98 protein-coding genes and 12 pseudogenes (2 of these 110 running past the window's edge) are annotated in these 112990 nt (G+C 71.9%); 50 read left to right on the forward strand and 60 right to left on the reverse strand.

Annotated elements, in window-relative coordinates; genetic code table 11:
• On the forward strand, positions 1-6 hold the final stretch of the coding sequence (locus LNW71_RS12555; protein ID WP_250968316.1) for an ABC transporter substrate-binding protein. The gene continues 1275 nt to the left of window position 1, outside the view; only the last 6 of its 1281 coding nucleotides appear in the window; its start codon lies off the left edge, out of view; it ends in the stop codon at positions 4-6.
• Positions 7-208: 202 nt separating this feature from the next.
• Here the strand turns inward: LNW71_RS12555 and LNW71_RS12560 are convergent, their stop codons facing one another.
• Both LNW71_RS12560 and LNW71_RS12565 read right to left on the reverse strand, forming a co-directional pair.
• Positions 209-1780 (reverse strand): hypothetical protein, encoded by a 1572-nt coding sequence (locus LNW71_RS12560; protein ID WP_374119521.1) that lies wholly within the window; start codon positions 1778-1780, stop codon positions 209-211.
• Between the two features lie 264 nt (positions 1781-2044).
• Positions 2045-3427, reverse strand: a complete 1383-nt coding sequence (locus LNW71_RS12565; RefSeq protein ID WP_250968318.1) for a transcriptional regulator — start codon at positions 3425-3427, stop codon at positions 2045-2047.
• Positions 3428-3748: 321 nt separating this feature from the next.
• Here LNW71_RS12565 and LNW71_RS12570 point away from each other — a divergent pair, with 321 nt between their 5' ends.
• The 3 genes from LNW71_RS12570 to LNW71_RS12580 are packed head-to-tail and all read left to right on the forward strand — an operon-like array spanning position 3749 to position 6920.
• The gene (locus tag LNW71_RS12570; RefSeq protein ID WP_250971980.1) at positions 3749-4405 is read left to right on the forward strand and encodes a bifunctional DNA primase/polymerase; all 657 of its coding nucleotides are present in this window, start codon (positions 3749-3751) and stop codon (positions 4403-4405) included.
• Between the two features lie 38 nt (positions 4406-4443).
• Complete coding sequence (locus LNW71_RS12575; RefSeq protein WP_250968319.1) at positions 4444-5274, forward strand: ABC transporter ATP-binding protein; 831 nt, start codon at positions 4444-4446, stop codon at positions 5272-5274.
• Positions 5271-6920 carry a transporter gene (locus LNW71_RS12580; RefSeq protein ID WP_250968320.1) on the forward strand — a complete coding sequence of 550 codons (1650 nt, stop codon included), beginning with the start codon at positions 5271-5273 and terminating at the stop codon, positions 6918-6920. The genes LNW71_RS12575 and LNW71_RS12580 overlap by 4 nt, the downstream gene beginning before the upstream one ends.
• A gap of 76 nt (positions 6921-6996) precedes the next feature.
• Here the strand turns inward: LNW71_RS12580 and LNW71_RS12585 are convergent, their stop codons facing one another.
• Complete coding sequence (locus LNW71_RS12585) at positions 6997-7890, reverse strand: alpha/beta fold hydrolase (protein ID WP_250968321.1); 894 nt, start codon at positions 7888-7890, stop codon at positions 6997-6999.
• A 621-nt stretch (positions 7891-8511) separates the two neighbouring features.
• The gene (locus LNW71_RS12590) at positions 8512-9204 is read right to left on the reverse strand and encodes a metal-dependent transcriptional regulator (RefSeq protein ID WP_250968322.1); all 693 of its coding nucleotides are present in this window, start codon (positions 9202-9204) and stop codon (positions 8512-8514) included.
• Positions 9205-9410: 206 nt separating this feature from the next.
• On the opposite strand from LNW71_RS12590, the gene LNW71_RS12595 reads away from it, so the two are divergent.
• The gene (locus tag LNW71_RS12595; protein WP_250968323.1) at positions 9411-10166 is read left to right on the forward strand and encodes an SIS domain-containing protein; all 756 of its coding nucleotides are present in this window, start codon (positions 9411-9413) and stop codon (positions 10164-10166) included.
• Between the two features lie 62 nt (positions 10167-10228).
• Here the strand turns inward: LNW71_RS12595 and LNW71_RS12600 are convergent, their stop codons facing one another.
• Together LNW71_RS12600 and pdxH are read right to left on the reverse strand one after the other, a co-directional pair.
• Positions 10229-11518: a PAS domain-containing protein gene (locus LNW71_RS12600; protein WP_308294478.1), complete on the reverse strand. Its 1290-nt coding sequence runs from the start codon at positions 11516-11518 to the stop codon at positions 10229-10231.
• A gap of 495 nt (positions 11519-12013) precedes the next feature.
• Positions 12014-12652, reverse strand: coding sequence for a pyridoxamine 5'-phosphate oxidase (gene pdxH / locus LNW71_RS12605; protein WP_250971981.1), 639 nt, complete (start codon positions 12650-12652; stop codon positions 12014-12016).
• A gap of 233 nt (positions 12653-12885) precedes the next feature.
• Between pdxH and LNW71_RS12610 the strand changes: the two genes are divergently transcribed.
• Complete coding sequence (locus LNW71_RS12610) at positions 12886-13995, forward strand: citrate synthase 2 (protein WP_250968324.1); 1110 nt, start codon at positions 12886-12888, stop codon at positions 13993-13995.
• Positions 13996-14070: 75 nt separating this feature from the next.
• Here the strand turns inward: LNW71_RS12610 and LNW71_RS12615 are convergent, their stop codons facing one another.
• The 11 genes from LNW71_RS12615 to LNW71_RS12665 all read right to left on the reverse strand — a co-directional run bounded on the left by LNW71_RS12615 (position 14071) and on the right by LNW71_RS12665 (position 27127).
• Positions 14071-14652: a GNAT family N-acetyltransferase gene (locus LNW71_RS12615; protein ID WP_250968325.1), complete on the reverse strand. Its 582-nt coding sequence runs from the start codon at positions 14650-14652 to the stop codon at positions 14071-14073.
• A 63-nt stretch (positions 14653-14715) separates the two neighbouring features.
• Positions 14716-15309 carry a TetR/AcrR family transcriptional regulator gene (locus LNW71_RS12620; RefSeq protein WP_250968326.1) on the reverse strand — a complete coding sequence of 198 codons (594 nt, stop codon included), beginning with the start codon at positions 15307-15309 and terminating at the stop codon, positions 14716-14718.
• Positions 15297-16031 (reverse strand): enoyl-CoA hydratase family protein, encoded by a 735-nt coding sequence (locus LNW71_RS12625; RefSeq protein WP_250968327.1) that lies wholly within the window; start codon positions 16029-16031, stop codon positions 15297-15299. The genes LNW71_RS12620 and LNW71_RS12625 overlap by 13 nt, the downstream gene beginning before the upstream one ends.
• Positions 16028-17656: a 4-coumarate--CoA ligase family protein gene (locus LNW71_RS12630; RefSeq protein WP_250968328.1), complete on the reverse strand. Its 1629-nt coding sequence runs from the start codon at positions 17654-17656 to the stop codon at positions 16028-16030. The genes LNW71_RS12625 and LNW71_RS12630 overlap by 4 nt, the downstream gene beginning before the upstream one ends.
• A gap of 211 nt (positions 17657-17867) precedes the next feature.
• Entirely contained in the window at positions 17868-19028 is a 1161-nt protein-coding gene (locus tag LNW71_RS12635; protein WP_250968329.1) for an acyl-CoA dehydrogenase family protein, read from the reverse strand.
• The gene (locus LNW71_RS12640) at positions 19025-20992 is read right to left on the reverse strand and encodes a biotin carboxylase N-terminal domain-containing protein (RefSeq protein WP_250968330.1); all 1968 of its coding nucleotides are present in this window, start codon (positions 20990-20992) and stop codon (positions 19025-19027) included. The genes LNW71_RS12635 and LNW71_RS12640 overlap by 4 nt, the downstream gene beginning before the upstream one ends.
• 114 nt (positions 20993-21106) lie before the next feature.
• Positions 21107-22714, reverse strand: coding sequence for a carboxyl transferase domain-containing protein (locus tag LNW71_RS12645; protein WP_250968331.1), 1608 nt, complete (start codon positions 22712-22714; stop codon positions 21107-21109).
• Positions 22711-24438: an acyclic terpene utilization AtuA family protein gene (locus tag LNW71_RS12650; protein ID WP_250968332.1), complete on the reverse strand. Its 1728-nt coding sequence runs from the start codon at positions 24436-24438 to the stop codon at positions 22711-22713. Before LNW71_RS12650 ends, LNW71_RS12645 begins: the two co-directional genes overlap by 4 nt.
• Positions 24435-25235 (reverse strand): TIGR03084 family metal-binding protein, encoded by an 801-nt coding sequence (locus tag LNW71_RS12655; RefSeq protein WP_250968333.1) that lies wholly within the window; start codon positions 25233-25235, stop codon positions 24435-24437. The genes LNW71_RS12650 and LNW71_RS12655 overlap by 4 nt, the downstream gene beginning before the upstream one ends.
• Positions 25236-25507: 272 nt before the next feature.
• Positions 25508-26023: a DinB family protein gene (locus LNW71_RS12660; protein ID WP_250968334.1), complete on the reverse strand. Its 516-nt coding sequence runs from the start codon at positions 26021-26023 to the stop codon at positions 25508-25510.
• Positions 26024-26164: 141 nt separating this feature from the next.
• Complete coding sequence (locus LNW71_RS12665; RefSeq protein WP_250968335.1) at positions 26165-27127, reverse strand: DMT family transporter; 963 nt, start codon at positions 27125-27127, stop codon at positions 26165-26167.
• Between the two features lie 165 nt (positions 27128-27292).
• Here LNW71_RS12665 and LNW71_RS12670 point away from each other — a divergent pair, with 165 nt between their 5' ends.
• Together LNW71_RS12670 and LNW71_RS12675 are read left to right on the forward strand one after the other, a co-directional pair.
• Positions 27293-28207 (forward strand): LysR family transcriptional regulator, encoded by a 915-nt coding sequence (locus LNW71_RS12670; RefSeq protein ID WP_250968336.1) that lies wholly within the window; start codon positions 27293-27295, stop codon positions 28205-28207.
• Positions 28208-28290: 83 nt separating this feature from the next.
• Complete coding sequence (locus LNW71_RS12675; RefSeq protein WP_250968337.1) at positions 28291-29430, forward strand: serine hydrolase domain-containing protein; 1140 nt, start codon at positions 28291-28293, stop codon at positions 29428-29430.
• Positions 29431-29435: 5 nt separating this feature from the next.
• Here the strand turns inward: LNW71_RS12675 and LNW71_RS12680 are convergent, their stop codons facing one another.
• Positions 29436-32306, reverse strand: a complete 2871-nt coding sequence (locus tag LNW71_RS12680; RefSeq protein ID WP_250968338.1) for an FAD-binding and (Fe-S)-binding domain-containing protein — start codon at positions 32304-32306, stop codon at positions 29436-29438.
• 266 nt (positions 32307-32572) lie between these two features.
• Between LNW71_RS12680 and LNW71_RS12685 the strand changes: the two genes are divergently transcribed.
• The 8 genes from LNW71_RS12685 to LNW71_RS12720 all read left to right on the forward strand — a co-directional run bounded on the left by LNW71_RS12685 (position 32573) and on the right by LNW71_RS12720 (position 39967).
• Positions 32573-34057, forward strand: a complete 1485-nt coding sequence (locus LNW71_RS12685) for an ATP-binding protein (RefSeq protein ID WP_250968339.1) — start codon at positions 32573-32575, stop codon at positions 34055-34057.
• Positions 34054-34500 carry a roadblock/LC7 domain-containing protein gene (locus LNW71_RS12690; RefSeq protein ID WP_250968340.1) on the forward strand — a complete coding sequence of 149 codons (447 nt, stop codon included), beginning with the start codon at positions 34054-34056 and terminating at the stop codon, positions 34498-34500. The genes LNW71_RS12685 and LNW71_RS12690 overlap by 4 nt, the downstream gene beginning before the upstream one ends.
• Positions 34497-34862 carry a DUF742 domain-containing protein gene (locus LNW71_RS12695; RefSeq protein ID WP_250968341.1) on the forward strand — a complete coding sequence of 122 codons (366 nt, stop codon included), beginning with the start codon at positions 34497-34499 and terminating at the stop codon, positions 34860-34862. The genes LNW71_RS12690 and LNW71_RS12695 overlap by 4 nt, the downstream gene beginning before the upstream one ends.
• Positions 34843-35493 carry an ATP/GTP-binding protein gene (locus LNW71_RS12700; protein WP_250968342.1) on the forward strand — a complete coding sequence of 217 codons (651 nt, stop codon included), beginning with the start codon at positions 34843-34845 and terminating at the stop codon, positions 35491-35493. The genes LNW71_RS12695 and LNW71_RS12700 overlap by 20 nt, the downstream gene beginning before the upstream one ends.
• Entirely contained in the window at positions 35490-36755 is a 1266-nt protein-coding gene (locus LNW71_RS12705; protein WP_250968343.1) for a cytochrome P450, read from the forward strand. Before LNW71_RS12700 ends, LNW71_RS12705 begins: the two co-directional genes overlap by 4 nt.
• On the forward strand, positions 36752-37960 hold the full coding sequence (locus LNW71_RS12710) for a cytochrome P450 (protein WP_250968344.1): 1209 nt from the start codon (positions 36752-36754) through the stop codon (positions 37958-37960). Before LNW71_RS12705 ends, LNW71_RS12710 begins: the two co-directional genes overlap by 4 nt.
• Before the next feature lie 116 nt (positions 37961-38076).
• Positions 38077-39195 carry a phosphoserine transaminase gene (gene serC, locus LNW71_RS12715; protein ID WP_250968345.1) on the forward strand — a complete coding sequence of 373 codons (1119 nt, stop codon included), beginning with the start codon at positions 38077-38079 and terminating at the stop codon, positions 39193-39195.
• A 160-nt stretch (positions 39196-39355) separates the two neighbouring features.
• Positions 39356-39967 (forward strand): Uma2 family endonuclease, encoded by a 612-nt coding sequence (locus LNW71_RS12720; RefSeq protein ID WP_250968346.1) that lies wholly within the window; start codon positions 39356-39358, stop codon positions 39965-39967.
• A gap of 105 nt (positions 39968-40072) precedes the next feature.
• On the opposite strand, the gene LNW71_RS12725 is transcribed toward LNW71_RS12720, so the two are convergent.
• Complete coding sequence (locus LNW71_RS12725) at positions 40073-40588, reverse strand: GNAT family N-acetyltransferase (RefSeq protein ID WP_250968347.1); 516 nt, start codon at positions 40586-40588, stop codon at positions 40073-40075.
• Between the two features lie 101 nt (positions 40589-40689).
• On the opposite strand from LNW71_RS12725, the gene LNW71_RS12730 reads away from it, so the two are divergent.
• Positions 40690-41085, forward strand: coding sequence for a PPOX class F420-dependent oxidoreductase (locus tag LNW71_RS12730; RefSeq protein ID WP_250968348.1), 396 nt, complete (start codon positions 40690-40692; stop codon positions 41083-41085).
• A gap of 81 nt (positions 41086-41166) precedes the next feature.
• Here the strand turns inward: LNW71_RS12730 and LNW71_RS12735 are convergent, their stop codons facing one another.
• Positions 41167-42162, reverse strand: coding sequence for a WD40 repeat domain-containing protein (locus tag LNW71_RS12735; RefSeq protein ID WP_250968349.1), 996 nt, complete (start codon positions 42160-42162; stop codon positions 41167-41169).
• Here LNW71_RS12735 and LNW71_RS12740 point away from each other — a divergent pair.
• A complete protein-coding gene (locus LNW71_RS12740; protein WP_250968350.1) occupies positions 42161-42991 on the forward strand; it encodes a GDSL-type esterase/lipase family protein in 831 nt (276 codons plus the stop codon). The two genes, LNW71_RS12735 and LNW71_RS12740, sit on opposite strands and share 2 nt — an antisense overlap.
• Here LNW71_RS12740 and LNW71_RS12745 read toward each other — a convergent pair.
• Positions 42973-43323 carry a hypothetical protein gene (locus LNW71_RS12745; protein ID WP_250968351.1) on the reverse strand — a complete coding sequence of 117 codons (351 nt, stop codon included), beginning with the start codon at positions 43321-43323 and terminating at the stop codon, positions 42973-42975. The genes LNW71_RS12740 and LNW71_RS12745 overlap by 19 nt on opposite strands.
• Positions 43324-44272: 949 nt before the next feature.
• Here LNW71_RS12745 and LNW71_RS12750 point away from each other — a divergent pair.
• Positions 44273-45010 (forward strand): hypothetical protein, encoded by a 738-nt coding sequence (locus LNW71_RS12750; protein WP_250968352.1) that lies wholly within the window; start codon positions 44273-44275, stop codon positions 45008-45010.
• Positions 45011-45120: 110 nt separating this feature from the next.
• Here LNW71_RS12750 and LNW71_RS12755 read toward each other — a convergent pair whose 3' ends face one another.
• From LNW71_RS12755 to LNW71_RS12770, 4 genes are all read right to left on the reverse strand, one after another.
• Positions 45121-45738: a helix-turn-helix transcriptional regulator gene (locus tag LNW71_RS12755; RefSeq protein WP_250971982.1), complete on the reverse strand. Its 618-nt coding sequence runs from the start codon at positions 45736-45738 to the stop codon at positions 45121-45123.
• A gap of 79 nt (positions 45739-45817) precedes the next feature.
• Positions 45818-46453: a TetR/AcrR family transcriptional regulator gene (locus tag LNW71_RS12760; RefSeq protein WP_285802629.1), complete on the reverse strand. Its 636-nt coding sequence runs from the start codon at positions 46451-46453 to the stop codon at positions 45818-45820.
• 110 nt (positions 46454-46563) lie between these two features.
• Complete coding sequence (locus LNW71_RS12765) at positions 46564-47592, reverse strand: hypothetical protein (protein WP_250968354.1); 1029 nt, start codon at positions 47590-47592, stop codon at positions 46564-46566.
• A 108-nt stretch (positions 47593-47700) separates the two neighbouring features.
• A complete protein-coding gene (locus tag LNW71_RS12770; RefSeq protein ID WP_250968355.1) occupies positions 47701-48126 on the reverse strand; it encodes a hypothetical protein in 426 nt (141 codons plus the stop codon).
• A gap of 118 nt (positions 48127-48244) precedes the next feature.
• On the opposite strand from LNW71_RS12770, the pseudogene LNW71_RS12775 reads away from it, so the two are divergent.
• The 4 genes and pseudogenes from LNW71_RS12775 (at position 48245) to LNW71_RS12790 (ending at position 49805) form a co-directional block, all read left to right on the forward strand.
• Positions 48245-49020: pseudogene (locus LNW71_RS12775) on the forward strand (helix-turn-helix domain-containing protein).
• Positions 49017-49195: pseudogene (locus LNW71_RS12780) on the forward strand (DUF397 domain-containing protein). The pseudogenes LNW71_RS12775 and LNW71_RS12780 overlap by 4 nt, the downstream one beginning before the upstream one ends.
• A gap of 53 nt (positions 49196-49248) precedes the next feature.
• Positions 49249-49500, forward strand: a complete 252-nt coding sequence (locus tag LNW71_RS12785; protein ID WP_250968356.1) for a hypothetical protein — start codon at positions 49249-49251, stop codon at positions 49498-49500.
• Entirely contained in the window at positions 49491-49805 is a 315-nt protein-coding gene (locus LNW71_RS12790) for a hypothetical protein (protein WP_250968357.1), read from the forward strand. The genes LNW71_RS12785 and LNW71_RS12790 overlap by 10 nt, the downstream gene beginning before the upstream one ends.
• Positions 49806-49825: 20 nt before the next feature.
• Here LNW71_RS12790 and LNW71_RS12795 read toward each other — a convergent pair whose 3' ends face one another.
• Both LNW71_RS12795 and LNW71_RS12800 read right to left on the reverse strand, forming a co-directional pair.
• Positions 49826-50146 (reverse strand): hypothetical protein, encoded by a 321-nt coding sequence (locus LNW71_RS12795; RefSeq protein WP_250968358.1) that lies wholly within the window; start codon positions 50144-50146, stop codon positions 49826-49828.
• A gap of 161 nt (positions 50147-50307) precedes the next feature.
• Positions 50308-50859, reverse strand: a complete 552-nt coding sequence (locus LNW71_RS12800; protein ID WP_250968359.1) for a DUF1707 domain-containing protein — start codon at positions 50857-50859, stop codon at positions 50308-50310.
• 167 nt (positions 50860-51026) lie between these two features.
• Here LNW71_RS12800 and LNW71_RS12805 point away from each other — a divergent pair.
• Both LNW71_RS12805 and LNW71_RS12810 read left to right on the forward strand, forming a co-directional pair.
• A pseudogene (locus LNW71_RS12805) lies at positions 51027-51595 on the forward strand (PadR family transcriptional regulator).
• Positions 51582-52367 carry an SGNH/GDSL hydrolase family protein gene (locus LNW71_RS12810; RefSeq protein WP_250968360.1) on the forward strand — a complete coding sequence of 262 codons (786 nt, stop codon included), beginning with the start codon at positions 51582-51584 and terminating at the stop codon, positions 52365-52367. Before LNW71_RS12805 ends, LNW71_RS12810 begins: the two are co-directional and overlap by 14 nt.
• Positions 52368-52392: 25 nt before the next feature.
• Here LNW71_RS12810 and LNW71_RS12815 read toward each other — a convergent pair whose 3' ends face one another.
• From LNW71_RS12815 to LNW71_RS12845, 8 genes and pseudogenes are all read right to left on the reverse strand, one after another.
• Positions 52393-53232, reverse strand: coding sequence for a carboxymuconolactone decarboxylase family protein (locus LNW71_RS12815; protein WP_250968361.1), 840 nt, complete (start codon positions 53230-53232; stop codon positions 52393-52395).
• A gap of 95 nt (positions 53233-53327) precedes the next feature.
• Entirely contained in the window at positions 53328-53660 is a 333-nt protein-coding gene (locus LNW71_RS12820) for a PRC-barrel domain-containing protein (RefSeq protein WP_250968362.1), read from the reverse strand.
• 27 nt (positions 53661-53687) lie between these two features.
• Positions 53688-53858 carry a hydrophobic protein gene (locus LNW71_RS12825; protein WP_250968363.1) on the reverse strand — a complete coding sequence of 57 codons (171 nt, stop codon included), beginning with the start codon at positions 53856-53858 and terminating at the stop codon, positions 53688-53690.
• Positions 53859-54130: 272 nt separating this feature from the next.
• Positions 54131-54364: a hypothetical protein gene (locus LNW71_RS12830; protein ID WP_250968364.1), complete on the reverse strand. Its 234-nt coding sequence runs from the start codon at positions 54362-54364 to the stop codon at positions 54131-54133.
• An 842-nt stretch (positions 54365-55206) separates the two neighbouring features.
• Positions 55207-55940, reverse strand: a pseudogene (locus LNW71_RS12835) (endonuclease/exonuclease/phosphatase family protein).
• Between the two features lie 17 nt (positions 55941-55957).
• Positions 55958-56128 (reverse strand): hypothetical protein, encoded by a 171-nt coding sequence (locus tag LNW71_RS36900; protein WP_374119393.1) that lies wholly within the window; start codon positions 56126-56128, stop codon positions 55958-55960.
• Positions 56129-56356: 228 nt separating this feature from the next.
• A complete protein-coding gene (locus LNW71_RS12840) occupies positions 56357-56827 on the reverse strand; it encodes a hypothetical protein (RefSeq protein ID WP_250971983.1) in 471 nt (156 codons plus the stop codon).
• A 64-nt stretch (positions 56828-56891) separates the two neighbouring features.
• Positions 56892-57080, reverse strand: a complete 189-nt coding sequence (locus tag LNW71_RS12845; RefSeq protein WP_250968365.1) for a hypothetical protein — start codon at positions 57078-57080, stop codon at positions 56892-56894.
• On the opposite strand from LNW71_RS12845, the gene LNW71_RS12850 reads away from it, so the two are divergent.
• On the forward strand, positions 57067-57657 hold the full coding sequence (locus LNW71_RS12850; protein WP_250968366.1) for a hypothetical protein: 591 nt from the start codon (positions 57067-57069) through the stop codon (positions 57655-57657). The genes LNW71_RS12845 and LNW71_RS12850 overlap by 14 nt on opposite strands.
• Positions 57658-57785: 128 nt before the next feature.
• The gene (gene pip, locus LNW71_RS12855) at positions 57786-58760 is read left to right on the forward strand and encodes a prolyl aminopeptidase (protein ID WP_250968367.1); all 975 of its coding nucleotides are present in this window, start codon (positions 57786-57788) and stop codon (positions 58758-58760) included.
• Between the two features lie 191 nt (positions 58761-58951).
• Here the strand turns inward: pip and LNW71_RS12860 are convergent, their stop codons facing one another.
• A complete protein-coding gene (locus LNW71_RS12860) occupies positions 58952-60247 on the reverse strand; it encodes a right-handed parallel beta-helix repeat-containing protein (RefSeq protein ID WP_250968368.1) in 1296 nt (431 codons plus the stop codon).
• 432 nt (positions 60248-60679) lie between these two features.
• On the opposite strand from LNW71_RS12860, the gene LNW71_RS12865 reads away from it, so the two are divergent.
• On the forward strand, positions 60680-61675 hold the full coding sequence (locus LNW71_RS12865; protein ID WP_250968369.1) for an aldo/keto reductase: 996 nt from the start codon (positions 60680-60682) through the stop codon (positions 61673-61675).
• A 191-nt stretch (positions 61676-61866) separates the two neighbouring features.
• Positions 61867-62094, forward strand: a pseudogene (locus LNW71_RS12870) (Uma2 family endonuclease); the annotation flags it as partial.
• Positions 62095-62166: 72 nt separating this feature from the next.
• Here the strand turns inward: LNW71_RS12870 and LNW71_RS12875 are convergent.
• Together LNW71_RS12875 and LNW71_RS12880 are read right to left on the reverse strand one after the other, a co-directional pair.
• On the reverse strand, positions 62167-63501 hold the full coding sequence (locus LNW71_RS12875) for an MFS transporter (protein ID WP_250968370.1): 1335 nt from the start codon (positions 63499-63501) through the stop codon (positions 62167-62169).
• A 96-nt stretch (positions 63502-63597) separates the two neighbouring features.
• Positions 63598-64038: a MarR family winged helix-turn-helix transcriptional regulator gene (locus tag LNW71_RS12880; RefSeq protein ID WP_123460825.1), complete on the reverse strand. Its 441-nt coding sequence runs from the start codon at positions 64036-64038 to the stop codon at positions 63598-63600.
• Between the two features lie 145 nt (positions 64039-64183).
• Here LNW71_RS12880 and LNW71_RS12885 point away from each other — a divergent pair, with 145 nt between their 5' ends.
• On the forward strand, positions 64184-64390 hold the full coding sequence (locus LNW71_RS12885; RefSeq protein WP_148019339.1) for a ribbon-helix-helix protein, CopG family: 207 nt from the start codon (positions 64184-64186) through the stop codon (positions 64388-64390).
• A 24-nt stretch (positions 64391-64414) separates the two neighbouring features.
• Here LNW71_RS12885 and LNW71_RS12890 read toward each other — a convergent pair whose 3' ends face one another.
• Complete coding sequence (locus tag LNW71_RS12890; RefSeq protein WP_250968371.1) at positions 64415-65869, reverse strand: NCS2 family permease; 1455 nt, start codon at positions 65867-65869, stop codon at positions 64415-64417.
• 187 nt (positions 65870-66056) lie between these two features.
• On the opposite strand from LNW71_RS12890, the gene LNW71_RS12895 reads away from it, so the two are divergent.
• Together LNW71_RS12895 and LNW71_RS12900 are read left to right on the forward strand one after the other, a co-directional pair.
• On the forward strand, positions 66057-66356 hold the full coding sequence (locus LNW71_RS12895) for a DUF2530 domain-containing protein (protein ID WP_250968372.1): 300 nt from the start codon (positions 66057-66059) through the stop codon (positions 66354-66356).
• 111 nt (positions 66357-66467) lie between these two features.
• Positions 66468-68960: an HAD-IC family P-type ATPase gene (locus tag LNW71_RS12900; RefSeq protein WP_250968373.1), complete on the forward strand. Its 2493-nt coding sequence runs from the start codon at positions 66468-66470 to the stop codon at positions 68958-68960.
• 46 nt (positions 68961-69006) lie between these two features.
• On the opposite strand, the gene LNW71_RS12905 is transcribed toward LNW71_RS12900, so the two are convergent.
• The 3 genes from LNW71_RS12905 to LNW71_RS12915 form a co-directional block, all read right to left on the reverse strand.
• Complete coding sequence (locus LNW71_RS12905) at positions 69007-69942, reverse strand: hypothetical protein (RefSeq protein WP_250968374.1); 936 nt, start codon at positions 69940-69942, stop codon at positions 69007-69009.
• 177 nt (positions 69943-70119) lie between these two features.
• Entirely contained in the window at positions 70120-73326 is a 3207-nt protein-coding gene (locus LNW71_RS12910; RefSeq protein ID WP_250971984.1) for a sacsin N-terminal ATP-binding-like domain-containing protein, read from the reverse strand.
• A 465-nt stretch (positions 73327-73791) separates the two neighbouring features.
• A complete protein-coding gene (locus LNW71_RS12915) occupies positions 73792-74724 on the reverse strand; it encodes a DUF3027 domain-containing protein (protein ID WP_250968375.1) in 933 nt (310 codons plus the stop codon).
• Between the two features lie 419 nt (positions 74725-75143).
• Here LNW71_RS12915 and LNW71_RS12920 point away from each other — a divergent pair, with 419 nt between their 5' ends.
• The 4 genes from LNW71_RS12920 to LNW71_RS12935 are packed head-to-tail and all read left to right on the forward strand — an operon-like array spanning position 75144 to position 78659.
• The gene (locus LNW71_RS12920) at positions 75144-76580 is read left to right on the forward strand and encodes an MFS transporter (protein ID WP_250968376.1); all 1437 of its coding nucleotides are present in this window, start codon (positions 75144-75146) and stop codon (positions 76578-76580) included.
• A gap of 27 nt (positions 76581-76607) precedes the next feature.
• Complete coding sequence (locus LNW71_RS12925; protein WP_250968377.1) at positions 76608-77087, forward strand: DUF2771 domain-containing protein; 480 nt, start codon at positions 76608-76610, stop codon at positions 77085-77087.
• Between the two features lie 29 nt (positions 77088-77116).
• Entirely contained in the window at positions 77117-77821 is a 705-nt protein-coding gene (locus LNW71_RS12930) for a futalosine hydrolase (RefSeq protein WP_250968378.1), read from the forward strand.
• A complete protein-coding gene (locus tag LNW71_RS12935) occupies positions 77802-78659 on the forward strand; it encodes a 1,4-dihydroxy-6-naphthoate synthase (protein WP_250968379.1) in 858 nt (285 codons plus the stop codon). Before LNW71_RS12930 ends, LNW71_RS12935 begins: the two co-directional genes overlap by 20 nt.
• Positions 78660-78678: 19 nt before the next feature.
• Here the strand turns inward: LNW71_RS12935 and LNW71_RS36130 are convergent, their stop codons facing one another.
• Complete coding sequence (locus tag LNW71_RS36130) at positions 78679-79062, reverse strand: cold-shock protein (protein ID WP_285802107.1); 384 nt, start codon at positions 79060-79062, stop codon at positions 78679-78681.
• Between the two features lie 159 nt (positions 79063-79221).
• On the opposite strand from LNW71_RS36130, the pseudogene LNW71_RS12945 reads away from it, so the two are divergent.
• Positions 79222-79445 (forward strand): annotated as a pseudogene (locus tag LNW71_RS12945) (hypothetical protein).
• A gap of 92 nt (positions 79446-79537) precedes the next feature.
• On the opposite strand, the gene LNW71_RS12950 reads toward LNW71_RS12945, so the two are convergent.
• Together LNW71_RS12950 and LNW71_RS12955 are read right to left on the reverse strand one after the other, a co-directional pair.
• Positions 79538-80161: an HAD family hydrolase gene (locus tag LNW71_RS12950; RefSeq protein ID WP_374119394.1), complete on the reverse strand. Its 624-nt coding sequence runs from the start codon at positions 80159-80161 to the stop codon at positions 79538-79540.
• 583 nt (positions 80162-80744) lie between these two features.
• The gene (locus LNW71_RS12955; RefSeq protein ID WP_250968381.1) at positions 80745-81767 is read right to left on the reverse strand and encodes a hypothetical protein; all 1023 of its coding nucleotides are present in this window, start codon (positions 81765-81767) and stop codon (positions 80745-80747) included.
• A 75-nt stretch (positions 81768-81842) separates the two neighbouring features.
• Between LNW71_RS12955 and LNW71_RS12960 the strand changes: the two are divergent.
• A pseudogene (locus LNW71_RS12960) lies at positions 81843-84294 on the forward strand (helicase C-terminal domain-containing protein).
• Positions 84295-84988: 694 nt separating this feature from the next.
• A complete protein-coding gene (locus LNW71_RS12965; protein WP_250968382.1) occupies positions 84989-86632 on the forward strand; it encodes a DNA repair helicase XPB in 1644 nt (547 codons plus the stop codon).
• Between the two features lie 25 nt (positions 86633-86657).
• On the opposite strand, the gene LNW71_RS12970 is transcribed toward LNW71_RS12965, so the two are convergent.
• Positions 86658-86846, reverse strand: coding sequence for a hypothetical protein (locus LNW71_RS12970; protein ID WP_250968383.1), 189 nt, complete (start codon positions 86844-86846; stop codon positions 86658-86660).
• A gap of 382 nt (positions 86847-87228) precedes the next feature.
• Between LNW71_RS12970 and LNW71_RS12975 the strand changes: the two genes are divergently transcribed.
• Positions 87229-89316 (forward strand): ATP-binding domain-containing protein, encoded by a 2088-nt coding sequence (locus tag LNW71_RS12975; RefSeq protein ID WP_250968384.1) that lies wholly within the window; start codon positions 87229-87231, stop codon positions 89314-89316.
• Between the two features lie 53 nt (positions 89317-89369).
• Here the strand turns inward: LNW71_RS12975 and LNW71_RS12980 are convergent.
• Together LNW71_RS12980 and LNW71_RS12985 are read right to left on the reverse strand one after the other, a co-directional pair.
• Positions 89370-92041 (reverse strand): annotated as a pseudogene (locus LNW71_RS12980) (glycoside hydrolase family 9 protein).
• A gap of 347 nt (positions 92042-92388) precedes the next feature.
• Entirely contained in the window at positions 92389-93078 is a 690-nt protein-coding gene (locus LNW71_RS12985) for a copper homeostasis protein CutC (RefSeq protein WP_250968385.1), read from the reverse strand.
• Between the two features lie 344 nt (positions 93079-93422).
• Between LNW71_RS12985 and LNW71_RS12990 the strand changes: the two are divergent.
• Positions 93423-95622, forward strand: a pseudogene (locus LNW71_RS12990) (heavy metal translocating P-type ATPase).
• Between the two features lie 34 nt (positions 95623-95656).
• On the opposite strand, the gene LNW71_RS12995 reads toward LNW71_RS12990, so the two are convergent.
• The 5 genes and pseudogenes from LNW71_RS12995 to LNW71_RS13015 all read right to left on the reverse strand — a co-directional run bounded on the left by LNW71_RS12995 (position 95657) and on the right by LNW71_RS13015 (position 99498).
• Positions 95657-96316 carry a GNAT family N-acetyltransferase gene (locus tag LNW71_RS12995; protein ID WP_250968386.1) on the reverse strand — a complete coding sequence of 220 codons (660 nt, stop codon included), beginning with the start codon at positions 96314-96316 and terminating at the stop codon, positions 95657-95659.
• Between the two features lie 140 nt (positions 96317-96456).
• Positions 96457-97323: a biotin-dependent carboxyltransferase family protein gene (locus tag LNW71_RS13000; RefSeq protein ID WP_250968387.1), complete on the reverse strand. Its 867-nt coding sequence runs from the start codon at positions 97321-97323 to the stop codon at positions 96457-96459.
• Entirely contained in the window at positions 97320-98009 is a 690-nt protein-coding gene (locus LNW71_RS13005; RefSeq protein ID WP_374119395.1) for an allophanate hydrolase subunit 1, read from the reverse strand. Before LNW71_RS13005 ends, LNW71_RS13000 begins: the two co-directional genes overlap by 4 nt.
• Positions 98006-98753, reverse strand: a pseudogene (locus LNW71_RS13010) (LamB/YcsF family protein). The gene LNW71_RS13005 and the pseudogene LNW71_RS13010 overlap by 4 nt, the downstream one beginning before the upstream one ends.
• A 95-nt stretch (positions 98754-98848) precedes the next feature.
• Positions 98849-99498: pseudogene (locus LNW71_RS13015) on the reverse strand (maleylpyruvate isomerase family mycothiol-dependent enzyme).
• A gap of 153 nt (positions 99499-99651) precedes the next feature.
• Here LNW71_RS13015 and LNW71_RS13020 point away from each other — a divergent pair.
• Complete coding sequence (locus LNW71_RS13020) at positions 99652-100326, forward strand: hypothetical protein (RefSeq protein ID WP_250968388.1); 675 nt, start codon at positions 99652-99654, stop codon at positions 100324-100326.
• Between the two features lie 16 nt (positions 100327-100342).
• Here LNW71_RS13020 and LNW71_RS13025 read toward each other — a convergent pair whose 3' ends face one another.
• On the reverse strand, positions 100343-102322 hold the full coding sequence (locus LNW71_RS13025; protein ID WP_308294479.1) for a recombinase family protein: 1980 nt from the start codon (positions 102320-102322) through the stop codon (positions 100343-100345).
• Between the two features lie 226 nt (positions 102323-102548).
• On the opposite strand from LNW71_RS13025, the gene LNW71_RS13030 reads away from it, so the two are divergent.
• The gene (locus LNW71_RS13030; protein WP_250968389.1) at positions 102549-103781 is read left to right on the forward strand and encodes a Cmx/CmrA family chloramphenicol efflux MFS transporter; all 1233 of its coding nucleotides are present in this window, start codon (positions 102549-102551) and stop codon (positions 103779-103781) included.
• 73 nt (positions 103782-103854) lie between these two features.
• On the opposite strand, the gene LNW71_RS13035 is transcribed toward LNW71_RS13030, so the two are convergent.
• On the reverse strand, positions 103855-104127 hold the full coding sequence (locus LNW71_RS13035) for a DUF4031 domain-containing protein (protein WP_250968390.1): 273 nt from the start codon (positions 104125-104127) through the stop codon (positions 103855-103857).
• On the reverse strand, positions 104124-104492 hold the full coding sequence (locus tag LNW71_RS13040) for a hypothetical protein (RefSeq protein ID WP_250968391.1): 369 nt from the start codon (positions 104490-104492) through the stop codon (positions 104124-104126). Before LNW71_RS13040 ends, LNW71_RS13035 begins: the two co-directional genes overlap by 4 nt.
• Before the next feature lie 127 nt (positions 104493-104619).
• Between LNW71_RS13040 and LNW71_RS13045 the strand changes: the two genes are divergently transcribed.
• The 3 genes and pseudogenes from LNW71_RS13045 to LNW71_RS13055 all read left to right on the forward strand — a co-directional run bounded on the left by LNW71_RS13045 (position 104620) and on the right by LNW71_RS13055 (position 108141).
• Positions 104620-105537 (forward strand): MurR/RpiR family transcriptional regulator, encoded by a 918-nt coding sequence (locus LNW71_RS13045; protein WP_073732940.1) that lies wholly within the window; start codon positions 104620-104622, stop codon positions 105535-105537.
• A 62-nt stretch (positions 105538-105599) separates the two neighbouring features.
• Positions 105600-106550: pseudogene (murQ, locus tag LNW71_RS13050) on the forward strand (N-acetylmuramic acid 6-phosphate etherase); the annotation flags it as partial.
• Positions 106551-106605: 55 nt separating this feature from the next.
• The gene (locus LNW71_RS13055) at positions 106606-108141 is read left to right on the forward strand and encodes a PTS transporter subunit EIIC (protein ID WP_250968392.1); all 1536 of its coding nucleotides are present in this window, start codon (positions 106606-106608) and stop codon (positions 108139-108141) included.
• 78 nt (positions 108142-108219) lie between these two features.
• On the opposite strand, the gene LNW71_RS13060 is transcribed toward LNW71_RS13055, so the two are convergent.
• Entirely contained in the window at positions 108220-108825 is a 606-nt protein-coding gene (locus LNW71_RS13060; protein ID WP_250968393.1) for a Uma2 family endonuclease, read from the reverse strand.
• A 188-nt stretch (positions 108826-109013) separates the two neighbouring features.
• Between LNW71_RS13060 and LNW71_RS13065 the strand changes: the two genes are divergently transcribed.
• Positions 109014-109520 (forward strand): calmodulin-binding protein, encoded by a 507-nt coding sequence (locus tag LNW71_RS13065; RefSeq protein ID WP_250968394.1) that lies wholly within the window; start codon positions 109014-109016, stop codon positions 109518-109520.
• A 58-nt stretch (positions 109521-109578) separates the two neighbouring features.
• Here LNW71_RS13065 and LNW71_RS13070 read toward each other — a convergent pair whose 3' ends face one another.
• Together LNW71_RS13070 and LNW71_RS13075 are read right to left on the reverse strand one after the other, a co-directional pair.
• Positions 109579-110463: a DMT family transporter gene (locus tag LNW71_RS13070; RefSeq protein ID WP_250968395.1), complete on the reverse strand. Its 885-nt coding sequence runs from the start codon at positions 110461-110463 to the stop codon at positions 109579-109581.
• Positions 110464-110601: 138 nt separating this feature from the next.
• Positions 110602-110847, reverse strand: coding sequence for a hypothetical protein (locus LNW71_RS13075; RefSeq protein WP_250968396.1), 246 nt, complete (start codon positions 110845-110847; stop codon positions 110602-110604).
• Positions 110848-111147: 300 nt separating this feature from the next.
• Between LNW71_RS13075 and LNW71_RS13080 the strand changes: the two genes are divergently transcribed.
• The gene (locus LNW71_RS13080; protein ID WP_250968397.1) at positions 111148-111504 is read left to right on the forward strand and encodes a hypothetical protein; all 357 of its coding nucleotides are present in this window, start codon (positions 111148-111150) and stop codon (positions 111502-111504) included.
• A gap of 79 nt (positions 111505-111583) precedes the next feature.
• On the opposite strand, the gene LNW71_RS13085 is transcribed toward LNW71_RS13080, so the two are convergent.
• Positions 111584-111823, reverse strand: coding sequence for a hypothetical protein (locus LNW71_RS13085; RefSeq protein ID WP_285802108.1), 240 nt, complete (start codon positions 111821-111823; stop codon positions 111584-111586).
• Between the two features lie 113 nt (positions 111824-111936).
• Between LNW71_RS13085 and LNW71_RS13090 the strand changes: the two genes are divergently transcribed.
• Both LNW71_RS13090 and LNW71_RS13095 read left to right on the forward strand, forming a co-directional pair.
• Positions 111937-112779, forward strand: a complete 843-nt coding sequence (locus LNW71_RS13090) for a helix-turn-helix transcriptional regulator (protein WP_250968398.1) — start codon at positions 111937-111939, stop codon at positions 112777-112779.
• Positions 112760-112990 carry the 5' portion of a DUF397 domain-containing protein gene (locus LNW71_RS13095; RefSeq protein ID WP_250968399.1) on the forward strand. Its footprint extends 39 nt past the window's final position, so 231 of the gene's 270 nt are visible here — the first part of the coding sequence; the start codon lies at positions 112760-112762; its stop codon lies beyond the right edge, outside the window. The genes LNW71_RS13090 and LNW71_RS13095 overlap by 20 nt, the downstream gene beginning before the upstream one ends.

The following is a 112990-nucleotide window of genomic DNA, read 5'->3' on the forward strand; positions in this document are numbered from 1 at the left end:
AGCTGAGAGGCTGTCGGGCGGCCTGAGACCGGCAAGCGGACGCGGTCCGGTGCGTGCGATTCCAAGGCGCCGGGAAGTCCTTGCAGCGGAGCTGCCAGGACGTTTCCGCAACGCGCGAAGCGTGCGCGCCAGGGCGTGGCCGCCTGATCGCAGATCACCCGACAGCCTCTGAGACCGGGCGGGCGGGTCAGGCCCGCCCGCCCCGCGCTCAGAGCGCGGTGGCCTCGCGCTCGGTCAGGCCGTACTTCGTCGCGATGGTGTTCCACAGCCCGGACGCCTGCCGCTTGGCCTTGCTGGCCTCGCCGCTCTGCACGTTGGCCTGCTGCGTCTGAGTGGTCGTACGGGCCTTGCCGTGCTTGCAGACCTTCTTGCTCTTGGCCTGCGCCGCCCAGGCGGCGTAGTGGTCGTCGGCGGACGCGGACGCCTGCCATGCCCTGGTGAGCGACGCGGTCAACTGGCCGTTGTTCGGCAGCTTGTCGACCGACAGCTCCTTGAGCCGGGTGACCAGGTCGCGGCGCTGCTTGGCGGCGCCCTTCAGATCCGCCACGGCCTGGTCGAGGTTGCTGCAGGTCTTGGTCTTCTCCACCGCTCCGATGACCGCGGCCCGGCTGTTGTTGCTGTCCGCGAGGAGCTTGTCGAGCGCTTCGGCCTGCGGCTTCGCCGGGTCGGCCGGGGGCTGTTCGGAGGACTTGGCGGCGGGCGAACTGGCCGAGGCCACCGGCGCCTTGCCGTCCTTGTCCTCGTCGTCGCCGCCGCTCAGCAGGGCGCCCGCGCCGAGCCCGATCACGGCGCAGCCCACGACGACCGCGGCGATCAGCGGGATGTGCGCCGACTTCTTGCGCCGCTCGTCCCGCCCGCCCGGCGGCAGTCCGTCCTCGGGGCCGGTGTACGCGGGCGCCTGCTGGTAGGCCTGCGGAGGCTGCCGGGCGCCTTGGTACTGCTGCTGCGCGGGATCGAACCGGGGCATCTGCTGCGTGGCGCCGGCCGGCTCGTCGCTGCGGAAGAGGTTGTCGAACTCGGCGGGCGGCGGCCGCTCGCCGGGCGTCCCGGGCCGGATGCCGTACGGGGCGCCGCCGGGAACCGGCGGTATGTACTGGGTGGCGTCCGCGTCCTGGCCGCCCGGCCCGGACGGGGCGGACTGACCGGCCGCCGACTGCTGGTACGCCTGCTGCTGGGCGCGGCCCAGGAACTGGGTGGACTCCGCCGGGTTCTCCGGCGGCAGCCCGCCCGGACCGGGCCCGGCGGGCACCGGCGCGATGTACTGCGTCGCATCCGCGTCCCCGCCCGCGCCCATGCCGGGCACGGCCTCGGGCGGCAGCGGCTGGGCGTACGGGCTCTGCGACTGGGCGGCCGGCAGCGGCCTGTCCTGCGGAGCCTGCCCGTAGGCCGGTCCCTGCTGCTGGTGCTGCTGCCCTTGCTGCTGGTGCTGCTGCTGGTCCTGGCCGTACGCCTGCCCGCCCTGCGGCTCCCGGCCGTACGCCTGCCCGCCCTGCGGCTCCTGGCCGTACGCGGGCGCCTGCTGCTGGTCGTACTGCCCCTGCTGCCCGTACGCCGGGGGCTGCTGCCCCTGCCCGTACTGGCTCTGCTGCCCGTACGGAGCCTGGTCCTGCCGGCCCTGGCCCCCGTACGAAGCCTGGTCCTGGCTCTGTCCCTGCGACGCGGCGTCCTGGCCGGGCGCCTGCGGCCCCCAGGGCTGCCCCCAGGGCCGGCCGCCCGCCGGGGCGGCCTGGTCCGCCGGTCCCCCCGGCGTCCAGGGCTCGCCGCCACCCGCGGGCAGCACGACACCCTCGTGCGCGGGTCGTACAGCAGGGAGCTGCTGCTCGTCGCCCTGTCCGCTCTCTGTCACCGGGACTCCTACGTGTGAACCTATGGAATCGTCGGCTCACGCTATCGGGTGGTTGCCGCCGTCCGCCAAGCGCGTGAGGTCGCTCACTCACCCTTCACACGGGCAGTAACACCCAGCCGCCTTAAGGCGCTGTTAAGGGTGCGCGGGCACAAACCCCTGCTCGGACAGGGGAAATGGGGTCGGCCCGCGCCCTCCCGGTCAGGCCGCCTGGAGCTCCAGGCGGGCGCCGAATTCCCGTACCGCGGACTCCTCCCCGTACGGCACCAGACGCTGCTGCAGGTCCTCCAGATACTCCGCCCCCCGGCTGGAGCGCACCGTGCCCAGTAACTCCATCGCCCGGGTCCCGGTGTGGCAGGCCTGTTCCACCTCGCGCATCTGCACCTGCGCCGTGGCCAGCAGCGCCAGGCCGATGCCGCGGCGGCGGGCGCGGGACTCCGGGAGACCGTCCAACGACTCCTTCGCCCGGCGCGCGGCCGCCTCCGCCTGCCCCAGGTCGCGATGGCAGTGCGCCAGCTCGTCGGCCAGGTAGGCGTGGTCGAAGTGAGCGATCCAGTCGGGATCGTCACCGCTGTCCGGGTCGGCGCGCTCCAGCGCGGCCAGCGCCCGGCCCGCCACCGCCTGGCAGGTGCCGGCGTCACCGAGGAGAGCATGCCCCCGCGCCTCGGCCGCGTAGAACATCGCCTCCGCCCGCGGTGTGACCCGCCCGCGCGCCCCCTCCTGCGCGGCCCGGGCCAGCTGGGCGATCTCCCGCGGATTGCCGAGCTGGGCGGCGAGATGGCTCATCGACGCGGCCAGCACATAGCCGCCGTAGGCGCGGTCGCCCGCCGCCTGCGCCAGCCGCAGGGCCTGGATGTAGTAGCGCTGGGCGAGGCCCGGCTGGCCCGTGTCGATCGCCATGTACCCGGCGAGCTCGGTGAGCCGGGCGACCGCCGCGAACAGCTGCCGGCCGGTCGATTCGCGGTACGCCCCCGACAGCAGCCCGGAGACCACGCTGTTCAGGTAGTGCACCAGGACCGGGCGCACATGGCCGCTGCCGAACCGGTGGTCGAGGTCGACCAGTGCGGTGGTCATCGCCCGCACCGCTTCCACGTCCGGCATCCCTACCCGGGCCCCGGCCGCCCGCGCGACCTGCGGGTCCGCGCCGCTGATCAGCCAGTCCCGGCTGGGCTCGACCAGGGCCGAGGACGCGACCGCCGAACCGGTGAGGAAGTCGCGACGGCCGACATCGCTGCGCCACAGCTCACAGACCTGCTCGACCGCCCCGACCACCGTCGGGGCGAACTGGAGGCCGACGCCGGAGGCCAGGTTCTTGCCGTTGGCCATCCCGATCTCGTCGATCGTGACCGTACGGCCGAGCTTGCGGCCGAGCGCCTCGGCGATGATGCCCGGCGCCCTGCCGCGTGGCTGCTGTCCGCGCAGCCAGCGGGCCACCGAGGTCTTGTCGTAACGGAGGTCGAGCCCGCGCTCGGCCCCGACCATGTTGACGCGACGGGCAAGGCCCGCGTTGGAGCATCCGGCTTCCTGAATGAGCGCCTGGAGCCGTTCGTTCGGCTGGCGTGCGACGAGAGGCCTGGCTGCCATGTTTCTCCCCCTGAGGCCGCAGTGATCGTTGCTGGATCACTGCCCGACATATGCCTGAGAAATGCACCGATTCATCGTGTTGGTCACTTTCATCGCTTCTCGCAACTTTCGTCACGGCAAGCCCGCTAGAGTGCCTAGCGAACTGTGCCGGATTTCCCGTATATGGCTACCCGTTCGTCGCCACGACTCCTCCCGCGCGCCCCCACCGGTGCATCGATGCGCCCCATATGCGGGAGCGTTGCGCCGTAACCGCACCCGCCACGCCCGTAACCCCAGGTGGCGGGGGGAGTTGTGCTGTGCGTGGAAGAGCCCATCGGAGTCATGGAAGCCGCGCCGGTCCCCCAACAGCGTGTCGAGCAACCGCTCGATGCCGCCGTGCGCTACGCGGAGGAGCGGCACTGGGACGTGTGCCCCGGCACCTGGCTGGAGCCGGGCGACGGAGCGGAGCGGTGCTCGTGCGGCGAGGCCGGCTGCGCCGCGCCCGGTGCCCATCCCACCCGGGCCGACTGGGCGGGCCAGGCCACCGGAAGCGGCGCGGCGGCCCGCCGGATGTGGTCCCGACACCCCCGGGCCGCCGTCCTGCTGCCGACCGGCCGCGGCTTCGACGCGATCGACGTGCCGGAGTCCGCGGGCTTCCTGGCGCTGGCCCGGATGGAGCGGCTGAGCCTGCCGCTCGGACCCGTCACCCGGACCCCTGACCGCCGGATGCAGTTCTTCGTGCTGCCCGGCGCCGCCGACAAGGTGGACGCCCTCGCCCAGAAGCTGGGCTGGAACGCCACGGCGATCGACCTGCGCGCCCGCGGCGAGGGCCATTACGTGGCGGCCCCGCCGACCCGGGTCGGCGGGAGCGGAGTGGTGCAGTGGGCCCGCCGGCCCACCACCGCCAACCGCTGGCTGCCCGAGGTGGAGGAGCTCATGAGCCCGCTCGCCTACGCCTGTGGCCGGGAAGCAGCCGACGCGCGGGCCCGCCTTTCGTAGGGTGTCCCCAGACACGGGGACATCGAAGGGCGGGCGCCATGCCGGACCGGACAGAGACCGACGGAGCACAGCGGGCCGCGGAGGCGGAGGTACCGCGGGCGACGCCGCCCGCGGTGCGCGTGGAGGGGCTGTGGAAGCGGTTCGGCGAGCAGACCGCGGTGGCCGGGATCGATCTGGAGCTGCCCGCGGGAAAGTTCATCGGCCTGGTGGGGCCCAACGGCGCGGGAAAGACCACCACCCTGTCCATGGTCACCGGGCTGCTCCGCCCCGACATGGGCCGGATCGAGGTCGGCGGACGGGACGTCTGGCGCGACCCGGTCGAGGTGAAGTCCCGCATCGGTGTCCTGCCCGAGGGACTGCGGCTCTTCGAGCGCCTCTCCGGACGTGAACTCCTCGGCTACACCGGCCGGTTGCGGGGGCTTCCGGGCCCCGAGACGGACAGCCGGGCCACCCAGCTGCTGGACGTCCTGGACCTGGCGGGTGCCCAGCACAAGCTGGTCGTCGACTACTCCACCGGCATGCGGAAGAAGATCGGGCTCGCGGCCGCGCTGCTGCACAACCCCGAAGTGCTCTTCCTCGACGAGCCGTTCGAGGGCGTCGACCCGGTGTCGGCGCAGACGATCCGCGGGGTGCTGGAGCGCTACACGCGTTCCGGGGCGACCGTCGTCTTCTCCAGCCATGTGATGGAGCTCGTCGAGTCGCTCTGCGACTGGGTGGCCGTCATGGCGGCCGGCACCATCCGGGCCCAGGGCACTCTCGCGCAGGTGCGCGGCGAGGCGTCCACGCTGCAGGACGCCTTCCTGGAGCTCGTCGGCGCAGGCGACCGCGACACCGGCACCGCTCTGGACTGGCTGGGCGGCAACCGATGAGCGTGCTCGACGCCCCGGCCGGCACCGGCCCCCGGACGGGCGGTACGGACGGCACGGCCCTGGTCCCCGTCTTCGTACGGCTCAAACTCACGCTGCTGCGCAACGGGCTGCGGCAGTCGGCCGGCCGCCGGGCCGCGTACATCGCGTCCGTCGTGGTCACCCTGCTCGTGGCCGCGGGGCAGCTGATCGGGCTGATCGCCCTGCGCGGCAACGCCCATGCCGGCTCGCTCGTGGTGCTGCTGGCCGCGGTGCTGGCGCTCGGCTGGGCCGTCATGCCGCTGTTCTTCGCCGCCGGGGACGAGACCCTCGACCCGAGCCGGCTGGTGATGCTGCCGCTGCGGCCCAGGCCCCTGATCGCCGCGCTGCTGATGGCCTCGCTGGTCGGCATCGGGCCGCTGTTCACGCTCTGCCTGGCGGCCGGTTCGGTGATCGCGGTGGCCCACGGGGCGGGTGCGGCGGTCTTCGCGGTCCTGGCCGCCCCGCTCACCCTGCTGGTCTGCGTCGCGCTGGCGCGCACCGTCGCCACGGCCAACAGCCGCCTGCTGACGTCCCGCAAGGGCCGCGATCTGGCGGTGCTCAGCGGGCTGGTGATCGCGGTGGGGATCCAGGTCGTCAACTTCGGGGCGCAGCGGCTCGGCCAGGCGGGCGGCCTCTCCGCCCTCGACCCGGCCGCTGACGTGGTGCGCTGGCTGCCGCCCGCATCGGCGATCGCGTCCGTGGGCTCCGCGGCCGACGGCTCGTACGGGCGGGCCGGCTTGCAACTGCTGCTCTCCGTGGCCGCGCTGGCCCTGCTGATGTGGCTGTGGCAGCGCAGCCTGGTGAAGCTGATGACGGCACCGGACGGCTCGACGCTGGCCGCCGCCGAGCCGAACCGCAAGAAGTCCGGTACGCGCGGCTCCGGCCTCTGGGCGCTGTTCCCGGAGGGGCGGACCGGCACGGTGATGCAGCGCAGCCTGCGGTACGTCGCGCGGGACCCGAAGACCAAGGCCGCGTGGGTGACGGCGCTGGCGATCGGGCTGATCGTGCCGCTGCTCAACGCGTTGCAGGGCACCGGCTCGGTCTACTTCGCCTGCTTCGCCGCCGGGATGCTCGGCATCCAGATGTACAACCAGTTCGGCCAGGACACCTCCGCGTTCTGGATGGTGGCCATGGCGATCTCCTCGACCCGGGACGCCTACGAGGAACTGCGGGCGCGCGCGCTGGCGTTGCTGCTGATCACGCTCCCTTACACGGTGTTGGTGACCGTGGTGACGTCCGCGGTGCTCGGGGACTGGGGGGCGCTGCCGGGGGTCATGGGGCTGTCGTTCGCGCTGCTGGGCGCGATGCTGGCGACGGGCGCGGTGGCCTCGGCGAACTTCCCGTACTCGATCCCGCAGGACGGTGGGTTCAAGAACGTGGCGCCCGGGCAGGCCGGGCTCGCCTGGATCTCCATCTTCGGCGGCATGGTCTCGGCGGCGCTGCTGTGTGCCCCGGTGATCGGCCTGACGATCTGGCTGCATCTCTCCGGCGGGCAGGAGTGGCTGTGGCTGCTGTTGCCGGTGGGTGCGGTGTACGGGGCTCTGATCGCCTGGGCCGGGCTGCGGGTGGCGGCTCCCCGCACGGCGGACCGGCTGCCGGAGATCCTGGCGGCGGTCAGCAAGGGGTGACGGGGCGGGCGTCGTCGCCCGTCGTCGCCGGGCGGCGGTGGCCCTGGACCGGCCGGTGGGTGCCGGGCTCCCGGGGCTACGGAGCCACCGGCTCCCGGTCGTCCCGGGTGTCCTTGGCGAACTGCTCCAGGAAGGGTTCGACCGCGGCGCGCCAGCCCTCCGGCTGGTCGTAGTGGACGAGGTGGCCGGCGTCGGCCACCTCGGCGTACTGCCCGCGCGGCAGCACCCGGACCATCTCCTGCGCCTCCGCGCGGCCCAGTTCGCCGTCGAGGCCGCGGAGCACCAGGGTGGGGCATCTGACCTGGGCCAGCTCCTCCCAGTGCGCGTCGAAGACCCAGGTGGCGCGGGACTGGAGCATCTGGCGGCGGGAGAAGACGGGCCGCCAGCCGTCGGCCCGCTCGGCCATCACCTCGGCGAAGAACTCACCGCGGGCCGGGTTGGGCCGCTCCACCCAGGGGTCGTCCTCGCCGAACCACTTCCGTACGTCGGAGAGCGTCGCGAACGGCACCGGCCAGGCCTTGAACCAGTCCTCCCACTCCCGCTGCGAGGCCGCACCGAGCGCGGAGGCCCGCATGTCGCAGATGACCAGCGCCCGGACGAGGTCGGGGCGCTTGGCGGCGAGCTGCCAGGCGGTGAGCGCTCCCATGGAGTGCCCGACGAGGGTGACGGGGGCGAGGCCGAGCTGCTCGATCGCGGCCTCGGCGTCGGCGACGTAGGCGTCGCGGGTGTACGGGCCCTCGGCCGGCTTCTCGCTGCGGCCGTGGCCGCGCTGGTCGAGGCCGACCGCCCGGTGCCGCTCGGCGAGCCAGCGGGTGGTGGAGGCCCAGTGCGAGGCGCGGCCCATCAGGCCGTGCAGCATTAAGACGCCGGGGGCGCGTTCGCCTTCGGCACGCCCCTTGGGCGGATCGGCGAACTCCCAGGCCGCGAGGCGTACGCCGTCGGTTCCGGTCACATCGATGCGCCGCACCATATGTTCTGGCACCCCCTTCAGGTCCCTCGATCACCATGTGGTCGCTCGTCGCCAGAGTATCGAACTCTTATTCGAAAACCGGGCTCCGGCGCACAACATCGCTCGTTCGAGTGACCGCTTCCAAGGATTGACGTCGGCTGCGGAGGGGAGATCTTCTCCGGGAGGCGGGCCACTCGGGGATGAGGGCTCGCGGGAACCGACCTGAAGAGCTCGGGGCTCCAGGTCGGAACAGGGGAGGACAGGCCCCGGCGCCTTGCGGCGCCGGGGCCATCCGTCGTGCGGGGGTCTCGGATCCGGGGCCGGGCCGGGACGTCCGGGCAGGCTTCATCCGGTGCGCAGGCCGGACAGGCCAGTACGACGGGCGCATTCCCTGCTCCCCTCCCCGACCGCGCGGCCAGGCGGCCGACACTCTCAGGTATCCCTCAGCCACAGCCTGGCACGCGTTCCGGCCGGGCGCTGCGATTCCGGACGGAAAAACGGAAACCGGACGACGGCGGCCGGTGTCCGACGCCGCCTGTCAGGCATGCGTCGGACACCGGCCGCCGGTGGTCAGCTCTTCGTTCAGCGCTTTGTTCAGCGCTTTGTTCAGCGCGTGGTTCAGCTCTTCGTTCAGCGCTCGGTTCAGCGCTTGGCGACGAAGACGTGCGACGCCACCTCGGTGTCCAGCTCGGCCGCCTCGCCGCTGCTGCCGACGAGCACCCCGCCGGGCGACTGGGTCACGCTGACCACGGAACCGGGCTGCACGCCCGCCCGCCGCAGCGTGTACATCAGCTGGGCGTCCGTCTGGATCGGCTCACCGATCCGGCGGACGACCACCGTCTTGCCCTCGGAGCCCGGGTCGAGGTCCGCCAGGCTCACCATGCCCTCGTCGAGGAACGGGTCGGCCTCGGCCTTCTCGCCCAGCTCCTCCAGGCCCGGGATCGGATTCCCGTACGGAGACTCCGTCGGGTGGCGCAGCAGCTCCAGCACCCGCCGCTCCACGGCCTCGCTCATCACGTGTTCCCAGCGACATGCCTCGGCGTGGACCTGCTCCCACTCCAGGCCGATCACGTCGACGAGCAGGCACTCGGCGAGCCGGTGCTTGCGCATCACGCGGGTCGCCAGCCGGCGGCCCTCCTCCGTCAGCTCCAGATGCCGGTCGCCCGCGACCTGAACCAGGCCGTCGCGCTCCATGCGCGCCACCGTCTGGCTGACCGTCGGACCGCTCTGGTCCAGCCGTTCCGCAATCCGGGCGCGCATGGGGACCACGCCTTCCTCTTCAAGTTCGAGGATGGTGCGGAGATACATCTCCGTTGTGTCGATCAGTCCGGACATTCGTGCCCCTCGATGCAATCGTGCGCTGGCCCTCACCCAATTCTGACGCATAGCGCCGACAACCGTGCCTCGTCGGTCCGATGAGGCCCATCGGAGCGCGCCCGAGCAGGCCTGGCGCTATTGACATGTCACTGGTCCAGACCGCAACGTGATCGGCGATACGGACGCCCCATGGTCACCCCACCCCGCCGGAAAGGCCCTCCTCGATGAGCGAAAGCAAGCTGGCCGGTCAGTTCTTCGACGCAGCGATCGGTCTGCTGGGGCGGGTGCGGGACGAGGAGTCCGGCAACATCGCGGCCGCCGGTGCCGCGATCGCCGACACCGTCGAGGCCGGCGGCCGGCTCTTCGCCTTCGGCGCCGGGCACTCCTCGCTGGCCGCCCAGGACGTCGTCTACCGCGCGGGCGGACTCGCCCTCATGAACCTCCTGGCCGTCCCCGGCGCCCTCGGGGTCGACGTCATGCCGGCGACCCTGGGCTCGGCGCTGGAGCGGGTCGACGGCCTCGCGGGCGCGGTCCTCGACTCCAGCCCCGCGAAGGCGGGGGACCTCCTCGTGATCATCTCGCTGTCCGGGCGCAACGCGCTGCCGGTGGAGATGGCGCTCAACGCGCGTGCACTGGGGCTGACGGTCATCGGGGTCACCTCGGTCGCTTACGCGGACGGCACCCGGTCCCGGCACAGCTCGGGCGGATTTCTGCGGGACCACTGCGACATCGTCCTCGACAGCAAGATCGCGGTCGGTGACGCGGAGCTGGCCGTCGACGGCATCGAGGCACCGTTCGCGCCGGCGTCGACGGTGGTCACCAGTGCGGTGATGCAGGCCATGATGGCGGCCGCCGCGGAGCGGTTGCTGGAGCGGGGGGTGGAGCCGCCGTTGCTGCGCTCGGGGAACGTCGACGGGGGCCACGAGTGGAACGGGCGCGTGATGACGGAGTACGCGGACCGGATCTTCTACCGGCACTGAGCGGAGCCGCGGGGGCGCGGGGGACTCGGAGTGACCGGTCCGCCCGGTGACCGGTTCCGTCCTCAAACGCCGGACCGGCTGGAATCGGTGCCGTACCCGTCCTTGCCGGCTGCCAGGGAGCGGTGCAGGTCCACCGAGGCGGCCACGCGGTCGGCCGTGCTCTCCGCGTACACCGCGTCCGGGCGTTCGAAGGCGGTGCGGTGGGCCGCGCGCAGGAACGTCACCACGCCCAGCGTCCGGCCCCGGCTCCGTAGGACCACGCACAGGGCGTGCACCGAGTCGGCCGGCCACCGGCGCTCCGTTGCCCACTCCCCGGCCGCCCGCGCCCCCGCCGTGGCCCGTACCGAGCCCGTCCGGTCCAGCGCCTGCAGGGCCGGGTGGCCCGGCGCGTACCGCAGCGGGATGCCGCCGCCGGCCACCGGCAGGCACGGCCCCGGCGCATCGGAGGGTGTCGCCGCGGCGCGGACCAGCCGCTCCCCCACCACCAGGTCGATCAGCGCATGGTCGGCGAACCCCGCGAGGGCGTAGTCCAGCGACGTGGTCGCCGCCTCCATGGGGTCCTCGCACTCGGCCGCCGACCGCGAGGCCCGGTGCAGCTGGTTGGACCGGAAGCGCACCCGGTCCGCGTCCTGGGCCGCGAGCTTCGCCGCCGTCACGTCCTGGAACAGCCAGCCGACGCCCAGCGGCACCGGCTCCTCCGCGAGCGGCGAGGCCAGTCGCAGGAAGCCGCTGCGCCAGCAGCGCCGGCGGTCGCCGTCGGCCGTGCGCAGCGTCACCCACAGCTCGGCGGGGGCGGGCGGGGCGCCCGCGGCCAGGACGTGCTGCAGCGCGCCCTCCAGGTCCTCCACGCCCTGCACGATCAGCTCGCCCAGCGGGCGCCCCAGCAGGGTCGTGCGGCCGCCGCCCAGCGCGCGGGCGGCGTGTGCGTTGACGACGGTCGGCCGCAGGTCCACGTCGACCAGCACCACGCCCCACGACGCGTCCTCGAACAGCGCCTCGCTCAGCGCGATGGCCCGCTCCAGGTCGATCTGCGCATGGACCTCGCTGAAGGCGCAGTAGACCCCGGCGGGCTTGCCGTCCACGCTCCGCACCCCGGCCGACTGGGTGCGCACCAGGACCCGCCCGCCGTCCTTGCGCAGCAGCGCGAACTCGTGCACCTGGCGCCCGGGCCCGTCCATGACGGCCATCAGCCGCCCCTGCACCTCGTCGGCGTCCGCCCGCCGCACCGCCCACCCGGCGAAGCCGGGGCGCCCGACGGCCTCATCGGCGGACCAGCCGAGAATCCGCTCGGCCTCCCGGTTCCAGTGGGTGACGGTGCCGTCCGCGTCGAAGGCACAGAGCGCGGCGTCCATTCCGTCGAGCAGGGCCGCCAGCAGCTCCGCGCCGGGGATCGCCGCACCCCCAGCGGCCCCGCGGGCTCTCCCTCCGGCCCCTCTTCGGGCCCGAGGGCGTCGGTGGTTCCACTGCTCCTGGAAGCACTCATCCCGTACCCCTGCAGGACGTCTCCGGCATTGCTGCACGTCAGATCATTGAACTCGAACGTGACCCAGCACACAGCGACTTCGCCGAAATCGATGACGCCGATAATTCGGTTGTGCGGCCCGGAAGAGGTTCCTAGGCTGCAGGTACACATGAAGGGAGGTGCTCCGGAAGTGATTTCTTTTCGGACTCGTGAGGTGACTGCGGGCTGACGCCCGTCGTCGCGCTCTTTGCAGTGCAGGCCGGTCGCCGGCCAATCCCAAGCAGTCACCGACCCGCAGGTTCGCCGGTAAGTCCGGCCGGCCCCTCCGCAAGGAGGGACCAGAGCCTGCGGGTTTCTGCGTGCCCGGGGTCGGGGACGACGACCGCTACGGGCACAGCCGCTCGACGCGCCAGGGCCCGTCGCCGCCCTCTGCCTCCCGCACGTAGCGCAGCCGGTCGTGCAGCCGGTTCTCGTGGCCCTGCCAGAACTCGATCGTGTCGGGGACGACCCGGAAGCCGCCCCAGTGCGGGGGCGCCGGGACCCGTTCGCCCTCCGGGTAGCGGGCCGCGAGTTCCTCGTAGCGCCGCACCAGCTCATCGCGGGAGCCGATCACGGTGGACTGCGCGCTCGCCCAGGCGCCGAGCTGGGAGCCGTGGGGGCGGGTGCGGAAGTAGGCGACCGTCTCCTCGCGGCCGACCCGGGACGCGGTGCCGGTGACGATGACCTGGCGGGCCAGCGGGTGCCAGGGGAAGAGCAGCGAGACATGCGGGTTGAGGGCCAGCTCGTGGCCCTTGCGGGAGTCGTAGTTGGTGAAGAAGACGAAGCCGCGCTCGTCGTACGTCTTCAGCAGCACCGTGCGGGAGGAGGGCCGTCCGTCGGGCGTCGCCGTGGACACCACCATGGCGTTCGGCTCGTGCAGCACGCCACCTGCGGCGATCTGCCGGAACCAGCGGGCGAACTGCTGCATCGGATCGGCGGCGAGACTGTCCTCGGGGAAGCTCTCGGAACGGTACTGCTCGCGCATCGCGGCCGGATCGGTGGTGGAATCGGAGGAGGAATCTGCGGTGGGCACGGGATCATCCTGCCGCAGAGGAACGGGTCTGCCCCGTGCGCAGGGCCACCAACCGCTGCGGAGAGGAGCGGAAGGAACGGGGAGCTGTGCCGGATGTCACGCTTCCCGGTCACGTCGGAACCCGCCAGTATCTTGGGTGGGCCCTTGTGGTCCGTCCAGAGCCGCCGATCCGAGGGAGCCGCCTGATGTCCGACTTCGTACCCGGACTCGAAGGAGTCGTCGCGTTCGAAACGGAGATCGCCGAACCCGACAAGGAAGGCGGTTCGCTCCGCTACCGCGGGGTCGACATCGAGGAACTCGTCGGCCATGTGTCGTTCGGCAACGTCTGGGGGCTGCTGGTCGACGGGGCGTTCAACCCCGGGCTGCCGCCGGCCGAGCCGTTCCCGATCCCGGTGCACTCCGGTGACATCCGGGTCGACGTCCAGTCCGCGCTGGCGATGCTCGCTCCCGTGTGGGGGCTGAAGCCCCTGCTGGACATCGACGAGCAGACCGCGCGCAACGACCTCGCCAGGGCCGCCGTCATGGCGCTCTCGTACGTCGCCCAGTCGGCGCGCGGACAGGGGCTGCCGATGGTCCCGCAGAGCGAGATCGACAAGGCGCAGTCCGTGGTGGAACGGTTCATGATCCGCTGGCGCGGTGAGCCGGACCCGCGGCACGTGAAGGCAGTCGACGCGTACTGGACGTCGGCAGCCGAGCACGGGATGAACGCCTCGACGTTCACCGCCCGGGTCATCGCCTCGACCGGCGCCGACGTGGCCGCCGCGCTGTCCGGCGCGGTGGGGGCCATGTCCGGCCCGCTGCACGGGGGCGCGCCGTCCCGGGTGCTCGGCATGATCGAGGAGATCGAGCGGACCGGGGACGCCACCGCGTACGTGAAGAAGGCCCTGGACAAGGGCGAGCGGCTGATGGGCTTCGGCCACCGGGTCTACCGCGCCGAGGACCCCCGGGCCCGGGTGCTGCGGCGGACCGCCGAGGAGCTGGGTGCGCCGAGGTTCGAGGTGGCGCAGGCGCTGGAGAAGGCGGCCCTGGAGGAGCTGCACGCGCGGCGCCCGGACCGGGTGCTGGCGACGAACGTGGAGTTCTGGGCGGCGATCATGCTGGACTTCGCCGAGGTCCCGGCGCACATGTTCACGTCGATGTTCACGTGCGCGCGCACGGCGGGCTGGTCGGCGCACATCCTGGAGCAGAAGCGGACGGGCCGTCTGGTGCGGCCGTCGGCGACGTACATCGGTCCCGGCACCCGCAGTCCGCGGGAGATCCCCGGCTTCGAGCAGCTGGCGGATCTGGGCAACTGACCCGGCACACCGTGGGGTTCGGACGCGCCTTCCGGGCGCGTCCGGGCCCTGCGGCTTCCCCCTGAGGACCGCGCCTCAGCGGCCGGCCTGCGCGGCGCCTTCGACGTGCCGGCCGTCCGGGCGGTTCAGCGCCCACGTCTGCAAGACGTAGGGCCGTCCCTTCTCCTCCCCCTCGATCAGCGGCACATCGAGCAGGCCGAAGCCCGTCCGGACGGCCACTGCGACGCTGGCGGAGTTGTCGGCCTCCAGCTCCAGGATCACCTGCTCCACGTCCAGCTGCTCGAAGGCGTAGGCGGCGATCACCCGCACCGCCCGCGCGGCCAGCCCCTGGCCGCGGTGGGCCGGGCCGATCACGTAGCCGATCTCCGTGCCCTCGGGTGCGCGGCGCAGCATCACCTCGCCGAGCGGTGCCCCGCCGTCGAGGGTGATGGCGAGCAGGATGGTCGTGCCCTCCGCCCGCAGCTGCCGGGCCCGGTCCAGCCGTGCCCGGGCGGCCTCCTCGTCGAACGGGGAGACGATCGGTGTCCAGTACGCGATGTCGGGGTGGTCCAACAGCTTCGGCATCGCGGCCAGATCCCCTTCCGTCCAGTCGCGCAGGACGAGTCCTTCCCCGGTGAGCTCGATGGGAGCGGGAAGGGGCGACGCGGTGCTGCTCATGGTGAAGGACCTCCCTGGCCTGTTCAGGACGAGGAAGGATATCCGGGGTCCGGCCCCCGCCCCTCAGCCCAGCGCGTCCTCGACCAGGGCCGCCCACTGCGCGACGACCCGGCCGCGGCGGGCGGTGTCGTCGGTGAGGACGTTGGCCAGGCCCAGGCCGCGGGCCATGTCCAGGAGGCCCTGGACCGTCTCCCGTACGCCCGGCCTGGACTCGTCGGCGCCCAGCAGGCCGACGGCGATGCGGTGGGTCTCCCGGCCCACCCGGGCTTCGAGTTCGGTGACGCGGGGGCGCAGCTGCTCCTCGTTGGAGGCGGCCACCCAGAGCTGGAGGGCGGCGCGGAAGAGCGGGCCGGTGTAGAGGTCGACCAGGGCGGCGACGACTGCGGCGCGGTCCTGGACGGTGACGGCGCGCAGGGCGGCGGAGCGTTCCTCGGCGACGTACTCGACGGCCGCGGTGAACAGGTCCTCCCGGGTCGGGAAGTGGTGCTGGGCGGCGCCGCGCGAGACCCCGGCACGCATCGCGACGACGGAGACGGTGGAGCCCGCCCAGCCGTGCTCGGCCAGGCAGGAGACCGCGGCTTCCAGCAGTCGTTGGCGGGTGGCACGGCTGCGGTCCTGTTTGGGGCCGGGGGTCCTGCCCTCTGTCACAACACCCATGCGGGGTCCCGTCGTTCGAGGAAGGCCGTCATTCCCTCCCGTGCCTCGGCGGAGGCGAAGAGCGCTGCGGAGCGGGCGGTCAGGTCTTCGGCTTGCTGGTCGAAACTCTGCAGCACAGTAGCCGTGACCAGCTCCTTCGATGCGGCCAGCCCCTGCGGGGAGGCCCTGCGCAGCCCGTCCAGTACGGGCCCGAGCGCCTCGTCCACGTCGTCGGCGGCCAGCGTGATCAGGGAGATCCTGGCGGCTTCGGCGGCGTCGAAGCGTTCGCCGGTGAGGTAGTAGCGGGCGGCGGCGCGCGGGTCGATGCGGGGCAGCAGCGGCATGGAGATGACGGCCGGGGCGAGGCCGAGCCGGGATTCGGTGAGGGCGAAGGTGGCGTCCGGTCCGGCCGCCGAGATGTCGCAGGCGCCGAGCAGCCCGAGCCCGCCGGCCCGGACGTGGCCGGTGACCCGGGCCACGACCGGTTTGGGCAGGGCGACGATCTGCCGCATCAGCGCGACGAACGCGGCCGGCTCGGGCGGTGCGGTGAGGTCCGCGCCGGCGCAGAACGTGGTCCCGGTGTGGGTGAGTACGACCGCGCGCACGCTGTCGTCGGCCGCGCATGCCGCGAGCGCGGCCGACAGTTCGCCGACGAGCCGCGCGGAGAGTGCGTTGCGGTTGGCCGGGGAGTCGAGGGCGAGGGTGGTGATGCCCCGCTCGTGCGTGGGGGCGGCGAGCGTCACGTGGTCTTCTCCTCGGGTCGGGGGTCGGTGCTGCGGGACTTCTCGCGGTCGCGCAGTTCGCGGCGCAGGATCTTTCCGGAGGCCGCGCGCGGGACGGCGTCGACGAATTCGACCTGCCGGACCTTCTTGTACGGGGCGACGCGCTCGGCGACGTACGCCATCACGTCTTCCGCCGTCAGGTCCACCGGGGCGACGGACGGTGCGCGGACCAGGAACGCCTTGGGGATCTCGTTGCCGTCGGCGTCGTACACACCGATGACGGCGGCGTCCGCGACGGACTCGTGGCCGAGCAGCAGTGCTTCGAGTTCGGCGGGGGCGACCTGGTAGCCCTTGTACTTGATGAGTTCCTTGACCCGGTCGACGACGAACAGCCAGCCGTCCTCGTCGACGCGTCCGATGTCGCCGGTGTGCACCCAGCCGTCGCTGTCGATCATCTCGGCGGTGGCCTCGGGGCGGCCGAGGTAGCCCTTCATCACCTGCGGGCCGCGGATGAGGATCTCGCCGTCCGTACCCGTACCGGCGTCCTCGTCCGGGGAGCCGAGGGCGACGATCCGCATCTCGGTGTTGGGCAGCAGCGTGCCGACGGCTCCGGGCGGCGGGTTCTCGGCGGCGAGCGGGACGACGTGCGTGCCGGGCGAGAGTTCCGTCATCCCGTACGCCTGGCGCACGGGCGGCAGGCCGAGCCGGCCGGAGCAGACGGCGGCGAGTTCCGCGTCGAGCGGGGCGGCGGCGCTGACGATGTACTCCAGCGAGGACAGGTCGTACCGGTCGACGACCGGGTGCTTGGCGAGGGCGAGCACGATCGGCGGGGCGACGTACAGGCCGGTGATGCGGTGCGTCTCGATCGCGGCGAGGAACTGCGTGAGGTCGAAGCGCGGCAGCACGACGACGGTGGCGCCGGTCCGCAGCGGTGCGTTCATGAGGGCGGTGAGCCCGTAGATGTGGAAGAAGGGGAGCACGGCCAGGATGCGGGCGCCGGTGCCCATGGGTATGAAGGGGCGCAGCTGCTCCAGGTTGGTCGCCATGGAGCGGTGGGTGAGCATGACGCCCTTGGGCGTGCCGGTGGTGCCGGAGGAGTACGGCAGGGCGGCGATGTCCTCGGCCGGGTCGATGGTGACCATCGGTTCGGGGGCGGTGGTGGCGAGCATGTCGAGGACGGAGGTGTGTCCCTCCGCCCGGTCGCAGACGAAGATCTCCTCGATGCCGCCGACGAGTTCGGCCGCGCGGCGGGCCGTGCTCAGGAGCGGGGAGACCGTGACGATCCAGCGGGCGGAGGAGTCGCGGAGCTGTTTGGCGAACTCCTCGGCCGTGGCGAGCGGGTGGACGGTGGTGACGGTGGCGCCCGCCCGGGTAGCGCCGAAGAAGACCGGCGGGTACGCGATGGTGTTCGGGCTGTGCAGGGCGAGCACGTCGCCCTTGACCAGTCCGGCGGCGGCGAGCCCCGCGGAGATCTTGCGGTGGAAGGCGTCGAGCTGCCGGTAGGTGAGCCGGCTGCTGTCGTCCGTCCCGTCGATCAGGGCGACGGTGTCGCCGAACTCCGCGGCGGCCTGTCCCAGCACCGCGTCGTGGATGGCTGTGTCGAGTGGCTGGACGTCGGGGTAGTCGCTCCGGAACACGTGCACCATGGCGGGGAGTCCCTTTCGATGCGGAATGGCGGGACGTGGCGGGTGACGCCGGTCCCGTACGACGCGTGGCGAGGTGGCGTGCGACGCGGCGGGCGGACCGCCCAGGTCGGCGGGCGGTCCGGTACCGCGTGGAGAGACAGGATGTCGGCTGCCGGGCGCCCTTGGGGAGACCCGGGTCGGCAGTACTTGGCGCGTTTCGGGGTGGCGTTCGTCAGTAGGACTTGGGGAGGCCCAGGGACTGGTGGGACACGTAGTTCAGGATCATCTCGCGGCTGACCGGCGCGATCCTGGCCACCCGGGACGCGGTGATGAGGGAGCCGAGCCCGTACTCGCGGGTGAGGCCGTTGCCGCCGAGGGTGTGCACCGCCTGGTCGACCGCCCTGACGCAGGCTTCCCCGGCGGCGTACTTCGCCATGTTGGCGGCCTCGCCCGCGCCGGCGTCGTCGCCGTCGTCGTAGAGCCGGGCGGCCTTCTGCATCATCAGCCGGGCCAGTTCGAGCTCGATGTGGGCCTGGGCGAGGGGGTGCGCGATGGCCTGGTGGGCGCCGATGGGCTCCTTCCACACCTGGCGGGTCTTCGCGTACTCGACGGCGCGGGACAGGGCGTAGCGGCCCATGCCGATGCCGAAGGCGGCGGTCATGATGCGTTCGGGGTTGAGTCCGGCGAAGAGCTGGAGGAGGCCCGCGTCCTCCTCGCCGACGAGCGCGTCCGCGGGCAGCCGTACCTCGTCCAGGACCAGTTCGAACTGCTTCTCCGGTGCCTGGAGTTCCATGTCGATCCGCGACCGCTGGAAGCCGGGCGCCTCGCGCGGGACGATGAACAGGCAGGGCTTGAGCTTGCCGGACCTGGCGTCCTCGGTGCGTCCGACGATGAGGGTGGCGTCGGCGATGTCAACGCCGGAGACGAAGACCTTGCGCCCGGTGAGCACCCACTCGTCGCCTTCCCTGCGGGCGGTGGTGGTGATGCGGTGGGAGTTGGAGCCGGCGTCGGGTTCGGTGATGCCGAAGGCCATGGTGAGGCTGCCGTCGGCGAGTCCGGGCAGCCACTGCCGCTTCTGGGTGTCGGTGCCGAAGCGGGCAATCACCGTGCCGCAGATGGCCGGTGAGACGACCATCATCAGCAGCGGGGAACCGGCCGCCCCCAACTCCTCCAGGACTATGGAGAGTTCCGACATCCCGCTGCCGCCGCCGCCGTACTCCTCGGGGAGGTTCACACCGAGGTAGCCGAGCTTGGCGGCCTCGGTCCACAGCTCGCGCGGGTGGGCGCCCTCGCGGACGACGGAGGTCATGTAGTCGCGTCCGTAGCGCTTCCCGAGGGCGGCGACGGCGGCGCGCAGTGCCTGGTGCTCTTCGGTTTCGAGGACGGTGATCATGCGGGCTCCTCAGAGGCTGTGGGCTGCGGGACGTGGGACTCGGTGACTACGGCGAGCAGCGCGCCGACCTCCACCTGGAGGCCGGGCGCCGCATGGAGGGCGGCCAGGGTCCCGGAGGCGGGGGCGAGGATGCGGTGCTCCATCTTCATCGCCTCCAGCCAGATCAGCGGCTGCCCGGCCTCGACGGCGGCCCCGGCCGCGAGGCCGTCGGCGAGGCGGACGACGGTGCCGGGCATCGGGGCGAGCAGCGAGCCGGGTTCGGTGCGCTCGGCGGGATCGGTGAACCGGGGCAGTGCGGTGAAGGTGTACGAGCCGGTGGCGGTGTCCACGTACACCCGGTCGTGGTGGGTGGTGACGGTGAAGTGCCGGGTGACGCCGCCGGTTTCGAGGCTCACCAGGCCGGGGCGGGCGGACACGACGCGGACGCCGTCCGCGACGACGGCGGGGCCGGCCCGGCCGGCGCGGTAGCTGATCTCGTGCTCGCCGCCGTCCGGCTCGCTCCGGTAGCGCCTGACCCGGTGCTGCGAGGGGAGGTTGCGCCAGGCGCCGAAGCGGGCGACGCCGCCGGCGGTGGCGAGGCCGGCCGCCGCCGCGAGGGCGGCCGCGGTGGCGGCGGGCCGTGGATCGCCCCGGTCCGCGGTCAGGGCGGCCAGGTGCCGCTCGTAGAAGCCGGTGTCGAGGCGGGCGGCCACGAAGTCCGGGTGGCGCAGGGAGCGTACGAGCAGCTCGCGGTTGGTGACCGGGCCGTGGATGCGGGCGCGTTCCAGGGCGCGGGCGAGGAGGCGCACGGCTTCGGTACGGGTGGGGGCGTGGGCGATGACCTTGGCGAGCATCGGGTCGTAGTGCACGCCGATGGTGTCGCCGCCGGTGTATCCGGTGTCCAGGCGCACGCCCGGCTCGTCCGGTACGTCGAGCGAGAGCAGCGCTCCGGTCTGCGGCTGCCAGTCGCGGGCCGGGTCCTCGGCGTAGAGCCGGGCCTCGACCGCGTGCCCCCGGGGCTCGGGGGGAAGGGCCGCGGGCAGCGGTTCGCCCTCGGCGACGCGCAGCTGGAGGGCCACCAGATCGAGGCCGAACACCGCCTCGGTGACGGGGTGTTCGACCTGGAGGCGGGTGTTCATCTCCAGGAAGTACGGCCGTCCGTCCTCGGTGACGAGGAACTCGACCGTGCCCGCACCCCGGTATCCGACGGCCCTTGCGGCGGCCACGGCGGCGGCGTGCAGCCCGTCGCGCAGCGCGTCGTCGAGGCCGGGAGCGGGGGCCTCCTCGATGACCTTCTGGTGGCGGCGCTGGAGCGAGCAGTCGCGGGTGCCGAGCGCCCAGACGCCGTCCTGCCCGTCGGCCATGATCTGGACCTCGACGTGCCGGCCGCGTTCCACGTACGGCTCGGCGAAGACCTCCCCGTCCCCGAACGCGGACAGCGCCTCGGCCGCGGCTGCGGTCAACTCGCCTGCCAGTGCCTCCAGTTCGCGTACGATCCGCATCCCGCGGCCGCCACCGCCCGCCGCCGCCTTCAGCAGCAGCGGGAGGTCGGCGGAGCGTGCCCCGGCCGGGTCGACGGGGGCGAGCAGCGGCACCCCGGCGGCGGCCATCAGCTCCTTGGCGCGGGTCTTGGACGCCATCAGCTCGATGGCCTTGACCGGCGGGCCCACCCAGAGCAGCCCGGCGTCCTGCACGGCGGCGGCGAATCCGGCGTTCTCGGAGAGGAAGCCGTACCCGGGGTGGACGGCGTCCGCGCCCGCGGCGAGTGCCGCGGCCACGACGAGGTCGCCGCGCAGATACGTGTCGGACGGCGCGGCCCCCGGCAGCCGTACGGCGGTGTCGGCCTCCCGGACGTGCAGCGCGTCGGCGTCCGCGTCGGAGTACACGGCGACGGTGGCGATGCCGAGGGCCCGGCAGGTGCGGAAGATCCGGCAGGCGATCTCGCCCCGGTTGGCGACGATGAGTGAGTGAATAGTGGCTGTCAAGGAAGAACTCTTTTCCGCTAGAACACCGCAACCATCAATTGAGGAACCCCGACGGCGAGCAACCACCTCCGCGAGAGCGGCGGCGGTTTAGCGGTTTAGCCGCAAGGGGGGCCCTCACATCCGGAAGACGCCGAAGCCGCCGCGGGCGCCCTCGACCGGTGCGGTGTGGATGGCGGACAGGCACATCCCGAGGACGGTCCTGGTGTCGCGGGGGTCGATGACCCCGTCGTCGTACAGCCGCCCGGACAGGAACATCGGCAGTGACTCGGCCTCGATCTGCTGCTCGACCATGGCGCGCAGTCCGGCGTCCGCCTCGTCGTCGTAGGGCCGGCCCCTCGCGGCGGCGGAGGCGCGGGCGACGATGGACAGCACCCCGGCCAGCTGCTGCGGACCCATGACGGCCGACTTGCTGCTCGGCCAGGCGAACAGGAACCTCGGGTCGTAGGCCCGGCCGCACATGCCGTAGTGCCCGGCGCCGTAGGAGGCGCCCATCAGCACGGACAGGTGCGGGACCCGGGAGTTCGACACCGCGTTGATCATCATGGCGCCGTGCTTGATGATGCCGCCCTGCTCGTACTCCTTGCCCACCATGTAGCCGGTGGTGTTGTGCAGGAAGAGCAGCGGGATGTCGCGCTGGTTGGCGAGCTGGATGAACTGGGCGGCCTTCTGCGACTCCTCGCTGAACAGCACGCCCTGGGCGTTGGCGAGGATGCCGACGGGGTAGCCGTGCAGCCGGGCCCAGCCGGTGACCAGGCTGGTCCCGTACAGCGGCTTGAACGCGTCGAAGTCCGAGCCGTCGACCAGCCTGGCGATGACCTCGCGCGGGTCGAAGGGCACCTTCAGGTCCCCGGGCACGATGCCGATCAGCTCGTCCTCGTCGTACTTCGGCGGCTCGGCCGGGCCCGGATCGCTGTGCGCCTTGCGCCAGTTGAGCCGGGCGACGATGCGGCGGGCCTGGCGCAGCGCGTCCTGCTCGTCGACGGCGAAGTGGTCGGCGAGGCCGGACGTGCGGGCGTGCATCTCGGCGCCGCCGAGCGACTCGTCGTCGCTCTCCTCGCCGGTGGCCATCTTCACCAGGGGCGGTCCGCCGAGGAAGACCTTGGACTGCTCCTTGATCATGACGGTGTGGTCGGACATGCCGGGGACGTACGCCCCGCCGGCGGTCGAGTTCCCGAAGACGACGGCCACGGTCGGGATGCCGGCCGCCGAGAGGCGGGTGAGGTCGCGGAACAGCGCCCCGCCCGGGATGAAGATCTCCTTCTGCGACGGCAGGTCGGCGCCGCCGGACTCGACCAGGCTGATGCAGGGCAGCCGGTTGGCGAAGGCGATCTCGTTGGCGCGCAGCGCCTTCTTCAGCGTCCAGGGGTTGGAGGCGCCGCCGCGTACGGTCGGGTCGTTGGCGGTGATCAGGCACTCCACGCCCTCCACCACGCCGATCCCGGTGACGAGCGAGGCGCCGACCGCGTATCCGGGGGCATCGCTGCCCCAGGCGGCCAGCGGCGACAGCTCCAGGAACGGGCTGTCCTCGTCGATCAGCAGCTCGATGCGCTCGCGGGCCAGCAGCTTGCCGCGCGAGCGGTGCCGCTCGACGTACTTCTCACCGCCGCCTCCCAGCGCCCCGGCGTGCGCGGCGTCCAGGTCGGCGAGCTTGTCGAGCATGGCCGCGCGGTTGGCGGTGTATTCGGGGCTCGCGGTGTCGAGCCCGGTGGGCAGGACGGTCATGCGTGCACCTCCGGTGCGTCGGCGCTGTCCAGCAGGGCCACGGGTATGTCCAGCCGGCGCGCACGCAGCCACTCCCCCAGCGCCTTGGCCTGCGGGTCGAAGCGGTGCTGGGCGGCGACGCCTTCGCCGAGCAGTCCGTGGACGGTGAAGTTCAGTGCGCGCAGATTCGGCAGGACATGGCGTACGACGGTGAGCGGGGCGGTCTCCGGGAGGAGTTCCCGGAACCGCTCGACGGTCAGCTCGTGGGCCAGCCACCGCCAGGCCTCGTCGCCACGGACCCACACACCGACGTTGGCGTCGCCGCCCTTGTCCCCGCTGCGGGCACCCGCGACGAGCCCGAGCGGCGCGCTTCGGGTGGGGCCGGCGGCCAACGGCTGTGGCAGAGAAGGCTGTTCGACCTCGGCCAGTTCCCGCGTCCGGGCCGGCGGCTGCTGCACCTCCCGGCGTCCGTCGGGAAGCACGGCGACATGTGTGACATCGCCCGCCGGTACGTACCTGGCCTCGAACACCCCGTAGGGCGCGCCCTTTCCGGGCGGGGCCGTGACGTGGAAGCCCGGATAGCTGCCGAGGGCCAGCTCGATCGCGGCGCCGGACAGGGCGCGGCCCACCGCCTCCGGCTCCTGGTCACGGACGACGAGCCGGAGCAGGGCGCTCGCGGTCTCCTCGGTCGCGGCGTCGGCCCGGTCGGTACGGGCGAGCTCCCACCGCACCTCGTCGGGCTGCCGTCCGGCGCGCGCGAAGGCGTCCGCGAACTGGTCCCGGACCAGCTGCGCCTTGGCCTCGATGTCGAGGCCGGTGAGCACGAAGACGACCTCGTTGCGCCAGCCGCCGAGCCGGGTGAGCCCGGCCTTGACGGTGGGCGGCGGGGCCTCACCCCGGGCCCCGGAGATCCGGACCCGGTCCGGCCCCTGCTGCTCCGCGCGCACGGTGTCGAGCCGGGCGGTGACATCGGGTCCCGCGTACCGGGCGCCGCCGGTCTCGTACAGCAGCTGGGCGGTGACCGTACCGAGGTCGACGACGCCGCCCGTGCCGTCGTGCTTGGTGATGACGGACGTCCCGTCGGCGTGGATCTCGGCAACCGGGAATCCGGGCCGCCGGACGTCGTGGCCGCGGAAGAAGGCGTAGTTCCCGCCGGTGGCCTGGGTGCCGCACTCCAGCACGTGCCCGGCGACGACGGCTCCGGCGAGCGCGTCGTGGTCCTCGGGGCCCCAGCCGAAGTGGGCGGCGGCGGGTCCGGTGACGAGCGCGGCGTCGGTGACCCGGCCGGTGACGACGACATCGGCGCCGGCCCGCAGGCAGGCGGCGATGCCGTTCCCGCCGAGGTAGGCGTTGGCGGTGAGGAAGCCGTCGGGCACGGGGAGGCTGTCGCCCTCGACGTGTGCGACGCGCACGGCCACGCCCACTTTGTCGGCCAGCTCCCGCACGGCATCGGCCAGCCCGGCCGGATTGAGCCCGCCGGCGTTGGTGACGATCCGCACCCCGCGCTCCCCTGCGAGGCCGAGCCCCTCCTCCAGCTGCCGCAGGAAGGTGGTCGCGTAGCCCCGCCCCGGGTCCTTGAGGCGGCCGCGGCCGAGGATGAGCATGGTGAGCTCGGCGAGGTAGTCCCCGGTGAGGACGTCGAGGGGGCCGCCGGTGAGCATCTCGCGCACGGCGTCGAAGCGGTCGCCGTAGAACCCGGAGGCGTTGGCGATCCGCAGCGGCGGGGGCGCGGGAGCGTCCGTCACTCCCCGCTCCCCTGCTGCGGGGCGCGCCCGGGTCCGGCCGGACCGGCGAAGGCCTGCGCGATGTCGAGCCACACCTCGGCCTCGGCCCCTTCGGCCCGCACGGCGAGGTCGTCGCGGTGGGCGCGCTGGGTGACCAGGAGGCAGAAGTCGTGCAGCGGCCCGGTGACCCGCTGGGCGGCCTCCTCGGGGCCGTAGGCGATCAACTCACCGCCCGGACCTTCCAGTTCCACCCGGAACTCCTCGCCGGGTGCCTGGATGCCGCGTACGAGGAAGGCGTAGTCCCGCGCCCGCACCCCGATCCGCGCGACGTGCCGCAGCCGGGCGGTGGGGGCGCGGGTGACGCCCAGCGCGTCGGCGACGTCCTGACCGTGCGCCCAGGTCTCCATGAGCCGCCCGGTCGCCATCGAGGCGACGCTCATCGGCGGCCCGTACCAGGGGAACCGGGTCCCGGCGGGCGCCGCCCGCAGGGCGTCCTGGAGCTGCTCCCGCCCGGTGCGCCAGCGGGTCAGCAGCGCCTGCGGGGCGTACGCCGCGACGACCGCGTCGGCGGCCTGGTCGACGAAGCCCTCGGGGTTCACCATCGCCTTCGCGACCTCGTCGCCGAACCGCCCGGGTTCGGTGACGGAGAGCAGTGCGACCTCGTCGGTCCAGCTCAGGTGGGCCACCTGGTGGGCGACGGTCCACCCTTCGGCAGGTGTCGCCCCCGCCCACTGCGAGGCGGTCAACCCGGCGACGAGCAGGTCGAGTTCCTCGCTCTCGCTGCGCAGATCATCGAGCACGGCTGCGGCATCGGACACGGTGCGCTCCCCTCGGGGCGTGGCGGTGTGACCCGGAGCCTGCCAGGGGGACGTAAAACAATCAAGCATGCTTGCATGATTTATGCGCACCGGCGTCCCGCCCCCTGCGAAGTGGCCCCGGCCCGAAGGGTGTCGGCGACCGGGGCCGCCCGTCGCCGGTAACCGCAGTACTTAGGCTTCCGCCGTGAACGACGACACCGTGAACGACACCACCACAGGTGACATACGGTCAGGCCGGGCGCCCCGGCGGGAGACCGCGGAGACGGCAGGCCCTACTGCTCCTCGGCCGCCGCCTTCATCCTGGCCGTGGTGCTGGCACCGTCCAGCGCCTCGCGGATGATGTCGGCGTGGCCGCTGTGGTGGGCGATCTCGCGGAAGATGTGCCACAGGACGTGGCGCACGCTCCAGCGGACCGGCTCCGGGGGCGACCAGGGGTACGAGGGCAGGGTGACCTCGCGGTCGAAGTCGCTCTCCTCACGCACCGTGCGGTCGAACTCCGCGGCCGCCGCGTGGAAGCCGTCGAGCAGGTCGGACAGCGTCTCGGCGTCGGTCATCCGGTTGCCGTCCGGGTCCAGGTCGGTCCACTCGATCTTGGCGGGTGCCGTGCCGTCGACCACGGCCAGCCAGGACCGCTGCACCTGTGCCAGGTGCTTCACCAGGCCGCCGGGAGTCAGCTCGCTGTCGGTCGTGCGGCTGCGGGCCTGCGCGTCGTCAAGATTCGCGACGGTGTAGAGAAAGTTGGTGCGTTGATCGGTCACGAGCGCCAGTAGATCGTCGCGTTCCGGCATGTTTCCTCCTGGTCGGATCTCGCGACAACCCTAGATCGCACGGGCGCATCCGCAGGCGGAACCGGCACATCGGACCGTTGACTCGACGCCAGGGCGGCCCGACGACAGGGCGGCTCCCCAACGCGGGCCGCGGCGCGACCCTCAGCTTTTCCCGACGCCCCGCACCTGGCTGCGCACCGCGCCCATGCTCGCCCCGATGACCAGGGCGATGGCCAGGGCGTCGGTCGTGGAGAGCGCCTGGTCGAGGATGAGGAAGCCCGCCATGGCCGCGATCGCCGGTTCCAGGCTCATCAGGATCGCGAAGGTGGGCGCGGGCAGCCTGCGCAGCGCCATGAGTTCGAGGGTGTACGGGAGGACCGAGCTGAGCAGTGCGACGGCCGCGCCAAGACCGAGCGTGGAGGGGACCAGGAGCTTCGAGCCCGACTCCATGATGCCGAGCGGCAGCGAGAGGGCCGCCGCCACCACCATCGCCAGGGCCAGCCCGTCGGCCTGCGGGAAGCGGCGGCCGGTGCGGGCGCTGAAGATGATGTACGCCGCCCACATGGCGCCGGCCCCGAGGGCGAACGCCGCACCCACCGGATCGAGCCGGTCGAAGCCCCCGCCGCTCAGCAGGACGACCCCGCCCAGGGCGAGCGCCGCCCAGACCACGTTGACCAGACGGCGCGAGGCGAACACCGAGAGGGCGAGCGGGCCCAGCACCTCCAGGGTGACGGCCGCGCCCAGCGGGATGCGGTCGGCGGCCTGGTAGAAGAGCGTGTTCATGCCGCCCATCGCGACGCCGAACGCCAGCACCGTGCCCCAGTCGGCGCGTGAGTGGCCACGCAGCCTGGGGCGGCAGACGACGAGCAGGACGAGGGCGGCGGCGGCCAGTCGCAGCGTGACGACGCCGAGGGCGCCGGCCTTCGGCATCAGCAGGACCGCGACCGCGGCACCGAACTGGACGGACAGACCGCCCGCCACCACCAGCGCGACCGGAGCCAGCGCCGCTCCGCGGCCTCCGGCAGGGGCCGGGTCTCCCGGCGCGCCCTGCTCACCGAGGGCGGCGACCGCCTCGGGGACGGCGAAAGCTGCGGCCGGCTCTGCGGCGGTGCCCTGGTCGTTCACCTGTGGCCTGATTTCCTGAGTTCACGAATACGGTACGGGGAGTGCAACACAGTGCACTCCTCAATTGAAGATACTGCACTCACCCCGCGCAGCCCATCCCCCTACCGTAGGGACCTGCGCGCGGCGCGTGAAATGCCGATTGGGCTCCCGTTATGCTTCCCGCGCATGAGCACAGGACAGGGCGCCGACAGGAGTACGAACCGGAGTGCGGGCCGCGGCATCGAGGTCCGTCATCTGCGCGCGTTCCTCGCCGTCGCCGACGAGTCCAGCGTCACCCGGGCCGCCGCCCGGCTCCAGCTCACCCAGCCCGCCGTCTCGCGGACCCTGGCCGCCCTGGAGCAGCACCTCGGCATCCGGCTCGTCGACCGTTCCACCCACCACCTCGCCCTCACCCCCGACGGCGTCGCCTTCCGCGACAGGGCCGTCGCCGCGGTCGCCGCGTTCGACGAGGCGCTCGCCCCCGGGCGGCCGCACCACCGGCCGCTGCGGATCGGTCATGCCTGGTCGGCCTTCGGCCCGTACACCACACCGTTCCTGCGGGCCTGGCAGGAACGGCACCCGCGGACCCCGCTCGAACTCCTGCGGATCGACGACCGCACGGCAGGCCTGGCCCGCGGCGAGGTCGACGCGGCGCTGCTGCGCGGCCCCGTGGACACACCGGGGCTCGTCACCGAGGTGCTGTTCAGCGAGGACCAGGTCGCGGCGGTGACCGCGGACGGCCCGCTGGCCCCGCACGACTCGCTGACCCTCGCCGATCTGGCGGGCGGCGCGGTGATCCTCAACACCGTCTCCGGCATCACCACCCTCGGCCTCTGGCCCGCGCACGACCGGCCCGCCGCCACGCTCACGGTCGCCAACACGGACGACTGGCTGACCGCCATCGCGGCAGGCCGCGGCTCCGGGGTCTCCGCCGCCTCCACCGCCGACATGCACCCGCACGCCGGGGTGGTGTACCGGCCGCTCACCGACGCCCCGCCCGTCCCGGTACTGCTGGCCAGGCGGGACGCACCCGGCCACCCGGCGCTCGCGGACCTCGCCGCGCTGGCCCGCGAGATCGTGGCGCGAGACGTCCGGCCGTGAGGGAATTCCCTGCCGGGCGGGGCAGTTGGCGGCAGGGAGCAAGAGACGAAGCAACGTATGCCGAACACTTCAGTGGGGGACCCATGTCGGACGACATCAACGTGCGCGGAACCGTGGCCGCGGGCTTCGAGGCGGTGCGGGAGGAGTTCGCCGCCGTACTGGCCGAGGAGGCCAACGAGCCGGGTGCGCAGCTCGCCGTGTACCTGGACGGCCGGCCGGTCGTCGACCTCTGGGCCGGGGAGGGCATCGAGGGCGACTCGCTGCCCGCGGTCTTCTCCTCCACCAAGGGCGCGGCCCACCTCGTCGTCGCGCTGCTCGTGCAGGACGGGACCCTGGAGCTGGACCGCACGGTCGCCTCGTACTGGCCGGAGTTCGCGGCCGGCGGCAAGGACGCGCTGACCCTGCGGGAGCTCCTCGGGCACCGCTCCGGACTGGTCGGCATCGAAGGCGGCTTCACCGGGGCCGACCTGGCCGACGACCGGGTGATCGCCGCCACCCTCGCGGAGCAGGAGCCGTTCTGGGAGCCCGGCAAGGAGTACGGGTACCACGCCCTGGTGATCGGCGCGCTCACCGGCGAAGTGGTGCGGCGGGCCACCGGGCGGTCGATCCAGGAGCTGTACGAGGAGCGCGTCCGCCTCCCCTACGGCCTGGACCTCCACCTGGGCCAGCCGGCCCACCTCGAACCGCGCTACGTCCCCGTCCGCCCGATGAACCCGACGCCGGAGCAGGCGGCCGAGCTGGCCGCCCATCCCTTCGAACCGGGGAGCCTGCGGGCGGTCGCCTTCAACTACCCGACGGACCTGGTCGCGTGGATCAACGATCCGTCCGTGCGGGCGCTCGGCCCGGCCTCGGTCGGCGGGGTCGGTTCGGCGCGCGCGCTGGCCGGGATGTACGCGGCCGCGATCTCCGAGGTGGCCGGGCGGGCCCCGCTCCTCACGCCGGAGATCCGGGCCGAGTTCGCCCGCCCCGGCCTGACGGGTGTCGACCGGGTGACCGACGAGACCGACCACTTCGGCCTCGGCTTCGAGCGCCCGCAGATGTACTACCCGTCCCTGGGCGAGGGCGCGTTCGGGCACTGCGGTGCGGCGGGCTCGCAGGCGTTCGCGGACCCGGCGAGCGGTGTCGCCTACGGCTACACCCGGCGGCGGTTCGCCGTCCCGGGCGGGGCGGCGCCGGAGAACGAGCGGCTGGTGGCGGCGGTCCTGGGGGCTGCGCGGGGGTGAGGCCTTCAGGCCTCCTGGCCGGTTGAGGTGCGGGGGTCCGGGGGCGGCGGCGACGGGGGGAGCCCCGCCGCCAGGACCTCCGCCAGGTGGCGCGCCCGCACCCCGCCCACCTGGTCCAGCTGCGTCCGGCAGGAGAACCCGTCGGCCAGGATCTCCGTACCGGGGACCGCCGCTCCCACGGACGGCAGGAGCTGCTCCCGCGCGCAGGCCACCGACACCTCCCAGTGCCCGCGCTCGAAGCCGAAGTTCCCGGCCAGTCCGCAGCAGCCTCCGCTCAGTTCGCCGGTCAGGCCGGCCCGTTCGCGGAGCCTGCGCTCCGCCGCGTCGCCCAGGACCGCGTGCTGGTGGCAGTGCGTCTGGCCGGCGACGGGGCGGTCCAGGCGCGGGGGCTGCCAGTCGGGGGCGTACTTCTCCAGGTACTGGGCCAGGGTGTGGACGGAGGCGGCCAGTTCGGCGGCGCGGGGGTCGTCGGGCAGGAGCTCCGGGAGGTCCGTGCGCAGGGTCGCCGCACAGCTCGGTTCGAGGACGACCAGGGGGTCGCCCAGCGAGACGCCCATCCGGTCCAGGGTGCGGCGCATCACCCTGCGGGCCTTGTCCAGCTGCCCCGTCGACACGTACGTGAGGCCGCAGCACACCCCGCGCCCGGCGGGCAGCGTGGTGCGGCCCGCCGCCTCCAGGACCCTGACCGCCGCCCGGCCCACCTCGGGCGAGAGGTGCTCGGTGAAGGTGTCGGGCCAGACGGTGACCACCTGGTCGTTCGAGAGGATCACCGTCCCCCTGCCCCACCGCCGCCCGAGCCACCGGGTGAACGTCTCACGTGCCAGGACCGGGATGCCGCGCTCCGGCGCGATACCCGCAAGACGCTTGGCGAGAGCGGCGAGCGGCCGCACCCGGGCCAGCGCGTTCAGCGCACCCGCGAAGGGGGACGCCAGGCGCAGCCACAGCGGCAGCCACCCCATCGCGTAGTGGGCCGCCGGCCGCAGCCGCCCCTGGTAGTGGTGGTGCAGGAACTCCGCCTTGTACGTGGCCATGTCGACGCCCACCGGGCAGTCGCTGCGGCACCCCTTGCAGGACAGGCACAGGTCGAGCGCGTCCCGCACCTCCGTCGAGCGCCAGCCGTCGGTGATCACCCCGCCCGCGGAGCCGGCCAGCATCTCGTGCAGCAGCCGGGCCCGGCCGCGGGTCGAGTGGGCCTCCTCGCCGGTCGCACGGAACGACGGGCACATCACGGCCGGGCCGGACACCTCCGTCGTGCGGCACTTGGCGACGCCCACGCACCTGCGCACCGCCGCCGAGAAGTCCCCGCCGTCGAGCGGGAAGCCGAAGGCCACGTCGACCGGCTCGCGGGGCAGCACGTCGAAGCGGAGGTTCTCGTCGAGGCGGGCGGGACGGGCGAGGATGCCCGGGTTCATGCCGCCGTCCGGGTCCCAGAGGTCCTTGTACCGGGTGAAGAGGGCGACGAGGTCGTCCCCGTACATCCGGGGGAGCAGCTCGGCGCGCGCCTGCCCGTCGCCGTGCTCCCCGGACAGGGAGCCCCCGTGGGCGACCACGAGCGAGGCGAGCTCCTCGGAGAAGCGGCGGAAACGAGCCACCCCGTCGCCGCTCAGCAGGTCGAAGTCGATCCGGACATGGATGCAGCCGTCGCCGAAGTGCCCGTACGGGGTGCCGCGCAGGCCGTGTTCGGCGAGCAGGGCGCGGAAGTCGCGGAGGTAGGCGCCGAGGCGGGCGGGCGGCACCGCGCAGTCCTCCCAGCCGGGCCAGGCCTCGCCGCCTGCGGGCATCCGGGTGGCGGTGCCGGCGGCGTCCTCCCGGATGCGCCACAGCGCCCGCTGCCCGGCCGGGTCGGTGACGACGGCGGTGTCCACCGCGTCCGCGGACGCGGCCCGGACGATCCGTTCGGCGTGCGCCCGTGCCTCGGCCGGGGTGGCGCCGCCGGTCTCGACGAAGAGCCAGGCAGCGCCGCGCGGCAGCCCGGCCGGTTCGCGTACGAGGTCGGCCGCCATGCCCTCGACGGTCAGCGGGTGGTGCGGCAGGAGGCCGGGGGCCGCGTCGGCTGCGGCGGACTCGTCGGCGTAGCCGAGTACGGCCAGCGCGCGGGCGGCGGGGGCCTCGACCAGCCGCAGCGTCGCCTGCGTCAGCACGCCGAGCGTCCCCTCGCTGCCGCAGAACGCGCGGGCGGGGTCGGCGCCGCGTTCGGGCAGTAGCGCGTCCAGGGCGTACCCCGAGATGCGGCGCGGGAGTTCGGGGAATCCGGTGCGCAGCAGGGCGAGGTGGCCGGCGACCAGTTCGCGAAGTCCGGCGGGGCCGTCGGCTCCCGGCGCCAGGCGCAGGGTGTCGCCGCCGTAGCGGGCGACGGTCAGGGCGTGGACGTTGTCGGCGGTGGTGCCCCAGGCGACCGAGTGCGAGCCGCAGGAGTTGTTGCCGATCATGCCGCCGATCGTGCAACGGCCGTGCGTGGAGGGGTCCGGGCCGAAGGTGAGCCCGTGCGGAGCGGCGGCGGCCCGCAGGTCGTCCAGGACGACGCCCGGCTGGACCACTGCCATGCGGGAGTCCGCGTCCAGCTCGACGATCGACCGCAGGTGGCGGGTGAGGTCGAGGACGACTCCGGTGCCGGTGGCCTGTCCGGCGATGGACGTACCGCCGCCGCGCGGCACTACGGGCACGCCGTGCGCCCGGCAGACGGCGAGTGCGGCCGCGATGTCGGCGGCGTCACGCGGGGCGACGACGCCGAGCGGCACCCGGCGGTAGTTGGAGGCGTCCATCGTCGTCAGCGCCCGCGCGGTGGCGTCGAACGCGACCTCGCCGCGTACGGCCGCGCGCAGTTCGGCGGCGAGCGTGGCGTGGTCGGGGCCTGCCGCTGTGTCACGAGGTGCCATCGGGCCAGGATGCCGTCGGCCGGGTCCTGCGGTCATCCGGCCCCGCGTGTTTCTGCCGAATACGTCAATACGTCTGGATCCGTCGGCCCCACGAACATAAACGGAACAGAGAGCACCACAAGTTCTTCCCAAACAGATCGTCAATTCTCATATAGTGACTCAGACTTGTCTGGGAATCATCTGTTCCAGTTGTCGCATTTGCACTTCGCCGTACCGTCTCGCCCGAACCGTCCCGTCCGTCACCGTCCGCGTCCCAAGGACTCCGCTTGCGCCCCTCAACCCGGCCGACCGCACTGGCCCTGCTGGTCACGGTGGCCATCACCGGATCCCTGTGTCTCTGGGCGACTGCCGCCGCCCCCGACTCGGCCAGGACCGCAGTGGCATGGGGGGCGGGTGCCGCCGCCGTGCTGCTGTCCGCCGCCGTCGCCCTCACCGTCCACGCCCGGATCACGATGCGCCGGCTGCGGGAGATGCACGCTGCCGAGAGCAGCCGGTTCACCGCCGAGACCTCACGGATGGTGTCGGCCTCCGCGTTCGAGGCCCAGCGGTTCACCGCCGAGAGCGCCCGGATGAAGTCGGCCGCCGCTGCCGAGAACGCACGGATCACCGAGCAGGCTGCGGCCGGGGTCGAGCGCCTCGTCGCCGAGAACGCCAAGCTCAAGGCCCGCGCGTCCCGCAGCGACACCGAGCGCTCCGCCGCGGTCGCCGCGTGCGCCAACGCCGCCGGCCGGATGCAGGCACTCGCCACGAGCATGCTCGCCGACCTGCGTGAGATGGAGAACCGGCACGCCGCCGAGGACATCCTGGGCGATCTGCTGCACCTGGACCACCGCACCGCCCAGGCGGGCCGGCTGGCCGACTCCATCGCCGTGCTGACCGGTGCGCGCTCCGGGCGGCGCTGGGCGAAGCCCATCGTCATGGAGTCCATCCTGCGCGGCGCGATGGGCCGGATCAGCGGATACCAGCGGATCAGGCTCCACTCCACCAGTGACGTCGCCGTCGCCGGCCACGCCGCCGAGGGCGTCATGCACGCGCTGGCCGAGATCCTGGACAACGCCGCGAACTTCTCGCCGCCCACGGCCGAGGTCCACGTGTACGTGGAGGAGGTGCCGGCCGGCATCGTGCTGACCGTCGAGGACAGCGGTCTGGTCATGAGCGATGTGCAGCTGCGTCGCGCCGAGCGCGCCGTCTCCGCGGTCAACCAGGACCTGACCGGCCTCTCCGGCACCCGGCTCGGCCTCGCCGTCGTCGGCAGGCTGGCCCGCAAGCACGGCCTGACGGTCTCCTTCCGGCCGTCGGCGCGCGGCGGCACGGGCGCGCTGATGATGCTCCCGCAGGAGATCATCACCCGCACCCCGGCCCCCGCGCCGGAGCCGGCCGCCGAACCGGTCCGCACGCCCTCCCGGGAGCCCGAGCCCGTCCACACGTCCGGCGCCGACCGGACCGAGGCAGCCGTCGGCGCCGACCGGACCGAGGGCGCAGGCAGCCAGGAGCCCCTGCGCTCCGACTCCGCTTCGGAGACCACCGGCGGCCTCCCCCGGTTCGGCGAGAGCGGCCTGCCCAAGCGCTCCCGCGGCCGCACCCTGGCAGCCGCCGAGTCCCGCGCCCGAGCCACGGGCGACTCCGACGCGACGGACGGATCGACCCCCCGGCCCCGTACGACCGACGCCAAGGCCCAGGCAGCCCGCTTCAGCAGCTTCCGCCAGGCCGTACGGCCCCACTCCCCGCACCCGGAAGGCAACACCCGATGACCGCGACCACCGACGAGAAGCTCAACTGGCTGCTGGAGGGGCTCCTTGAGCGCACCCCCGGTGCCCGCCACGCCCTCGTGCTGTCCAGGGACGGCCTCAAGCTGTGCCGCACCCCCGAGCTCTCCGTCGACCAGGCGGACCAGCTGGCCGCGATCTCCGCCGGCATCCAGAGCCTGTCGCACGGCGCGTCCGTCGAGTTCGGCGACGGCACCGGCGGCGTACGGTCCGCGATGGCCGAGTTCTACGGCGGCGTGCTGTTCATCGTGGAGGCGGGTGCGGGCGCCCATCTCGCCGTCGTCGCCTCCGAGGACGCCGATGTCGGCCTCGTCGGACACAACATGAGCGAGCTCGTCGAGCAGCTCGGCGAACACCTCGTCGCCCCGCCGCGCGAGTCCTCCGGGACCGCCGGTGCCACCGGGACCTCCACGAACGCGGCCGTATGACACCGCGGCCGCGTCCCGGCCGGGACGACGACCCGGACCGGCTGTACACCCTCACCGGTGGCCGCAGCCGCTCCGACTCGGCCGCCTTCGACCTGGTCACGCTGGTCGTCTCCGAATGCGAACCGACCCCCGGCATGCAGTCGGAGCACGTGGCGATCCTGCGGATGTGCGAACGGCCCACCGCCGTCGTCGAGATCGCCGCGGGCCTGAACCTGCCCGTCAGCATCGTGCGCATCCTGCTCTGCGATCTGCTCGACACCAGCAGGATCAGCGCCCGCCACCCTCGTACCGCACGCGTCGCGGACCGGCTCCCCGACCCCGACATCCTGGAACAGGTGCTCGTTGGACTCCGCAACCTCTGACCGTGCCGCCCTGCAGGCCACGGCCGACAACGGACTGAAAATAGTCGTCGTCGGCGGCTTCGGGGTCGGCAAGACCACCATGGTCCGATCCGTGAGCGAGATCCGTCCGCTCAACACGGAGGAGACGATGACCCGCGCGGGCGAGGCGGTCGACCACCTCGACGGAGTGCAGTCGAAGACGTCCACCACCGTCGCCTTCGACTTCGGCCGGATCACGCTCGACGAACGCTCGGTGCTGTACCTCTTCGGCGCCCCCGGCCAGGAGCGCTTCTGGTTCCTGTGGGACCGGCTGTTCTCCGGGACCCTCGGTGCCGTCGTGCTCGTCGACACCCGGCGCCTCGCCGACTCCTGGTACGCGATCGACCGGCTGGAGCACCACGGCACGCCGTTCATCGTGGCGTGCAACGACTTCGGCGGACCGCTCCACACCGAGCAGCAGATCCGGGAGGCGCTCGACCTCTCCGAGGACGTACCGCTCGTGGAGTGCGACGCCCGGGACCGGTCATCCAGCAAGTACGTCCTGATCACGCTGGTGGAGCACCTCTACGCCCTCTCGCGGGGCACGATCACCACCTCCACCGCCGCCCGTCCGGAACCCACTCCGGAGAAGACCCCGGAGCACACCCCGTGACCCAGCCCACCGAACCGCCCCCGGGCTGCCCCGCGCACGGACGCACGCCACTGTCCGGGCCACGGTTCCAGACCGAACCCATGCAGCTGTACCGGGAGATGCGCCGGGACCACGGTGCCGTCGCGCCCGTCGTCCTGGACGGCGACGTCCCGGCCTGGCTGGTCCTCGGCTACCGCGAACTGCACCAGCTCACCAGCGACCCGGTGCTCTTCAGCCGCGACTCCGACCTGTGGAACCAGTGGGAGCGCATCCCCGACGACTGGCCGCTGCTGCCGATGATCGGCCGCAAGCAGCCGTCGATCCTCTACACGGTCGGCGCCCGGCACGTCGAGCGCGCCCGGATGATCAGCGACGCCCTGGAGGCGGTCGACCCCTTCGCGCTCAAGCGGTACGCGGAGGAGTTCGCCGACGACCTGATCGACCGCTTCTGCTCCACGGGCGGGACCGACATCATCGCCGCGTACGCGATGCTGCTCCCCGCGCGGGTCCTGGCGAAGATCTACGGCTTCAGCGACGCCGTCGGTGACGCGCTCGTGAGCTCGATCAACGACATGATCGACGGCGGGGAGCGCGCGCTGGCCGGCCAGCAGCACCTCGGCACCTCGATGTTCCAGCTGCTGCTCGACAAGCACGCCGAGCCCGGTGACGACGTCGCCACCCGGATGCTGGCCGCACCCGGCGGCTTCACGGACGAGGAGGTCGCCCAGGACCTCATGGTCATGATGGCCGCGGGCCACCAGCCGACCGCGGACTGGATGGGCAACTCCCTCCGGCTCATGCTCGTCGACGACCGGTTCGCCGCCTCGCTCTCGGGCGGCCGGCACAGCGTCGCCGAGGCCATGAACGAGGTCCTCTGGGAGGACACCCCGACGCAGAACATCGCGGGCCGCTGGGCCTCGCGCGACACCCACCTCGGGGGCCGCCACATCCAGGCGGGCGACCTGCTGCTGCTGGGCGTGGCCGCCGCCAACGCCGACCCGCAGGTGCGCACCGACGGCTCCGCGCTGACCGGCGGCAACAACGCGTTCCTCTCCTTCGGCCACGGTGAGCACCGCTGCCCCTTCCCGGCCCAGGAGACCGCCGAGGTCATCGCCCGTACCGGCATCGAGGTCCTCCTCGACCGCCTCCCGGACATCGACCTCGCCGTCCCCGCCGAACAGCTCACCCGGCGCCCGTCCCCCTGGCTGCGGGGGCTGACGGACCTGCCCGTCGCCTTCACGCCCACCCCCGCCACAGGACCTGCCTTCGGAGGCCAGAAATGACCCGGATCGCCCTCGACCCCTTCGTCGCCGACCTCGACGGCGAGAGCGCCGCGCTGCGCGCCGCGGGTCCGCTCGCCGAGGTGGAGCTGCCCGGCGGGGTGCACTGCTACGCGGTCACGCACCACGCCGAGGCGCGGCAGCTGCTGACCGACAGCCGGATCGTGAAGGACATCAACGTCTGGGGTGCCTGGCAGCGCGACGAGATACCCATGGACTGGCCGCTGATCGGCCTCGCCAACCCCGGCCGCTCCATGCTCACCGTGGACGGCGCCGACCACCGCCGGCTGCGCACGCTGGTGGCCCAGGCACTGACGGTGAAGCGGGTGGAGCGGCTGCGCGCGGGCATCGAGGCGCTCACGACCGCGAGCCTGGACCGCCTCTCGGCGCTGCCCAAGGGCGAGAAGGTCGACCTGAAGGCGGAGTTCGCCTACCCGCTGCCCATGAACGTCATCAGCGAACTGATGGGCGTGGACCCGGTCGACCACCCCCGCCTGAAGGAGCTGTTCGAGAAGTTCTTCTCGACGCAGACCCCGCCGGCGGAGGTCCCGCAGATGATGGCGGACCTCGGCACGCTCTTCACCAAGATCGTCGACGGCAAGCGGGCCGAGCCGGGCGACGACCTGACCAGCGCCCTGATCGCGGCCTCCGAGGACGGCGACCACCTCAGCAACGAGGAGATCGTCAACACCCTCCAGCTGATCATCGCGGCGGGCCACGAGACCACGATCAGCCTGATCGTGAACGCCGTCGCCGCCCTCCAGACCCACCCCGAGCAGCGCAAGCAGGTGCTCTCCGGCGAGGTGCCGTGGGAGAGCGTGATCGAGGAGACCCTGCGCTGGAACACCCCGACCTCGCACGTCCTGATCCGCTTCGCGACGGAGGACGTGGCCGTCGGTGACAAGGTGCTGCCCAAGGGTGAGGCGCTGATCGTGTCCTTCGGCGCGCTGGGCCGGGACGAGACGCAGTACGGGCCGACCGCCGGCGAGTTCGACGTCACCCGCTCCCCCAACCGCCACATCGCCTTCGGCCACGGCCCGCACGTCTGCCCGGGTGCGGCACTGTCGCGCCTGGAGGCGGGGGTCGCACTGCCCGCGCTCTACGAGCGCTTCCCGGACCTCGACCTCGCGGTCCCGGCCTCCGAGCTGCGCAACAAGCCGATCGTCACCCAGAACGACCTGTACGACCTCCCGGTCCAGCTCGGCTGACCGGCCCGCCGGGCCACCCCGGGGGACGCGCGATCCGGCGTCCACGAACCGGATCGCGCGTCTCATCCGACGGACAGGATGCGTAGCCGCCGCACCGAGCGGCTACGCTCCGACTCGTGGCCGACATCCAGATTCCCGCTGACATCAAGCCCGCCGACGGACGCTTCGGCGCCGGTCCTTCCAAGGTGCGGACGGAGGCGCTCGACGCGCTGGCCGCCACCGGTACGTCGTTGCTCGGTACGTCCCACCGCCAGGCTCCGGTGAAGAACCTGGTCGGCGCGGTACGTGACGGTGTGCGCGACCTCTTCTCCCTCCCCGAGGGCTACGAGGTGATCCTGGGCAACGGCGGCTCCACCGCCTTCTGGGACATCGCGACGCACGGTCTGATCGAGTCGAAGTCCCAGCACCTCAACTTCGGTGAGTTCTCCTCGAAGTTCGCGAAGGCAGCCAAGCTCGCCCCGTGGCTGGCCGACCCGACCGTGATCGCCTCCGACCCGGGCACCCACCCGGACCCGCGGGCCGAGGCGGGCGTCGACGTCTACGCCCTCACCCACAACGAGACCTCGACCGGTGTCGCCGCGCCGATCAAGCGCGTCGCGGGTGCCGACGAGGGCTCCCTGGTCCTGGTCGACGCCACCTCAGGCGCCGGCGGCCTGCCGGTCGACATCGCCGAGACGGACGTCTACTACTTCGCCCCGCAGAAGTCCTTCGCCTCCGACGGTGGCCTGTGGATCGGTGTCTTCTCCCCGGCGGCCCTGGAGCGCGCAGCCCGCGTCCACGCCTCCGGCCGGCACGTCCCGGAGTTCTTCTCGCTGCCGACGGCGATCGACAACTCCCTGAAGAACCAGACGTACAACACCCCCGCCCTGGCGACGCTCTTCCTGCTGAACGAGCAGCTGACCTGGATGAACACCCAGGGCGGCCTGGACTTCACCACCGGCCGCACGGCCGCCTCGTCCGGCCACCTGTACGGCTGGGCCGAGGAGTCCAAGTACGCGACCCCGTTCGTCACGGACGCGGCCAAGCGCTCGCAGGTCATCGGCACGATCGACTTCGCGGACGAGATCGACGCCGCCGCCGTCGCCAAGGTGCTCCGCGCCAACGGCATCGTCGACACGGAGCCGTACCGCAAGCTGGGCCGCAACCAGCTGCGCGTGGCGATGTTCCCGGCGATCGACCCGTCGGACGTCCAGGCCCTGACGGCCTGCATCGACTACGTCATCGAGAAGCTGTAGCTCCACCGCTGACACGTCCGGAACGGCCCTGCCCCCACGATCCGTGGGTGCAGGGCCGTTTCTGCTTCACTCGCCCGGGTGGCGGATCGCCTGCGGGACGCGCACGGGCGGGCCGTCCCACGATGATGCTCTCGACACCAGCCATTCCAGGAGGCCCGCAATGTCTGGAGCAGCAGTCGAGCACCCCTGTGCCGGTGAACCGGAATCGCTGCTCGAATCAGCCGACACGCTCACGGAGCGGCTTCCGGGATACCGCGTCGAGATCATCGGAGGCGTCATCACCGTGGCCCCACGCCTGGACGGCCCGCACGCGAATGCCCTGACCGTGCTCATGATCCCGTTCCTGGCCGCCGGCCTTCACGGCGAGGAGTCCAAAGTCCTCCAAGGTGTCGGCCTGTGGCTACCGGGCGGCCCGGAGGACTACGCCATCCCCGACCTGGCCATCGTCGACGCCGATCTCGACGCGCATCTCATCGAGAACAACTGCTACGACCCGGCCGTTTTCCGGCTCGTGCTGGAGGTGACCTCCGGCAACTACAAGAACGACCTGCGCAACAAGGTCGCCGCGTACGCCGAGGCCAAGATCCCCGTCTATGTGATCGTCGACCGCAAGCACGGCCGCGTCCACGTCCTGACCGAGCCCCAGGCCGGCACGTACGACAGCCACGAGGTGTACGCCCCCGGCCAGGAGGCACCGCTCCCCGGCTCGATCGGCGCCGAGGTCACCCTCGACGTGGCCGACCTGGTCAAGGCGGGCCGGCCCCGCAGCTGACAGCCCAACGGGCCCCCTGTCAGTGGCGGTTGCTACGTTCCCGGCCATGACGAAGACGGGCGACCACCCACGGCCGAGCCCCTCCGGCAGCTGAGGACACCGCCCTCACCGGTCGCCTCGGAACCACCGCTCCTCGCCGTCCACCCGCTCCCCCGTCCGCACCAGCCCCGCCGCCGCGGCCACCGAGGCGGACGCGGCGTGGTCGGGGTGGACGTGCGCGACGACCGAGCGCACCGCTCCCCCGCCCAGCAGGTGAGCGACGAGACCCACCGCCGCCTCCTTCGCGTAGCCGCGCCCCTGCCACGCGGCCCCGATCACCCAGGCGATCTCCGCCTGCGCCTCGGCGAGACGCACCGTCGCCTGCACGTAGCCGGCGAGGCAGCCGTCACCGCGCACCCTCAGCACCCAGTTCCACCACCGCTCGGCCGGGTCGGGCGAACCGGCGGTCTGGCGTGCGTACCGGGCCCGCAGGGCCTCCGCGTCCTCCGGGGCGCCGCCGGTGAACGCGTGCAGGGCCGGATCGGCGAGCACGGCCGCCATCTCGTCCGCGTACGCGACCCGCAGGGGCAGGGCATGGAGGCGGGCGGTGGAGAAAGGCACGGGCCCGCGGTTCGTCGTCATAGACCGACGACCTTATGCCGGGCTCGTCGGCGCCCTCGAAACGTCCGTTCGGTACCGCCCGCGCAGATGACACGGCGCCGGGGCGGCGGACCATGGAAGGTATGGACACGATCCGTGAGCTGAAGCCGCTCGTGAAGCAGTACGCCGTCCTGCTCAGCACACGGCGCCAGGACGGAACGCATGCCGACACCCCCGTCAACATCGCCGTCGAGGGCGACCACGCCTACGTCCGTACGTTCTCCTCGGCCTGGAAGGTGGAGCGGATGCGCAACCACCCCCTGGTGAAGATCGGCCCGTGCACGCTACGCGGCAGACCGACCGGACCGCAGATCACGGCGCACGCCCGCCTCCTCCAGGCCGGCTCGAAGGAGAACACGCACGCCGCCCGGATGCTGTCCCGCAAGCACCCGATCGTGCAGGGCGTGCTCGTCCCGCTCGCGCACCGGATCAAGCGCGACAAGACCCTGCACTACGAGGTCCGGCCGCTCGAGACGTAGCCGCCGTGCCGGTCGCCTCGTCCCCGCCGGTCGGCCCCGCCCTGCGGTCAGCTCGTCCCCGCCGCCGGTCCGTCCCGCCGGTCAGCCCTGCCGGCGCCGCCTGCCCAGGAACAGCAGCAACCCGATCCCGGCGAGCACGGCGACCCCGGTCAGCGTGGTGCCCTTCACCGGCACTCCGTCCCCGCTCCCGCCGTTCGCCGATGACCCACCGTTCTTCGCGGGCGACTTACCGCCGGACCCGCCGCCCCCACCGCCCTCCACGTCCACCCGCACCACGTCGCTCTGCTCGCCCTCGGAGCCGAACATCAGCGCCGAGCCGTCCGCCGTGTACGTGACCGACTCGGCCTGGCCGAGCAGCGGTGCCTGAACCGGGTAGTCCTTGCCGAGCCTGCCGTTCTTGAACGCGTAGCCGCGTGCGCTGAAGTACGAGCGCAGGACCAGTTGCGTCCCGTCCGGCGAGAACGCCCCGTCCGTCACCCACGGCACCTCACCGACCCGCCGGAAGACGTTGTCCGACCCGGCCGTGAGCTTCGCGGGTCCCTCGTAGAGTCCGCCGCCGCCCTCCTTCTTCGACGCGATGTACACCCGTCCTGTCTTCGGATGGACCATCAGCGCCTCGGCGTTGCGTGCGCCGTCCGCGTACTTCACGTCGAACTGCGTCGCCCGGACCGTCGCGTTCCGCAGCTCCTTCGGCTCGGGGAAGCGGTAGATCCAGACGTGGTCCCAGCTGCCGTCGAGGTTGTCGCCGATGTCACCGACGTACAGGTTCCCGTCCGGGCCGAGCGAGATGGCCTCCACGTCGCGCGGCGCCCCCACGCCCTTCATGGTGATCGTCGCGACGGTCTTGCCGGTCCGCGAGTCGACGGCGTAGACGTACGGCCCGTCCTCGCTGTCGTTGTGCGTCCAGTAGATCCCCGGGTGGGCGCGGCTGGCGGCCAGTCCGCTGGACTCGGTGATCCGCGGGTCCTCGATCGTGAAGCTCCGGTCGGCACCGCCGTCGTCGGCCACGGCAGGCGCGGCCACCGCGAGGGACAGGAGCGCGGCGGCGCCGAAGGCAGTCAGTCGATGAGAACGCATGGCACAAGTGTCCATCGTCACGTCGCAGGCCGACGCCATGATCGGCCATGATGACGCCATGCGTTTCATGTGCGTCGGCGATTCCATGACCATCGGACGCGCCGGCGACTTCACCTGGCGCTACCGCATGTGGCAGCACCTCGAGTCGGCCTTCGACGGCCCGTACGCGCTCGTCGGCCCGCGGACCGAGCTGTACGACACCGGCACGGGCACCCCGGTCTCCCACGAGTACGCCGTCCCGGGCTTCCCCGCCGAGGCCCGCAGGCACCTGGCCGGCTGGGGCGAGGGCTGGCTGCACATGGCCCCGGTGATCGAGGCGACGGTCGCCGCGCACCGCGTGGACGTCCTGCTCGTCTCGCTCGGCCTGATAGACCTCGGCTTCTACACCGACAGCGAGCAGACCGCCCTGAACGCCCGCGCGTTCATCGCCGCGGCCCGCGCCGCGAACCCGCGCATCCGCTGCGTCCTGCTCCCCGTCATACCGAACATCCGGGCCGAGTCCGACGCCCCCTTCGCCGCCGAGTGCCACCGCCTCAACGAGCTCCTCGCGAAGGCCGTCGCCGACCTCGGCGAACCGATGTCCCCGATCCTGCTGGCCTCCCGCCCGGCGGACTACGACATCCACACGGACACCTACGACGGCACCCACCCGGGCCCGTCCGGCGAACACCGCCTGGCAGCAGCCTTCGCGGACGCGATGCATCAGGCGTGGGGGCTGGGCGGGCCCTACCGGGGACTGGCGGAGCCGTCCGCGCCCACGTCGGTGACCGCCTTGCTCCCCGAGCCCCGCCCGGACCGCACGACGACCGGTCAGGCGGCCTGGTCGTAGGAGCCCGACCGCTGCTGGGGCGTGTCGTCGGGGGTGCCGTCCGGGGTGCCGTCGCCTTCGTCCTCGGCGGCGCGCCGGAGACTGTGTTTCTGCAGGGCCCGCAGCGCGGCCCAGGCCGCGAGGAGTACGGCGGTGAGGACCCAGGCGCCCGGCCAGAGACCGGGCCACCAGGCCGGGGAGGGATGGAGCAGCGCTTCCGTGGCGGTCAGCGCCATGGCGAGGGCATGGCAGCCGCAGAGGAGTCGGCCGGTCCATCGGGTGGCACGATCGAGCCGATCGAGCCGATCGAGCCGGTCGAGGCCGGGTCTTGGGCGCAGGGTACGGCTGGTCATCTTCCCCCCAGGAAGTACGAGCACTGAACGACGTTCCGGCGTGGCCGAAGCGCTACGGCCGGTCCAGTTCGGTCAGCAGTCCCTCGCGGCCCGCCCGTTGCTCGTCAGGCCGTGGGGGGCCGGGAACCTGGGGCGATGGGCAGACCGCCTTTCGTTGAATCCTTACCTACCTGTGTTCGAACGGCGAGGATTTAATCGATAAGCGGGACGGTTTTCGGCCAGCCCGCCGATCGGCTGCTCATTGATTACCGCAGGAAAACTGTTGCCGACGCGCGCTACTACTGGGGCGAAAGGGGCGCCGGAGTCGGCTTGTTCTGTCGCTCTGCCGCATCCGCCGGAACAGCGAGTTCCGCTCCGCGTGGGAGTTGCGCGGGCGCCTGGCACCGCGGTGGCCGACACGCCGACAGCGAAGGCGCGGGGCGTCCGCTACCGAGGGCGCCGGGGCGAGGAAAGCGGTCGGACTCCTCAGGATTCAGCCTGGGCGAGATGCTCTTCCACAGCCGCCCGAACAGCTGGCCGACTCGTCAACTGGCTTGTCCGCAAAGGATTCAAGCTCCGACGCGGGGGCACGCGGGTTCCTGATTCCTGCCTGCCGTATCCGGCGATACGCAATGGGAGGGATGAGAGCAGTTAACGGATGGGGAGAGGCAGTGGAACTGGCACGTGGGGGGTCGACTCCCGGCGGGTCGCTCGGAGTAATTCTTTTCATTCTGGCGATCGCCTGCATCGTGATTCCGATCATCATAAACCGTCGAAAGGGGGGTTAGCCCGCTGGACCACGACAAGGAGCCTGCCGAGCCGTCGGCCTTCGATGCCGCGGGTCGAGGGGGCCGGTTGACCGGAAGATACCCCTCCGCTGCGAACCCGTTCTTCCTAGGGTTGTCACAGCAGTTGCGGGGCAGTCGGACGATTGGAAACGTCAAGTTCTCCTAGGGGAGGGATCGAATTCATGACGGCGAAGAAGGTATTAGTCGCAGCGGTTTCCGTATGCATGGGCGTCACGGTGCTCGCAGGGTGCGGGAATGACTCCGGTAAGGGTGCGGACAAGTCCACCGACGGGAAGAGCGCGGACCAGATCGCCGCGGACGCGGTGAAGGCCACGCGTGATGCGCAGTCGGTCCGGGTCAGGGGCAACGTCCAGCAGCCGGGCGGCAACGAGGTCCGTGTCGACTTCCATGTGGACGAGCAGGACCGCTGTACGGGAACCATGTCGGGCCAGGGCGCCAAGGCCGATGTCATTCAGGTGGGCCAGACCGCGTATGTGCGCGGCGACGAGAAGTTCTGGCAGAACGCACTGAAGGGGCAGCCCGGTGCGGAGAAGGCCATCACGCGGGTCCAGGACAAGTGGGTGAAGTCCCAGCCTGGGCAGGCCGGCATCGAGGGAATGTGCGACAAGCAGGCGTTCCTCGCGGCGATGGACCGTGACAAGTCCGAGCGCAAGGGCATGAAGAAGGGCTCCACCAGCGAAGTCGACGGCAAGAAGGCACTGGCACTGGAGAAGAAGCAGCCCGGTGGCGAGAAGCTCACCCTCTACGTCGCCGCCGAAGGAAAGCCGTACATCCTCAAGTCGGTCACCGCGGGCGGCAAACAGCCCGGCGAGGTCACTCTGACCGACTACGGCAAGAAGGTCGACGCGAAGACCCCGCCCGCCGACCAGATCGTCGACCCCAAGATCTCGAAGAGCTGAGGGCTCGTAAGAGGGTCTTGTCGAGATGCCCTGCCGTCACTGCCGGGGCGGCCGCCGGGGCCACGCCCCAGCGGCCGGACCGGCTCTGCCTGCAGGGCATCTCGCTTGCGTCACTTGCCCATGCTGTCGGACGCACCGCTCTTCCCCGTCGGCTTCGCCCGCACGTGCATCCGCTCACCCTGCGGTCCGAACAGGCTGAGGAACTCCACCGGCTCCGGCCCGGCGGTGCCCCACCAGTGCGGGGTACGTGTGTCGAACTCGGCCACCTCGCCCGCCGTCAGCACCAGGTCGTGCTCGCCCAGCACCAGCCGCAGCCGGCCCGCCAGTACGTACAGCCACTCGTAGCCCTCGTGCACCCGCTGCTCGACCGGCCCGGACGTGGCCTTCCCGCCCGGCATGACCTGCTTGTACGCATGCACCCCGCCGAGATGGCGGGTCAGCGGTACGAACGTCATGCCGTGCCGGTTGAACGGGCGGAAGGTGACGCGCGGATCGCCGGTGTCCGGGGCGCCGACCAGCTCGTCCAGCTGGACCCCGTACGCCTTCGCCAGCGGGAGCAGCAGCTCCAGCGTGGGCTTGCGGCCGCCGGACTCCAGCCGGGAGAGCGTGCTGAGCGAGATCCCCGTCGTCTCGCTCAGCTTGGACAGCGTCGTACCGCGTTCCGTGCGCAGCGCACGCAGCCGCGGCCCCACACCGGTCAGGACGGACGAGAGCTCCTCGTCCCCCATGCCACCGGTCTCCGCTCCGACCTCATCTGCTGCCATGACTCCATCATGCCGCTCGTTGCCGGTCCGGCAAGTCGCTTTGTCAGTTGGCCCCGTCGCCAGGGCCGCCGATCATGGCCAGCGAGAGGCGGGTCAGCTCACTGGTCAGCCAGGCGGACGGCACCTGGCGCGGGCGGCGGCCATGGTGCGCGAGGAGCTCGTCGACGGACCGCGTCAGCACCTTCACCACCACCGAGAGGTCCCCTTCGGCCCCATGACCCCGCTGCGCGGCGCGCTCGGCCTCATGGGTCAGGAACTCCGCCCACACCGACCGCCACATCGTGAGGTGCTCGTCCACCGCCCGGCTCACCCCGAGCACCTCGACGAACGCCACCCTCGCTGCCTGCGGGTCCTCCGTGACGGCCTGCACATAGGCGCCGAAGAGCCTGCGGACGCGCTCCTCCGTCGAGCAGGTCTCCATGCCCTCGGCCGACAGCTCGACCTCGGCGGCCCGCATGCCGCGCATCGCGACCTCGTCGTAGAGATCGATGAGCAGTGCCTCACGCGACTCGAACTCGCGCTGGAACTCGCGGACTTCCACCTGCGCCACGGCGCAGAGATGCTCGACGGGGGTACGGGCGTAGCCGTACACGGCGAACAAGGTGCGTCCGGTCGCCATGAGTTGCGCCCGGATGTGCTCCGGGCCCCTCGGCGCCTGCGATCCGCTCCGCCGGTCCATCACGACATCCACCACCGGTCCTCCTCAGTCCGTCCCGGCCCCCGGAACCCACTCTCCCCGCTCCACCGCCTCAGCGGCGGAACCGCCACACCGGCGAACGGCCGTACGCCTCAGTCGGCGACGGTGCCGTCCTGCGCCAGAACCGCGGCGACCCGCTCCCGCCAGGGCAGGGGGCCGGAATCCTCGAAGTCGTCGTCCGCGCCGGGCGCGTGGGCGGGCCACTTGACCCAGTGCGCCTTCTCCGCGGCCTCCCGTGCACACGGCGGACACACCGCCTCGTCCCCGCCGGGCCGGAAGACATGCTCTCTCCCCGGCCCCTCGCAGACGACGGGCGGCGCCGTGACGGGTGCGGGCTGCTCCGCCCGTACGGGCCCCGGCAGCTTCTGCATCAGCCGGTACCGGAGGAACCCGACCGCCGACCGCACGCCGTCCGCCGGCAACTCACTGACGAGCGCGAGTCTCAGCTCCGCCGCCTGCACCCCGCGCCGGAGCCAGTCGGCAGCGGCCTCGGCCAGACCGCGGGCTTCGCGGACGCCCAGGTGCAGCGTGGGGTGCGCATGGCGCAGGGAGAGCAGGACGCCCTCCGCCTCCACGACTTGGGGGTCCGTGCGTTCGGCGAGCGCTTGCGCGGGTTCCGTCCGGGTCTCTTCGGAGGGTGGGTGGGATGAGTTCTTCTCACGTTCTTCGTCCACCGGTAGTTGACCACCGGCCGACCGAGCACCCGGATGACCGACCGTCGGAGAGTGTTCACTCGGCCGGACCTGCACCGATACCGCCCCGGATTCGGTCCCGGCCTCCGCGACCACGGCCTGGGCGCCCCGGACACGCCGGGCCTCCTCGACGGAGAGCGGCACGTTGGTGAAGAGCTGATCGGTCACCCACAGCCCGCCGCCCCCCTGCCGCCGCCACTCGTGCACGTACCCGTTGGCCTTGAGCTGCCCCTTGGCCTTCTGGTAGGCACGCCCGGTGATCCCGACCCGCTTGGCGTGATCGCTCAGCGCCTTGTCCGCCTGGCGCGGGGGCAGTCCCTGCACGTACGTGATCAAGATCTTCGCGTCGCTGTCCAGACGCGGATGACGTACGACGTCGTGCGACGCCTTCACATAGCCGTAGGACGGCGAGATAGCATGAAAAAGCATTCTCGTTGGACCTCTAGATCCATCGCGGGTGAAGGCCCTCGGGCAGGTGTTGGTAGCACCACCGGGGGCCGCCCCCTGCGCGAATGCGCACGGAGCGTAACAACGCGATCACCGTACAGCACGCGGGTCGCCCTCCACCACACTCGCCATCAGCTCGAACAGCAGTTCCGGTTCCACGAACGGGACTTGAGCGGTGGGCAGTGACCGCCAGTCCAGCGGATACGTCAGCCCGTGCAGCGCGGGCACCCCGACGAACGCCGCCCCCTCCCGCACCAGCGCCTCGGCCCCGACAGGCCAGCGGTACGCGGCGGCACTCCCGGGCGGGAGCAGGAAGTACATACTCCGCTCACCGATCCGCGACCGGACGACGGGGCCCGCCTGGAAGTCGGTGAACTGCATGATTTCATAGGCCACTTGCTCTCCCAACAGGCCGATGACCCGTACGGCGTCGAAGTGGATCCCGGCATGCCGCAGGGCGTGCCCGCTCGCGGGAATCCACGCGGGCACCTGGTCCGGTGACGTTTTCGGTTCCATACGGAAAGCTTCGGCGCCCACACGTACCGTGACCAGGGACACAAGGCATCTGTGCACTGTTGTGCACTTGGGGGGTCGAGCTGTGCACTCCAGTGAGCAGGGCGGCAGTAACGCCGAGATGTTCGGCGCGTTGTTACGGTTCTTTCGCGAAGGGGCAGGGCTGTCGCAGGAGTCCCTGGGCTCGAAGATCGGCTTCTCCAAGTCGCAGGTCGCGATGGTGGAGCGGGGCCAACGTCCGCCGAAGGGCGAGTTCACCTCACGCGCCGATGACGTGCTCGCTGCGCACGGCGCCCTGACGGTCGCAGCAGGGAAGCTGACCTTCAGCCATCTGGCCTCCTGGTTCGAGCCGTTCGCCGAAGAGGAGACCACAGCCGTCGCGAGACATGAGTACGAAACCCACGTCGTGCCCGGCCTCTTGCAGACCGAGGCGTACGCCCGCGTCGTGTTCGGTGGCGCACTTCCCCCATCGACGACGACGAGATCGAAGGCAGGGTCTCCGCCCGCCTCGCGCGGCAGACCCTGCTGGCCCGCAAGCCGGTGCCGGACATCAGCTTCGTCCTGGAGCTCGGCGCGCTCACGCGTCCCATCGGGGGACGGAAGGTGCACCAGGAACAGCTTCAGCACATTCTCGAAGTCGGCGGGATGCGTCACGTGCACATGCAGGTGATGTCACCGCAACGGGAGACACACAGCGGATTGAGCGGACCCTTCGTGCTGCTGGAGACCGGCGATCGGCAACGGCTTGCCTATCTCGAGGTGCAGACAAGCAACTTCCTCGTCCGCGAACAGCCCCAGCTGGGAACGCTGTTCAGCAAATATGGCATTCTGCGGGCACAGGCTCTCGACCCCGAAGGGTCGCGGCAGTTGATCGAACAGCTTGCAAGGGAAGCATGAGTAACGACCTCAGTTGGATCAAGAGCAGCTACAGCGGTGAGGACAGCGGCAACTGCGTCGAGGTCGCCACCCGCCCCGCACCGTCCACGTCCGCGATTCCAAGGACGTCACCGTCTGCGCCCTCACTGTCTCCCCCGCCGCCTGGTCGGCCTTCCTCGGGTTCGTGGCGGTCTAGTGTCCTGGTTCGATGATTTGCCGGAGGTCCTGACCCGGTCGGACTTCGCGTCCATGCTGGGACGCGAGCCGCGCAGTATCGAGCGGATGGCGGCGCGAGGGCTCGTCGCGGAGCCCGCGTACCGCAATCGCGGGAAGTGCGTGTGGGAGGAGGAGGCCGCACTCGGCTGGTTCCGCTCCCTGCACGAGCACGCGGTGATCGTGCCGGCGACCGAGCTGGCCGTGAAAGAACTCGCCACGCACCACGCATACGTGTGCCCGCTCAGCAGTAATCACGTGGGGCTCGCCCGCCCCGAATGCTCGTGATGTACCGGCCGGGCGGCCAGGGCCTGGTCTTCAACGTCGATGCGGTGGAGACCATCAACCAGCAGATCGACGGAACCCGCGGCCCGGCCGCGGAGACCCGGAAGATCACGCGGGACGAGGAGCCCCTGGACGCGTGGCAGAGGCCTTGGACCGTGTTCCACCTCAGTGAGGCCGGCACGATCGGCGAGATCGCTCCGCCGGTCCAGCAGGGGCGCTACCTGCGGCTCGGCGACGTCCTGGAGGCGCTGATCACCAACCACCTCTCGGTCCCGACACTCGACGAGGCGTTTCCCACCCGGAAGTGAAGATCAGGCGGCCGGCAGCTTCACCGTGAACGCCTGCCTGCTGGGGTCGTCGATGTTACGACACCGACCCGCCCTTGCGGCCGGCGTCGAGGACGAGCGAGCCGGTCACGGACTGCCCCGGGCTTGTACTCGGTGTCGAGTTCGGGGCCGTCCACGGCCTCGTCGGTGGTGGCGACCCGCGGGGACGTCTTCTCGTCCTGCCACTTCACGGCACCGTCCGTCGAGACGGTGGCGACGTGGTGCCCGATGTTCTTGATCGTGAGCGTCAGGACGAGGAGCTGCCCCTTCCCACGCTGCTCGGCGCCGATCTCCTCCGGGGTGACCACGCCCTTCGGCGCCACGGCTGCCGTCTGCCTGGCCTCGGCCCCTCGGCCTTCGAGTCAGAGGACGACGAGCAGCCCGTCACGAAGGCCAGCGACAACACTGCGGCAACTCCGGCCGCACGCACCGGAGTAAGCATGGCCCCTCCCCCAGGAGAACGGCCCTCAGCAGCCGCGATCGCTCAATATGGGACACGCCGGGAGTGGCGGATCTTCAGTCGTCCGAATCCCATGGTCCCCGAGATCCGGATCTTCGGCCCGCCGGGCCGGGACGGCGGCCGGGCCTGGTAGCGCAGGTCCTTCCACCCGGCCTGCAGGCCCTCGACGTCCACGACCGCGTCGCGAGGAACCGTGATCTTCGCCCTGCCGGTGCCCAACTGCAGCTCGATGTCGACCACCTCATGCTCGATGACCGCCCGGGACAGATCCAGGCGCACCCTTCCGAACGCGGACTCGACCTTGAGAATCCGAGGCACCCGCCACACGCCGCCCCGTTTGATCCGCCCGCCGGCGACGGCGATCGTCGACGTGGTGGCCGGCTGCTCCGGCGGGAGTGCGGCCAGAGCCGACACGAGCTCACTCGGCGCCCTCGCGGTGAGCACGTGATGGAGTCCCTCGTCCAACTCCTCGTGCGAGATGTGCCCTTCGGCATACGCGTTCTGCAGGCGCTGCACGGCCGTGTCGCGGTCGTCCTCGCCGATCAGCGGCGGCGAACCTTCCGGTGCGGGGGTCACCGTCTCACCTTAGTGCGGTGCCGGAACCGGCAAAGGTGCATGGCGGACATCGCTTCCGCACGCCGGCCGAGTCGACCCCTCACGCCTCACCACTACTCATGAATGTGACTAGTCACTTTCTTGAGTACAATGCAGTGACGGGCGAGGAACGGGAAGGGGCTGCATCGATGGCACTGCGGCATGCCGTACTGGCGGCGCTGCTGGACGGCGAGTACAGCGGATACCAGCTGGCCAAGGCGTTCGACATCGGCGTCGCGAACTTCTGGCACGCCCTGCCCCAGCAGCTGTACGCGGAGCTGGCGAAGCTGGAGGGGAAGGGCTGATCGTGGGCCGGCAGGTGGTTCAGGAGACGCGGCCCAACAAGCGGCTGTTCCACGTCACCGACGCCGGTCGCGCCGAGCTGGAGACGTTCGCCACCACTCCGTCGAAGCCGTCGTTCATCCGCGACGACCTGCTCGTGAAGGTCCAGTCCGCCGACCGTATCGGCACCGAACCGGTCATCGAGCAGCTCGAAGAGCGGGCGTCCGCGGCGGAGGGCAAGATCGGGCTCCTCGACAAGCTGCTGCGGCAGATGCGGGGGGACGCGGACGAAGAGGAGTTCCTCCGCCGGGGCGACCGGATCGGGCCGTACCTGACGTGCCTGCGCGGTCTGGCCTTCGAGCAGGGCCACCGGGACTGGTGCCTGCGGATCGCGACCGTACTGCGGGAGAGGCAGGCGGCTCATGCCGAACGGTGAATACCTGCGTTACGTCGCCCTGGGCGACAGCCAGACCGAGGGGGTGGGCGACGGGGACGACACCGTCGGCCTGCGAGGCTGGGCCGACCGGCTCGCCGAGCACCTCGCGGCCGCCAACCCGCCTCTCCAGTACGCCAATCTCGCTGTCCGAGGCCGGGTCGCCGGCCAGGTCCGCGCCGAGCAGCTGGGGCCCGCCCTGGCCCTGCGCCCCGATTTCGCGACGGTCGTCGCGGGGGTCAACGACCTGCTCCGGCCGCGGTTCGACGCAGCGGAGGTGGCCGGGCAGCTGGAGGAGATGTTCGCCGCCCTCACGGCCACCGGGGCTCTGGTGGCGACCCTGACCGTGCCCGACGTGGGGAAGATCGCGCCCCTTGCCCGGCCCGTCCGGGCCCGCGTGTTCGCGCTCAACACCCACATCCGTGCCGCGGCCGCCCGGCACGGGGTCGTGGTCGCCGAAACCGCCCTGCACCCCGTCGCCACCGACCCGCGCATGTGGAGCGCGGACCGGCTCCACGCCAGCCCCCTCGGCCACGAGCGGATCGCCGCGGCCGTCGCCCACGCCATCGGCCTGCCCCGGAGTGACGACACCTGGACGCATCCCCTGCCACCACAGGTGCTCCCCGGCCGGCTGCAGGCCGCAGGGGCCGAACTGCGCTGGGCCGGCGCGTTCCTCGGCCCCTGGCTCGGACGCCGGCTGCGCGGCCGGTCCTCCGGCGACGACCGCTTCGCGAAGCGTCCCGAGCTGCTGCCCCTGCTCGCCACGGAGGCGTGAGACGGTCCCGCGGTCAGCTCTGCGGTCAGCCCTGCGCACCGGCTGACCGCTGGGCGAAGACCTCGCGGGCCGCGGTGATGCCGTTCAGGGCGGCGGGGAAACCGGCGTAGGCCGTCATCTGCGTGATCACCTCGACGGCTTCCGCCTCGCTGCCCCCGACGTTGAGCAGGCCGTGGAGGTGTACGCGCAGCTGGGGACCGGCCGTGCCGAGCGCCGTGCAGATCGCGACGGTGACCAGTTCGCGGGTCTTCAGGTCCAGGCCGGGGCGGGAGTAGATGTCGCCGAAGCTGAACTCGATGACATAGCGGGCCAGGTCCGGGGCGATGTCCTTCAGGGAGTCGATGACCTGCTGTCCGGCGTGGCCGTCGATGTGCTCAAGTGCCGCCCGGCCCCGCTGGAACCGGTCCCCGGCCTGGTCCTTCGTGGCGGCGGGCGCCGCGGGGGCCGACGTCTCCTCGGGGGCGGCCTCGAAGACCTCGCGGGCGGCGGTGAGGCCGTTGAGCGTGGCCGGGAAGCCGGCGAAGACACAGACGTGGATGAGCGTCTCCATGATCTCCGCGCGGGTGCAGCCGACGTTCAGTGCCGCGTCGATGTGGAAGCGCAGCTGCGGGGCGGCGTTCCCCATGGCCGCGAGTGCGGCGACGATCGTCAACTGGCGCTGCCGGTAGCTGAGGCCGGGGCGCGCGTACAGGTCGCCGTAAGCGAATTCGGCGGTGTAGCGGGCCAGGTCCGGGGCGATGTCCGAGAGGCCGCCGAGTACCGCCTCGTGCTTGCCGCCGCTGACCTCCCGGAGCAGGGCCAGACCACGCTCGTAGCGGTCGTCGGTGCTGATCGGGGCGGCGGAGGTGCGCTGTTCGCTGTTCATGCAACGGAAGATAGGACTTGGAGTGAACTCCAACGCAAGGCGGGGGCGACCGGAGAATATCCGGTCGCCCCCGCCTCATGGCGTGGCGCCAACTACTAGGCGCGGCGGTGACTCTGGTAATAACCGCCGACCTGCTCGTGGTAGCCCGCGTCCCCGACATGCTTGTCCTTGTCGAACTCCGGGGAGTTCTTGATCTGGTCCTTGGTGAGGTCCACGAAGATCTTCCGCTCCGCCTGGTCCACGGTGCGTACGGTGCCGGCCGGCAGGAGAACGTGCTTGCCGAAGATCCAGACACCGGTGTCGACCACCAGGTAGGAGGAGTTGACGTCGTCCGAGTGCTTGTCAACCTTGCCGATGCTGCCGTCCGTGGCCTCGACCTTGTAACCGATCAGGTCAGTGCCTGTGGTGTGGCCGGTGGTCGGGCCCACCCGCTTGGACGTGCAGTTGACGCCGGACTACCAGCGGTACCAGCGGCCTCGCTTACCGCCGCTGGCAGCCGGCCGGATCACGAATCCGAGCAGCCACACCACCAGCACGACAATGGCGATCCACCAGAGAGCCTGGACCGCGAAGCCGGCACCGAAGAGGATCAGGGCGAGCAGAAGAACAAGAAGAATAGGAACCATTTTTATCAACCTCCGAGCCACCGCATGCCCTCTTCCGAACGCCTCACTCCCGCGGATCTTAGGTAGTTCTTACAGCACGCAGAGTCACGACAATTTCCCTGCGGCAACTGTTGGGTTTGGGGGCGTGATCCGTGGCCAGTCGGAGATGAGAAATGGTTTCTGACGTCAGCCGGACGGCGCGAGTGGACCCCGCGGAATGCGACGGGATCACGGTTGCCGGGCCCCGGTGACGGCCTCCATGGCCGCCTCGCGGATGAGGGCCCCGAGAGCCGCTACGAGCAGTCGGAGTGGTACGCGTACGGCCGGTCGGGACACCGGAGGCAGACGAAGACGTAGATGCCGCCCATGTCACCGAGCATCAGGCCCGGCGGCCGCTGGATCAGGGTGCGGTCCTCGTAGGGGAGGTCCCAGATCGTGCCGCTCGCGGGGGTGTCCTCCGTGGGCAGCCAGGCCCGCCACGACTCCCCGTCGAACTCGGCGCTGTTGACCGTGAGCAGGTGGTCCATCCGCCCGCCGCAGCCCGTGCAGTCGGGCCAGCAGGGGTCCTGGGTCCAGGTGGGTAGCCGCCGACCTTGACGCCGCCGGCCACCGACAGATGGGACCAGTACGACCAGCCGGTCTCCTCCTCCACCTGCTCGAACCGTTCCTCCAGCGCCTCGGCGACGTCGTCCGGCAGATCCCAGTTCGGGTACTCGACGACCCGCTCGGGGTGCAGTACGCACGGGGCGGGGAGGTAGTCGTCCCCGGCACCGTCCGGCCGGGGCGGGGCGAGGGACTCCCCGTCCGACGCGGAGCTGTCCCGCCAGTACAGCTCCGGGCGGGGGACGTACCCGGCCACGTGGTCGAAAGGACACCACAGGACCTGGAGGACGTCCGTGCCGGCCGGGAAGGGCAGCTCGGGCACCTCACGTGCGTACAGCTGGAGTACGGGTATCAGAGGCAGCGCCCCGGCGGCCCGGGGCGGGGCGAACGCCGTGCGCGGGTGGTCGTCGGTGCAGTGCGGCCACGCCAGCGACCGCGGCCACAGCAACGGGCCGCCGAGCGAACTCTCACCCGTCCCGGGGTTCCCGCCCCTTGGGTGCAACCGGACGGTCTCCCTGCGATGGGCGGCGACCTCGGGGAACAGTGCCTCCACGTCGAGAGGACGCGGCGGGGTGGTACGAGTCATTGCGGCCACTCCTGAGGGATGGATCGGGGCGCTGCCGGGACGCGGGCGGAACAGGGCCGCGGTTTCGGAAGCCGGCCCGGACACATGTTCGCAGTCGCGGCCGGTCCAGCGCGCCGGTCGGGGCCCCAGGGCGGGCGGTGTACGCGGGGCGGGCGGGGTCCGGGGGCGGGCGGGGGGCATTCACCCAGCGGCCGGCCCTCGGCCCAGCGCGATCCGGGCGGCCACGGGCAGGTGGTCGCTGCCGGTGGCGGGCAGGGTGCGGATGTCGTCGACGGTGGCCGAGCGGGCCATCACCTGGTCGATCCTGGACAGCGGGAAGGCCGCCGGGAAGCTGAGGGCGAAGCCCCGCTCCGCCACGTTCAGCCGCGAGGTCAGCGGGGCCAGCCCACGGTCCTCGGCCGTGCCGTTGAGGTCGCCCATGAGGATCACCGTTCCGGTCCGCTCCGCCGCGACGGCCTCGCCCAGCAGGCCTGCGCTCTCGTCCCGCGAGGAGGCGGCGAGCCCGCTCGCCCGGACGCGGACCGAGGGCAGGTGGGCGACGTATGCGGCGACGTCGCCGTGCGGTGTGTGGACCAGCGTGCGCAGCCCGCGGCTCCAACCTTCGCCGATGCCCGGGGCTTGATGTCCAGCAGGCGGGTGCCGGAGATCGGGTGCTTCGACCAGAGGCCGACGGTCCCCCGGACCGCGTGGAAGGGGAAGTGCGGGGCGAGGGCCTTCTCGTAGACCCGCAGGGCCGGCGGCACCAGCTCCTCCAGCGCGACGATGTCCGGCTCGGCGGCGGCCAGGGTGCGGACCGTGCCTGCCGGGTCGGGGTTCTCGTCACTGACGTTGTGCTGCACCACGACCAGCTCCCGCGGACCGGGATCCGGTGCGGGCAGGAGCAGTCCGCCGAAGACGTACGTCCAGGCCGCCACCGGCAGCAGCAGGGCCGTCAGGGCGGTGGCGGAGCGGCGCAGCAGGGCCAGGAGCAGCAGGGGAGGACCGCCAGGCCGAGCCAGGGCAGGAACGCCTCCAGCAGACTCCCCAGGTGGAGACCGGTGTTGGGCACCGCCCGGTGGCACGCCAGCAGTCCGGCCGTCAGCACCGCGAGCGCGACGGGCACCCGGCCCCGCACCCAGGCCGACCGGCCGCCCGCTCCCCCGCGTGGCCCCCTGCCGGGCAGCCGATGCCGTATCCGGAGCGCTGCCGTCCTCCTCGCCGGCGACACCCCGCTGTCCGTCCGCTCCACCATGGCTTCCCGTCCGCTCGGTCCTGCTCCCCAGGACGAGCTGCCGGGCGGATCGGTTCAGGCTTCCTGAGTCCCGCGGCTGCCGGAAGCCCCGCCGCGCGCTCAGCGCTCCGGGAAGCGCTCCCCGCACTCGCCGCAGTACTTCGGTGCCGACTCCTGGGACATCCGGCCGCACTCCGGGCAGACCCGGTCCAGGGAGCACGGCGCCTCGCCGCCCTCCGGCGCGAACACCGCGGGTTTGACGGCGAGGCCGGGGCGGCGGCGGTGGACCGTGAGGTAGGCCAGGCCGTCCGGGCCCGCGGCCAGGGCGCGGCGGGAGGTGCGGGGCAGCCAGGTGACCGTGCTGGGCGTCAGGGTGAGGGGCGGGCCGCCCTGCCCGGGGGTGAGGCGGCCGCTGCCCGCGAGGACGACGAGCAGGACGTCCAGTACGTCCTCCTGGTGCGCACCGACTTCGGCACCCGGCGGCAGACGCACCAGATTGGCGTCCAACTCCCTTCCCTGCTGAGCCAGTTGCCAGAGAGCTCCGCGGTCTTCGGGCTCTGCGGCGGCGAGCAGGTCATCGAGTACGGCCAGTACCTCGGGGTGGCGTTCACGGCTCCCAGGCTACGCGGCAGGCCGGCGCGGTCCGCGTGGCGCGTCAGGCCGGCTGGGCCTCCGGTTCCCGCACGGGCAGCACACTGCGGCCCGCCTCGTGGGCGTAGAGGAGGGTGCGGTCCTTGAGCGCGGCACGCACCGCCATCTGCGCGTCCCGGCGGCGCTGGGCCGGGTCGTCCGGGAGGTGGAGGACGCCCGCGTTACCGTACTCTCCGCCAATGACCCCCACCACGCCGTCGACGCCCTCCACACCTTCGGCCACGGATGCCGAGTGCGCCGCGCTCACCCGGAACCTGCGCCGCCGGGGCACGCTCGTCCTGTCGGTGTTCGCCGTGATCTGGGCCTTCGCCGGCGCGTCCGGACTCGCCTCGTCGGGCGCGGCCCTGGCCGTCGAGATCATCGCCGTGCCGCTCACCGCGGTGGCGATCGTGCTCGCCTACCGCAAGGGCGCCGCCCCCTCGCCGCGCATGGCGAGCCTGCCGGAGAACTGGGCGCGCGCGGTCGGCATCGTGAACATCGTCGAGGTGGCCGCCGTCTTCGCGGTGATCGCGGCGTCCAACGCCGCGGGGCGCCCCGAGTTCATTCCGCCGGCCATCGCGCTGGTGGTGGGCCTGCACTTCTTCCCGCTCGCGCGCTTCTACGACCAGTGGCAGTACAGGGGAACGGCCGTAATGCTCAGCGTTCTCGCGGCCGTCGGGTTCGTGCTCATCGCGGCGGGCCTGTCGAGCGAGAGCGCGCGGGCCGTGGTGGGCCTGGGCTCCGCGGTGACGCTGTGGGCGTCCGCGTACCACGTGGCCGTCAAGGGCTGAGCAACAGACCTGCGAGGCCAGGAACCTGCCTGGCAGGCAGGTGCCCAGAATGCCAAGCCGCCGGCCCCCGCCGGGCAGCCCATAGGCTGTTCCCCCTTGCATGCCACCAAGCCGAGAGGGACACCGCCGTGCAGCGCCGACCCGACGAGAAGTACCCACCGGCCCAGCCGTACGAGCAGGGCATGCTCGACGTCGGCGAAGGCAACCTCGTGTACTGGGAGGCATGCGGCAACCCGGCCGGCAAGCCCGCCGTGGTCGTGCACGGCGGACCGGGCTCGGGATGCGCGGAGCGGCCCCGGCAGTACTTCGACCCGGACCGCTACCGCGTGATCCTCTTCGACCAGCGTGGCTGCGGCCGCTCCACCCCGCACGCGAGCGATCCGGCCACCCTCATGCGGTTCAACACCACGGACCGGCTGATCGCCGACATGGAGCGGCTGCGCGTCCGGCTGGGCATCGACAAGTGGCTGCTCTACGGGGGCTCCTGGGGCTCGACGCTGATCCTCGCGTACGCCGAACAGCACCCCGAGCGGGTCAGCGAGATCGTGATCCCGGCCGTCACCACGACCCGCCGCTCCGAGACCGACTGGCTGTACCGGGGCGTGGGGCAGATCTTCCCCGAGGCCTGGGACCTGTTCCGGGCCGCGGTCCCGGAGGCCGCGAGCGACGCGACTCCTGACGTGCTCGCCGCTTACGCCCGGCGGACGGAGAGCCCCGACCCGGAGGTCCGGGCGCGGGCGACCGCCGACTGGTGCGCCTGGGAGGACGCGGTGCTCTCGCTGGAGACGTACACCGGGCCGCCGCCGTACAGCGGCCGCCCCGGCCGGGCGCAGCGGGCGCTGGTGCGGATCTGCGCGCACTACTTCTCGAACGGCGCCTGGCTGGAGGAGGGGCAGCTGATCCGGGACGCCGGGCGGCTGGCGGGGATCCCCGGCGTGCTGGTGCACGGGCGGTTCGACCTGGCCGGCCCGCTGACCACCGCGTGGGAGCTGGCGAAGGTGTGGCCGGACGCGGAACTGACCGTGATCGCGGAGGCGGGTCATCTCGGCGGCGCGGCGACGAGCCGGGCGGTACTGGCGGCGCTCGACCGGTTCGCGGGGTAGAGGCCCGTTCCACCGAACAGGCGACCGATGGCCGACGTTGAGCAGTCAGGGGCGGGCGTCGCTCCTGTCGGAGTTCCCGTCCTGGCTGGGAACTCCGACAGCTCGGCACATACTGCGCCGACCGTCCGCCGGCAGTCCGCTCGCGCCCGGTGAAGGCGGGGTCGCCCCGCCCTTCACCGGGCGCCGGTCGGTTACGGCGTCACGACGGTGCCGCCGAAGGTCACGACGAGGTGGCCGTCCGCAGCGAACGACCAGTCCATGGCTCCGTCGTACGAGGAGCACCGGGAGCCGTTCGAGCCGGTCCAGAACTGGTTCGAACCGTCGGCGTCGCCGACCGTCTTGTCGTTCGAGCCGCTGCCACTCCGGCAGGAGGTGTTGTTGCGGTAGACGGAAGTGCCCTTGTCAAAGGAGAAGTTGCGTTCCTCGTTGTCTATGGCGACGTTGTCCGAGACGGTCATCGAGCCGGGGTTGCTGTTGTACGTGAATCCGTGATGGCCGTTGTCGTAGGCGATGTTGCGGCGTACGACGTGGTCGACCTCGATGTCGTCACCGCCGAGCTTGAAGCCGTTGCGGTCACCGTCCGAGTTCACGGTCCCGTCCGAGAGGGTGCCGTTGCTGTAGGAGAGGGAGTCCTCGATGGTCACCGGGCCGATGGGGCCGGTCTCGTTCTTGGTGTAGAGGTCCCAGCCGTCGTCGATGTTGTTGTGGGAGACCGTGTAGCGGAAGACGTTCCCGGGGCCGGAAGTGAGCTTGGAGGCGAAGCCGTCGGCGTCCTCGCCGTCGGAGTCGGCGTTGTCGTGCGACTCCGAGCTCAGGATGAGGTTGTCGGCGGGCCACTCGTCGTCCGGAGTGGTCGAGGCGATCCGTGAGATCTGCAGCCCCGAGTCGTGGTTGAAGCGTGTCACGACGTGCTCGACGATGTTGTTGCTGCCGCCGACGAAGATCCCGTTGTCACCGGCGTGCTCGACGACGATGCCGTTGATGTGCCAGAAGTCCCCGTTGACGGCGAGCCCGCGGTTGGCCCCGTCCTCGCTCATCTCCGCGAAGCTCAGCACCGGGCTCTCGCCCGGGTAGGCGGCCAGGGTCGTGCGGGCACTCGATGAACCGTCGTTGCCCGGCGGGATGGTGACCGTCTGTGCGTAGTGGTACGTCCCGCCGCGCAGGTAGACCGTGCCGCCGGAGCCGACGCGGCTGATGGCCGAGGCCAGTGTCGTCGGGTCAGCTTCCGTTCCGGCTGCGCCGTCGGTGCCGTCCGGCGCCACGTAGAGAGCGGTGGCGTCCAGCGGTACGGAGGCGACCGGCGCGTCGCCGCCGAGGGCGCTGAGACCGGGCAGGCAGGACCCGCCGCCCGCGCCGGGGCTCGCGCAGGCGGCGGGCGACTCTCCGGCCAGGTGCAGGGTGGGCGCGGCCTGAGCGGTCGCGCCGGTCACGACGGCAAGTGCGCCGGCCAGCAGGCTGACGCAGGCGATGACGGGTCTGATCTGCATCGTTCGACTCCAGGTGGGGTTGGTTCGTTCGACGGTTGGTGTGGCGGTTCGTACGGTGGCCCGGTCCGTCTCTGGGTGGGGCGGCGGCTCGGGCGACTGCGCTGCGGGCATGGCGATGTCGGTACGGGCGCGGCCTCGGCCACGTCCGGGAAGAACGTGAGCACCCCTTCTGTCGAGGCTTCAGTCATGGCACCGTGTTTGTTCGAGTCCGTGAACGGGTCTCACGGAGAGGAACCTCCATCGGATCACGCAAGCGCTTTCTATGGACGATAGATGCCCCTCATGTTCACGTCAATGGACACCTATCTGAAACGTAATCATGATTGTGAACCACGGGTCGCCCGTCCCAGAGGCCGCACGACGGAGTGATCCCGCCGCGCCGCAGGAATCCACCCTTGCTTCGAGCGGACTCCAAGGCGTTGGGTTGACCTCATGAAGTACACGCAGCTCGGACGCACAGGACTCAAAGTCAGCCGCCTCGTCCTGGGGACGATGAACTTCGGCCCCCAGACCAACGAGAGCGACAGCCACGCGCTCATGGACGCCGCTCTGGACGCGGGCGTCAACTTCTTCGACACCGCGAACGTCTACGGCTGGGGCGAGAACAAGGGCCGTACCGAGGAGATCCTCGGCACCTGGTTCGCGCAGGGCGGCGACCGTCGCGACAAGGTCGTCCTCGCCACCAAGGTCTACGGCAACATGGGCGCCGACAGCCAGGCGTGGCCCAACCACGACAAGCTGTCCGCGGTCAACATCCGCCGGGCCGTCGACGCGAGCCTCAAGCGGCTGCAGACGGACCACATCGACCTGTACCAGTTCCACCACGTCGACCGTGACACCCCGATCGACGAGATCTGGCAGGCCATCGACGTACTGATCCAGCAGGGCAAGATCCTTTACGCGGGCTCGTCCAACTTCTCGGGCTACAAGATCGCCCAGGCCAACGAGCGGGCCCGGCAGCGGGGCAGCTACGGGCTGGTCAGCGAGCAGTGCATCTACAACCTGATGGAGCGGGGGGCCGAGATGGAGGTCATCCCGGCCGCCCAGGAGTACGGCCTCGGCGTCATCCCGTGGTCGCCGCTGCACGGCGGGCTGCTCGGCGGCGCGCTGCGCAAGGAGCGCGAGGGCGGCGGCGCCCGGTCCACCTCGGGCCGGTCCGGCGAGGCGCTCGCCGACCCGAAGGTGCGGGCCCAGGTCCAGGCGTACGAGGACCTGCTGGAGAAGCACGGCCTGGAGCCCGGCGAGGCCGGCCTGGCCTGGCTGCTGACCCGTCCCGGCGTCACGGGTCCGATCTCCGGTCCGCGTACGCGGGAGCAGCTCGACTCCGCACTGCGTGCGGTGGAGCTGGAGCTTTCGGGCGAGGTGCTGACCGCGCTGGACGAGATCTTCCCCGGTCCCGGCCCGTCGCCGGAGAACTTCGCCTGGTAGGAGTCGGCGTGCGTACGGCCGTCCTCGCCGGGCTCATCAGCCGAGGGCGGCCGCCGCTGCCACCACGACGAACATCAGCACGAGCACAGCCGCCATAATGCGGTTTCTGGTCTTGGGGTCCACCCGACGAGCGTAACCGCCCGGCTCACCGCCCCGGCGGCCAGGCCCGCATCACCTCGCAGCGCGGCTGGCAGCAGACCGCGGCCAACGACTACGGATCGAAGATGGCCACGTACGCCACGGCAGGCGTCCCGGTGTACGTCATCGTCGATCCGTACACCGGCAAATGGCACCTCCACACGCTCCCGAAGGACGACGAGTACCGGGGGACGCTGAGCTTCGACTTCGGCACACCGATCGACCTCACCGCGACCGTCGTCGGCCTCACCCTGGAGACAGGCGCCTTCCCCCGCGACTGATCCTCCACCGACGCGAAGCGGCCCCGTACCGGAGTACCCGGTCGGGGCCGCTTTCGCGTGTGCGGACAGCCCTCAGGCCGCCGTGGCCAGCTGGTCGCGCGGGACGAAACGCACGTGCGGGCGGCCGGGTCGCAGGTCGACCTTGAGGCGCAGACCGCCCACCCGGGCCAGCATGAAGCCGACTCCGAGCGCGGCCACCAGCGAGAACGCACCGCCGACGGCCATTCCGGTCCGGACGCCGTACGCGTCGCTGATCCAGCCGACGATCGGGGCGCCCACCGGCGTACCTCCGGCGAAGACCATCATGTACAGGCTCATCACCCGGCCGCGCATGGCCGGGTCCGCCGCCATCTGGACGCTGGTGTTCGCGCTGATGTTGGTCGTCAGACCGATCATGCCGATCGGGACGAGCAGGATCGAGAACAGCCAGACGGACGGCGAGACGGAGGCGATGATCTCCAGCACGCCGAAGGCCGAGCCCGCGAGGACCAGCATCCGCAGCCGCGAGGAGCGGCGGCGGGCGGCAAGCAGGGCTCCGACCAGGGAGCCGGCCGCCATCAGGATGTTGAAGAACGAGTACATCCCGGCGCCGCCGTGGAAGACCTCGTCCGCGAACGCCGTCAGCCAGATCGGGAAGTTGAATCCGAACGTACCGACGAAGCCGACGAGGACGATCGGCCAGATCAGCTCCGGACGGCCGGAGACGTAGCGCAGGCCCTCGCGCAGCTGTCCCTTGGCACGCGGGACGACGACGGCCTTGTGGAGCTCGCTCGTACGCATCATCAGCAGGCCGACGAGCGGGGCGAGGAACGACAGGCCGTTGAACATGAAGGCCCAGCCGCTGCCGACCGTGGTGATCAGCACACCCGCGACGGCGGGACCGATGAGCCGGGCGGACTGGAAGTTCGCCGAGTTCAGACTGACCGCGTTGCGCAGCTGTGCGGGGCCGACCATCTCGGACACGAACGACTGGCGGGCCGGGTTGTCCACGACCGTGACCATGCCGAGCAGGAACGCGATGAGGTAGACGTGCCACACCTGGACCACACCGGAGAGCGTGAGCGCGGCGAGCGCGATACCGCACAGGCCGAGTGCCGCCTGGCTGAAGAGCAGGAGCTTGCGCTTGGGCAGACGGTCGGCGATGACGCCCCCGTACAGGCCGAAGAGCAGCATGGGGAGGAACTGGAGTGCCGTGGTGATGCCGACGGCGGCGGCGGACCCGGTGAGGCTCAGGACGAGCCAGTCCTGCGTGATGCGGGACATCCAGGTACCGGTGTTGGAGATCACGGCGCCGGTTGCGAACAGGCGGTAGTTACGGATCTTCAGCGACGAGAAGGTCCCGCCGGGCTTGCTCTCGTGGGTGGAAGTCGGTGCGGGGGCGGAGTCTGCTCCGGATCCCGTACTCAAAAGGGTTCGCCTCCTCGGGCGTGGACATTGCGCTGACTGACGGGGATGCGGCGGTGGGGGCGGTGCGCCGGTCGTGACCCGGCACGGCCCGCTCCGCTACAGGTGGGCGAGCTTCTCCAGCACGGGCGCCGCGTTGCGCAGCGTCTCCCACTCGTCCTCGTCCAGGCCTTCGGCGAGGGTGGTCAGCCAGGCGTTCCGCTTGGAGCGGCTCTCGGCGAGCATGGCCTCGGCCTGCTCGGTCTGGCTGACCATCTTCTGTCGACGGTCATCGGGGTGCGGTTCCAGTCTGACAAGTCCCTTGGCTTCCAGCAGCGCGACGATGCGGGTCATCGACGGCGGCTGCACGTGCTCCTTGCGGGCCAGCTCACCGGGGGTGGCGGAACCGCAACGGGCGAGTGTGCCGAGCACCGACATCTCGGTGGGGCTCAGCGACTCGTCGACGCGCTGGTGCTTGAGGCGCCGGCCGAGCAGCATGACGGCGGAGCGAAGGGAGCTCACGGCGGCGGCACTGTCGCCGTCGTGGATCAGGTCAGGCATGTTTGTTAGCGTAACTCATTACCTACCCTAAAGACCACTCGGTGGTACACGCGCGAGACCCGAATCACCAATCGATCACCCAAACGAGTGAGTTCGTGCCGGAAAGTGACCCGCCGCGGGGCCGGGGGACGTAACCCTGCATGCCATGGGATCGACAGTGCTCAGCCTGCGGATAGACGGTGAGCTGCTCGACCGGCTCAAGCAGCACGCCGCAAAACGCGGAATGAGCGTCCAGGACTATGTGGTCCGGACGCTCATTCGCGACGACTTCGACGAGCGCTTCCAGGCGGCCGTCGACGAGACAGAGAAGTTCTACGGGGCGGAAGGGGTCACGGCCGAGGAGGTCACCTGACCCCCCGGGCCGCACCCAGAGCGATCACGTGAGGCCGAGCGCCGGCATCGCGTAGTAGAAGACGAAGACCGCCGACACCACATACATGGCCACCGGCACCGAGCGACCGCGCCCGGCGGCCAGCCGCAGCACGCAGAAGGCGATGAAGCCGATCCCGATGCCGTTGGTGATCGAGTAGGTGAACGGCATCATCACCATGGCGAGGAAGGCCGGCATCGAGAGCGTGTAGTCGCTCCAGTCGATGTCGCGCACCGAGCCCGCGATGATCAGGAAGCCGACCGCCAGCAGCGCCGGAGTGGCCGCCTGCGAGGGGACCATGGTCGCCAGCGGCGTCAGGAACAGCGCCACCGTGAACAGCAGACCCGTCACCACGCTCGCGAGGCCGGTGCGGGCGCCCTCGCCGACCCCTGCCGTGGACTCCACGAAGCAGGTCGAGGCGGAGGAGGAGCTCGCACCGCCCGCGGCGACCGCGATGCCGTCGACGAAGAGCACCTTGTTGATGCCGGGGAAGTGGCCTTCCTTGTCCATCAGCTTGGCCTCGTCGCCGACACCGAGGATGGTGCCCATCGCGTCGAAGAAGCAGGACAGCAGCACGGTGAAGACGAACAGGATGCCGGTGAGCGCGCCCACCTTGTCGAAGCCGCCGAACAGACTGACCTTGCCGATCAGCCCGAAGTCGGGGGAGGCGACCGGGTTGCCCGGCCACTGGGGCACGGTCAGGCCCCAGGCCTCGCCCGGCAGGTCCGCGACCGCGTCGATGACCAGCGCGACGACCGTCATCGCCACGATGGAGATCAGGATCGCGCCCGGCACCTTGCGGACGATCAGCGCGAGCGTGAGCAGCGCGCCGAGGACGAAGACCAGGACCGGCCAGCCGTTGAGGTGACCGTCGTTGCCGAGCTGCAGCGGGACGGTGGTGTGCGCCAGGTCCGGGACACGGGAGACGAAGCCCGAGTCGACCAGGCCGATCAGCAGGATGAAGAGACCGATACCGATCGCGATGCCCTTGCGGAGCGAGGTCGGCACGGCGTTCATCACACGTTCCCGCAGCCCGGTCGCGACCAGCAGCATGACCACGATGCCGGCGAGGACGACCATGCCCATCGCGTCGGGCCAGCTCATCCGAGGGGCGAGCTGGAGGGCGACGACGGTGTTGACGCCGAGGCCCGCGGCCAGCGCGATCGGGACGTTGCCGATCACACCCATGAGCAGGGTGGAGAACGCCGCGGTGAGGACCGTCGCGGTGACCAGCTGCCCACTGTCGAGCTGGTGCCCGTACATGTCCTTCGCGCTGCCCAGGATGATCGGGTTCAGCACGATGATGTACGCCATCGCGAAGAAGGTGGCGAATCCGCCGCGGATCTCACGCGCGACCGACGACCCCCGCTCGGAGATCTTGAAGTAACGGTCCAGGCCGCCGTGGGGCTGGGGAGCCTGGGGCTGCTCGGAGTCGACCGGAGCGGTGGCCGAGGGGGGCATGGCGGACCTCAGTCATACGTAGAGGGGGGTTAAATCTGGTCAGCTTTGGACTTTCGCACGAACAATTCGAGACAGTCGCAAGCAGATTCAGTATGAATACATAAGGCAAAGATCGCTATCTCCGCGCGTAGACCCTTGGGCCGACTGGCCTGAAGGCGTTTATGTACGCGCCGCATACACTGAGCCCATGGCGAAGTGGACACCGAAACACGAGGCACCCGAGCCCCTGGAGGGGCCCGTCGTCGCGACCATCACCGGCGGCACGATCCTCTGGTTCGTCCTCTTCCTCGTCCAGCTCCCGTTCTACGGCTGGTTCGACGACCACGGTCACCTGTGGTGGGTGTGGACCTGCCTGGCCGGTGCGGGACTCGGCCTGATCGGCATCTGGTACGTGCGGGGGCGCGACGCCGCACTCAAGCGGATGGCCGCGGCCGACGCGGCCGGCCCGCAGGCCGACTCCGGGGACGCCCCCGGCAGCACCGCCTGACGCACGCTTGCGCCCGGTCGTAGTACCGCGGGACGATCCCCGTCCTCCCCCGGTCCGGTCTTCGGACCACCCGGCGGGTGAACCGGACGATCCGCCCGTACCGTCGGAACCATGACTCAGCGGGCACTCGACCCCTCAGGGGATGAGCCGAACGGATCCCACGGACCTCCCGGCAACGGCCGGCCGGTGACGATCGACGCCGGCTCCGAGCTCGACCCGGTCCACCCGGTGGAACTGCCGGAACGGACTCCGGCGGCCGGCGGGGGCGGACTGACCGCGGCCGAGGTCGCCGAGCGGATCGCCCGCGGCGAGGTCAACGACGTACCGGTCCGCTCCTCCCGGTCCGTGACCGAGATCGTCCGCGCCAACGTCCTCACCCGGTTCAACCTGATCATCGGCGTGCTCTGGGTGATCATGCTGTGTGTCGCGCCGATCCAGGACAGCCTCTTCGGCTTCGTGATCATCGCCAACACCGGCATCGGCATCGTGCAGGAGTGGCGGGCCAAGAAGACGCTGGACGGCCTCGCGGTCGTCGGCGAGGCGAAACCCACCGTGCGACGGGACGGCGTGGCCGCCGAGATCTCCACCTCCGAGATCGTCCTGGGCGACCTCGTCGAGCTCGGGCCCGGCGACAAGGTCGTCGTGGACGGCACCGTCGCCGAGGCCGACAGCCTGGAGATCGACGAGTCCCTGCTCACCGGCGAGGCCGACCCGGTCCTGAAACGGGCCGGCGACCCGGTGATGTCCGGCAGCTTCGTCGTCGCGGGCGGCGGGGCGTTCGCCGCCACGAAGGTCGGCCGCGAGGCCTACGCGGCGCAGCTCGCCGAGGAGGCCTCCCGCTTCACCCTCGTCCAGTCCGAGCTGCGCAGCGGCATCTCCACCATCCTCAAGTACGTCACCTGGATGATGATCCCGACCGCGCTCGGCCTGATCATCAGCCAGCTGGTGGTGAAGGACAACAACTTCAAGGAGTCGGTCGCCCGGACCGTCGGCGGCATCGTCCCGATGATCCCGGAGGGGCTCGTCCTGCTCACCTCGGTCGCCTTCGCCATCGGCGTCGTACGGCTGGGCCGCAAGCAGTGCCTGGTCCAGGAACTCCCCGCCATCGAGGGCCTGGCCAGGGTCGACGTCGTCTGTCTGGACAAGACCGGCACCCTCACCGAGGGCGGCATGGACGTCACCGAGGTCCGGGCGCTGAACGGCACCGACGACGCGTACCTGGGCCGGGTGCTCGGCGCCCTCGGCGCCTCCGACCCCCGGCCCAACGCCAGCCTCCAGGCGATCATCGACGCCTACCCGCCCCCGGACGGCAAGGGCTGGCACGTCACACAGGCGCTGCCGTTCTCCTCGGCCCGCAAGTACAGCGGCGCCGCGTTCGACGAGGGCGACGGGCAGGCGTCGTCCTGGCTGCTCGGCGCCCCGGACGTGCTGCTGCCCGAGGAGGACCCGGCGCTGGCCGAGATCGAGCAGCTGAACCAGCAGGGCCTGCGCGTGCTGCTCCTGGCCCGGACCGAAGGCGCGCTCGACGACCCCGGGACCGCCGCCGGAGCCGTCCCGAGCGCGCTGATCGTCGTGGAACAGCGGCTGCGGCCCGACGCCGGGGAGACCCTCGCCTACTTCGCCGACCAGCGGGTCGCCACGAAGGTGATCTCCGGCGACAACGCCGTCTCGGTCGGTGCCGTCGCCGCGAAGCTCGGCCTGCCGGGCGCCGAACACACCCTGGACGCGCGCAAGCTGCCCACCGACCCGGACGCGATGGCCACCGCCATGGAGGAGAACGCGGTCTTCGGCCGCGTCACCCCGCAGCAGAAGCGGGAGATGGTCGCCGCCCTCCAGTCCCGCGGGCACACCGTCGCGATGACGGGCGACGGGGTCAACGACGTCCTCGCCCTCAAGGACGCCGACATCGGCGTCTCGATGGGTTCCGGCTCCGAGGCGACCCGGGCCGTCGCCCAGATCGTGCTGCTCAACAACAGCTTCGCGACGCTGCCGTCCGTCGTCGCCGAGGGCCGCCGGGTCATCGGCAACATCACCAGGGTCGCCACCCTGTTCCTGACCAAGACCGTCTACTCGGTGCTGCTGGCCGTCCTGGTGGTCTGCTTCCAGGTCGAGTACCCGTTCCTGCCCCGCCACCTGACGCTGCTGTCGACGCTGACGATCGGCATCCCGGCGTTCTTCCTGGCCCTGGCCCCCAACAAGGAGCGCGCGCATCCGCACTTCGTGCGCCGCGTGATGCGGTACGCGATCCCGTCGGGCACGATCGCGGCGGTCGCCACCTTCGTGACGTACCTGATCGCCCGGCACCACTACGCCGGCAGCGGCGCCCTGGACGCGGAGACCAGCGCCGCCACCCTCACCCTGTTCCTGGTGTCGATGTGGGTCCTGGCGATCATCGCCCGCCCCTACACCTGGTGGCGGATCTGCCTGGTGGCGGCGATGGGCCTGGCCTTCCTGGTCGTGCTCGTGGTGCCGTGGCTCCAGGACTTCTTCGCCCTGAAGCTGGTGGGCACGACGATGCCCTGGACGGCGGTGGGCATCGCAGTGATCGCCTCGGTGGCACTGGAGTACGCCTGGCGCCTGGTGAGCCGCCGCTTCCCGGTGTGACGGCAAGCGGCGGCCTCTTTGACCACTCCGGCAGGAGCCGGAAGGGCTACTTCACGTCGACGTAGTCACCCGTGGCGGTGGCCGCCGGGGTGGTGGACGTACCGGCGAAGCTGTAGCGCCAGTAGCCGTCGGCCGAAGCCTTGACGGTGGTCTTCAGGTCACCCTTGTTGTTCGTCGTCACGGTCTTCACCGTGGTGTAGGTGCTGCTGCCCTTCTTGCGGAACTGCAGCTTCACGGGCTGGGCGGTGTAGCCGTGGTACTTCAGGTCGTCGAAGTTGGCCCGCGACAGCCATCCGGTGACCGTGAGGGTCTTGCCCTTCTTGACCGGCTCCGGCGAGGCGTTGACGGACTGCTTCGACGCACGCTGGAGACTCGCGGTCCCCAGGTTGTCCTGCAGCGCGAAGCCGACCTCGCTGGGGTCGGCCTCGGCCGGGTCCTGGCCCCGGAAGTCGACGGCGAAGCCGCCCGCCTTCCACTTCGTGGCGTCGGCGTTGCCGAGCAGGTCGAACTCGGGCCAGACGGCGATCTGCCCCTTGCAGGTGGCGACCGTGGCGGACACGGCCTTGCAGACGGGAGCCTCGTCGCCGTAGAGCTCGTTCGCCGGGTTGTCGAACGAGCCGCGGTAGAGCGAGACATCGAGCACGAACGACGAGTCGAAGATGTCCACGTCGGCGGCGTGCGTGACGGTGAAGGTGGTCGGAACCCGCTTCGTCAGCGTGGTGCCGACGACTATCGGCTTGCCGCCGTTGACCGTGAGCTTGGAGAAGGTGAGGTCGAGCTCGCCCGGCTCGGACGCGGCCGCGGCCGCGCGGGCGCCGTTCTTCGCGCCGGACTGCGCGGCGGCGGACTGGGCCGCACGCGCGACGTCGGCGACGGTGCTGGTCGAACCGTGCGCGCCGTCGGCCTGAGCGGCCGACGGAAGGACGAGGGCGGAAAGGGCCAGGGCGCCGCTGACAGCGGCAACGGTGGCACGAATGCGCATGTTCGTTCCCCAAGGTGGAGAGGGGGTCCGCGGCAGTCGTCCGCGCGCAGACCCAAGATCGTCAGTGGAGCCTGCTGGCTCCACTGACAAGATGTCCGCCGACCGTGAAGGGTTGTGCGGATCCTGAGGAAATTTCGTGAATCCGCCGCGCGACCCAACCGCCCTCGTCCGGGCGGGTCAGTCGAACCAGCGGTCCCGGGCCAGTTCCTCCGTGCGCGACGGGTCCTCCAGCAGGGCGGCCACCTCGAAGCGGCGCGGCCACTGGCCCGCCGCCCAGGCCAGGCCCGCCGCGACGCCCTCCAGGGTCGCGGCGTGCACGGTGCCGTCCGGGGTGCGGCGCCAGTCCAGCTCGACGCCGCCCGCCCGCAGTTCGGCATGTTCGACGTACGTGGCCGGGGTGCCGGCGCCGAGCAGGATGCGGACCGGTTCCGGCACCTGGTGCTCCTCGCCCTCGCTCGTCACCTCCGCCTCGACGCTCTCGCCGAGCCGCCGCACCTGGAACAGCTCGGCCAGCTCGGCCGCGTTCGCCGGGGCGACCGGGAGGAGCGGCAGTCCCTCGGTGAGCGGCAGCAGGTCGGGGGCGTCCGCGATCATCGCGTCCGCCGCGTCGACGACCCGCACCTCGCCGTCGACCACGGCCCGCAGCTCGTCCGGCAGCGTGACCTGCTCCGGGTCGAGTTCAGCCAGGGCCGTGTACAGGGAGTGCAGTTGTACGGGACCGACCGGGCGGTCCTCGTCCGCGAGCCGGCCCAGGAGCTCGGCCGCACCGCCGGGCTCGTCCAGCAGGGCGGCGACCGAGGTCCGGACACCGAGCGCGCGCAGCACCTGCGCGTCGTCGAAGCCGGTCGCGTCGGCGGAGTCGTACAGGCCGGCCAGCCGGGGATCGCCCCCGTCCGCGCGCAGGCCCGCCGGGCGGCGGCCGTCCAGCACCGGGTGGTCGCGCAGCCACCAGGCGGTGTACGGGCGTACGGACTGCGTCGTACCGTCGGGGAGCAGCACCCGCACCGGCTGGGTCAGCGCGTCGCGCAGCGGCGGCTGTGCGAGGAGCGCCAGCGCCTGCGGCCAGGCGTCGTCGTCGACGAGGTCGAGGTCGCGGACGGCGACCAGTTCGGTGGCGACCGGCGGCACGGGGGTGTCCGGGAGCTGGTCGAGGATGTCCTCGCACCACACGTCGACCGCGTCGAGCAGCCCGGCGTCGTCGGCCTCGGCGAAGTCGCCTTCGCGCGGCTCCAGTTCGTCCGGATCCAGCACCACGTCGGTGGCCCGCACGAGTGCGAACGTGGCCAGCACCCCGCAGGCGGTCAGCGGCTGCTCGCCCCAGCGGCCGGCCAGCTCCGCGTCGCAGAGGGCGAGTTCGCCCTCGCGCATGACGGAGGCGAACGGGCTGCCGGGGAGCACGAGTTCACCGGCCGGAGCGGGCTCGCCGTCCTCGTCCGGCAGCGCGAGCGCGCCGAGCCACGGCTCGTCGCCCGGCACCAGATCGGCGTCCCGGACCAGGGTGAGGACGGTCTCCACGAGCTCGTCGCCGTCCAGGGCGTCCTCGTCCCAGATCTCGCCGGCGTCCAGCGAACCGGCGACGGCGGCCCGCACCTGCGGGGTCGTCAGCACGGCGCGCGGGGTGGCGGGCAGGGCGCCCAGCTTCTCCAGGAGCGGATGCGCGGCGTCCGGGTGAGCGACCTTCAGCCCGAGCCGGCCGAGCCGGTCCAGGACCGGGCCGGTCAGCGCGTCCGGGAGCGGGAGCAGGACCTGCCGGGGGCCGATGGTGGTGCGGGGGACGGCCGGGGACTCGGGTTCCGGGCCCCGGGAAGTCGTCCCGGCGAGCGGTACCGGCAGACCGGAGAGCCGGTCCGGGTCGATGCCGGCCAGGCTGTCGTACAGCCGCCGCCACCAGCCGGGGTCGCGCTCAAGGCCGGCGAGCCGGTCGATCGCCTCGGTCAGCGGCACCCGGGCGACACCGAGCGTCCGCAGCTCGACCCGGCGCTCCAGGCCGGCGGGCAGCAGACAGGGCAGCACCTCGGCCAGCACGGTGACCGTCTCGGCGCCGACCCCCTCCAGCACCTCGGCCTCGATGGGCCGCAGCGCGGTGGTGGCCTTACGGGCGCTCTCGGTCCCGGCGTCCCAGGTGTCCCACTGGTCCGGTTCGGCGGCCGGGTCGCGGGGAGCGGCGGGCTCCAGGAACGCGACGCGCGGCAGCCGCTCCAGGATCGCGCCCCGCAGCGCGCCGTCCAGCTCGCCCTTGCCGAGCGGTCCGGGCACGAGACCGATGGTGGCGACGGACACCGGCTGCCAGTCGGCGAGCAGCTCGGCGAACGCGTCGGCCGCGCGCTGCACCAGGAAGTCGGTGAGCGGTCCGGGCGCGGGGTGGCGGCGGGTGGTGTCCAGCGGCAGCGACGCGATGAGCAGCGCGGGTACGCCGAGCGGTTCGTCGGTGGGGGTCGGCGCGTGCACGACGGGGGCGGTACGGGGGCGTACCGGCGCGCCCTCCGCGTCCACCGGGACGGCCCAGGTCACCGACCAGTGCGGGCGCAGCCGTTCCTCCAGCGGGCGGTCGGCGAGGAGCGCGGGCTCGACCGGTCCGTGGTGGACGACGGTGCGCCAGCGGTTCGTGCCGTGCGCGGAGTCCTCGACATGGGTGTACGGGCCGTGCTGCGAGCGCCTCAACGTCCGTGCGGCGTCCGGCGTTTCGATGACGATCTCGTCGAGGCCGCGCAGGGTGAGCAGCAACGCGTCGTCGACGGCGTCGAGCAGCCGGCCGACCAGGTCCTCGGCCCCGCCGTCGCGCAGCGGCAGGACGACGACGGTGTCGTAGCCGTCCGGGGCGGTGCCCTCGGCGGGCAGCGGGAGCCGCAGCAGGGGTACGTGACCGTCCCGGCGGCGCAGCTCGTCACCGAGGCCGGGGCTGCCGACGGCCGCCTGCGCGGCGAGGTCGCGCGCCTCGGCGAGTGACCAGCGGACGCCACCGTGCCGGCCGATGACGGCGGGCTCGTCGCTCACCGCGAGCACGGCGGCGAACCCGACACCGAACCTGCCCACGGCCGATTCGTGCCCCTCGCGCTTGGCGGAGGCGCGCAGGGTGGACAGCGACTCCACGCCGGTGGCGTCCAGGGGCGCGCCGGTGTTCGCGGCGGCGAGGACGGCGGGGGCCTCGGCGGTCGCGGGATGCAGGGTGAGGCGGAGTCGGCCGGGTACCCGGGCGCGGGCTGCGGCGTCGGCGGCGTTCTGGGCCAGTTCGACGACGAGGCGGTCGCGGTAGCCGCCGAGCGCGAGGTCCTCCTCGGCGTTGGCGTCCTCGCGGAAACGGGCGGGGCCCGCGCCCCAGGCATCGAGCACGCCGCGCCGCAGTCGTGCGGTGCCGAACGGGTCGGCGCCCTCGGTCGCATTCATGCTCACGCTGTGACTCCCTCATCCGGTTAGGCGTCCCCGTGCCGCCAAGTGTGCGCCCCGAAGCTACCGGGTCCTGGGGGGTGCGGCGCTGTCCTCAATCGCCGGACGGGCTGGAATGCCACCAGAGCAGCCCGGAACCGACTGCCCCGCTCCCCACAGCCCCGGTTCCGTCCTCAAACGCCGGACGGGCTGATCAGCCCCCAGGCGCGCGCCCGTAGCCCCCTCAAACACGCACGGCAACTCAAACCCGCACGGCAAACTCAAGCCCGTCCGGCGATTGAGGACAAAACCAGCAGGCACCGAAGCCCGCACGGCAAACCAAGCCCGTCCGGCGATTGAGGACGGAACCGGCACGCCGGAGCAGGCCGCGGCACACGGAATGGCCCCCGCCGCACGCGGAAGAGGCCCCCGCGTCACACGGAAGAGCCCCGCGGCACGCGGGACACGCTCCCGCGGCCACCGGCCTCAGGAGTGGCCGAGATCCTCCACCGCATCCGACTCCACCGGCACCGAGCCGGAATCCCGAGCCGGCCGCAGCGGGTACTCATCCACCTGCATCGTGTCCAGCGCATGCGGCGCCGGCTTCGGCGGCTTCGGCATCACCGCCGCCTCCGAATGCCCACCGCAGCCGTACGACAGGGACACCACGTGCCCGTCCGCCGGACCGAACTCGTTCGCGCACACCCCGAAGGCCTGCTTCAGCGAGCCCGCGAGCGGCACCAGGAAGGCACAGGACACGCAGGAGGCCGGAGCCGCCTGGGCCATTGGTGTCTTCGCGCCGAAACCCTCGTCCCAGCGGTCGGCCGCCGCATGCAGCCCGTACCGGGACAGCACCCGCGCACGCCGCATGCCGAGCTCGTCCGCGACCGCCGCGATCGAACCGCGGCGCGGCGCGTCCGGGCGCGTCGTCAGCTCCGCGTCCTCCGACTCGACGAGATCCGCCAGCTCACCCGAGACCGCGGCGATCGCGGAGTTGGGCGGCAGCTCGTCGTCGCCGGTGTACCCGGGCTCCAGGCGCAGATCGTCCGCCTCGGTGGGCAGCAGGTCGCCCGGCCCCATGTCACCCGGCCGCAGCCGCTCGCTCCACGGCACCCACTCCGGCGCGAGCAGCGCTTCGCCGCCCGGCAGCAGCACCGTCTCGTCCAGCGTGACGTTCTTCGCGCGGGAGGCCCTGGCGACCGTCACCGCCCAGCGCCAGCCCCGGTAAGCCGGGTCCTTGCACTCGAAGTAGTGCGTGACCACCCGGTCCCCCTCGGGGACCACGTCCACATGCTCACCCACGACCCCTGGCGCGGCTGCCTCCTCGGCCGCCGCGCGGGCGAGGTCTACTGCCTCGGCGCACAAACGGTCGGGAACAGGGGTACGGGCCGTACGGCTTCGCGTCGTCGCAGCACTCACAGGTCTCGCTTCTCTCCTACGCCAGTCTCACGAGCGCGCCAGCACATCCATCGATTTCGGCCATTCGGTTGCGGGCGGAGCGGACCTGGGGGCCGCGTCGACGTCCACACCCGTTGTGCCTGCCTCGGGCGCACCTTCTGCAACCCATTCTGCGGGATCGCCGAGAGGCGCGCGGCCAAGAACAACCGCCGGTGGCGCGCTACGCACGCTACCCTCTCCGCCGCTTCCCGCCCACCTGCCCGTCCCAAACGGCGCCGTATCCGGTGCCGTGTCCCGTGTAAAGAGCGCGGCCCGGCCACCGGCATCCGCACCCGCGCACCCCCTGCCACCTGGCCGATCACTGACCCGACGGGGCGGTCCGCAGCACGCCCCGCGCCGATCTCGGTTCGCAATGCCTGGGACTGGGGCAGTATGACCAAGTGGCTTCCGCCAGGTCGCACGACGGGGCCGGCCCGCTCCGCAGGACAGGCCGGTCGATCGGTCATGCCCTCCACACGCCGTTCACCGGAACCGCCAGAGGCATCCGGAAGGCGACTCATGCCCACGGCGCCGGCGAGTCCGGGCTGGGCAGACTGATCGAGCTGCACGCGGTGAACGGCGCGGGCGACGTGATGATCACCATCGCCCTCGCGTCCACGGTGTTCTTCTCCGTACCGACCGACGAGGCCCGCGGCCGGGTCGCCCTGTACCTCGCCGTCACGATGGCGCCGTTCATCGTCCTCGCCCCCGTCATCGGCCCGCTCCTGGACCACCTGCCGCACGGCCGCCGCGCCGCGATGGCGGGCTCCATGCTGGCCCGTGCGCTGCTGGCGCTCACCATGTCGGGCGCGGTCGCCACCAGCGGCCTGGAGCTGTATCCGGCGGCCCTGGGCGTCCTGGTCTGCTCGAAGGCGTACGGGGTCGTGCGCAGCGCCGTCGTACCGCGTCTGCTGCCACCCCGCTTCTCGCTGGTGAAGGCGAACTCACGGGTCACCCTGGCCGGTCTGCTGGCGACGGGCGCGGCCGCTCCGATCGGCGCCGGGCTGCAGTCCATCGGCCCGCCGTGGCCGCTGTACGGCGCCTGCGCGATCTTCGTCGGGGGCGCCGTCCTGGCGTTCACCATGCCGCCCAAGGTGGACTCGGCGAAGGGCGAGAGCAAGGCGCATCTGGTGCCGCCGCACGGCGAGGGTGCCGTCCGGCCCGAACCGCTGCGGACATCCGCCACGCCCAAGGCCGGAAAGAAACCTGCCAGGTCCAAGGAGAAGAACGGGGAGAAGCGCCCCGGGCTGCGTTCCGTCGGCCCGTCCGTCCTGCACGGGCTCCAGGCCAACGCCGCGCACCGCGCGCTCTCCGGCTTCCTCATCTTCTTCCTGGCGTTCCTGCTGCGCGAGCAGCCGCTCGCCGGCCAGAGCGCCGCGGTCTCGCTCGGCATCGTCGGCGTGGCCGCCGGGACGGGCAACGCGCTGGGCACGGCGGTCGGCTCCTGGCTCAGGGCCCGCGGCCCTGAGGTGATCATCGCCTCGGTGCTGGGCCTGGCACTCGGCGTCGCCGTGCTGGCCGCGATCTTCTTCAGCACCGTCATGGTCGCCGCGCTCGCCGCGATGGCCGGCTTCACCCAGGCCCTGTCGAAGCTGTCGCTGGACGCGATGATCCAGCGCGATGTGCCGGAGGAGGTGCGGACCTCCGCGTTCGCACGGTCCGAGACACTGCTCCAGATGGCCTGGGTGGTCGGCGGCGCGATCGGCATCGCCCTCCCCCTCAACGGCGTACTGGGCATGTCGGTCGCCGCGGGCATCCTCGCGCTCGGTGCGGGAGCCTCCGTACGGGGGCTGCTGAGCACCGCGCGGCGCGGCTCGCCGCACCCCCGCGTGGCGTGAGCCGGAGCGACCGATAGCCTTCGGCCCATGACCGTTGCGTTCTTCTCCGGTAAGGGCCGTCGAATCGGCGTCGCTCTTGGTGCCGTGTCCGCGGGACTCCTTGTCCTCTCCGCCTGCGACAAGCCGACGCCGCTCGCCACCGTGACGGTCGGCGACAACTCGGTGAGTACCGAGGCGTCCTGCTACAACGACGGCAAGGCCCTGAACGAGTCCGACACCCAGGGCTGCCTCAACAAGAAGGCGGAGAAGTCCGTCAAGGTCGCGATGGACGACAAGGTCCGCTTCGGCGTGGACCCCGAGGTCGCCGACAACGGCTGGACGCTCTTCATCAACGGCCAGCAGGCCGAGCAGGAGCCGTACAAGAAGACCTACCGGTCCATCCCGGGCAGCGCCTTCTTCTCCAGCGAGAGCGGCGCGACCACGAGCAAGACGCAGATCAGCATCGTGGAGACGAAGGGCAAGAAGCTGACCGGCATCTGGCACTTCGAGCTCAAGAAGACCGACTGACCCCCTCCTGCCCTCGGAGGCCTCCTCCCGTGCGTGTGCTTGTCGTGACCGCTGTCCCGGTGGAACGGGACGCGGTCACGCGTGCGTTCGGGGACGGTTCCGCGGTGTCGGTGTTCCCGGTGCCGGGCGCGGAGATCCACCGCGCCGGCCCCTTCGACGTCCTGGCGGGCGGCGCCGGACCGGCCGCTGCGGCGGCCGCCGCCGCGTTCGCCCTGGCTTCGGACCGCTACTGCCTGGTGATCTCAGCCGGCATCGGCGGCGGGTTCGCCCCCGCCGCCCCGCTCGGCTCGCTCGTCGTCGCGCAGGCGATCGTCGCGGCCGATCTGGGCGCCGACACACCCGACGGGTTCGTGCCCGTCACCGCGCTGGGCTTCGGGCGCGACCGCATCGCGCCACCGCCCGCGCTGGTACGGGAAGCGGCCTCGGCCACCGGTGCGGTGACCGGCGACATCCTCACCGTCTCCACCGTGACCGGCAGCGCCGCGCGCACCGCCGCCCTGCTCGCCGCGCACCCCGGCGCCGTCGCCGAGGCCATGGAGGGGTTCGGGGTCGCGGAGGCGGCCGACCGGATCGGCGTGCCCGTCCTGGAGATCAGGGCCGTCTCGAACGCCGTCGGCCCCCGCGACCGCGACGCCTGGCGCATCGGCGACGCGCTGGCCGCGCTCACCGACGCGTTCGGGAAGCTCATACCCGTACTGGAAGGCTGGACCCACCATGACCGAAACGACTCCTGACCCGCTCCGGATCGCTTTCTCGCCGTGCCCGAACGACACGTTCGTCTTCGACGCCTGGGTGCACGGAAGAGTCCCCGGCGCGCCCGCCCTCGATGTCACCTTCGCCGACATCGACATCACCAACGGGATGGCCGAGCGCGGCGAACTGGACGTGCTCAAGGTCTCGTACGCGGTGCTGCCCTGGGTCCTTCAGGAGTACGCGCTGCTGCCGTGCGGCGGCGCGCTGGGACGGGGCTGCGGTCCGCTGGTCCTCACCAAGGAGGCGGGCGCGGACCTGACGGGGAAGACCGTCGCCGTGCCGAGCGAGCGCTCCACCGCGTACCTGCTGTTCCGGCTCTGGGCCGCGGAAGTGGTGCCGGGCGGGGTCGGCGAGATCGTCGTGATGCCGTTCGACGAGATCATGCCGGCGGTACGGGACGGCAAGGTGGACGCCGGTCTCGTCATCCACGAGGCACGCTTCACGTACCAGAACTACGGCCTGCACAACCTGGCCGACATGGGACGGCACTGGGAGGACACGACCGGGCTGCCGATCCCGCTCGGCGCGATCATCGCCAAGCGGTCGCTGGGCGCGGACACGCTGGAGCGGCTCGCCGAGTCGGTGCGCACGTCGGTACGGATGGCGTGGGACGACCCGGAGGCCTCCCGGCCGTACGTGCTGGCGCACGCGCAGGAGATGGACCCGTCCGTCGCCGACCAGCACATCGGGCTGTACGTCAACGAATTCACCGCCGACCTCGGGGAGGACGGCTACGCGGCCATCCGCGGCCTGCTGACGCGCGCCGCGGCCGAGGGGCTTGTCCCGCCCCTCGCCCCGGACGCGCTGTCGTCCCCCTGAGCCCCGCGCGTCAGCCGTCCTACACGTCGAGCTGGTCGGCGACCGCGCGGAGCAGGCCGCCGATCTTGGCGCCGGCCGCCTTGTCGGGGTAGCGGCCGCGCTCCAGCATCGGCGTGATGTTCTCCAGCACGGTCGTCAGGTCCTGCACGATCGAAGCCAGTTCGTCCGGCTTGCGGCGCTGGGCGGCCGCGACGGACGGGGTGGGGTCGAGGATGGCCACGGAAAGTGCCTGGTCACCGCGTTGTCCCGCGACGACGCCGAATTCGACGCGCTGGCCGGGCTTGAGGGCGTCGACTCCGGCGGGGAGCACGGAGGAGTGCACGAAGACGTCACTGCCGTCGTCGCGGGAGAGGAAGCCGAAGCCCTTCTCGCTGTTGAACCACTTGACCTTGCCAGTCGGCAAAGCACGCACCCCATCTCAACCCGTATGCCGGAACAAAGCCTCAGCAGGTCAGGCCGTTCTAAGGTCGCGCTCCCCTGCTGGCAGAAGCCTCCACAGATGAAGTACCCCTCGTCAACCCTGGTCATCCGGACTGTGTCCGGAAAGAACTACCCTGACCGGGTGAGTACTTCTCCTTCTGGCGCCGGTGACCGGCTGGTCCGGGTCGGCGCGATCGTCTTCTTCGTCGGCGCGGTGGCCACGCTGGTCACCGTGGCCCCCTGTTCCTCGGCACCGAGCCGTTCCCGTCCGTCGCGTATGCGGTCTGCATGCTGATGGGCGTGGGGTTCCTGATCGCCGCCGCGGGCGTGATCCGCTCGGTACGGGCGGGGGCACCGGCGCGATAACGGGCCGCCGCGCCCCGGGCGGCGGGGGCGTGGCCGCCCGTCCGGCGGCGGGGGCGTGGCCGCCCGTTCGGCGGCTGACGGCGGAACGGGGGCTACGCGGGCCGGCCGGCGAATTCCCGCAGCCAGGCCGGGAACTCCGTCAGGGACGCCAGCACCACGTCCGCCCCCGCCGCCCGAAGCTCGGCCCCGTCGCACGGGCCGGTCGTCACGGCCACCGAGTGCGCGCCCGCGACCCGCGCGCCGCGCACGTCGCCGGTGTGGTCGCCCACATACACCCCGGCCCCGTGCTCCCGCAGCGCCTGCGCCTTCGCCTCGGCCCACAGGCCGCCGACGATCACGTCCGGCTCGATCCCCAGGTGCGCGAGGTGCAGCTTCGCGTTGGGCTCGTACTTGGCGGTGACGACCATCGTCCGGCCGCCCAGCTCACGGATCGCCTCCACCGACTCCCGCGCGCCGGGCATCGCTAGCGTCGGGGCGATCGCGTATGTGGGATAGATCTCGCGGTAGCGGTCGGCCACGGCGGCCACCTCGGCGGCCGGGAACCAGTTCACCAGCTCGTCCTCCAGCGGCGGGCCGAGCCGGCTCACCACCAGATCGGTGTCGATCACCGCGCCCGTCTCGGCGGAGAGGGCCAGGTAGGCGGCCTTGATACCGGGCCGGGAGTCGATGAGCGTCATGTCCAGGTCGAAGCCGACCGTCAGCGGTTGCGAAGCCATGCCATCCATTGTGCGGTGCGGGGGCCCCGTGCGGGCTGCGGTTTCGGGGGGTCCTGGCTCTGGCCCGGGCCCCCGGGCTGGGGGTTTTGTCCTCAATCGCCGGACGGGCTTGGAGTGGTGCGGGTGCCCCGTGCGGGGTGCGCTGCCCGGGTGGTGGTGGTCCGGTGCCCCTCCGGGGTGTCTCCTCAAACGACGAACGTTCCGCGGGTACGCGAGGGACCCGGGTATCTGTTCGTCGTCCTGCGGGGACTCCCCTGCACGGCCCCGGACCGGCCGTCCCGCGTCTGCGGCAGTCGTGGGGCCGGTGTGCAGACGCGACCGATGCAAGGGGGTGGGGACGTGCAGGGGAGTCCCCGCAGGAAATGGCGTACGACCCGGGTCCCTCGCGGACCCGGGTGAACACGCCATTTCTGAGGAGACGCCCCGGAGGGGCACCACCCCCACCCACCGAACACAGCGCACCCCGCGGGGCGACCCGCACCACTCAAGCCCGTCCGGCGATTGAGGACGGAACCCCGCGCAACGGGGGAACCCGCACACCACGAGGCACCCCGCACGGGGACGCCGCGCCCCACGGGGACCTCTACCGCCGCCGCGCCCGCCAGACCAGGAACAGGGCCGAGGCCACCGCTGCCACGCGGACCACCACCGGCCACACCCCGCTCAGCGCGTCCGCCATTCCGTGTTCGGGGATCGGCTTGCCCCAGCGGCCGTCCAGGCGGCCCCAGAGCCAGACGAGGCCGCCCGCCAGGACCAGCCCGGGTACCCCCATCGCCGCCCACTTCGCCTCCGTGCGGGACATCCGGCGGGAGCTGTACGCGAGCAGCCAGCCGCCCGCCAGGGCCAGCAGGGAGCCCATCACCGCGCCGGCCACCAGCAGGCCGGCGGCGAGCAGCAGCAGCGGGTGGGAGAAGCCGCGGGGCGCCCGTTCCTCGCCGCTCCGGCGGCGGCGCAGCCTCGGGAGCCGGCGGCGCCGGGCCGGGGCCGCCGCCTCGTACCCCTCCTCGGGCTCCTCCTCGTCGTCCTCGAACTCCTCGTCCTCGTCCTCCGCCGCCACCGGCGGCCTCAGCACCGCCGGGATCTCCACCCCGCCCCGGAACCCCGGTACGTCGGTCCCCGCGCCGAACTCACCGAAGGGTCCCGGATCGACGCGCCACCAGTCCGCCTCGCTCCCGGACGGTCCGAGCTCGTCCGTGCCCGCGCGGTGCGGCGCGGACGGCGCCGGCCCGGGTGACGCCCCGGACGCCTCGCCCCGCACCTCCGACGCGCCCTTGCGCGAACTGTCTTTCCGGAGCTTCGCCCGGCGCGGCCGCGGGATCCCGCCCGCCTCCGCGGCGCCCCAGTCCGGCGCCTGCGGCAGCGCTACCGTTCCGTCGGCCGACGTGGCCGCCGCCGCGACCAGTTCGTCGGGGGTGCCGAGCGTCCCGATGATGCGGCGCACCGCCCCCGGCGTGTCCGCGGCCTGCTTCACCCGCTGCCGGTCGATCTCGCCCCGCAGCGCCGTCACGAGCCTCATCCGGGTGCCCGAGGACAGCTGTTGCTGCTGCGCCAGGTCCCCGACCCGGCTGAGGTAGTCGAAGACCAGCTGATCGCTCTCGATCCCCACGCGATGGTTCCCCTCTACGGCCCTGCACCGACGGTAGCGTCCTCGGGCCTGTCCGGAGCGACTACCGTGGGACGGATGGGGATGACCACACCACCGCGGACGCTCGCCGAGGCTCTGCGCGCCCGGGACGACGAGTCTTTGGCCGGGCTGCTGCGTGCCCGCCCCGATCTCCTCAACCCCGTGCCCAACGACATCACCCAGCTCGCGACGCGTGCCGGCACCCGTGCCTCCGTCGTCCGCGCCCTGGAACACCTCGACCGGTTCGCCCTGCAGACCGCCGAGGCACTCGCGGTCGCACCCGACCCGGCTCCCTACGACACCCTGCTCGGCCTGCTCACCGGTGACGGCCGGGACGACGGCGAGCTCCGCGGCGACGCCGGCGCGGCCATCGTGGACGCGCTGCCCGGGTCCCTGACCACCCTGCGCGAACAGGCCCTCGTCTGGGGCGAGGACGAGCGGCTGCACCTGGTGCGGACCGCCCGCGAGCTCCTCTCGCCGTCACCGCAGCACCCCTCCCCCACCGGCCTGGGCCCGACTGTCGCGGAGGCCACCTCCGGCATGTCACCGGGCCGGCTCCAGGAGATCCTGGTCGCGGCCGGGCTGCCCGCCACCTACGACCCGGTCTCCGCGGTGACCGCCCTGGCCGCGCTCTTCACCGACCGCGTGCGGATGGGCGAACTCCTCGACACCGCACCCGTGGAGGCGCTGTCGGTGCTGGACCGGCTGGTCTGGGGCCCGCCGTACGGCGAGGTGACCCCGAACCCCACCCCGCCCGTGAAGTGGCTGCGCGACCGCGGGCTGCTGCTGCCCGTGTCGACCCGCACCGTCGTGCTGCCCCGCGAGGCCGCCCTGCACCTGCGGGCCGGACGCGCCCACCGGGTGCCCGAGCCGCAGCCGCCCGCGGTGGTCGCCGTGGCCGAACGCGATCCACAGGCTGTGGACAGCGCGGCGGCGGGCCAGGCGTTCCTGTCGGTGTCCACCGTCGAGGAGCTCCTGAAGAGCTGGAACGGCGGCGGGCCCGCCATACTGCGGGCCGGCGGCCTCAGCGTCCGCGAGCTGAAGAAGACCGCGGCCGTCCTCGACGTGTCGGAACCCGTGGCCGCGTTCTGGATCGAACTCGCCCACGCCGCCGGGCTGCTGGCCTCCGACGGGGAGGCCGACGAGCGGTACGCGCCTACTCCCGCGTACGACGACTGGACCGACCTCCCCGCCCAGGACCGCTGGGTACGCCTCGCCGCCGCCTGGCTCGCCGCCACGCGCACCGCGGGACTGGTGGGCGGCCAGGACGCCAAGGGCCGCGCCCTGTCCACGCTCGGCCCCGACCTGGACCGTTCCGCCGCGCCCGAGGTCCGCCACCGGGTACTGGCCCTGCTCGCCGAGCTGCCCCACGGCACCGCCCCCGACCCGGAGACCGTGCTCGCCCGGCTCCGCTGGGAACGCCCGCTGCGCGGTGCCTCCGCATCCGCCGGGGACACCACCGACCTGCGGTCCCGGATCGCCCTGTGGACGCTGAACGAGTCCGAGCTCCTCGGCATCACGGGCCGCGGCGCCCTCGCCTCGCAGTCCCGCGCCCTGCTGTACGCCGGACCCGCCGAGGCCGCCGCCCGGCTGGCCCCGCTCATCCCGGAACCGCTCGACCACGTCCTGCTCCAGGCCGACCTGACCGCCGTCGCCCCGGGCCCGCTGGAGCGCCCCCTCGCGGACATGCTCGCCACCGTCGCGGACATCGAGTCGAAGGGTGGCGCCACGGTCTATCGGTTCACCCCGGGCTCGGTGCGCCGCGCCCTGGACGCCGGGCAGTCCGCCGCCGACCTGCACGCCTTCCTCACCGCACACAGCCGTACGCCGGTGCCGCAGCCCCTCAGCTACCTCATCGACGACGTCGCCCGCCGCCACGGCCATCTGCGGATCGGCGCCGCCTCCTCGTACGTGCGCTGCGACGACGAGGCCGTCCTCAACGAGATCCTCGCCGACAAGCGCTCGGCCACCCTGCGGCTGCGCCGCCTCGCGCCGACTGCCCTGGCCGCCCAGATCGACCCGGCCTCGCTCCTCGACGGCCTGCGCGAGCTCGGCTACGCGCCCGCCGCGGAGTCCGCCGACGGCGACGTCCTGATCACCCGCGCGGGCGCCCGCCGCACCCCGCCCCGCTCGGCCCCCGCCCCGTCCCGAGGGGCCGCCGGTCCCCGATCCCACCCTGCTGGGTGCGGCGGTCCGGGCGATCCGGGCCGGGGACACGGCCGCCACGGTCGTCCACAAGGAGACCGGCCCCGCGGCCCCCACGGGCGCACTGCCCCGCAGCACCTCCGCCGAGACCCTCGTCACCGTCCAGGCCGCGGCGATGACCGGCTCCGCGATCTGGATCGGCTACGTCAACGCGGAGGGCGCCGCCAGCCAGCGCGTCATCGCGCCGGTCCGCGTCGAGGGCGGCTACGTGACGGCGTACGACCACACGGCCGACGAGGTCCGCACGTATCCCCTCCACCGCATCACCGGCGTCGCAGAACTGGCCGACGACCAGAGCGCTTAAGCGGTGGCTGGCTTGCGGGGTGCGGGGTCCCCGTGCGGGGGCCTCGTGGGGTGCGGGTCCCCTTGGTTCGGGGTTCCGTCCTCAATCGCCGGACGGGCTTGAGTGGTGCGGGTCGCCCCGCGGGGTGCGCTGTGCCCGGTGGGTGGGGGGTGGTGCCCCTCCGGGGCGTCTCCTCAGAAATGGCGTGGCACCCCGCAACGCCATGAACCCGGGTCCTACGCCATTCCCTGCGGGGACTCCCCTGCACGTCCCCACCCCCTGCATCGATCGCGTCTGCACACCGGCCCCACGACTGCCGCAGACGCGGGACGGACCGGTCCGGGGCCGTGCAGGGGAGTCCCCGCAGGACGACGAACAGATACCCGGGCCCCCTCGCGTACCCGCGGAACGTTCGTCGTCTGAGGAGACGCCCCGGAGGGGCACCGGACCACCACCCACCCAACACAGCGCACCCCACGGGGACACCCGCACCACTCCAAGCCCGTCCGGCGATTGAGGACGGAACCGATACGCCCGGGGCCGGGCACCCCACGCGGCACCCGACACCACTCAAGCCCGTCCGGCGATTGAGGACAAACCCCCCAGCCCGGGGCCGGGCCCCCCACGAACCCCCACCCCGCCCCGCGAATACGGCACACTGGAGGTTTGGCCACCCCGCCGCCCCCGGGCGGCCCCGCAGAAAGGGCCGAAGCGCGTGACCGGACCCCTCATCGTCCAGAGCGACAAGACGCTGCTCCTGGAAGTCGACCACGAGCAGGCCGACGCCTGCCGCCGTGTGATCGCGCCCTTCGCCGAGCTGGAGCGCGCGCCCGAGCACATCCACACCTACCGGCTGACCCCGCTCGGGCTGTGGAACGCGCGGGCCGCGGGACACGACGCCGAGCAGGTCGTCGACGCGCTGGTGAAGTACTCGCGCTACCCCGTACCGCACGCGCTGCTCGTCGACATCGCCGAGACGATGGACCGGTACGGCCGCCTCACGCTCTCCAAGCACCCGGTCCACGGCCTGGTGCTGACCTCCACCGACCGGCCCGTCCTGGAGGAGATCCTCCGGTCGAAGAAGATCCAGCCGCTGGTCGGCACCAGGATCGACCCCGACACGGTGGCCGTGCACCCGTCCGAGCGCGGGCAGGTCAAGCAGACGCTGCTGAAGCTGGGCTGGCCCGCCGAGGACCTCGCCGGTTACGTGGACGGCGAGGCGCACCCGATCGAGCTGGACGAGAGCGGCTGGGCGCTGCGCCCCTACCAGCAGCAGGCCGTCGAGGGCTTCTGGCACGGCGGCTCGGGTGTCGTGGTGCTGCCCTGCGGCGCGGGCAAGACGCTCGTCGGCGCGGGCGCGATGGCGCAGGCCAAGGCGACCACGCTGATCCTGGTCACCAACACCGTCTCCGCCCGGCAGTGGAAGCACGAGCTGATCAAGCGGACCTCGCTGACCGAGGAGGAGATCGGCGAGTACAGCGGTACCCGCAAGGAGATCCGCCCGGTCACCATCGCCACGTACCAGGTGCTCACGACCCGTCGCAAGGGCGTCTACCCGCACCTGGAGCTGTTCGACTCCCGCGACTGGGGTCTGGTGATCTACGACGAGGTGCACCTGCTGCCCGCGCCCGTCTTCAAGTTCACCGCCGACCTGCAGGCGCGCCGCCGGCTCGGGCTGACCGCGACCCTGGTGCGGGAGGACGGCCGCGAGTCGGACGTCTTCTCGCTGATCGGGCCCAAGCGGTTCGACGCCCCGTGGAAGGAGATCGAGGCGCAGGGCTACATCGCGCCCGCGGACTGTGTCGAGGTGCGGGTCAATCTCACGGACAGCGAGCGGCTCGCCTACGCCACCGCCGAGCCCGAGGAGAAGTACCGGTTCTGCGCGACGACCGCGACGAAGCGGAAGGTCACCGAGGCGCTGGTGCGCAAGCACCAGGGCGAGCAGACGCTGGTCATCGGGCAGTACATCGACCAGCTCGACGAGCTGGGTGAGCATCTGAACGCCCCGGTGATCAAGGGCGAGACGAGCAATGCCCAGCGGGAGAAGCTGTTCGGCGCGTTCCGGGAGGGCGAGATCAGCGTGCTGGTCGTGTCGAAGGTGGCGAACTTCTCCATCGACCTGCCCGAGGCCACCGTCGCCATCCAGGTGTCCGGCACCTTCGGCTCGCGCCAGGAGGAGGCCCAGCGGCTGGGCCGGGTGCTGCGTCCGAAGGCGGACGGGCACGAGGCCCGGTTCTACTCCGTGGTCGCCCGCGACACGATCGACCAGGACTTCGCGGCCCACCGCCAGCGGTTCCTGGCCGAGCAGGGCTACGCGTACCGGATCGTGGACGCGGACGAGCTGCTGACGGACAACTGACGGCCGGGGCGGGGGCGTGCCGTGCTCAGCGAGTGCGGCGGACGCCCGCCTCCTCCGCGTACTCACCGAGGACGACGACGCCGAACGCGGCCCGGACGAAGACCCTGACGGCGCGCAGGGCGTCACCGGCACGGTGGCTGTGGTGGTGACCGGTGGCCGCGGTCGCGCCGTGCGCGGGGCCGGTCCTTCTCGGGTTCAGGATGACGGTGCTCATGTCTTCCATGGTGCTCCGTCCGCACCCGTAGCCGCGTCGGCCCGCAGACGGAAGCCCGGACGGCCGCGCCTACCCCTCCGGTCGCATGCCGTCCCCTACGGGACGGACCCCGCACCGGCCGCGATATTGGTTCGCGCCCCGGTGGGCCCGTCGATACAATCGCCGGTCTGCCCGCCTCCCGCACCGTGGTACCGGCCGTCCGCAAGGGCTCGTGCCGGCAGCCGGGGGAGCGCCGCCGACCGGACGGAAACCGGCCGACAGCCGTACGTACGCCCCGCGTGCGTACCAGTGATCGATCCCCGAGCGGACCGCATCGCCCCCGAACAGTCACCGGGGACGAGGTGCGGCCCGCCGTCCTGCGTTGAATGCCGGAGGCAACACCGTGCCCGCGCACGAACACGAGAGCGACACCACCACCGATCCCCTCGCCCATGAGCGCGCCCATCTCGCCGCCTCGCGCGCCGCGCTGCGCGCCATGCGTGAGGACGCCCAGGCCCTGGACATCCGCGATGTCACGGCGAACTGGGTGAACGCGGCCGTACTGCAGGCCCAGATCACCGACCGCATCAAATCCCTCGCCGACCTCGCCCACACCCCGCTCTTCTTCGGGCGGCTGGACTACCTCCACGTGGTCGGCGCCGAGCAGGCCGAGGGCGCGGAGGGCGAGCAGTTCTACATCGGGCGGCGCCACGTCCACGACGCCGGCGGCGACCCGATGGTCATCGACTGGCGCGCACCGGTCTCCCAGCCGTTCTACCGGGCGTCCCGCAACGACCCGCTCGACGTCGGCCAGCGGCGCCGCTTCGGTTACACCGGCGGCGAGCTGACCGCGTACGAGGACGAGCACCTCACCGACCCGACCGAGACGGCGCGGACCAGCAAGCTCCTCCAGGCGGAGATCGAGCGGCCACGCGTCGGCCCGATGCGCGACATCGTCGCGACGATCCAGCCCGAGCAGGACGAGATCGTCCGCAGCGAGCTCGGCGGTTCCGTCTGTGTGCAGGGCGGGCCCGGCACCGGGAAGACCGCCGTCGGCCTGCACCGGGTCGCGTATCTGCTGTACGCGCACCGCGAGCGGCTCGCCCGCACCGGCACGCTGGTCATCGGGCCGAACCGGTCCTTCCTGCACTACATCGAGCAGGTGCTGCCGGCCCTCGGCGAGCTGGAGGTCAAGCAGGCCACCGTCGACGACCTGGTGACGGCACACATCGAGGTCCGCGGCACGGACGAGGCGCGGGCCGCCGTCGTGAAGGGTGACGCCCGGATGGCGGAGGTGCTGCGGCGGGCGATCCGGTCGCACGTGACGATGCCGACGGAGCCCGTGATGGTGGTGCGCGGTTCGCGGCGCTGGCGGGTGCCCGCGTACGAGATCGAGGAGATGGTCCAGGAGCTGCTGGCCCGCGACATGCGCTACGGCGCGGCGCACGAGGCGCTGCCGCAGCGCATCGCCCATGCCGTGCTGGTGCGGATGGAGGAGGCCGGCGAGGCACCCGACGACCGGGTGCAGAACGCGGTGGCGCGCAACCCCGCGGTGAAGGCCGCCGTGAAGGCGGTCTGGCCCGCGGTCGAACCGTCGAAGCTGGTGCTGCGGCTGCTGTCCGACCCGGAGTTCCTGGCCGCGCAGGCGCAGGGGCTGCTCACCGAGGAGGAGCAGAAGACCATCCTGTGGACCAAGCCCGCCCGCAGTGTGAGGGCCGCGAAGTGGTCGGCGGCGGACGCGGTACTGATCGACGAGGCGAACGACCTGGTGGCGCGCACCCACTCGCTGGGCCACGTCGTGATCGACGAGGCCCAGGACCTCTCCCCCATGCAGTACCGGGCGGTGGGCCGGCGCTGCTCGACCGGTTCGGCCACGGTGCTCGGCGACCTGGCGCAGGGCACGACGCCGTGGTCTACGCAGAGCTGGGCGCAGGCGCTGCACCACCTGGGCAAGTCCGACGCGGTGGTGGAGGAGCTCACCGCCGGCTTCCGCGTGCCGCGCGACGTGATCGCGTACGCGTCCCGGCTGCTGCCGGTGATCTCGCCGGGGCTGGCGGCCGTCGAGTCGGTACGTGAGTCGCCGGGCTCGCTGTCGGTACGGGAGGTGGCCGGCACGGACGCGCTGGACGCGGCGGTGGTCGCGGCCTGCGAGGAGTCGCTGAAGCAGGAGGGTTCGACCGGTCTGATCGCCGCCGACGCGCGCATCCCGGCGTTGGCGGACGCGCTGACGGCAGCGGGCCACGCCTATCTCTCCCCCGGCCAGGAGACCACCGCCGAGTCCCGGCTGACCCTGGTCCCGGCGTCGCTGGCCAAGGGCCTGGAGTACGACTACGTGGTGCTGGACGAACCGGCCGCGGTGGTCGACGGGGAGCCGGACGAGCGGACCGGCCTGCGCCGGCTGTACGTGGCGCTGACCCGTGCGGTGTCCGGGCTGATCGTGCTTCACGCGTCGCCGCTGCCGGATGAGTTGGGCCAAGAGGGCAGCCTCTGAGCCGGGGCCGGAGTGCGGGGCGGCCGTCCGCCGCCCCGCACTCCGCGCCGGGGTCAGCCCGTCGTACAGGCCCTCCCGTTCAGCTTGACCGTGCCCGGGTCGGCGGCCGCACCCGAGACGCTGCTGTTGAACCCGAAGTCGACCGACGCTCCCGGCGCGAGGGTGCGGTTCCAGGACAGCGGCGCGGCGGTGACCGTACGCCCGTGCTGGTCCAGCCGTGCGCTCCAGGTGTGGGTGAGCTGCTGGTCACCGGGCAGCAGCCAGGTCAGCGCCCACGGGGTGACCGCCGCGGTGCCGGTGTTCTTCACCGTCACCGTGGTGGTCGAGCCGGTGCTCCACGGGTGCGAGGAGTACGTGACCCGGCAGGCGCGGGCCGGGCCCGTACCGTCCCCGCTGTCGTCCAGGTAGGAGGCGACGAACGCGAGCGGCGCGTTCCAGTTGATGGCGACCTCATTGGTGGCGTACGAGCCGTTGTCGTCGAGGTAACACATGGCGGCCGCGCACCCGTTGAGCTTCTCCGCGGCCTTCGGGTCGCCCGAGGCGGGCGCGGTGAGGTTGGGCCCGCCCGCGAGGGAGCCGGGGGGCGGGTGGGGCAGGTCGGGGTCGCTCTCGTGGGCCCAGAAGCGGTGGTGCTGGTTCTCGGAGCTGCGCTCGCCGTACCCGGTGACGTAGGACTGGTTCAGCGGATTGCGGCCGAACAGGTAGTCGGCGCCGCGCAGTACGGCGTCGCGGTAGCGGTCCTTGCCTGTGAGGTCGGCGGCGGTGGCCAGCACGACCATGTTGTTGAGCACCTGGCTGTTGGAACCCCAGACGTAGTTCTCGTCCGCCGGGGCGTACGGCACCCCGTACAGCTGATCCTCGGACTCCTGGGCGTAGTGGTCGGCGGCCGTGGTGACCACGGAGCGGACCTGGGTGAGCTGCGCGGGGGTCAGGTCGTTGGGGACGGTGGCCAGGGTGAGCACGCCGAGACCGGCGGTCTCGCCCCACCACATGCCGCCGTCCGCGGGGAAGACCGCGTCCGTGTCCCCGTGCAGCGGGGAGCCGAGCAGCGCCTGGCGGTAGGTGTCGTCGCCGGTGGTGGTGAACAGCTCGGCCGCCGCCCAGTAGAACTCGTCCCGGACGTCGCTGTCCTCGTAGGTGCCGCCGCCGACGCCGTCGGCCGGGTCGGCCAGCACGTCCGGGTGCGCCTTCGCCGCGGTCCACGCCCTCTCGGCGGCGGTACGGCACCGGGCGGCGAAGTCCGCGTCGTACGGGGCGAACAGCCGGGCGCACTGGGCGGCGGCGGCCGCCACGTTGAGCGTCGCGGCGGTGGTCGGCGGGTGCAGTTCGCGCTGCTGGGGGTCCAGATGGGGCAGCATCGGCAGGCCGGTCCACTGCGCGTCGTGCACCTTGTGGTGGACCATGCCGGCCAGCGGCTCCCCGGCCGGGACCTGCATCCGCATCATGAAGTCGAGCTCCCAGCGCGCCTCGTCGAGGATGTCCGGCACGTCGTTGCCGTGCTCGGGCACCCGCAGCGCGCCGTCGCCGAGCTCGGCGGACTCCGCGCCGTCCGCCGTCAGGGTCCGCTCGTAGGTGTCCATCAGCTCGGCCACCGCGATGCCGCCGTTGACCACGTACTTGCCCTGGTCACCGGCGTCGTACCAGCCGCCCCGCACATCGAGCCGGTAGTCGCAGACACCCGGCTGGCAGGGCACGTCGGTGTCGCCCTTGTTGGGCGCGACACCGAGGTGGCCTGCGGGCCTTGCGTACTGCGCACCGACGAGGCCGGCGTCGATCTCGATGCCGCTGCGGTTGTGGTAGAAGTACGCCAGCGAGTCGCCGCGCAGGCTGTCGTACAGGCCGGCGCCGATCGAGAAGGGCTCGCTGACCTGGCCGTCCGCCTCCACCGTGTAGCCGTCCCCGGCGGCCGTGACGTCGCTGAAGTCGAAGGTGTGGACGTTCTGCCGCGAGGTCGGGTCCACGCCGCCCGGGACGGTGGTGCCGGTCGCGGCGGTCGATCCGTCCGCCGCCTTGAGGGCCCACGGCAGCGGGGTGGTCGCGTCGGTGACCAGGGTGCCGGTCTTGGGCCCCTTCGGGAGGTAGCCGACCTGGTTGACGCGGACGGGCGAGCCGGTGTCGGGCACGTACACGGGCGGTTCGGCGCCGCCGCGCAGGGACACGTCGTCGAGGCAGAAGGTGGCCGCCTCGTCGTTGCCGCCTATCTGGAAGGCGAGCTGGGCGGCGTCGCGGTCGGCGGTCGCGGTGAAGACATGGGTGACGGGGGTCGCGTCCGCGCCGATCTGGTCGGTGGCCGAGAGGTCCGTGGTGTACGGCTCGGTGGCCAGCTGCACATTGGTGTGGATGGACAGCGGAGCGGTGGAGGTGGCGGTGTAGGTGAGGGTGTACGCCTCCCCGGCGACCAGCGGGATGTCGTTCTGCCCGACGATCACGTCCCAGGGGTTGGCGGTCCCCGCCGGCACGTCGGTACAGAGCCGGCCGTCGGTGACGGCCGCGGTGGTGTTGGCCGTCCACCACCAGGGGCGGTACCGGCGGCGAAGTCGCCGTTGGTGATCTGCTCGGGGGCGGGGCCGGGGGCGGCATCCCCCGCGGACGCGGTGGCCGCGGCGGCACCGGGCGCGGTGAGGACGCCGCCGAACAGTACGGCGACGGCTAAGGTCCCGAGCACGTGACGCCCGCGCCGGACGCGGGTGCGTCCGGTGGGGGGCGGGGGCGAAGAGGCGTTCACCGGTGGCCTTTCGGTAGGGGGTGGCGGGGGTGGCGGTTCGGCACGCGGCCGATATCAAGGCGTGGGAGCGCTCCCAGTAGCGTGGAACGCAGCCGGGGAGGCAGCGTGGGAGCGTTCCCACACCGTCAGGCCATTGTGAAGCCCGTGGTGTTTGTTGCGCCAGGGTCGCGACAGCACGAGCCTGCCGGGCAGCGGCGCCCGGGACGGGCCGGGCGCGAGGCGGGCCGGGCGGGCCACCGCGAACGCCGATCGTGCGCGGCGGGCCGCCGTGAACGCGGGACGGGCGGGGCAGGACGCCGTGACCACGGCGACCCACCCCGCCCGCACCACCTGCGCGCGACCTGGCCCTACGCGTCGAGCATGTCCCGCCACTCGCGCACCGCCGCCGGGTCCACCGGCGCCGACCAGCCGTCCGGCCGGGCGGCGCCGCCGATGTGCACGGCGTCGATGCCCGCGTCCAGCAGCTCCGGCAGATGGTCGAGCCGCAGCCCGCCGCCGACGAGGATCTGCGGCTCGTACCCCGGCTCACCCTTGCGCGCCGCCTCGACCAGCAGCGTCGGGATACCGTCGTCCACTCCGGCGGCCGATCCCGCGGTGAGATACGTGTCCAGCCCCGGCAGGTCCGCGAGGGCCTTGCGCAGGGCGTCCCGGTCGGCGGCCCGGTCGATCGCACGGTGGAACGTCCAACTGCAGCCGTCCAGCGCGGCGATGATCCGCTCGACCGCGACCAGGTCGGGACGGCCGTCCGCGTCCAGGAAGCCGAGCACGAATTCGTCCGCACCCTCGGCCCGCAGCTCCAGGGCCTTGCTCACGAGCAGGTCGATGTCGCCGGCCGCGAAGCCGTCCGCCAGTCTGAGCATCACCCGCAGCGGGATGTCCACCGCGGCGCGGATCGTCGCGAAGGCCGCACAGGACGGGGTCAGACCGTCCGCCGCCATGTCGGTGACCAGCTCAAGCCGGTCCGCACCACCCGCCTGGGCAGCGACCGCGTCCTCCGCGTCGAGAGCGATCACCTCCAGGACTGCACGGTTGCTCATGGGAACCCAATCCTCCAGGAAGCAGCTATAGGTCTAGTCCAATGGCCAGCCTACGGGTCGGTAGGCCGACCGCGCAGCCTCACTGTGCACGTGAAGATACGCGAGGTCAGACGCACGACAGGCGACCGGACGGGCGCGGACCGTCCGGTCGCAGCCGATCACCCTTGCGTGTCCATAGGGGAGGGGGTATACCTGAATGAGTAGCAGATACCCCCAGGGGTATAAGAACGGTATCAGTGAACACCTACCGAGGAGGCCCCGTGTCCGCGCAGACCGCAGCCACCACCGGCACCAGTGACGCCACCGGCACGGGCGCCGCAGAGGTCGAGCTCGCCATCGGCGGCATGACCTGCGCCTCGTGCGCGGCCCGCATCGAGAAGAAGCTCAACCGCATGGACGGGGTCGAGGCCACCGTCAACTACGCGACCGAGAAGGCCCGGGTCAGCTTCCCGACCCCCGGCGTCTCCGTGCAGGACCTGATCGCCACCGTCGAGAGGACCGGCTACACCGCGCACGAGCCCGCTCCTGCCGTACGCGAGGACGCACCCGCCGCGGCGACGGAGGCTGACGAGCTCCGCCCGCTGCGGCAGCGACTGGTCACCGCCGTCCTGCTCGCCGTACCGGTGATCGCGATGGCGATGATCCCGGCGTTGCAGTTCGACAACTGGCAGTGGCTTTCCCTGACGCTCGCCGCGCCCGTCGTCACCTACGCCGGCTGGCCCTTCCACCGCGCCGCGTGGACCAACGCCCGGCACGGGGCGGCCACGATGGACACGCTCATCTCGGTCGGCACCTCCGCCGCATTCCTGTGGTCGGTGTGGGCGCTGTTCTTCGGCACCGCCGGCATGACCGGCATGACGCACCCCTTCGAGCTGACCATCGGCCGCAGCGACGGCGCCGGAAACATCTATCTCGAAGCCGCCGCCGGAGTCACCGCGTTCATCCTGGCCGGGCGCTACTTCGAAGCCCGCTCCAAGCGGAAGGCGGGCGCGGCACTGAAGGCCCTGCTCGAACTGGGCGCCAAGGACGTCACCGTCCTGCGCGACGGCCGCGAGCGGACCGTGGACACGGCGGACCTCCGGGTCGGGGACCGCTTCCTGGTCCGGCCGGGCGAGAAGATCGCCACCGACGGCACGGTCGTCGAGGGCAGCTCGGCCCTGGACGCGTCCATGCTCACCGGCGAATCCGTGCCCGTAGAGGTCGGCGTCGGCGACCCGGTCACCGGCGCCACGCTGAACGCGGGCGGCCGGCTCGTCGTCGAGGCGACCCGGATCGGCGCGGACACCCAGCTGGCCCGGATGGCGAAGCTGGTCCAGGACGCGCAGAACGGGAAGGCGGCGGCCCAGCGCCTCGCGGACCGGATCTCCGCGGTCTTCGTCCCGGTGGTCCTGCTCATCGCCCTGGCCACCCTGGTCTCCTGGCTGCTGATCACCGACGACCTGACCGCCTCGTTCACCGCCGCCGTCGCCGTACTGATCATCGCCTGCCCCTGCGCCCTCGGCCTCGCCACACCCACCGCCCTCATGGTCGGCACCGGACGCGGCGCCCAGCTCGGCATCCTCATCAAGGGCCCCGAAGTCCTGGAAACCACCCGCCGCATCGACACCATCGTCCTCGACAAGACCGGCACCGTCACCACCGGCAAAATGACCCTCCTCGCCATCCACACCACACCCGGCACCACCGAAACCCACGCACTCCACCTCGCCGGCGCCCTGGAACACGCCTCCGAACACCCCCTCGCCCAAGCCGTCACCACCGCAGCCACCAACCGCACCACCACCCCCTCCCCACCCCGACAACTTCACCAACATCCCCGGCCTCGGCGTCCAAGGCACCGTCGAGGGCCACGCCGTCCTCGTGGGCCGCGAGCAGCTGCTCGCACAGTGGGAGATCTGCCTCCCGGTGGAACTGGCCCGCCGCAAGGCCGAGGCGCAGGCCGCGGGGCGCACCGCGATTGCGGTCGCCTGGGACGGCGAGGCACGGGCGGTCCTGGAGGTGGCGGACGCGGTCAAGGACACCAGCGCCGAGGCCGTCGAGCGGCTCCGCGCACTCGGTCTGACACCGATCCTGCTGACCGGCGACAACCGGGCAGTGGCGCAGAGCGTCGCGGCCGAGGTCGGCATCGACGAGGTGTACGCCGAGGTCATGCCTGAGGACAAGGTCGATGTCGTCAAGCGCCTCCAGGCGCAGGGGCGTTCCGTCGCGATGGTCGGCGACGGCGTGAACGACGCGGCCGCCCTCGCCCAGGCCGACCTGGGGCTCGCGATGGGCACGGGCACGGACGCCGCGATCGAGGCGGGCGACCTGACCCTGGTCCGCGGAGACCTGCGGGCCGCCGCCGACGCGATCCGGCTGTCACGCAGGACGCTGGGCACGATCCGCACGAACCTGTTCTGGGCCTTCGCCTACAACGTGGCCGCACTGCCGCTGGCCGCGGCCGGCCTGCTGAACCCGATGATCGCGGGAGCGGCGATGGCGTTCTCGTCGGTGTTCGTGGTCGGCAACTCGCTGCGACTGCGCCGGTTCCGGGCGGGGAGGTAGCGGGCCGAAGGCCCCCGCCCGCGGGCGGCCGGACTCAGCTCCTGGCAGGGAGCCGGGCCTCCGGCCGTCCGCCGGGCCGGCCGAGCGCGAGGCGCTCTTCGAGCCCCGCCCGGCACCGCGGCCAGTCCTCGGCCGTGATCGAGAAGATCGCGGAGTCCCGCAGCTGTCCGTCCTCGCCCGGCGCCCACGACCGGGACCAGTTCCGCAGCACGCCCTCGAAGCGGGCACCGACCCGCTCGATCGCGGCCCGCGAGCGGCTGTTGCGGGCGTCCGTCTTCAGATCGACCCGCGACACCCCCCACACCTCGAACGCATGCCGGAACAGCAGGTACTTGGCCTCGGCGTTCACACCCGAGCCCTGCGCGGACGCGGCGAGCCAGGTGAACCCGACCTCGATCGCGCTCAGCGTGTCCTCGTCCAGCCAGTGCCGCGGTTCCCAGTACGCCGTGACCCCGACGGCCCGCCCGGAGGCCCGGTCCACCTGCGCGTACGGAGCCAGTTTCCCGGCGGCGGCACGGGCGAGCTGCTCATCGATGTACGCGTCGACCTGGCCGGGGCCGGGCACCCAGGTGAACCGGTACGAGCTCCGGTCCTCCTGTGCCGCCCGGAGCAGATCCTGCGCATGCCGGTGCTCCAGTGGCTCCAGACTCACCCGGGTGCCCTCCAGAACCGGTCCCGCCAACGTGAAACCCATTGCTCACCCATTCAGTCCGCCGCACGGCCCCTGCGCCCCGTAGCGTTCCAGAGGCACCGGGCCGTGTCGCGCGAATATCGGCGCACCCGGGCCTGCCGTCCGGATCGCGGTACGGCCGGGTGCCGCGTGCCCGGCGGAGTTCACCGCCCGCTGAGCACGAACCGCACCACCGTCCCCGCATCCGCCCGCGTCGCCGCCGCCAGTTCGGACTCCGGCACCACGCCCACCACCGGGTAGCCGCCCGTCGTCGGGTGGTCGTTGAGGAACACCACCGGGCGGCCGTCCGGCGGCACCTGGACCGCGCCCAGCACCATGCCCTCGCTGGGCAGTTCACCCGCCCGGGCGCGCTCCAGCGCCGGGCCCTCGGTGCGCAGGCCGATGCGGTTGCTCTGCGGGGAGACACGGAACGCCGCCGTGGCGAGCGTGTGCAGGGCCGCCGGCGTGAACCAGGTGTGGCGGGGGCCCAGGTGCACCGGGAGCACGAGTTCGGTGGGCATCGCCGGCCACGGCACCGCGCCGGCGGCCGGGACGTCCCCGGCCGGCGGCGGGCCCAGCGGCAGCACGTCGCCGTCGCGCAACTGCGGCGGGCCCAGCCCGGAGAGCAGGTCGGCGGACCGGCTGCCGAGCACCGGCTCGGGCTGCACACCGCCCGCGAAGGCCAGGTAGCTGCGCAGTCCGTACGTCGCCGCTCCCGCCTCCAGCACCGCACCCGCCGGTACGTGCACCACCGCGCCCCACGCCACCGGCCGTCCGTCCACCGTCACCGGGCAGGGCGCGCCACCGACGACCGCCCGCACCGCGCGGCCCGGCCGGACCGCGCAGCCGGTGACGGTCGTCTCCAGGAGCGCCTCGCTCACGGGGTTGCCGGCCAGCCGGTTGGCGAGCCGGGCCGCGGGTGGGTCCAGCGCGCCCGCCCGCCCCACCCCCAGGTGCGCGTAACCGAAGCGGCCCTCGTCCTGCACGGTGGTCAGGAACCCGGCCCTGACCACCTCCAGACCCGCGCTCACGCCGCCACCCCCGCCCCTGCCTCTGCCTCGACCTCGACGAACCGCACCCGCGCCCCCGGCTCCAGGAGCGCCGGCGGTTCGCGGTCCGGGTTCCACAGCGCGGCCGGGTCCGGCATCCGGCCGATGAGCTGCCAGCCGCCGGGAGACCTGCGCGGGTACACACCGGCGTAAGGGCCCGCCAGCGCCACCGAACCGGCCGGCACCCGGGTCCGCGGAGTCGCCCGGCGCGGCAGGTGGAGGTGGTCCGGCAGACCGGTCAGGTAGCCGAAGCCCGGCGCGAACCCGCAGAACGCGACCCGGAACTCGGTCCCGGAGTGGAGACCGGCCACCTCGGCGACGGCGACTCCCCAGGCGTCGGCGACGTCCGCCAGATCCGGACCGTCGTAGACGACCGGGATCTCCACCAGTCCGCCGGTGCCGCGCCGCAGCGGCGGTACCCGCCAGGACGCCAGCTCACGGGCCAGGCCCGCCGCGTCCCTCGCGATGCCGTCCAGCAGGACCGTCCGCGCGCCGGGCACGACCTCGCGCACACCGGGCAGTTCCCCGGCCGCGCGACGGCGCAGCACCTCGGCGTGGAAGGCCTCCGTCTCCTCCCCGGACCCCAGCTCGACCAGCAGCGCGTCCGGGCCGGCCGGCAGCACGACCGGCGGCCGGTGCCCCGCCCCGCCCGGCGTCCGCGCACTCACGCGAACGCCCGGACCACGACGCCCGCCTCTTCCAGCGCGGCCCGCACCCGGTGGGCGAGCGCCGCCGCTCCGGGAGTGTCGCCGTGCACGCACAGGGACCGGGCGACGACCGGAATCCGTACGCCGTCGGCCCCGGTCACACTCCGGTCCACCGCGAACCCGACACTGCGGCGCACGACCTCGTCCCCGTCGTGCACGACCGCGCCCGGCTCCCCGCGCGGCACGAGCGTGCCCTGCGGGGTGTACGCGCGGTCGGCGAACGCCTCCTCGACGGCGGCCAGCCCCGCTTCGGCGGCCCGCGCGAGCAGCCGGGACCCGGGCAGCCCGAGAACGGCCAGGTCGCCGCCCGCCAGCCGGACGCCCTCGATCACCGCAGCGGCCTGCTCGTCGTCGCGGACCGCGCGGTTGTAGAGGGCACCGTGCGGCTTGACGTACGACACCGTGGCACCGGCCGACTCCGCGAACACCCGCAACGCACCGATCTGGTAAGCCACTTCGGCGGTCAGCTCGGCGGCGGGCACGTCCATCGAGCGGCGGCCGAAGCCTGCCAGGTCGCGGTACGACACCTGAGCGCCGATCCGTACGCCTCGGGCTGCCGCGGTGTCGCACACCCGGCGCATCACCGAGGGTCCCCGCATGGAAGCCGCACGCCACATTGGCGCTGGTCACGCACGCGAGCAGCGCCTCGTCGTCGGTGAGCGTCCAGCGCCCGAACCCCTCGCCCAGATCGGCGTTGAGGTCCATGGGACCCGGCGCGGCCGGCTCGTCCCCCCGGTCCGAGGGACTCATCAGATTCGTCACGAAGCGCACGTTAGTGCCTCACGAGCGCCGACTGTCCGTCAAAAGACGCACAGCTCAGTCTCCTTCACGCCCTCCAGCTCGTACCGCGTCCCGACCAGCGGCCGGCCGGCGTACAGCCTGATCAGCGTCGCCCCGTCCCCCCGGTACCGGCCGGGGGCCCGGCCCTCCTGCTCGCCCCCAGGACCAGCTCGTCGCCGCTGTCGTCCAGCCGCGCGACCAGCAGCGGTGTCCTGCGGCGGGACATGGGGGCGAGGAGCCTGAGCGCGTGCGGCAGCCCGGCGCCCCGGTACGCCCCTTCCAGGCCCCATGCCTCGCGTACGTCCCCTGCGTGCACCCACTCCCCCAGCGCCACCCCGTCCAGCGCCCGGCTCGCCCCGGCGATCACGGGACCGGCCTCGGTCATGCCCCGTTCCAGCTCGTCCACGACCTGCGTGTCCGTCCAGTCGGCGCGTTCGGCGATGTCACGGTCGTTGCACTCGGGGCTGAACACGTCCGGCCCGAACCGGCTCTCCACCACCCGGTTCAGTGCGGAACCGCAGTGCGCGAGCAGATCCCGCACCGTCCAGCCCGGGCACGCGGTGCGCAGGGCGAAATCGCGCTCGGAGGCGGACCGCAGCAGCGGGAGAAGGGCGTCGCGCTCGGTGCGCAGCAGGAGACCGGGGAGCTCGGGATCACGTTCGTCAGCCATAACTACAGCCAACCACCGAGCGCCCGGCCGGACTTGTCGTTCCGCCGAGTCGCGGGCGGGCCGCCCGACGGCATCGGCGGAGCCGGCCGGCCCGGTCACCGCCCGCACCTCCACCTCTGCGCCCCGGGCGGCACACGCTCTAACCTCGACTCCATGGACGACACCGCTCAGGGCAACCGCAGCACCGACGACGCCGCTCTCCGCGTCCGCTGGCGCGACTCCCTGGCCGCCGCGCGGAGCGGCGGCCAGGACCCCGACCCGCTGCCGTACGCCGACAACCTCCTGGCACGCTGGGCCGAACCCCAGCGCAGGTACCACACCACCGCCCACCTGACGGCGGTCCTGGACCGCGTCGACACCCTCGCGGGCCACGCCGCGGACGCGGACGCCGTACGCCTCGCCGCCTGGTTCCACGACGCGGTGTACCGGCCCGACCGCACCGAGAACGAGGAGCGCAGCGCCGCCCTCGCCGAGCGCGCCCTGCCCGAGGCCGGGGTGCCGGCCCCGATCACCGCGGAGGTCGCCCGGCTGGTCCGGCTCACGGTCTCGCACGACCCGGCCGACGGCGACACCAACGGCGAGGTGCTGTGTGACGCGGACCTCGCGATCCTGGCGGCGTCACCGAAGGGGTACGCGCAGTACGCGGCGCAGGTGCGCGAGGAGTACGGCTTCGTGCCGGACGACGCGTTCCGGGAGGGGCGCGCGGCCGTGCTGCGACAGCTCCTGGAGCTGCCTCGGCTGTTCCGCACACCGCACGGGAACGCCGAGTGGGAGCCGAAGGCGCGGCACAACCTGCTGACGGAGCTGGAGCTGCTCGCCGCGTCGTAGCGCGCCCGTGGGGCAACTATCGGCGGCGATCGGTGGGAACCGGTTTAGAATCGACGGTTTCTTGCTCCACCGGACGCCGTAGCCCTGACTGTTCCGAGAAGAGGGCCGCCCCGATCTCCACGCGGAGCGGGGGCAACACCTCAGGCTCCGGAAGCTGCTGTCCGTCCGAGCTGTCGAGCTTCCCCATGATCAAGCTCCAAAGGCCTGACGCCACCCACCGACTGCAGCGCGTGTGGATTGTGGAGTGATTGCCGAACCGCTCGGGGAGGTCACACCAGCGCACCCCCGTACGGGCCTTGTAGAGGATGGCGTCAACCAATTGACGGTATGGCTGAACTCTTGCACTTCCAGGCATTAGCGGCTCGATCTTGGCCCACGCTGCATCTGTCAGAGATCGAGGGACCAGAACGCCGTGCTCGGTGAACCATTTATTCAACGAACACGGGCGCCCAGCGATGGAACGCGAACGCGTGCCAATGATTTGTACTCGTACATCCCACAGGGCGAGCAGTTTCAACTGCCGCTCCAGCCCCAGGTCCCGGAGCCGCCCAATCGGCGCCATGGCCCACTTGCGGAGTTCCTCCGCCTGGCGATGTTCGGCCTCCCCCTCTTCTTGCCATGCCCTGGCTTCCGCCTGCAGGGCTCGTAGCTGTGCAACCTCTTCCACGAGCGCGTTGACCGTCTGATCGGCAGCCTCCTGAGACCCAACCGAGGAAACCACTGCATTGATCACTGCCATCTGCCCATCAATCTGCTTGCCGAGAGCAGCAACGCGGTGGGACTGATCCACTCGCTGATAATCACCACCCTCCTGCGCAACCCGCACTTCCCCTTTCTGGTCTCGATGCCATACAGCCAACTCACACCAAACGCGCTCTTCTAACGCATCAGCGTCAATCAGCGGGCATGAGCACGTGGGTGCACCCGCGTACTCTTCATCCTTCCCGCTACATCTATACATCCGCGTCTTGTCCGCCACTCTCCATTGACCCACATAATGCGCGCCACAGGAGTTGAATATCCGACCCGAAAGAGGATACGCCCTGACTGCCTCAACTCGACTCGCAGCTCCACGCTTCAGACCAGCCCTAAGTTGCATCAACTCGTCTTCCGCAAAGATCCGGGGAAGCGCAATGGTTACTGTTTCACCGTGTAGCGGAGTGCCATCAGGCTTCAATCTCGTGTGGGACTCTCCTGCCGTGGAGCGAGACGGATGCCGGAAGACACTTCGAGCACCAAGAATCGCATCCGACCCCAGGCGTGCGCGTAGATTCTGCTGACGCCAAGGTGAACCGGAGCGCGTGAATCTTCCTTCCGCATTCAGAACGAGCGCTGCCTGTCGAACGTTCATCCCCTCGTCGACGATCAGCTCCCACGCTCGTCGCAGGACAGCAGATTCGCGCGGATCCACAGCCAATCGCGAAACCCCGCGCCGCCCTTTGTCCGCGATCCTGTAGCCGTAAGGAGGCTGCCCACCGACCCACCCACCTACCAGGGCCTTCTCCTGCAACCCATCCTGCGAGCGCATCTGAATCGCCTCCCACTCACGCAGAGAGAACTCCGCCCGTCGCACCAACTGATATCGACCACCTGCAGTCGTGTTATCAATACCAGAATCAGCAATCGAAACGAAAACACCTAGGTCCTCGAGAGCCCAGACCCAGCGCCAGAAGGCCCTTCCCGTACGGCCAATGGCTCGCGCCTCTCGCACCACCACCACATCGAATTCACCTCTGCGCGCTGCTTCCATCAGCCGCTTCCCCTCGGGGCGGGATACTAGATCCAGAGCACCACTCACGCCACCATCAGAATATGAGGCAACACACCTCCAACCCTTGTCAGTTAAATACTCCACCGCCTTTCGATGTTGACTGGACAGACCAAATCCTTTGAGCTGACTCTTGGTTGACACTCGAAGATAGACTGCCGCACGCAATCCTGTTTCATCAGTCGCCCCTCTCGCCATTGCGGGCAGGGCTGTGCTTTCATTGGCCATGTCGACTCCACATTGGTCGGCCGGGCCCCGGGGTGGTTGCAGCCATCGCCGGGGCGTCTTGGTACCAAATTTATTTTCTCCACCGGACGTTCGGTCGCAGTTTGCACATATTGACCACAACGCACCGTTTGGGTGTGAGGACGTGTCATTTCAGGCCTCGGGAATGCTGTCACCTGCTGCGTTGTTGGTGAATGTCATGCCCGACTCTGCCCCTCACCGCCCCCGCATGCCCCTCGCAGTCGTCGTTCTGGGAGTGGCTGTCTTCGCACTCGGTACCAGCGAGTTCATGTTGTCCGGACTGCTGCCGCCCATCGCCGACGACATGAACGTGTCGATCCCGCGCGCGGGGCTCCTCATATCCGCGTTCGCGATCGGCATGGTGGTCGGCGCCCCGCTGCTCGCCGTCGCCACGCTCCGGCTGCCGCGCCGCACCACGCTCATCGCGCTGATCTCGGTCTTCGGCCTCGGTCAGGTCGCTGGCGCGCTCGCGCCGACGTACGAGGTGCTCTTCGTGTCCCGGGTGATCAGCGCGTTCGCGTGTGCCGGGTTCTGGGCCGTCGGGGCGGCGGTCGCCATCGCGATGGTGCCGGTGAACGCCCGGGCCCGTGCGATGGCCGTGATGATCGGCGGCCTCTCGATCGCCAACGTGCTGGGTGTGCCGCTGGGGGCGTTCCTCGGCGAGAACCTGGGCTGGCGGTCGGCGTTCTGGGCGGTCGGCGCGGCCGCGGCCATCGCCCTGGTCGGGGTGGCGACGATGATCCCCCGCATTCCGGTCCCGGACGAGAAGCCGCAGCTCAAGCGCGAGGTGAGCATCTACCGCGACCGGCAGGTGTGGCTGTCCATCGTGATCACCGCACTCGCGGCGGGCGGGGTGTTCTGCGCGTTCAGCTATCTGGCGCCGCTGCTGACGGATGTCGCGGGGCTGGATTCGGGCTGGGTGCCGACCGTGCTCGCGCTGTTCGGGATCGGTGCGCTGGTCGGTACGACGATCGGCGGCCGGGTCGCGGACGCGCACCTCTTCGGGGTGCTGCTGAGCGGTATCGCGGCGTCGACGGTGTTCCTGGCCGCGCTGGCGCTGTTCGCCTCGAACCAGGCCGCCGTGATCGTGCTCTCGTTCCTGCTGGGCCTGTCGGCGTTCTACACGGCTCCGGCGCTCAACGCCCGCATGTTCAACGTCGCGGGCGCCGCCCCGACCCTGGCCGGTGCGACGACGACCGCCGCGTTCAACCTGGGCAACACCGGTGGCCCCTGGCTGGGCGGCACGGTGATCGACGCGGACTTCGGTTTCGCGGCGACCGCGTGGGCGGGAGCGGCGATGACCGTGCTGGCGCTGGTGGCGGTGGTGTTCTCGTTGCGGCTGCAGCGCAGCCGCAACTCCTCGTCCCGGCTGGTGGCGGGCTCACCGGCCACCGCGTCGCAGGGGGCGGCCAGGGAGTCCGCGCCCTCGACGGCAGTCTGATCGCCCGCCTCCCGGGGCGGGCGACGCGCCGGCGCCAGGGCACGCGAGCCCGGCATGATCCGAACGAGAGGCCCTAGCCCGGCGCCGGGCGGCCCTTCGGGCGGCGCAGGCCCGCGTCGGTGATCCGGCGGACCAGTTCCTTGGAGCCGATCCGGCGGGCGCCGGCCCGGACCGCGTCCTCGTACCGTGTCTCCGGTACGTCGTAGTGGTCCCGCTCGAACGCGCGCTCCGGACAGCCGATGGACGCCGCGAAGGCGTGCAGCTCCTCGAACGACTCGTCGCTGACCAGGTGCGACCAGAGCCGCCCGTGGCCCGGCCAGTCCGGTGGGTCGATGTAGAGGGTCACGGCCGTCGTATTCCGCTCAGCGCACCGACGGGGGCGACCGCCACCGTGGCCTTGGTGCAGACCCAGTGCGGGTCCGGGCCGAGCTCCGGCTCGACGTCGAGGGCGTGCGGGTCACCGGCGTCGCAGACGGGGCACAGCGGCCAGCGGCCGTACTGCTCCAGCAGCGCGTCCTGCACGTCCTGGGCGACGAGGCCGACCACGAACTCCGCGCCTTCCGGCCACTGCTCGACCCACCAGCGGCGGTGCGTCACGGCGTCCTCGACCATCGAGACGATCTGCGCCTCGGCGACATCGCCGGCGGCGAGGTCGGCCATGACGAGTGCGCGGGCGGTGTGCAGCGCCTGCTCCAGGCGGTTCGGCTCCATGCAGCCATTGTCCACCTGCACGCAAATCGCCATCCCGCACTCCGGCCGCCGGCGCCGGGAGGGTCCTTTCAGAGGTCGGGACCAAAGGGGGGTTGACGGTCACAGGTCTTGAAAATATCTTTCAAAGGTGACCAATGACCTGAAGGAAAGTTTCAGCGCTGATTCGCCGCCCGCCCCGGCAGCCCTCGCGGCCAAGGTGCGCACGCTCGCGCCGTCCATGACCCGCTCCATGCAGCGGGTCGCCGAGGCCGTCGCGGGTGACCCCGCGGGCTGCGCCGCCCTGACGGTCACCGGTCTCGCCGAGCTCACCGGCACCAGCGAGGCGACGGTGGTCCGCACCGCCCGCCTCCTCGGCTACCCCGGCTACCGCGACCTGCGCCTCGCGCTCGCCGGTCTCGCCGCCCACCAGCAGTCCGGCCGGGCGCCGGCCGTCACCGCCGACATAGCGGTCGACGACCCGATCGCCGACGTGGTCGCCAAGCTCGCCTACGACGAGCAGCAGACCCTCGCCGACACGGCCGCCGGGCTCGACACCGTCCAGCTCGGTGCCGCGGTGGCCGCCGCCGCCACCGCCCGCCGGATCGACATCTACGGCGTCGGCGCCTCCTCGCTCGTCGGTCAGGACCTGGCGCAGAAGCTGGCCCGGATCGGCCTGATCGCGCACGCCAACATGGACCCGCACCTCGCGGTGACCAACGCCGTGCAGCTGCGCGCCGGTGACGTGGCCATCGCGATCACCCACTCCGGTTCGACCGGCGACGTCATCGAGCCGCTGCGGGTCGCCTTCGACCGCGGCGCGACGACGATCGCGATCACCGGACGCCCCGACGGCCCGGTCACGCAGTACGCCGACCACGTGCTGACGACGTCCACGGCCCGCGAGAGCGAGCTGCGGCCGGCCGCCATGTCGAGCCGCACGAGCCAGCTCCTGGTCGTCGACTGCCTGTTCATAGGAGTCGCCCAGCGTACGTACGAGACGGCGGCCCCGGCCCTCGCCGCCTCCTACGAGGCGCTGGCCCACCGCCACAACCCCCGCACCCGCTGACCCGGCCACCCGACCCCGCAACCGCAGAACCGTACGAGTTCAAGAAAGCAGAGCCGCTCTCCATGACCTCCATCACCGACGCCGACGCCGCCGCTCCCGACGGATACGGCGAGCTGCGCGCCCAGCTCGCGACCCTCACCACCGAGGCGTTCCGCCCCGAGCTCGCCGAGATCGACCAGCTGGCCACCGCGGAGATAGCCCGGATCATGAACGGCGAGGACCAGACCGTCCCCGCCGCCGTGGCCGCCCGGCTGCCCGAGATCTCCGCCGCGATCGACGCCACCGCGGCGCGCATGGCGCGCGGCGGCCGGCTGATCTACGCGGGCGCGGGCACCGCGGGCCGGCTCGGCGTGCTGGACGCCAGCGAGTGCCCGCCCACCTTCAACACCGACCCCGCCGAGGTCATCGGTCTGATCGCGGGCGGCCCGTCCGCCATGGTCAAGGCCGTCGAGGGTGCCGAGGACAGCAAGGAGCTGGCCGCCACCGACCTCGACGAGCTGGGACTGACCGCCGAGGACACGGTGGTCGGCATCTCCGCCTCCGGCCGCACGCCCTACGCGATCGGGGCCGTCGAGCACGCCCGCGCCAAGGGTGCGCTGACCATCGGCCTGTCGTGCAACGCGGACTCCGCGCTGGGCGCCGCGGCCGAGCACCCCGTCGAGGTCGTCGTCGGCCCCGAGCTGCTCACCGGCTCCACCCGGCTCAAGGCGGGCACGGCCCAGAAGCTCGTCCTGAACATGCTCTCGACGATCACGATGATCCGGCTCGGCAAGACGTACGGAAACCTCATGGTCGACGTCCGCGCCTCCAACGAGAAGCTCCGCGCCCGTTCGCGGCGGATCGTCTCGCTCGCCACCGGCGCCTCCGACCAGGAGATCGAGGCGGCACTCGCCGCCACGGACGGCGAGGTGAAGAACGCCATCCTCACCATCCTCGGCCAGGTCGACGGCCCCACCGCCGCCTCGCTCCTGTCCGCGTCGGACGGCCACCTGCGCGCCGCGCTCGCCGCCGTCCCCGCACCACCTGACCCCCGGCTCCACCTCCCCGCACAGCAAGGCACCACGCACCATGGCTACAGAAGACAAGAACCGCGCCACTGCCGCCGCGATCCTTCCGCTCGTCGGTGGCGCCGCGAACGTCAGCTCCGTCGTCCACTGCATGACCCGGCTCCGGCTGGGTCTGCGGGACCGTTCCCTCGTCCAGGACGAGGCACTGAAGGCAGTGCCCGCCGTGATGGGGGTGGTCGAGGACGACACGTACCAGATCGTTCTCGGCCCCGGCACGGTCGCCCGCGTCACCCCGGAGTTCGAGAAGCTCGTCGAGGAGGGCCGGGCCGCGGCCCCCGCCGCGGCCGCCGCCCCGCTCACCGCGGAGGAACTGGCCGCCCAGGGTGCCGAGATGAAGGCCGCGCGGAAGGCGAAGAACGCCACCCCGTTCAAGCTGTTCCTGCGCAGGATCGCCAACATCTTCGTCCCGCTGATCCCGGCCCTGATCGGCTGCGGCATCATCGCGGGTCTGAACGGCCTGCTGGTCAACCTCGGCTGGCTGACGTCGGTCACCCCGGCCCTGGCCGCGATGGCGTCCGGTTTCATGGCGCTCATCGCGGTCTTCGTCGGCTACAACACGGCGAAGGAGTTCGGCGGCACGCCGATCCTCGGCGGTGCGGTCGCGGCCATCATCGTCTTCCCGGGCGTCGCGAACATCGAGGCGTTCGGCCAGAAGCTCTCCCCCGGCCAGGGCGGCGTCCTCGGCGCGCTGGGCGCGGCGGTGCTCGCGGTATACGTGGAGAAGTGGTGCCGCCGCTGGGTCCCGGAGGCGCTGGACGTCCTGGTCACCCCGACCCTGACGGTCCTGATCTCCGGCCTGGTGACCATCTTCGGCCTGATGTACGTGGCCGGTGAGGTCTCCACCGCCATCGGTACGTTCGCCGACTGGCTGCTCTCCAACGGCGGTGCCGGCGCGGGTCTGGTCCTCGGCGGCTTCTTCCTGCCGCTGGTGATGCTGGGTCTGCACCAGGCGCTGATCCCGATCCACACCACCCTGATCGAGCAGCAGGGCTACACGGTCCTGCTGCCGATCCTCGCCATGGCCGGTGCCGGCCAGGTCGGTGCGGCCATCGCGGTCTACTTCCGCCTGCCGCGCAACGAGTCGATCCGCAAGACCATCAAGTCGGCCCTGCCCGCGGGCTTCCTGGGCGTCGGCGAGCCGCTGATCTACGGTGTCTCGCTCCCGCTTGGCCGCCCGTTCATCACGGCCTGCGTGGGCGGTGCGTTCGGCGGTGCGTTCGTCGGCTTCTTCAACCAGCTCGGCGACGCGGTCGGCTCCACCGCGATCGGCCCGTCCGGCTGGGCCCTGTTCCCGCTCCTGGACGGCAACCACGGCCTGGGTTCGACGATTGCGATCTACGCGGGCGGCCTGCTGGTCGGCTACCTGGCCGGCTTCGTCGCGACGTACTTCTTCGGCTTCAGCAAGGACCTGCTGACGGAGTTCAACGTCTCCCAGGAACCGGCCGCCTCGCCGGTCGCGGCCACGGCCCCGGCCGCGACGCCCGCCACCGGCATCACCGGCCCTGACGCCACCGCCAAGGAACCCGCGGGGGTCTGACGGACCGGACCGGACAGACCGGACCGGACGCACGGAAGCGGCGGCGCCCCACGGGGTGCCGCCGCTTCGCTGTCCGTGTCAGCCCGGAAAGGCGTCCGTGGCGAGCGTGACGTCGAAGGGTGCCGGGAGGACGAGCGGCTTGCCGAACGGCACCGGAGCGGAGCACTTGTACGTACCGTCCTCGTTCGGCTCCGTGAACAGCGTGGACATCGCCCCTCGCGTGTCGAACCGGTCGATCAGCAGGTACATGGGCACGCCCGCGCGCGCATAGGCGCGGTACTTCTTCGTCCGGTCCTCCCGGGCGTTCCCCTTCGACGTGATCTCGACGATGAGGACGGCTTCCGACGCGTCCATGGGATCGCTGGTCTCGGGGTCGGCGGCATCGATCAACTCGGCGGGCATCACCACGAGATCGGGAACATACAGCTTGTCGAGTGGCGCGACGTGCACACCCAGGGTCTGGTAGATCTCCAGGTCCTCGGGCAGATTTGCGTAGAGCCTGCGCTGCACCTTGGCGGCGATGCCGTTGTGATGCGCATGCGGCGGCGGTACCAAGACGATCTGCCCTTCGTCGATCTCGGCGCGCCACCCCTCGGGCACGTCCAGTTCCTGCCAGGTGCGCAGCAGGTAGTCCCACGGGCGGCCTTCGGAGCCCTGCTGGTTCTCGACCATCGCTGCGGTCATCGCGGGTCCCTTCTCCTGAAGCCTGTCGAGGGAGCGTAAATCGACGTTTCCACGGCGCGGGGCCGCTCCTCTCAGCGTCCCACGATCGTGTGACGAGCGCACCGACCCTCGCGCTCCGGGACGCCTCGCCCAAAGCGAGTCACGACGACTTTGCGTAATCAATAGATTACCTTGCGTGACGAGCGACCATGATCATCATGCGTCGCCCCGCACCCCTGGAGATATTCATGCGACACCTCTTCACCAAGGCCGCGAGCCTCGCCGCCGTGGCGACGCTCGCGTTCACCGTGGCCCAGCCCGCCCAGGCCAACCAGATCGGCGGGGGTGCTCAGCGTGCTGACGCCGCCGCCACGCCCGCGTACTTCGAGATGACCGACATCACGCGCAGCACGTTCATCGTGAAGCTGGTCAACGACCGCGAGATCAACCACGCCCGGGAGCTGGTGAGCGGCGCCACGGAGGACGAACCGCACCTCGTCGGCCGGATCATCAAGTCCCCTGCCGCGTACAACCCGCGCTGGAGCTTCCACTTCGACCCGGATTCGGTCCAGTTCTTCAACAACGCCATCGAGGTCTGCGACGCCACCATTCCGTACGTCGAGGACCACCTCGACGAGGCCGGCGGCCCCTTCCTCCCCGGGCGGTACTTCTGCCCCTGGACCTCACGGCTCGTTCGGGAAGTCGCGGCCCCGTAGGGCCGGTTACGCAGCGGAAGGGCGGCACCCTCGGCAGAGGGGTGCCGCCCTCATCTGTTCACCGGTCGGCGCGGGCCGGTTCGGCGGCCGGGCTGCGTGGCTGGACGGTGACGAGGGCGATCCCCGCGCAGCACACCGCCAGGAGCGCGAGTTCGGCGGTCGACGGGGCGGAGGCCGTACCCAGGACCCAGTCGCCGAGGCGGACCGTGAAGGGCACGGCCAGCTGGACGGCGGCGGTGAACACCGGGCCCCGCAGCAAAATGAGCCGGTGCTGCACGAGGTAGGCGGGCGCGTAGACCGCGGCGCCGAGCAGCACGATGCCGCCCGTCGCGGCCGGGGTGGGCGGATGCGTGATCAGCGCGGGCAGGGACATCGGCAACAGCAGACAGGTGGCAGCCGCCAGCAGCACCGGCAGCACGGCGAGGGGCGGCAGCCCGGACAGCCGTTCCCGGTACAGGAACCCGTACACCGCGAAGGCCACCGTCGCGGCCCCCACCAGCAGCAGCCCGACCACGTCCAGGTCCCCGGCATCGGCGCCCAGCGCCGCGTATCCGGCGGCCGCCGCACAGGCCAGGACCGCGCCCGCCGCCTTGCGGGGACCGGACCGTACGCCGAAGAACAACGCGCCGACCGCCACCGAGGCGCACGGCATCAGGGCGACGACGAGGTTGGTCAGCGAGGTGCCGATACGCGGGATGGCCAGGAGCGTGCCGGCCGCGTACCCGGCGAAGCCGAGCAGCCCCAGCAGCCAGACGGTTCCCGGCCGGGCCACGGCCCGCCGCAGGTCGGCCCGCCCGCTCATGGTGGACGCGGCCATCGCGGTCAGTACCGCGCAGCAGACCGCGGTACGCCCCACCGCCACGGTCAGCGGCTCGGTCCCGGCGACCAGGGCCCCGGAGAGCAGCCAGGTGCCGGAGAGCAGAGCTACGAGAACGACCGGCATCGGGGGCCTTTCCGCAGGGAGGAGACAGGGAGGAGACAGGGACAGCCCCTCCGGCCCGTCCGAACCTATCCGGCCACGCCGAGCCGCCCCTCGCGTGGCCCGGATACGGATCAAGCACCCGAGACCCCGGACGCACCCTCACCGCGGCAGCTGGCCCTCCCTGTTGATCTCCGTCACCCGCGCCCGCAGCACGAGCCCCGGCGGCGCCGGGTGCACGGATTCCGGCGGGCAGTCCCACTCCGAGCCCCCTCCGGGCGGCCGCAGTTGGACGTACGGCCCGACCCACCCCATCACCCGGCCCACCCGGCCGTCCCGCCCGTCGACGGCGAACGTCCCCCGCTCCGGCACGGAGGCCTCCGGCTCACTGCCGCCCTCACCCGCCATGACCGGCCACCTTCCCGCACCGCGCTCTGTGCCGCTCCTTCATCGCCATGATCCATTCCTTCCACGCTGAGTAACCGAAATGCATACTCAGCGTGGCTATTCTTCCGGCAGCCGGGAAGAGATGCAGGTCCAACAACCGCAGATGCCCAACAGCGGATCGCCGCGCGGCCGGCCCCGGCACCCCACTACTTGACGCCCTCCACCCGCGTATCGAATAACGAGACAGAACGTCCCACTAATCAAGACGGTTGATACCTTCACACCCTCACCCGTACAGGCCACGGACGGAAGGTGCAGCACATGCCGAAGACGGTCATCCACGTGTTCCACGACGACGACGCCTCCGTCACCACGGGGACCCGGGTGGCTCAGCGAATCCAGGAGATCGCCGCCGGGCACGACACCAACGTCGAGGTCCTCTGCTTCGGCCCGGCCCAGCGCCGCCTCGGTGACGCGACCCCCTCCGAGGCGAGCGCGACCTTCAACCGGCAGATCGACGCGCTGATCGCGGACGGCGTGACCGTGGGCGCCTGCGTCAACGCGGCACGGGCGGACGGCACCGAGGCCGAGCTCGCCGCGCGCGGACTGCGCCTGCGGGTGGCCCGGGACGAGTTCCTGCGCTTCACCCTGGAAGGCGCCACCGTCATCACCTTCTGACCCCGCACGAACGCCGAGTGCCGTCGGGCCGCAGCGAGGCTGCTGACCCGACGGCACTCGGCGTGGAGACGGTCGAGGATCAGGCGCGCCCGTCGCCCTTCGCCTCCAACGCCTGACTCAGCCGCAGCGCGGTGTCGAGGTTGCAGCGCCCCAGCTCGACGAGCGCGGCCGGCTCGTCACCCGCGCACGAGAGCGGGTCGATCCGCAGCGAGGGCAGCACGATGCCCATCCCCGCAAACCCTTCCCGCAACCGCGCCACCAGGTCCTCGGCCTCCCGCACCCTGCCCGCTGCCGCCCTGCGCCGCTCCGTAGTCGTCATGATCCGTTCCTTCCACGCTGAGTAGAGGCAATGCATACCCAGCGTGGCGACCGACTCGTTAGCCTGGAAGAGGTGCAGTTCCAACAACCGCACGTGTGCCACAGGGAGTTGTCATGCCGGGTCCCAGAAAGCTCGACCCCTCCTCCTCGCCACGCGCCCTCCTGGGCGCCGAGCTCCGCCACCGAAGAGAGCAGGCCGGCCTCTCCCAGACCGACCTCGGCGCCCCGCTCTTCGTCAGCGGCTCGTTCATCGGACAGCTGGAGTCCGGGGTGCGGCGGATGCAGATGGACCAGGCGGAGAAGTTCGACGAACTCCTGGGCGCGGGCGGCTTCTTCGTACGGAACTGTGCGGCGTTGAAGAAGTCGAAGTACCCGGAGCACTTCGCGGAGGCCGCCGAGGCGGAGGCCCGAGCCGAGGCCATCCGGGAGTACGCGCCCCAGCTCATCCCGGGCCTGTTGCAGACGGAGGCGTATGCGCGGGCGGTGTTCCGGGAGGGCCTGCCGACCGCCACTGAGAGCACGATCGACGAGCTGGTGACGACCCGGCTGGAACGCGGCCAGCTCCTCGCCGATCCAACAGTGCCCCAGTTGTGGGTGGTGCTCGACGAGGCTGTGTTACGTCGGAGAGTGGGCGGACCGGAGGTGATGGCGGCTGCGCTTCGGCATATCGCCGGGCTGATGACGCAGCACCGAGTCATCGTGCAGGTGCTGCTCTTCTCGGAGGGTGCTCACATGGCACTCGAAGGCTCGCTCAAGCTGATGGCCTTCCCGGATGCTCCACCTCTTGCCTACCTACAAGGCCTGGGAACTGGGCAGTTGCAGGACGATCCGGCTTCGGTCCGTCAGTACGAACTGACTTACGATCTGGTGGTGGCCAGCGCGATCTCACCGGCAGCGTCCCTGGCCTTGATCGAGTCAGTGGCGGAGGATTACGTCCATGAAGTTCAGCGGTTCTGACTACGACCTGTCCACGGCGATCTGGCACAAGTCCTCCTACAGCGGGGGCGACGGCGGCAACTGCCTGGAGGTCGGGTCCTGGCGCAAGTCCACCTACAGCGGGGCGAGCGGCGGCGACTGCCTCGAAGTCCTGGACGGTGTCCCCGAGGTCGTCCCCGTCCGCGACTCCAAGGTGAGCGACGGACCCGCGCTGATGTTCCGCGCGGCTGCC

It is taken from the genome of Streptomyces sp. RKAG290 (assembly GCF_023701695.1).
Taxonomy (GTDB): Bacteria; Actinomycetota; Actinomycetes; order Streptomycetales; family Streptomycetaceae; genus Streptomyces.

Coding starts and splice junctions, on each gene's coding strand:
- LNW71_RS12565 (WP_250968318.1), bottom strand. CDS start 3,427: ATGGCAGCCAGGCCTCTCGTCGCACGCCAGCCGAACGAACGGCTCCAG.
- LNW71_RS12570 (WP_250971980.1), top strand. CDS start 3,749: ATGGAAGCCGCGCCGGTCCCCCAACAGCGTGTCGAGCAACCGCTCGAT.
- LNW71_RS12575 (WP_250968319.1), top strand. CDS start 4,444: ATGCCGGACCGGACAGAGACCGACGGAGCACAGCGGGCCGCGGAGGCG.
- LNW71_RS12580 (WP_250968320.1), top strand. CDS start 5,271: ATGAGCGTGCTCGACGCCCCGGCCGGCACCGGCCCCCGGACGGGCGGT.
- LNW71_RS12585 (WP_250968321.1), bottom strand. CDS start 7,890: ATGGTGCGGCGCATCGATGTGACCGGAACCGACGGCGTACGCCTCGCG.
- LNW71_RS12590 (WP_250968322.1), bottom strand. CDS start 9,204: ATGTCCGGACTGATCGACACAACGGAGATGTATCTCCGCACCATCCTC.
- LNW71_RS12595 (WP_250968323.1), top strand. CDS start 9,411: ATGAGCGAAAGCAAGCTGGCCGGTCAGTTCTTCGACGCAGCGATCGGT.
- LNW71_RS12600 (WP_308294478.1), bottom strand. CDS start 11,518: ATGGACGCCGCGCTCTGTGCCTTCGACGCGGACGGCACCGTCACCCAC.
- pdxH (WP_250971981.1), bottom strand. CDS start 12,652: ATGCGCGAGCAGTACCGTTCCGAGAGCTTCCCCGAGGACAGTCTCGCC.
- LNW71_RS12610 (WP_250968324.1), top strand. CDS start 12,886: ATGTCCGACTTCGTACCCGGACTCGAAGGAGTCGTCGCGTTCGAAACG.
- LNW71_RS12615 (WP_250968325.1), bottom strand. CDS start 14,652: ATGAGCAGCACCGCGTCGCCCCTTCCCGCTCCCATCGAGCTCACCGGG.
- LNW71_RS12620 (WP_250968326.1), bottom strand. CDS start 15,309: ATGGGTGTTGTGACAGAGGGCAGGACCCCCGGCCCCAAACAGGACCGC.
- LNW71_RS12630 (WP_250968328.1), bottom strand. CDS start 17,656: ATGGTGCACGTGTTCCGGAGCGACTACCCCGACGTCCAGCCACTCGAC.
- LNW71_RS12635 (WP_250968329.1), bottom strand. CDS start 19,028: ATGATCACCGTCCTCGAAACCGAAGAGCACCAGGCACTGCGCGCCGCC.
- LNW71_RS12645 (WP_250968331.1), bottom strand. CDS start 22,714: ATGACCGTCCTGCCCACCGGGCTCGACACCGCGAGCCCCGAATACACC.
- LNW71_RS12660 (WP_250968334.1), bottom strand. CDS start 26,023: ATGCCGGAACGCGACGATCTACTGGCGCTCGTGACCGATCAACGCACC.
- LNW71_RS12670 (WP_250968336.1), top strand. CDS start 27,293: ATGAGCACAGGACAGGGCGCCGACAGGAGTACGAACCGGAGTGCGGGC.
- LNW71_RS12675 (WP_250968337.1), top strand. CDS start 28,291: ATGTCGGACGACATCAACGTGCGCGGAACCGTGGCCGCGGGCTTCGAG.
- LNW71_RS12680 (WP_250968338.1), bottom strand. CDS start 32,306: ATGGCACCTCGTGACACAGCGGCAGGCCCCGACCACGCCACGCTCGCC.
- LNW71_RS12690 (WP_250968340.1), top strand. CDS start 34,054: ATGACCGCGACCACCGACGAGAAGCTCAACTGGCTGCTGGAGGGGCTC.
- LNW71_RS12695 (WP_250968341.1), top strand. CDS start 34,497: ATGACACCGCGGCCGCGTCCCGGCCGGGACGACGACCCGGACCGGCTG.
- LNW71_RS12710 (WP_250968344.1), top strand. CDS start 36,752: ATGACCCGGATCGCCCTCGACCCCTTCGTCGCCGACCTCGACGGCGAG.
- LNW71_RS12720 (WP_250968346.1), top strand. CDS start 39,356: ATGTCTGGAGCAGCAGTCGAGCACCCCTGTGCCGGTGAACCGGAATCG.
- LNW71_RS12725 (WP_250968347.1), bottom strand. CDS start 40,588: ATGACGACGAACCGCGGGCCCGTGCCTTTCTCCACCGCCCGCCTCCAT.
- LNW71_RS12730 (WP_250968348.1), top strand. CDS start 40,690: ATGGACACGATCCGTGAGCTGAAGCCGCTCGTGAAGCAGTACGCCGTC.
- LNW71_RS12740 (WP_250968350.1), top strand. CDS start 42,161: ATGGCACAAGTGTCCATCGTCACGTCGCAGGCCGACGCCATGATCGGC.
- LNW71_RS12735 (WP_250968349.1), bottom strand. CDS start 42,162: ATGCGTTCTCATCGACTGACTGCCTTCGGCGCCGCCGCGCTCCTGTCC.
- LNW71_RS12745 (WP_250968351.1), bottom strand. CDS start 43,323: ATGACCAGCCGTACCCTGCGCCCAAGACCCGGCCTCGACCGGCTCGAT.
- LNW71_RS12750 (WP_250968352.1), top strand. CDS start 44,273: ATGACGGCGAAGAAGGTATTAGTCGCAGCGGTTTCCGTATGCATGGGC.
- LNW71_RS12755 (WP_250971982.1), bottom strand. CDS start 45,738: ATGGGGGACGAGGAGCTCTCGTCCGTCCTGACCGGTGTGGGGCCGCGG.
- LNW71_RS12760 (WP_285802629.1), bottom strand. CDS start 46,453: ATGGACCGGCGGAGCGGATCGCAGGCGCCGAGGGGCCCGGAGCACATC.
- LNW71_RS12765 (WP_250968354.1), bottom strand. CDS start 47,592: ATGCTTTTTCATGCTATCTCGCCGTCCTACGGCTATGTGAAGGCGTCG.
- LNW71_RS12770 (WP_250968355.1), bottom strand. CDS start 48,126: ATGGAACCGAAAACGTCACCGGACCAGGTGCCCGCGTGGATTCCCGCG.
- LNW71_RS12785 (WP_250968356.1), top strand. CDS start 49,249: ATGCTGGGACGCGAGCCGCGCAGTATCGAGCGGATGGCGGCGCGAGGG.
- LNW71_RS12790 (WP_250968357.1), top strand. CDS start 49,491: ATGCTCGTGATGTACCGGCCGGGCGGCCAGGGCCTGGTCTTCAACGTC.
- LNW71_RS12810 (WP_250968360.1), top strand. CDS start 51,582: ATGCCGAACGGTGAATACCTGCGTTACGTCGCCCTGGGCGACAGCCAG.
- LNW71_RS12815 (WP_250968361.1), bottom strand. CDS start 53,232: ATGAACAGCGAACAGCGCACCTCCGCCGCCCCGATCAGCACCGACGAC.
- LNW71_RS12825 (WP_250968363.1), bottom strand. CDS start 53,858: ATGGTTCCTATTCTTCTTGTTCTTCTGCTCGCCCTGATCCTCTTCGGT.
- LNW71_RS12830 (WP_250968364.1), bottom strand. CDS start 54,364: ATGGACCACCTGCTCACGGTCAACAGCGCCGAGTTCGACGGGGAGTCG.
- LNW71_RS12850 (WP_250968366.1), top strand. CDS start 57,067: ATGACCCCCACCACGCCGTCGACGCCCTCCACACCTTCGGCCACGGAT.
- LNW71_RS12860 (WP_250968368.1), bottom strand. CDS start 60,247: ATGCAGATCAGACCCGTCATCGCCTGCGTCAGCCTGCTGGCCGGCGCA.
- LNW71_RS12865 (WP_250968369.1), top strand. CDS start 60,680: ATGAAGTACACGCAGCTCGGACGCACAGGACTCAAAGTCAGCCGCCTC.
- LNW71_RS12880 (WP_123460825.1), bottom strand. CDS start 64,038: ATGCCTGACCTGATCCACGACGGCGACAGTGCCGCCGCCGTGAGCTCC.
- LNW71_RS12885 (WP_148019339.1), top strand. CDS start 64,184: ATGGGATCGACAGTGCTCAGCCTGCGGATAGACGGTGAGCTGCTCGAC.
- LNW71_RS12890 (WP_250968371.1), bottom strand. CDS start 65,869: ATGCCCCCCTCGGCCACCGCTCCGGTCGACTCCGAGCAGCCCCAGGCT.
- LNW71_RS12895 (WP_250968372.1), top strand. CDS start 66,057: ATGGCGAAGTGGACACCGAAACACGAGGCACCCGAGCCCCTGGAGGGG.
- LNW71_RS12900 (WP_250968373.1), top strand. CDS start 66,468: ATGACTCAGCGGGCACTCGACCCCTCAGGGGATGAGCCGAACGGATCC.
- LNW71_RS12905 (WP_250968374.1), bottom strand. CDS start 69,942: ATGCGCATTCGTGCCACCGTTGCCGCTGTCAGCGGCGCCCTGGCCCTT.
- LNW71_RS12910 (WP_250971984.1), bottom strand. CDS start 73,326: ATGAATGCGACCGAGGGCGCCGACCCGTTCGGCACCGCACGACTGCGG.
- LNW71_RS12925 (WP_250968377.1), top strand. CDS start 76,608: ATGACCGTTGCGTTCTTCTCCGGTAAGGGCCGTCGAATCGGCGTCGCT.
- LNW71_RS12935 (WP_250968379.1), top strand. CDS start 77,802: ATGACCGAAACGACTCCTGACCCGCTCCGGATCGCTTTCTCGCCGTGC.
- LNW71_RS12950 (WP_374119394.1), bottom strand. CDS start 80,161: ATGGCTTCGCAACCGCTGACGGTCGGCTTCGACCTGGACATGACGCTC.
- LNW71_RS12970 (WP_250968383.1), bottom strand. CDS start 86,846: ATGAGCACCGTCATCCTGAACCCGAGAAGGACCGGCCCCGCGCACGGC.
- LNW71_RS12985 (WP_250968385.1), bottom strand. CDS start 93,078: ATGAGCAACCGTGCAGTCCTGGAGGTGATCGCTCTCGACGCGGAGGAC.
- LNW71_RS12995 (WP_250968386.1), bottom strand. CDS start 96,316: ATGGGTTTCACGTTGGCGGGACCGGTTCTGGAGGGCACCCGGGTGAGT.
- LNW71_RS13020 (WP_250968388.1), top strand. CDS start 99,652: ATGGACGACACCGCTCAGGGCAACCGCAGCACCGACGACGCCGCTCTC.
- LNW71_RS13025 (WP_308294479.1), bottom strand. CDS start 102,322: ATGGCCAATGAAAGCACAGCCCTGCCCGCAATGGCGAGAGGGGCGACT.
- LNW71_RS13030 (WP_250968389.1), top strand. CDS start 102,549: ATGCCCCTCGCAGTCGTCGTTCTGGGAGTGGCTGTCTTCGCACTCGGT.
- LNW71_RS13040 (WP_250968391.1), bottom strand. CDS start 104,492: ATGGAGCCGAACCGCCTGGAGCAGGCGCTGCACACCGCCCGCGCACTC.
- LNW71_RS13055 (WP_250968392.1), top strand. CDS start 106,606: ATGGCTACAGAAGACAAGAACCGCGCCACTGCCGCCGCGATCCTTCCG.
- LNW71_RS13060 (WP_250968393.1), bottom strand. CDS start 108,825: ATGACCGCAGCGATGGTCGAGAACCAGCAGGGCTCCGAAGGCCGCCCG.
- LNW71_RS13065 (WP_250968394.1), top strand. CDS start 109,014: ATGATCATCATGCGTCGCCCCGCACCCCTGGAGATATTCATGCGACAC.
- LNW71_RS13070 (WP_250968395.1), bottom strand. CDS start 110,463: ATGCCGGTCGTTCTCGTAGCTCTGCTCTCCGGCACCTGGCTGCTCTCC.
- LNW71_RS13075 (WP_250968396.1), bottom strand. CDS start 110,847: ATGGCGGGTGAGGGCGGCAGTGAGCCGGAGGCCTCCGTGCCGGAGCGG.
- LNW71_RS13080 (WP_250968397.1), top strand. CDS start 111,148: ATGCCGAAGACGGTCATCCACGTGTTCCACGACGACGACGCCTCCGTC.
- LNW71_RS13085 (WP_285802108.1), bottom strand. CDS start 111,823: ATGACGACTACGGAGCGGCGCAGGGCGGCAGCGGGCAGGGTGCGGGAG.
- LNW71_RS13090 (WP_250968398.1), top strand. CDS start 111,937: ATGCCGGGTCCCAGAAAGCTCGACCCCTCCTCCTCGCCACGCGCCCTC.